This window comes from Paenibacillus sp. FSL H7-0918, assembly GCF_038007025.1.
In the GTDB taxonomy this organism is placed as follows: domain Bacteria; phylum Bacillota; class Bacilli; order Paenibacillales; family Paenibacillaceae; genus Paenibacillus_AQ; species Paenibacillus_AQ odorifer.
Window position 1 is genome coordinate 110938 of sequence record NZ_JBBOWJ010000001.1, and the last position, 115343, is coordinate 226280.

Annotated in this window: 85 protein-coding genes and 1 other annotated feature; of the genes, 21 read left to right on the forward strand and 64 right to left on the reverse strand. The window is 43.7% G+C overall.

What is annotated here, in order from left to right; genetic code table 11:
* Positions 1–2305 precede the first annotated feature (2305 nt).
* A complete protein-coding gene (locus MHI15_RS00670; protein WP_076128272.1) occupies positions 2306–3193 on the forward strand; it encodes a fructose bisphosphate aldolase in 888 nt (295 codons plus the stop codon).
* A 380-nt stretch (positions 3194–3573) separates the two neighbouring features.
* Here the strand turns inward: MHI15_RS00670 and MHI15_RS00675 are convergent, their stop codons facing one another.
* The 3 genes from MHI15_RS00675 to MHI15_RS00685 form a co-directional block, all read right to left on the reverse strand.
* Positions 3574–3936, reverse strand: a complete 363-nt coding sequence (locus MHI15_RS00675) for a DUF1304 domain-containing protein (RefSeq protein WP_076128270.1) — start codon at positions 3934–3936, stop codon at positions 3574–3576.
* Positions 3937–4099: 163 nt separating this feature from the next.
* Positions 4100–4933, reverse strand: a complete 834-nt coding sequence (locus tag MHI15_RS00680; protein WP_139330181.1) for a hypothetical protein — start codon at positions 4931–4933, stop codon at positions 4100–4102.
* 92 nt (positions 4934–5025) lie between these two features.
* Positions 5026–6609, reverse strand: a complete 1584-nt coding sequence (locus MHI15_RS00685; RefSeq protein ID WP_341164015.1) for a glycoside hydrolase family 43 protein — start codon at positions 6607–6609, stop codon at positions 5026–5028.
* Between the two features lie 121 nt (positions 6610–6730).
* Here MHI15_RS00685 and MHI15_RS00690 point away from each other — a divergent pair, with 121 nt between their 5' ends.
* Positions 6731–7588 carry an AraC family transcriptional regulator gene (locus MHI15_RS00690; protein WP_076128265.1) on the forward strand — a complete coding sequence of 286 codons (858 nt, stop codon included), beginning with the start codon at positions 6731–6733 and terminating at the stop codon, positions 7586–7588.
* A gap of 7 nt (positions 7589–7595) precedes the next feature.
* Here MHI15_RS00690 and MHI15_RS00695 read toward each other — a convergent pair whose 3' ends face one another.
* The gene (locus MHI15_RS00695) at positions 7596–9050 is read right to left on the reverse strand and encodes a glycosyl hydrolase family 28 protein (protein WP_339187362.1); all 1455 of its coding nucleotides are present in this window, start codon (positions 9048–9050) and stop codon (positions 7596–7598) included.
* Between the two features lie 212 nt (positions 9051–9262).
* Here MHI15_RS00695 and MHI15_RS00700 point away from each other — a divergent pair, with 212 nt between their 5' ends.
* Positions 9263–10369, forward strand: a complete 1107-nt coding sequence (locus MHI15_RS00700; RefSeq protein WP_248548767.1) for a glycoside hydrolase family 88 protein — start codon at positions 9263–9265, stop codon at positions 10367–10369.
* A 64-nt stretch (positions 10370–10433) separates the two neighbouring features.
* Here the strand turns inward: MHI15_RS00700 and MHI15_RS00705 are convergent, their stop codons facing one another.
* From MHI15_RS00705 to MHI15_RS00735, 7 genes are all read right to left on the reverse strand, one after another.
* Positions 10434–11495 carry a glycoside hydrolase family 76 protein gene (locus MHI15_RS00705; RefSeq protein ID WP_341164016.1) on the reverse strand — a complete coding sequence of 354 codons (1062 nt, stop codon included), beginning with the start codon at positions 11493–11495 and terminating at the stop codon, positions 10434–10436.
* 12 nt (positions 11496–11507) lie between these two features.
* Complete coding sequence (locus tag MHI15_RS00710; RefSeq protein ID WP_341164017.1) at positions 11508–12563, reverse strand: glycoside hydrolase family 76 protein; 1056 nt, start codon at positions 12561–12563, stop codon at positions 11508–11510.
* 33 nt (positions 12564–12596) lie between these two features.
* Positions 12597–13484, reverse strand: coding sequence for a carbohydrate ABC transporter permease (locus MHI15_RS00715; protein ID WP_076142466.1), 888 nt, complete (start codon positions 13482–13484; stop codon positions 12597–12599).
* Between the two features lie 33 nt (positions 13485–13517).
* Positions 13518–14405 carry a carbohydrate ABC transporter permease gene (locus MHI15_RS00720; protein ID WP_036688088.1) on the reverse strand — a complete coding sequence of 296 codons (888 nt, stop codon included), beginning with the start codon at positions 14403–14405 and terminating at the stop codon, positions 13518–13520.
* A 64-nt stretch (positions 14406–14469) separates the two neighbouring features.
* Positions 14470–15774 (reverse strand): ABC transporter substrate-binding protein, encoded by a 1305-nt coding sequence (locus tag MHI15_RS00725; protein WP_076128252.1) that lies wholly within the window; start codon positions 15772–15774, stop codon positions 14470–14472.
* Between the two features lie 44 nt (positions 15775–15818).
* Entirely contained in the window at positions 15819–17084 is a 1266-nt protein-coding gene (locus MHI15_RS00730; protein ID WP_076128250.1) for a glycoside hydrolase family 125 protein, read from the reverse strand.
* A 246-nt stretch (positions 17085–17330) separates the two neighbouring features.
* The gene (locus tag MHI15_RS00735; RefSeq protein WP_340976289.1) at positions 17331–18515 is read right to left on the reverse strand and encodes a GntR family transcriptional regulator; all 1185 of its coding nucleotides are present in this window, start codon (positions 18513–18515) and stop codon (positions 17331–17333) included.
* 383 nt (positions 18516–18898) lie between these two features.
* On the opposite strand from MHI15_RS00735, the gene MHI15_RS00740 reads away from it, so the two are divergent.
* Complete coding sequence (locus MHI15_RS00740; protein WP_076184489.1) at positions 18899–20593, forward strand: M3 family oligoendopeptidase; 1695 nt, start codon at positions 18899–18901, stop codon at positions 20591–20593.
* A gap of 76 nt (positions 20594–20669) precedes the next feature.
* Here the strand turns inward: MHI15_RS00740 and MHI15_RS00745 are convergent, their stop codons facing one another.
* The gene (locus tag MHI15_RS00745) at positions 20670–23423 is read right to left on the reverse strand and encodes a glycoside hydrolase family 2 protein (protein WP_341164018.1); all 2754 of its coding nucleotides are present in this window, start codon (positions 23421–23423) and stop codon (positions 20670–20672) included.
* A 146-nt stretch (positions 23424–23569) separates the two neighbouring features.
* On the opposite strand from MHI15_RS00745, the gene MHI15_RS00750 reads away from it, so the two are divergent.
* On the forward strand, positions 23570–24499 hold the full coding sequence (locus tag MHI15_RS00750; RefSeq protein WP_076128437.1) for an ArsR/SmtB family transcription factor: 930 nt from the start codon (positions 23570–23572) through the stop codon (positions 24497–24499).
* 127 nt (positions 24500–24626) lie between these two features.
* Here MHI15_RS00750 and MHI15_RS00755 read toward each other — a convergent pair whose 3' ends face one another.
* The 6 genes from MHI15_RS00755 to MHI15_RS00780 all read right to left on the reverse strand — a co-directional run bounded on the left by MHI15_RS00755 (position 24627) and on the right by MHI15_RS00780 (position 35562).
* Entirely contained in the window at positions 24627–25001 is a 375-nt protein-coding gene (locus tag MHI15_RS00755) for an iron chaperone (RefSeq protein WP_076304056.1), read from the reverse strand.
* Between the two features lie 19 nt (positions 25002–25020).
* The gene (locus tag MHI15_RS00760) at positions 25021–25395 is read right to left on the reverse strand and encodes a DUF4180 domain-containing protein (RefSeq protein WP_076128242.1); all 375 of its coding nucleotides are present in this window, start codon (positions 25393–25395) and stop codon (positions 25021–25023) included.
* 441 nt (positions 25396–25836) lie between these two features.
* A complete protein-coding gene (locus MHI15_RS00765) occupies positions 25837–30231 on the reverse strand; it encodes an Ig-like domain-containing protein (RefSeq protein WP_341164019.1) in 4395 nt (1464 codons plus the stop codon).
* A 133-nt stretch (positions 30232–30364) separates the two neighbouring features.
* A complete protein-coding gene (locus MHI15_RS00770) occupies positions 30365–31456 on the reverse strand; it encodes a response regulator (protein ID WP_341164020.1) in 1092 nt (363 codons plus the stop codon).
* 3 nt (positions 31457–31459) lie between these two features.
* On the reverse strand, positions 31460–34570 hold the full coding sequence (locus tag MHI15_RS00775; protein WP_139330226.1) for an ATP-binding protein: 3111 nt from the start codon (positions 34568–34570) through the stop codon (positions 31460–31462).
* A 743-nt stretch (positions 34571–35313) separates the two neighbouring features.
* On the reverse strand, positions 35314–35562 hold the full coding sequence (locus tag MHI15_RS00780; RefSeq protein WP_341164021.1) for a hypothetical protein: 249 nt from the start codon (positions 35560–35562) through the stop codon (positions 35314–35316).
* A 197-nt stretch (positions 35563–35759) separates the two neighbouring features.
* On the opposite strand from MHI15_RS00780, the gene MHI15_RS00785 reads away from it, so the two are divergent.
* From MHI15_RS00785 to MHI15_RS00800, 4 genes are all read left to right on the forward strand, one after another.
* A complete protein-coding gene (locus MHI15_RS00785; protein WP_076182320.1) occupies positions 35760–36407 on the forward strand; it encodes a transcriptional regulator in 648 nt (215 codons plus the stop codon).
* 476 nt (positions 36408–36883) lie between these two features.
* On the forward strand, positions 36884–37672 hold the full coding sequence (locus MHI15_RS00790) for a MerR family transcriptional regulator (protein WP_341164022.1): 789 nt from the start codon (positions 36884–36886) through the stop codon (positions 37670–37672).
* Complete coding sequence (locus tag MHI15_RS00795) at positions 37669–38346, forward strand: GNAT family N-acetyltransferase (RefSeq protein ID WP_341164023.1); 678 nt, start codon at positions 37669–37671, stop codon at positions 38344–38346. The genes MHI15_RS00790 and MHI15_RS00795 overlap by 4 nt, the downstream gene beginning before the upstream one ends.
* Positions 38330–39337 carry an alpha/beta hydrolase family protein gene (locus MHI15_RS00800; RefSeq protein ID WP_076303302.1) on the forward strand — a complete coding sequence of 336 codons (1008 nt, stop codon included), beginning with the start codon at positions 38330–38332 and terminating at the stop codon, positions 39335–39337. Before MHI15_RS00795 ends, MHI15_RS00800 begins: the two co-directional genes overlap by 17 nt.
* Before the next feature lie 797 nt (positions 39338–40134).
* Here MHI15_RS00800 and MHI15_RS00805 read toward each other — a convergent pair.
* Entirely contained in the window at positions 40135–40302 is a 168-nt protein-coding gene (locus MHI15_RS00805) for a hypothetical protein (RefSeq protein ID WP_175620023.1), read from the reverse strand.
* A gap of 159 nt (positions 40303–40461) precedes the next feature.
* On the opposite strand from MHI15_RS00805, the gene MHI15_RS00810 reads away from it, so the two are divergent.
* Entirely contained in the window at positions 40462–46359 is a 5898-nt protein-coding gene (locus tag MHI15_RS00810; protein WP_341164024.1) for a bacterial Ig-like domain-containing protein, read from the forward strand.
* 74 nt (positions 46360–46433) lie between these two features.
* Here the strand turns inward: MHI15_RS00810 and MHI15_RS00815 are convergent, their stop codons facing one another.
* On the reverse strand, positions 46434–47213 hold the full coding sequence (locus tag MHI15_RS00815; RefSeq protein ID WP_341164025.1) for a helix-turn-helix transcriptional regulator: 780 nt from the start codon (positions 47211–47213) through the stop codon (positions 46434–46436).
* Positions 47214–47333: 120 nt separating this feature from the next.
* Here MHI15_RS00815 and MHI15_RS00820 point away from each other — a divergent pair, with 120 nt between their 5' ends.
* Positions 47334–49250 (forward strand): right-handed parallel beta-helix repeat-containing protein, encoded by a 1917-nt coding sequence (locus tag MHI15_RS00820; protein WP_341164026.1) that lies wholly within the window; start codon positions 47334–47336, stop codon positions 49248–49250.
* A gap of 247 nt (positions 49251–49497) precedes the next feature.
* Here MHI15_RS00820 and MHI15_RS00825 read toward each other — a convergent pair whose 3' ends face one another.
* Together MHI15_RS00825 and MHI15_RS00830 are read right to left on the reverse strand one after the other, a co-directional pair.
* Complete coding sequence (locus MHI15_RS00825) at positions 49498–50664, reverse strand: hypothetical protein (protein WP_248548783.1); 1167 nt, start codon at positions 50662–50664, stop codon at positions 49498–49500.
* The gene (locus tag MHI15_RS00830) at positions 50661–51212 is read right to left on the reverse strand and encodes an RNA polymerase sigma factor (protein WP_076129717.1); all 552 of its coding nucleotides are present in this window, start codon (positions 51210–51212) and stop codon (positions 50661–50663) included. The genes MHI15_RS00825 and MHI15_RS00830 overlap by 4 nt, the downstream gene beginning before the upstream one ends.
* A gap of 146 nt (positions 51213–51358) precedes the next feature.
* Here MHI15_RS00830 and MHI15_RS00835 point away from each other — a divergent pair, with 146 nt between their 5' ends.
* On the forward strand, positions 51359–52189 hold the full coding sequence (locus MHI15_RS00835) for a MerR family transcriptional regulator (RefSeq protein WP_341164027.1): 831 nt from the start codon (positions 51359–51361) through the stop codon (positions 52187–52189).
* Between the two features lie 13 nt (positions 52190–52202).
* Positions 52203–53228 (forward strand): serine hydrolase domain-containing protein, encoded by a 1026-nt coding sequence (locus MHI15_RS00840; RefSeq protein WP_076129719.1) that lies wholly within the window; start codon positions 52203–52205, stop codon positions 53226–53228.
* A gap of 84 nt (positions 53229–53312) precedes the next feature.
* On the opposite strand, the gene MHI15_RS00845 is transcribed toward MHI15_RS00840, so the two are convergent.
* Together MHI15_RS00845 and MHI15_RS00850 are read right to left on the reverse strand one after the other, a co-directional pair.
* On the reverse strand, positions 53313–53702 hold the full coding sequence (locus MHI15_RS00845; protein ID WP_076129720.1) for a hypothetical protein: 390 nt from the start codon (positions 53700–53702) through the stop codon (positions 53313–53315).
* A 131-nt stretch (positions 53703–53833) separates the two neighbouring features.
* On the reverse strand, positions 53834–55579 hold the full coding sequence (locus tag MHI15_RS00850; protein WP_076129721.1) for a glycoside hydrolase family 35 protein: 1746 nt from the start codon (positions 55577–55579) through the stop codon (positions 53834–53836).
* Positions 55580–55733: 154 nt separating this feature from the next.
* On the opposite strand from MHI15_RS00850, the gene MHI15_RS00855 reads away from it, so the two are divergent.
* Positions 55734–57188 (forward strand): sulfatase family protein, encoded by a 1455-nt coding sequence (locus tag MHI15_RS00855; RefSeq protein WP_076280214.1) that lies wholly within the window; start codon positions 55734–55736, stop codon positions 57186–57188.
* 72 nt (positions 57189–57260) lie between these two features.
* On the opposite strand, the gene MHI15_RS00860 is transcribed toward MHI15_RS00855, so the two are convergent.
* From MHI15_RS00860 to MHI15_RS00880, 5 genes are all read right to left on the reverse strand, one after another.
* Entirely contained in the window at positions 57261–58760 is a 1500-nt protein-coding gene (locus tag MHI15_RS00860; protein WP_076194913.1) for an arylsulfatase, read from the reverse strand.
* Between the two features lie 15 nt (positions 58761–58775).
* Complete coding sequence (locus MHI15_RS00865) at positions 58776–60671, reverse strand: family 20 glycosylhydrolase (RefSeq protein WP_076129724.1); 1896 nt, start codon at positions 60669–60671, stop codon at positions 58776–58778.
* Between the two features lie 121 nt (positions 60672–60792).
* Positions 60793–62424, reverse strand: coding sequence for an extracellular solute-binding protein (locus MHI15_RS00870; protein ID WP_076129725.1), 1632 nt, complete (start codon positions 62422–62424; stop codon positions 60793–60795).
* Between the two features lie 57 nt (positions 62425–62481).
* Positions 62482–63381, reverse strand: a complete 900-nt coding sequence (locus MHI15_RS00875) for a carbohydrate ABC transporter permease (protein ID WP_076129726.1) — start codon at positions 63379–63381, stop codon at positions 62482–62484.
* Positions 63382–63405: 24 nt separating this feature from the next.
* Entirely contained in the window at positions 63406–64374 is a 969-nt protein-coding gene (locus tag MHI15_RS00880) for an ABC transporter permease (protein ID WP_076129727.1), read from the reverse strand.
* 249 nt (positions 64375–64623) lie between these two features.
* Between MHI15_RS00880 and MHI15_RS00885 the strand changes: the two genes are divergently transcribed.
* Positions 64624–66063 carry a response regulator gene (locus tag MHI15_RS00885; protein WP_076182358.1) on the forward strand — a complete coding sequence of 480 codons (1440 nt, stop codon included), beginning with the start codon at positions 64624–64626 and terminating at the stop codon, positions 66061–66063.
* Positions 66050–67828: a cache domain-containing sensor histidine kinase gene (locus MHI15_RS00890; RefSeq protein ID WP_341086889.1), complete on the forward strand. Its 1779-nt coding sequence runs from the start codon at positions 66050–66052 to the stop codon at positions 67826–67828. Before MHI15_RS00885 ends, MHI15_RS00890 begins: the two co-directional genes overlap by 14 nt.
* Before the next feature lie 72 nt (positions 67829–67900).
* Here MHI15_RS00890 and MHI15_RS00895 read toward each other — a convergent pair whose 3' ends face one another.
* From MHI15_RS00895 to MHI15_RS00915, 5 genes are all read right to left on the reverse strand, one after another.
* On the reverse strand, positions 67901–69298 hold the full coding sequence (locus MHI15_RS00895) for a sulfatase (protein ID WP_341164028.1): 1398 nt from the start codon (positions 69296–69298) through the stop codon (positions 67901–67903).
* A 106-nt stretch (positions 69299–69404) separates the two neighbouring features.
* Positions 69405–70238 (reverse strand): helix-turn-helix domain-containing protein, encoded by an 834-nt coding sequence (locus MHI15_RS00900; protein ID WP_076305392.1) that lies wholly within the window; start codon positions 70236–70238, stop codon positions 69405–69407.
* Between the two features lie 39 nt (positions 70239–70277).
* Positions 70278–71255: a formylglycine-generating enzyme family protein gene (locus tag MHI15_RS00905; protein WP_340010434.1), complete on the reverse strand. Its 978-nt coding sequence runs from the start codon at positions 71253–71255 to the stop codon at positions 70278–70280.
* Positions 71256–71290: 35 nt separating this feature from the next.
* Positions 71291–71824 carry a chromate transporter gene (locus tag MHI15_RS00910; protein ID WP_076129733.1) on the reverse strand — a complete coding sequence of 178 codons (534 nt, stop codon included), beginning with the start codon at positions 71822–71824 and terminating at the stop codon, positions 71291–71293.
* An 11-nt stretch (positions 71825–71835) separates the two neighbouring features.
* Positions 71836–72486: a chromate transporter gene (locus MHI15_RS00915; RefSeq protein WP_341164029.1), complete on the reverse strand. Its 651-nt coding sequence runs from the start codon at positions 72484–72486 to the stop codon at positions 71836–71838.
* 198 nt (positions 72487–72684) lie between these two features.
* On the opposite strand from MHI15_RS00915, the gene MHI15_RS00920 reads away from it, so the two are divergent.
* Positions 72685–73884 (forward strand): ROK family protein, encoded by a 1200-nt coding sequence (locus tag MHI15_RS00920; RefSeq protein WP_076281655.1) that lies wholly within the window; start codon positions 72685–72687, stop codon positions 73882–73884.
* A gap of 62 nt (positions 73885–73946) precedes the next feature.
* On the opposite strand, the gene MHI15_RS00925 is transcribed toward MHI15_RS00920, so the two are convergent.
* From MHI15_RS00925 to tyrS, 3 genes are all read right to left on the reverse strand, one after another.
* Positions 73947–75191: an anaerobic sulfatase maturase gene (locus tag MHI15_RS00925; RefSeq protein WP_341164030.1), complete on the reverse strand. Its 1245-nt coding sequence runs from the start codon at positions 75189–75191 to the stop codon at positions 73947–73949.
* A gap of 219 nt (positions 75192–75410) precedes the next feature.
* A complete protein-coding gene (locus tag MHI15_RS00930; protein WP_036688213.1) occupies positions 75411–75698 on the reverse strand; it encodes a hypothetical protein in 288 nt (95 codons plus the stop codon).
* 205 nt (positions 75699–75903) lie between these two features.
* Entirely contained in the window at positions 75904–77163 is a 1260-nt protein-coding gene (tyrS, locus tag MHI15_RS00935; protein WP_076129736.1) for a tyrosine--tRNA ligase, read from the reverse strand.
* Positions 77164–77350: 187 nt separating this feature from the next.
* Positions 77351–77581 (reverse strand) — a binding site (T-box leader).
* A 152-nt stretch (positions 77582–77733) separates the two neighbouring features.
* Between tyrS and MHI15_RS00940 the strand changes: the two genes are divergently transcribed.
* Entirely contained in the window at positions 77734–78180 is a 447-nt protein-coding gene (locus MHI15_RS00940; RefSeq protein ID WP_038571749.1) for an Lrp/AsnC family transcriptional regulator, read from the forward strand.
* Between the two features lie 77 nt (positions 78181–78257).
* Here the strand turns inward: MHI15_RS00940 and MHI15_RS00945 are convergent, their stop codons facing one another.
* The 6 genes from MHI15_RS00945 to MHI15_RS00970 all read right to left on the reverse strand — a co-directional run bounded on the left by MHI15_RS00945 (position 78258) and on the right by MHI15_RS00970 (position 85466).
* Positions 78258–79808: an acetamidase/formamidase family protein gene (locus MHI15_RS00945; protein ID WP_341164031.1), complete on the reverse strand. Its 1551-nt coding sequence runs from the start codon at positions 79806–79808 to the stop codon at positions 78258–78260.
* Between the two features lie 240 nt (positions 79809–80048).
* The gene (locus MHI15_RS00950; RefSeq protein ID WP_076305396.1) at positions 80049–80861 is read right to left on the reverse strand and encodes a DNA alkylation repair protein; all 813 of its coding nucleotides are present in this window, start codon (positions 80859–80861) and stop codon (positions 80049–80051) included.
* Positions 80862–80969: 108 nt separating this feature from the next.
* On the reverse strand, positions 80970–81653 hold the full coding sequence (locus MHI15_RS00955) for a Crp/Fnr family transcriptional regulator (RefSeq protein ID WP_076129738.1): 684 nt from the start codon (positions 81651–81653) through the stop codon (positions 80970–80972).
* 82 nt (positions 81654–81735) lie between these two features.
* A complete protein-coding gene (locus tag MHI15_RS00960) occupies positions 81736–82791 on the reverse strand; it encodes an LLM class flavin-dependent oxidoreductase (protein ID WP_341164032.1) in 1056 nt (351 codons plus the stop codon).
* A gap of 584 nt (positions 82792–83375) precedes the next feature.
* Positions 83376–84494 carry an acyltransferase family protein gene (locus tag MHI15_RS00965; RefSeq protein WP_341164033.1) on the reverse strand — a complete coding sequence of 373 codons (1119 nt, stop codon included), beginning with the start codon at positions 84492–84494 and terminating at the stop codon, positions 83376–83378.
* A 27-nt stretch (positions 84495–84521) separates the two neighbouring features.
* Positions 84522–85466 carry an NAD-dependent epimerase/dehydratase family protein gene (locus MHI15_RS00970; protein WP_341164034.1) on the reverse strand — a complete coding sequence of 315 codons (945 nt, stop codon included), beginning with the start codon at positions 85464–85466 and terminating at the stop codon, positions 84522–84524.
* Between the two features lie 101 nt (positions 85467–85567).
* Here MHI15_RS00970 and MHI15_RS00975 point away from each other — a divergent pair, with 101 nt between their 5' ends.
* The gene (locus MHI15_RS00975) at positions 85568–87214 is read left to right on the forward strand and encodes a glycosyl hydrolase family 28-related protein (protein WP_340919327.1); all 1647 of its coding nucleotides are present in this window, start codon (positions 85568–85570) and stop codon (positions 87212–87214) included.
* A gap of 6 nt (positions 87215–87220) precedes the next feature.
* On the opposite strand, the gene MHI15_RS00980 is transcribed toward MHI15_RS00975, so the two are convergent.
* From MHI15_RS00980 to MHI15_RS01040, 13 genes are all read right to left on the reverse strand, one after another.
* Positions 87221–88387, reverse strand: coding sequence for a DegT/DnrJ/EryC1/StrS family aminotransferase (locus MHI15_RS00980; RefSeq protein ID WP_076280226.1), 1167 nt, complete (start codon positions 88385–88387; stop codon positions 87221–87223).
* The gene (locus MHI15_RS00985) at positions 88384–89517 is read right to left on the reverse strand and encodes a GNAT family N-acetyltransferase (protein ID WP_076309746.1); all 1134 of its coding nucleotides are present in this window, start codon (positions 89515–89517) and stop codon (positions 88384–88386) included. Before MHI15_RS00985 ends, MHI15_RS00980 begins: the two co-directional genes overlap by 4 nt.
* Entirely contained in the window at positions 89510–90307 is a 798-nt protein-coding gene (locus MHI15_RS00990; protein WP_076280228.1) for a GNAT family N-acetyltransferase, read from the reverse strand. Before MHI15_RS00990 ends, MHI15_RS00985 begins: the two co-directional genes overlap by 8 nt.
* On the reverse strand, positions 90304–90930 hold the full coding sequence (locus MHI15_RS00995) for a sugar transferase (protein ID WP_076129746.1): 627 nt from the start codon (positions 90928–90930) through the stop codon (positions 90304–90306). Before MHI15_RS00995 ends, MHI15_RS00990 begins: the two co-directional genes overlap by 4 nt.
* Positions 90931–90954: 24 nt before the next feature.
* Entirely contained in the window at positions 90955–92073 is a 1119-nt protein-coding gene (locus MHI15_RS01000; RefSeq protein WP_254847679.1) for an LCP family protein, read from the reverse strand.
* A 3-nt stretch (positions 92074–92076) separates the two neighbouring features.
* Positions 92077–93987, reverse strand: coding sequence for a polysaccharide biosynthesis protein (locus tag MHI15_RS01005; protein ID WP_076309744.1), 1911 nt, complete (start codon positions 93985–93987; stop codon positions 92077–92079).
* Between the two features lie 66 nt (positions 93988–94053).
* Positions 94054–95364 carry a glycosyltransferase family 4 protein gene (locus MHI15_RS01010; RefSeq protein WP_341164035.1) on the reverse strand — a complete coding sequence of 437 codons (1311 nt, stop codon included), beginning with the start codon at positions 95362–95364 and terminating at the stop codon, positions 94054–94056.
* On the reverse strand, positions 95312–96538 hold the full coding sequence (locus MHI15_RS01015) for an O-antigen ligase family protein (protein WP_076309743.1): 1227 nt from the start codon (positions 96536–96538) through the stop codon (positions 95312–95314). Before MHI15_RS01015 ends, MHI15_RS01010 begins: the two co-directional genes overlap by 53 nt.
* A 100-nt stretch (positions 96539–96638) precedes the next feature.
* Entirely contained in the window at positions 96639–97874 is a 1236-nt protein-coding gene (locus MHI15_RS01020; RefSeq protein ID WP_341164036.1) for an oligosaccharide flippase family protein, read from the reverse strand.
* Positions 97875–97879: 5 nt separating this feature from the next.
* Positions 97880–98587 (reverse strand): CpsD/CapB family tyrosine-protein kinase, encoded by a 708-nt coding sequence (locus MHI15_RS01025; protein WP_076129750.1) that lies wholly within the window; start codon positions 98585–98587, stop codon positions 97880–97882.
* The gene (locus MHI15_RS01030) at positions 98535–99293 is read right to left on the reverse strand and encodes a YveK family protein (protein ID WP_076194867.1); all 759 of its coding nucleotides are present in this window, start codon (positions 99291–99293) and stop codon (positions 98535–98537) included. The genes MHI15_RS01025 and MHI15_RS01030 overlap by 53 nt, the downstream gene beginning before the upstream one ends.
* Positions 99294–99544: 251 nt before the next feature.
* Positions 99545–100507, reverse strand: coding sequence for a permease prefix domain 1-containing protein (locus MHI15_RS01035; protein WP_341164037.1), 963 nt, complete (start codon positions 100505–100507; stop codon positions 99545–99547).
* A 6-nt stretch (positions 100508–100513) separates the two neighbouring features.
* Positions 100514–100840, reverse strand: a complete 327-nt coding sequence (locus MHI15_RS01040; protein WP_076129753.1) for a PadR family transcriptional regulator — start codon at positions 100838–100840, stop codon at positions 100514–100516.
* Positions 100841–101720: 880 nt separating this feature from the next.
* Here MHI15_RS01040 and MHI15_RS01045 point away from each other — a divergent pair.
* Entirely contained in the window at positions 101721–101891 is a 171-nt protein-coding gene (locus MHI15_RS01045) for a hypothetical protein (RefSeq protein ID WP_341164038.1), read from the forward strand.
* Positions 101892–101942: 51 nt separating this feature from the next.
* Here the strand turns inward: MHI15_RS01045 and MHI15_RS01050 are convergent, their stop codons facing one another.
* Positions 101943–102728: an SDR family NAD(P)-dependent oxidoreductase gene (locus MHI15_RS01050; protein WP_341164039.1), complete on the reverse strand. Its 786-nt coding sequence runs from the start codon at positions 102726–102728 to the stop codon at positions 101943–101945.
* 199 nt (positions 102729–102927) lie between these two features.
* Between MHI15_RS01050 and MHI15_RS01055 the strand changes: the two genes are divergently transcribed.
* On the forward strand, positions 102928–103581 hold the full coding sequence (locus MHI15_RS01055) for a TetR/AcrR family transcriptional regulator (protein WP_341164040.1): 654 nt from the start codon (positions 102928–102930) through the stop codon (positions 103579–103581).
* Positions 103582–103719: 138 nt separating this feature from the next.
* On the opposite strand, the gene MHI15_RS01060 is transcribed toward MHI15_RS01055, so the two are convergent.
* The 7 genes from MHI15_RS01060 to MHI15_RS01090 all read right to left on the reverse strand — a co-directional run bounded on the left by MHI15_RS01060 (position 103720) and on the right by MHI15_RS01090 (position 115326).
* Positions 103720–104535 (reverse strand): ABC transporter permease, encoded by an 816-nt coding sequence (locus MHI15_RS01060; protein WP_076191054.1) that lies wholly within the window; start codon positions 104533–104535, stop codon positions 103720–103722.
* 2 nt (positions 104536–104537) lie between these two features.
* A complete protein-coding gene (locus tag MHI15_RS01065; protein ID WP_341164041.1) occupies positions 104538–105569 on the reverse strand; it encodes an ATP-binding cassette domain-containing protein in 1032 nt (343 codons plus the stop codon).
* Positions 105570–105678: 109 nt separating this feature from the next.
* Positions 105679–106011 (reverse strand): ArsR/SmtB family transcription factor, encoded by a 333-nt coding sequence (locus MHI15_RS01070; protein WP_076182444.1) that lies wholly within the window; start codon positions 106009–106011, stop codon positions 105679–105681.
* Between the two features lies 1 nt (position 106012).
* Positions 106013–106435 carry an SRPBCC family protein gene (locus MHI15_RS01075; protein WP_076129854.1) on the reverse strand — a complete coding sequence of 141 codons (423 nt, stop codon included), beginning with the start codon at positions 106433–106435 and terminating at the stop codon, positions 106013–106015.
* 212 nt (positions 106436–106647) lie between these two features.
* Positions 106648–112167 (reverse strand): discoidin domain-containing protein, encoded by a 5520-nt coding sequence (locus MHI15_RS01080; RefSeq protein WP_341164042.1) that lies wholly within the window; start codon positions 112165–112167, stop codon positions 106648–106650.
* A 31-nt stretch (positions 112168–112198) separates the two neighbouring features.
* Positions 112199–113635, reverse strand: a complete 1437-nt coding sequence (locus tag MHI15_RS01085; RefSeq protein WP_076301582.1) for a glycosyl hydrolase family 28 protein — start codon at positions 113633–113635, stop codon at positions 112199–112201.
* A 104-nt stretch (positions 113636–113739) separates the two neighbouring features.
* Complete coding sequence (locus tag MHI15_RS01090; protein ID WP_341164043.1) at positions 113740–115326, reverse strand: extracellular solute-binding protein; 1587 nt, start codon at positions 115324–115326, stop codon at positions 113740–113742.
* Between the last annotated feature and the right edge of the window lie 17 nt (positions 115327–115343).

Below are 115343 nucleotides of genomic sequence, written 5' to 3' on the forward strand. Positions count from 1 at the left end.
TATTACTTGAGAATACTTCGAAGGAATTTTCCCTGAGCACATTGGAGTGATTTGGAGTCTGTGAAGAGAACGATTGGGGATGAGATGACGTTTGCAAAGAGTACCATTGGGGATAGGTTAAGGTTGCTAAGAGTACCCTGTGAATGTCTTGAGTTTGCTAGGTGAACCATTGGGAATGTCCTGAAGTTTGCTAGGTGAACCGTGTGGATGTCTTGAAGTTTGCTAAGTGTGCGCTTTGGGGGATCACTTTAAAGTTCGCATAGAGCGTCTTTAGATCCAGTTTGGAGTAACATTTATGTTTACCCGCATCTCCGGCTGCGGCGAGATCAGACCTTGGAGACCTTAGACGTCGATTCGTTCTCGTCTGCCGTGGCTTTATGTTCACACTAACTATGGGTTCGGACTCAGGAGACACTATTTCACAGATTTTGGTCATTTCGCCATGCTATCGGACTCAGATGCAACTATTCGACCCAATGTACTCCTCTTTGGAGCAAATACTTGGTAATAAGAGCTATGCAGTCCGATACTTCTGAAAAATGCTCCAAAAACACTAAATAGCTGCAATACAGTCCGAACGATGATGTAGTATCTTCAAACTTGGCTAGTCCGGACTCAGGTGACATTCTACTTCGATACTTACTCGTCTGCGGAGGCTACGAGTCCTCGCCATCGACGGTCCGGACTCAGGAGACGCTATTTCACAGATTTTGGTCATTTCGCCATGCTATCGGGCCCAGATGCAGCTATTAAACCAAATTCACTCCTCTTTGGAGCAAAAACTTGGCAATAAGAGCTATGCGGTCCGATACTTCTGAATAATGCTCCAAAAACTCTAAATAGCTGCAATACAGTCCGAACGATGATGTAGTATCGTCAATCTTGGCTAGTCCGGACTCAGGAGACCTTACAAGTAACTTCACAATCGTCTGACAAGACTGGATGTCCACACTAACTATGGGTCCGGACTCAGGAGATGCTATTTCGCAGATTTAGCCCATTTCGCCATGCTATCGGACCCAGATGCAGCTATTAAACCTAATTCGTTCTTCTCTGGAGCAAAAACTTGGCTATAAGAGCTATGCAGTCCGATAATTCTGAAAAATGCTCCAAAAACACTAAATAGCTGCAATACAGTCCGAACGATGATGTAGTATCTTCAAACTTGGCTAGTCCGGACTCAGATGACCTCAGACGTCAATTCGTTCTCGTCAGTTGAGGCTACATGTTTTCACTAACTATGGGTTTGGTCTCAGGTGACGCTATACGTCGATTCTTACTCGTCTGCGGTGGCTACACGTCCTCGCCATCGACGGTCCGGACTCAGGAGACGCTATTTCACAGATTTTGGTCATTTCGCCATGCTATCGGACCCAGATGCAGCTATTAAACCTAATTCGCTCCTCTCTGGAGCAAAAACTTGGCTATAAGAGCTATGCAGTCCGATACTTCTGAAAAATGCTCCTAAAACACCAAATAGCTGCAATACAGTCCGAACGGTAATGTAGTATCTTCAATCTTGCTAGTCCGGACTCAGATGACCTCAGACGTCAATTCGTTCTCGTCAGTTGAGGCTACATGTTTTCACTAACTATGGGTTTGGTCTCAGGTGACGCTATACGTCGATTCTTACTCGTCTGCGGAGGCTACATGTTCTTGCCATCGATGCTCCGGACTCAGGAGATGCTATTTCACAGATTTTGGTCATTTCGCCATGCTATCGGACCCAGATGCAGCTATTGAACCAAATCCACCCCTCTTTGGAGCAAATACTTGGTAATAAGAGCTATGCGGTCCGATACTTCTGAATAATGCTCCAAAAACACCAAATAGCTGCAATACAGTCCGAACGATGCTGTAGTATCATCAATCTTGGCTAGTCCGGACTCAGCTGACCTTAAACGTCGATTCTTACTCGTCTGCGGACGCTGCAAGTCCTCGCCATCGATAGTCCGGACTCAGGAGACGCTATTTCGCAGATTTAGCCCATTTCGCCATGCTATTGGACTCAGATGCAGCTACTCGACCAAAAAGTGACCTCAAACGTCGATTCGTTCTCGTATGCTAAGATTGCAAGTCTTCACCATCTAGGGATCGGACTCAGGAGACCTTACACGTAGATACCTCGTCATCCCCATGGATCAATTAGATCCGGAAGTCCTTATAACGCAGATTCAAACCACCTCACAATAGACTAGTTACCAGCCAAGTTTACAATGCCATTTGTTTAGAGCCGGTACATTAAGTGTTATAGTTAATGAACATAAGATTTTTCATTCAGTTCACGAAAGGAAGGAGTATTTTCATGAATATGGAGCAATGGGAAAGAATTCGGACGGGACAGGGATTTATAGCTGCCTTGGATCAAAGTGGTGGCAGTACACCAAAAGCGCTGCTGCAATATGGTGTTGCAGAGGACAGTTACTCTAATGAAGATCAAATGTATGGGTTGGTTCACGAGATGAGAACGCGCATTATCAAGAGCCCTGCATTTGATTCAATGCATATACTGGGTGCAATCTTATTTGAGAACACAATGGATCGTTCCATAGACGGGCAATATACTGCCGATTTTCTATGGGAGAAAAAAGGGATTGTGCCTTTCCTGAAAATCGATAAAGGTCTTGCCGACCCTGAAGACGGAGTACAACTAATGAAGCCTATTCCCGGCTTGAGTGATCTTCTGAAGCGGGCCAACGAACGTAACATCTTTGGTACAAAAATGCGCTCGGTGATTAAAGAGGCTAATCCTTCCGGTATCAAAAAGGTGGTTGAACAGCAGTTTGAAATCGGTAAGCAGATTTTAGCAGCGGGACTCGTACCTATTATCGAACCGGAAGTTGATATCCACAGTGCTGATAAAACGGCTTCAGAGAAGCTGCTAAAAGAAGAACTATCGGCCCAATTGTCTACGCTGGGCAAAGACGTGAAGGTCATGCTTAAGCTCTCCATCCCAACGGAGAATAATTTCTACCGTGAATTAATGGAGAATCCTCATGTTTTGCGAATTGTCGCTTTGTCCGGCGGTTACACACAAGCGGAGGCCAACGATAAGCTCGCCCATAACCAAGGGCTGATCGCCAGCTTCTCACGTGCGTTATCACAGGGACTAAGCGCTGTGCAGTCAGAAGAAGAGTTTAACGCGCTCCTCTCCAAATCTGTAGAAGCGATTTATGCAGCCTCTATTAAATAAGATCCTGATTTAAACCAGACACATAAAAAGAGCTGTTTCCCTGACAGGTGTTCCCTGCTGGGTAGCAGCTCTTTTTTTATGATGAGAATTTACTTTAAAAGTCTAGAACTTTCAGATTAAACGCCATTTCATCTACTCATTCAGCCCACACAAGCATGCAATGGGTTTGTTAAAGTCCCTTACATCTTATCTAAGGACCACACCTGTACCTAAAACACATTAATCAACCAATTCTCTGTTGTTTCTTGGTACACCATCCATAATTCCTGTTTTTAATCCAGCGCATTTCATTACCCAATAATTTCTTGATCTTACGCAAAAAAGGCTTCCACCACGCAAGTACGCGAGGTAGAAACCTAATCGATTACTTCTATGTTATCTTAAATCGAAACCACGAGGATTAATGCAATTAAAGCTGGCAGTCCTTGCATAAATAAAATAGACTTTTTCACCGTCAGTCCGCCATATAACGCTGCCACTATAACAGTTGATAAGAAGAAGATTTCAATTTGATGACCGAAATTTACATTCGGATGAACCAATCCCCAAATTAAACCTGCCGCCAAAAATCCATTGTATAACCCTTGGTTCGCTGCCAGTGTTTTAGAAGCATCCGCAACTTCCTGTGTCATTCCAAAGACTCGAAGCCCTTTTGGCTTTGACCAAGCGAACATTTCTAAATAAACAATATAGATATGTATTAACGCAACAACACCGACCATAATATTAGCTACCCATACCATCAAAATAACCACCTTATTTTAATTTGTGTACAATTTAATTGTATCACATTAAAACTCAAAAGTGTATACAAAATCCCATAAACAATTCGACACTAAAAAAAGAATAGCCATAATCTTCAAAAAAAAGACTATCGCTATTACATACGTAATGTTTTATGAAATTCTAAAATACTTTTGCAGCAATATAAACGGTTACGCTATTGTAAAAACCATAAAGAGAACCATTGCTCCAGACGAAATTGCTAGGATCTGAAATTCCCGTATTTTGAGACGCTTGATGTCCATGTTTCTCTGACCATAGACCTGAGCTATTTTGAAGCATGAAGTGGTAATCTACGTTATCCTCAGGAATATCGACTTTACCATTACCATTTGAGTCGATCCATCCCACTCTTAGTGCAATTCGATGTTCATCGGAATTAATCGCTGCAGTTCGGCCCGGAAGTATCCGCCAACCCGGTTTAAAGTATAAAGGATTCGTATTGCCATCTTGAACCACAAGACCAGCAGTATAATACACGTTAGTAAAATAGGCAGGATCTCTGACATTTGAGACCCCGTCTCCATCACCAGGGTTGATTGCCCCTGGAAATCTTAAGGCATAACCATAACAGTTAATCCCATAACTATTTTCGGCTGTATACGGCCACGCATGACCATAAGCGGAAGCTAGAGTTGCTTGCGGAGAATCAGGTTCAAAAGTAGGTGTTATTAGCTCCGGTGCTAACAATTCATTATTAATAAGATTGTCATCTGCCGGGGGTACAAAGCTTGATGACTCTTTGAGTTCTCCAACTGTAGTAACATTTCCTTGTGTGTCCACAATAATCGTATCGTCGCCCTTCCATTCTCCAACCCAAACCTTTTCCGGTCCAGAAGTTTGGACTTCTTTCAAATTACTGACGTCGACGTCGATAGGTGCGGCCATTGCAGCAGAGGACAGGGCCAGATTCAGTAAGAGCGTGCAGGTTATTGCGGCTTTATAAGTCTTTTTCAAAATCATAAACATCCCTTTCTATGTAAGATAAGTAAAAATTAACATTTTATCCTAAAATAGACTATGAAGAATGTTATGGTTTTTCCGAACCCCTATAAAGCTTTATATTCAAAATAGTCAAAATAAGCCGGCTTCGCTTGCTGATCCAAATCCTGAGCACATACCCCGACATAGGAACCGGTAAAGCCAAGCTTGCCGCCATATTCATCCGAAAGCGTACCAAAATCTAAGGGAGTACAGACAGCTGTCCAATTCACCCCGTCTGATGAAGCATAAAACAACAGATCACGTCCATGAATTTCCGCCTTTAGATAATAACGATCCCAATCTTTCACAGATAGCTGCATAGAGGAAATCTCATCGTATTTGCCACCTCTACACAGCACAACGCCCAAACTAGTTCCACGAATCTCATCTGCGGTAACACGCAAATAATAGTAATCACTGTCATCATAATAGAGGACTAACCCAGCCATTTGCAGGAAGCTATCCGGCTCGAATTCCAGACAGGTTGTAGCTGAGCATTCAAAATGTTGAATCGGCCGGGCAATTAAGCTCTGATCATGCAGTGAAGCTAATGACTCTCTGCCGCGCAGACGAAGAAAACCCGGACGTTCCTTCAAGCTAACCCAAGATTCATCAAAAGGCACACGCAAGCTTTGGTATGGAAATCCAAGAACCTCTCCATCAAATTCATCTCTGTTTGGCAGCTCCTCAAAAGTGAATATCGGCAGTTCAGGAGCCACGGTCTCCAATGCAGGCAGCTTCCCTCCGTGGGCCAATCGCAACCAGCCATCCTCTGTCCATTCACAACGTTGAATCGCAGTTTCCCGGCCTAACGGATTCATCGTTGACGTTCCCGGAATCGGGCGTGTGCATAAATGCGCCATGTACCAGTCCCCATTCTGAGTCTCTACGAGCGATCCGTGCCCTGCTTGCTGAAACGGGTAGGTCAGATCATGTGCCGTGGTCATAATCGGGAAATCCGGATCAGTCTCATAAGGACCTGTGAGGCTTCGGCTTCTAGCTAAGGTGACCATATGGTTGATGCCGGTGCCCCCTTCTGCTGTCAGTAAATAATAGTACCCATCCTTCTGGTACAATTGCGGACCTTCGGTCACTCCGATAGGTGTCCCTTTATAAATTTCATGGATAGGTCCCGCTAATTTGCCAGTCTCCGGGTCATATTGCTGCATAACGATGCCAGAGAAGTTATTGTGATTTTTACGGAAATCCCAACGCATATTAAGCAGCCATTTGGTCCCTTCCAGATCATGGAACAAAAATGGATCAAATCCGCTGCCATTAAGTCTAACCGGCTCACTCCACGGGCCCATGATATCCGTCGCTGTAATTAAATAATTATGCAGATCTTTATATACACTTTTGCGAGATTTCACATCTGTAAATAGCAGATAAAATACGCCTTGATCATAAGAAAGCGCTGGTGCCCAAATGGAACCAGAGCTTACGTTACCACGCAGATCTACTTGTGAGGCTTCTGTCAGCACACGTGAAATGGAATGCCAATGAACTAGATCCTTGGAATGATGGATTTCTACACCGGGAAACCATTCAAAAGTAGAGGTTGCGATATAATAATCATCCCCTACTCTAATAAAAGACGGATCTGGATGAAAACCTGCCAACACCGGATTAACAATTTTTTGCGTCATAATGTTACCCTCCACTACCGGATTTTTCATAGTTTAACGTATTTATTGTATCGCTTTCATAACGATTAAAGTTATAATGAGATATAAGAAAATGTTTGTATTTTGTCATCTTGGAGGGCCTATGAAGCAGCTGTTCGAACCTGTTGTTTTTGAAGAACATAAGACCTTGATTTGGGATTATAAAATATATACCGACGACTATTACAAAGGTTATTATCACTGGCATCAATGCTGTGAAGTCATGTTCGTGTATGGCGGACAGGGAAACGTTGTTGTGAATCAGCAGATGTACGATATCCGCAGGGGAATGTTATTCTTTTTCCAGCCCTATCAGCTGCACCGGATCTATTCTGAGGTTTCTCCCGAGTGTCCTTTTGAACGAACCATCTTCTACATTGATCCACATGTTGCTGAACACCTGCTGGAAGGTTTTGCGAAAAGAAAGGCTTTATTCACAGCGCTTTGGCAAGGGAAAAATACACATTGTGCCTTTGATCTTAAGGATCACGTTGAGTCTGTGGAGTGGATTCTGGAGCAATATAATCACAATAAAAAAGTCAGTCTGACTGAGGATACCGAAGACATTTCACTGTTAATTCTTCAATTATTGAGCAATATAGGAACTGAAGATCAGCATGTATTCCAATCCGGAGAACGGCGAACCTTGCGCTATTCTGAGAAAATCATGAGTTTTATCGAAGAGCATTATCATGAGGAGGTTAATCTGGATCAGTTAGCTGAGGAGATTCACTTGTCCAAATCCTATATCTCCAGAATCTTTCATCAGGAAACCGGAGGAAGGCTTGTTGATTATCTGACTGCCCGCCGGATCAAACAGGCCTGCCGCTTGTTAGGAACGACAGACCTGCCTGTGGAGCAAATCGGAATCACTGTTGGTTTTCCAAATGCCTCTTATTTCAATCAACTGTTCAAAAGAGTCCTAGGGACGACGCCATTAAAATATAGAAAAAGTAATTAGATCCAATCTACACAACCGTATTTTTTTCAGTAACGAAGAGTATATTTTTAGCAAAATGATTAATATCTATCAGCTCTGGGCGGGGGGCGTCCACCAGTTCACCATTGATCCTTAAATTGACAAAGGTCACATTTTCAACAGCTCTCTCTTCGTCATATCCATAAATTCGTGAAGGGTTGGCCGTCCCGCTATAGCTGATGTCGCGAAATGTAATGTTCCGGATGCTTGTCCCCGGCTCTGGATTGTAGTCCTTGTTATAGACCACCCGCACATCAATTAGCTGCCCCTGCTCAATACGCTCCACACGTATATTTTCATATAGAACATTACATACCTTATTTCGATCCCCGGCATTAATCGCCAGTGCCCCCCAATAGTTCTCTTGCGGTTCGTGATGATTCAAGATATCAAGATTTGCAAAAACAATAGACTCGATGGTGTCTCCGTTCCGTTCATGATCCCCATGTGTACCAATCATCAATGGATGAGCGACATCCGCCCACAGAATGGAATCACGAACGCTAATATTACGGGTATCCCCATAAAAATCCCATCTCGAGCCGTAAATAGCAATACAATCATCCGAATTACGCATAAAAACATCCTGGATCCTAACCTCGGAACTAGACATAATATCAATGCCATCAGACCACCCCCGAGTGCTAAACGATTTGAAATTATCAATCACAATCTGCTCAGACTGCCCGATGAAAATGCTGTAATGTGGCGGATCAATCACGGTAATACCTTCCACATTTATAGATCGTGAAAAAACAATTCGTATCCCTCGAAAGGCCGAGAATCGATGAAAATCCGCAAGATAAATTATACCGCGACCACGAATGGATACATCATGAACTCCCTCGCATACCAAGGAACCTACAAGCACTGAACCTCCGGCAAGATACACCGTGGTTTCCGAAGGGACCGGCAATACTGTTTCTTCTATATAATGTGTGCCTGGAGCGAAATAAAGCACCTTCCTTTTTTCACGAGGATCAGCAGCGGCATTATCCAGCAGCCGTAAAAGATCAGGTTTCCGGTGTATACCCGGTTGGACTACTAGAACATTAGCATCCTCTGGTTGAGGGGCATCCTTCTCCTTAGGGTTAGCAAATAAATGCAGATTTCGAAAAATATCACCGTTGATCTCAATCGATAACTTTTGCGGACCTGTTAGCTTAAACAAAATGGTATTTCCATGATATTCGTAAGAGATCCCTCGCGAAGCCGGAGCAATGTTCACACAATCAATCTCCGTATAAAGACAGGTGACTTCAACTTCTACTGTACCTTCCAGATCAAAATAAGCCATGGATGCAAGACGCACCTCATGCATATCTACCTTAACCTCGTAAATAAACAAGCTATGCCATTCTCCTTCAGGCTGCCGTACTCTAACCTTATAATCCTCACGTCCCGGGATATCTTTAGGTGCTTTATATACTTGTAAATCATCCACTTTACCATCCTCCTGTTCATTTCGATTGTATCGCTTCCAACACCGATAAAGTTTTAATGTGTTATGCAGAAATGTTTGTATTTTGTCAGTTTTAAATTATAAGCCAACTTCAACATGACAATAATCAAACATTTCCTTATATCAAAACACAACTTTCCTGAGCTTTAGAAAGCTATACTCATAACATCCTAATTACACTGGAGGCAATAATAATGACACACCCTTATTGGCAGGAAATCATGGGTAGACTTGATACAAAAGTGGAACGTATGGTAGAGCAGATCGGTGACAAGTGCCCGCATTTCGCCGGGAAAGATGGCAAATTTGATGATATCGGTTCAGACTGGTGGACTACAGGGTTCTGGCCTGGACTCCTCTGGATCATGCATGATATGACCGGAAAAGATCTTTACAAGGAGGCTGCTTGGCATTGGGACGGTACCTTGGAGGAATGGTTTGTTAAACCAACGGTTGAGATGCATCACGATGTGGGATTCCAATTCCTTCCGACCGCTGTAATCAAACATACAATTACAGGTGACGAAGATGCCCTGCGCAGAGGAATTGAAGCTGCGAATTTCCTCGCTGCCCGCTATAATCCTGTAGGCAAATTCATCCGCGCATGGAATGAAGATAAATACGGCTGGGTAATTATCGACTGTATGTTAAATATCTCCCTGCTGTTTTGGGCCAGCAAAGTGACAGGTGATCCCCGCTATAAGCATATTGCAATTAGCCACGCCGAAACGACAATGCAATATGGCATACGTGAGGATGGATCCACCAAACATATTATTTCTTTTGACGCAGAGACAGGTGCTTATCTTGAGAATTTTGGCGGTCAAGGCTACTCGGCTGAATCCTCTTGGAGCCGAGGAACAGCTTGGGGATTGTACGGCTTTATCAATACTTATCGCCACACTGGTGATGAACGTTTCCTGAACACTGCTAAGCGGATCGCACATTATTTCATCTCTGCTTTGCCTGAGGATCAAGTCCCTTATTGGGATTTCCGCCTAGAGGATGATACCCGGATGTTCCGAGATAGCTCCGCAGCCTCTATAGCCGCTTCAGGATTATTAGAGCTAGCAGATATCTTACCCTTAGGCGAAAAAAGTCTATATGCAAATGCAGCGGAGCGAATTCTGCGCTCACTGACGGAAAATTACGCAACCTGGGAGCTGCCGGAGCATGAAGCGATTTTATTGCACGGAACTGGCAGTGGCAATTCCTTCATTGATGTATCCCTGATCTATGGAGACTACTATTATATTGAGGCTATCGCTAAATTAAATGGCTGGAAACATCGGATTTTCTAATTGCAGATAGTTAATTTAAACAACAAAAAGACACCTCTCTTGAGGTGTCTTTATATATTTCAGGCTATTCGTTCACCAGTGCCGCAGCACCCTCCAGAAGCATCAAGCCGCTGAGTTGAATACTCAGCTGAACCGGAAGCTCCGGTTTCACTTCCCACGATGAACTGCACAGACCCAGTTGTTTATCCAGACCTTTTTCCCACAACTGCATTGCATTGGCCAATATAACCTCACGAATACGGATATTTACAGGAGATATTTTACAGAGCTGAACCAAATAACGAATCAGAATGCCCTTGAACAATCCAGTATCATCAATGCCTTCATCAGGCAACATCAGATTAATTGGATCGCATAACCGATCAATACATGTATTAGCCGTTCGATTCGCATCTTCTAAGTAATGAACATCACCCGTATTCTTGTAAAGCTCTAGGCCAGCGCCTAGAAACACCCCCTGACAGTAAGTAAACTCCCAATCGTAATCGATCTGGCCATCCCCGAGTCTATTCATCCCATCCCACACAAAACCAGTCGTAGAATCCATCAAATATATCTTGTTCCATTCATAGATACGGAGCGCCCACTCCAGATCCTCTTGCTTATGAAAAAGTTCATATAACCGGGCTGCAAGAATTACGGCAGGTGCATTGGCAGGTGTGTTTTTATAATCTAGCTGATCCTTCTTCCACGCCAGACCTCCACCCAACTGTTCATTCCAAGCCGTCTTAATATCCTCCCATAGATCAAGCACAGCATTTAAATAGGCTTCATGTCCTGTTACCCGATAAGCACGCAGCAACGCCAATGCTGTCCATTCCATATCATCATAGTAATTATGCTTGAAAGTCCCCCCGTTATAAGCTTGCAGACTCTGACTTAGCTCCTTAATTCTCAAGGAATACACAGGATCTCCACTACGCTCATAACCATCTACTAAAATATCAATGACATGAGCCTGCCACCAATAATAAAAGTTTTCCCCCGCAACGTTGTACGCTCTGGGATACCATTGGTTCATGATCCCCGTCTCAGCATTATAATAATTACGTAGTAGACATTGTTGGAACCACTCGGACTTTTCCTGCCAACTGACTGCTTCTATGGCTTCCTTTGCTTGTGTCATTAAGAACTCACCTCAACCCTGTTCTTTAGTTAATTCAGCCATCTTCTCCAGCAGCTTGATCGCACTAAGCTGGGAGCTGAGCTGAATCACACCAGCGGAAGTCGAAGTCCAATCTGTGCCAAACAACACTTTATCCTCTGACTTTCCTTGTTCCCAGAGACATTCTACATTCGCTCGCAGGAAATCTACAACTTTAACTGCTGCGGAATCAGCTTTGACCCATTCAGCTGTATAGCGAATCAGGATTCCTTTAAACAGTCCCGCATCACCATTTCCTTCATCTGGCAGCACACCTCCCTGAGAGTCAGCAAGTTCATGGGCTGCGGCGGCAAAGGTTAGACGAGCATCCTCTAAATATTCCTGCTCTTTAGTGATACGGTACAGTTCAACTGCTGCGCCAATGAAAACACCTTGGTTGTAGGAGTATTTCCAATCTTTATCGATCTTTCCATCGCCAGTGCGATTCATGCCATCCCATACAAAACCCGTTGCTGGATCTACTAGATGCTCTTTTTGCCATCTGTATATTTTTAACGCCCATTCAAGATTGCTAGCTTCACCAAAAGATTGATACAAGCGTGCCGCAAGTATAGCTGCCGGTGCGTTGGCTGGTGTATTTTTATAATCCAACTGTGATTTCTGCCAAGCAATTCCACCGCCCATATGCTCATTCCAACCTGTCTGAATGTCGTTCCATAAAAGAAGGGCTGTGTCTTTATAACCTTCCACTCCTGTTGCTTGATAAGCACGAAGCCACGCGAGAGCCATCCATTCCATATCATCATACAACTCATTTGGCCACACACCACCATTTCGTTGTAGCAGACCTTCATGAAGTGCGGAAAGCCTTTTGGCATACCAGTTCTCTCCAGTCCGCTGTAGTCCATCTACCAATACATCCACAGCATGGGCCATCCACCAATAATGAAAAATCGTGTTGCATTCTCCATTTGGACAAGGTGTTTCTATATTGTACATTTTGATCGCTTCATTCCAGAAGAATGAATCCAATGCAGCTTGTGCTTGATTCGCCCGTTCCTCCCAAATCCCTATCTCCAATTGGTTCATATAGACTCTCTCCCTGGTTCGATTTTTATTGCATTAGCCCTTAATACCACTGAAGGCTATCCCCTGTACAAAATAACGCTGAAGAGCTAAAAACAACACCAATATCGGCAAGATTGCTACTAGCGCTCCAGCCATCATTGGACCGTAGTCTGTTTGAAAATTATAAGAAAAAGCTTGAAGTCCCATCTGAATCGTTGCTTTGTCGGGATCATTCAGCACAATCATTGGCCATAAGAAACTGTTCCAGCCCGCTTGGAAGGTAAAGATACTTAAAGTAGCCAGCGCTGGTTTAGTCAACGGCAAATATATCCGCCAAAATATTTTAAACTCTCCACAGCCTTCGATCCGGGCCATTTCCATCATGTCACTAGGCAAGGTGAGAAAGAATTGCCGCATGAAGAACACAGCAAAGGTTCCAGAAGCGCCTGGAAGAATAATCCCCCAGAATGAGTTCATCAGCCCGTTACCCCCGCTACCAAAAATATCATTTCCTCCAAAAAGAGGAATATGGCGCATGACATAAACCGTGGGGATCATCGTCACAATGCCTGGTATCATCATCGCCGCAAGCAGCACGCGGAATATCGGCTTATTGAGCTTAAAATTCAATTTTGCGAACGCATAACCACTGATAGAACCAAAGAACAGATTCGCCAATACACCCGCTACTGCAAGTACAAGCGAATTCCAGAAATAGAGCGCAAACGGAACCGTAGTAAATGCCTTACGATAGTGTTCTAAGGTCAAATGTGAAGGAAACCACCGGATGGGCATGGCGAAGATCTCTTCGTCAGGCTTCAAGGATGTAAGAACACTCCAATAAAAAGGTAGAAACATTACGATAGCAATAACTATGCACACTATATAATAGATAGATTTGCTTAAGCTTCTTTTTAATAACGAACTTCCGCTAGTATCCATACCTCTATCCCCCTTCTGCATGGCAAGCCCGGCTTATACAATGGACTCCTCCGCCTTTGTGATCCGCATGTTTATTAGTGAGAAAATGAGAATCGCCACAGCAAGCACAAATGCTTGTGCAGACGCATACCCCATTTGCAATTGATTAAAGCCCTGCTGATAGATCAGATAAACTGGAGTCTTTGTCATATTCGCCGGACCACCCTGCGTCAGCACAAAAGCTTGGTCGAACAACTGCAACGCACCAATGATTGACATCGTACTGACAAGAAAGGTTGTTGGTCGCAGCTGCGGCCAAGTAATAAACCGGAAACAAGCCAGCTTATTAGCACCGTCCAGCCGTGCAGATTCATACAAATAGTCGGGCACGCCCTGCAGACCTGCCAAGTAGATAATCATATTAGAACCTACCGATTGCCAGAGGGTAAGCATAATAATGGATAACATCGCCGTTCGGGTCTCGGATAACCAAGCTGGACCCGTAATCCCAACATAAGACAACAATCCGTTAACCAAACCAAATTCAGGATGCAAAAGCCAGATCCAAACGGTAGCAGCAGCAACGGCGGATGTAAGGGTAGGCAGATAATTCAATGTGCGGAACAACTTTACCCCACGCCAGGATCGACTAAGCAGAATCCCGAGGAGAAGCGAAATCAGAATATTAAATGGAACGAAAATGATGGAATACAGAAATACATTTCGGAATGTTTTCCATAACAAACTGTCCTCTATCAAACGGCGATAGTTATCAAAACCGATCCAATCGTTTCTACTAAGTACATCGTAGTTGGTAAAGCTTAAATATAGCGCCATTACCACAGGGATGACTGTGAATACTGTAAACAGCAATACCGTGGGTGTAATAAACAGATAAGCCGTCCGCGCCTGATGTTTCTCTAGCTTTCTGATGGAAGCCATTTCAGCTACCCCCTCCTAAGCAAAAGGGAGGCGAAACCTCCCTTCACTTCAAATGTCTTACTTATTATTTCACTCCTTCATTATCCTTCAGCATTTTGTCGCCCTCTTCTTGCGATTTCTTCAAGGTCTCATCAATGCTCATCTTGTTTTGCTGATTAAGCTGCAAATTAGGGGCCAAAGCATCAGTCTCCATCACGGAATATCCAGGATGGTTCGGACGAACCTTGGCGAACTCCAACGTTTCCAGAAACGGCTGCCACTTTGGATCATCCTTGAAAAATGGATCTTCCATCGATGGCTTATAACCCGGCAGGTTTAGACTCGTCTTTGCCCAGAGCAACGCGTTATCCTTGTTCGCTGTCCACCATTTGATGAACTCCCATGCTTCTTCCTTATGTTTGGAGCCTTCTGGAATCACTAGCCCAAATCCACCCATGACACTACCTTTATCACCATTTGGTCCGGCCGGAGGAGGAACGATTCCATAATCCAGGTCTTTACCATATTTGTTATAGGTGCTGAGCATCCACGGACCGGAATACAGCATAGCCACTTTACCTGTGACAAAAGCATCTTGCCCTTCACCAAGTCCAAGTTCGAACCCTACTTTATACACTTTGTCCTTGTTCATTAGGCGATCCCAGAACTCAAGCACCTGCTTGCCCTGCTCATTATTAAAATTGGTCTTTCCATCCTCTGTAAGCATGGTGCCGCCAGCCTGTTGGAGATACATATTAAAAAGTCCCAAATCTCCCATAGAAAAACCTGCAGTCTCCAATTTATTTCCATTCCATTTCGTTAGCTTCGTAGCCGCTGCCTCTAACTCATCCCAAGTTGTTGGAGGCTGAAGTCCTGCTTCTGCGAGCAGCTTCTTATTATAGAAAAGAGCACGGGCATCTACTGTAAGCGGCAGCCCATATAATTTGTCATCGTATGAAAGCTCCCGTAGGGATTCACTGTAGAAATCATCTTCGGAAATACCGTCACGCGTTAAGTATTCATCCACCGGATGCAGTACATTTTTCGGGGCATACAGCGAAGTTCTCCAACGGTCCCAAAACAGTACATCAGGAGTGCCGCCATTGGTCGCAGAAGTTAGGAATTTCGTGATCATATCCTGTTGCAGCACATATTTTACGTGAATTTTATCCTGCGATTTATTAAAAGCATCCACCATGGTCTCGAATTGCTTCTGCCCCTCACCGCCCCAATCTCCCCAGAAGGTAAGCTCTGTCTTTTTCCCGGTACTGCTCCCAGCTTTGCTTGTGTTTCCGGTCTCTTTGTCCGCAGATCCGTTATTGCCACCGCAGCCCGCAGCAAGTGCAGTAGTCATTACCAAAACAATTGAGGTAACCAGCCATTTTTTCATGTTCTCTATCCCCTTTAGAGTCGATTATTCAAACCTTGTTGGTCTCAACCGCGCTTAATCTGCTTACCACAGCGCATGAGTACAAGCTCACAGAACATCATGTTTGCCCAAGAGAACCATGGACGTGTAAATTCATCAGGATTATCCACATGAAACCCTTCATGCATAAATCCAGTTCCTGCATCCGTCTTCTCCAGCAGATGAAGTAAGGCTTCCTGTTCCTCAAAGCGAGTAGATGTCATTCCCTGCATCGCTAAAGCTATGGGCCAGATATACCGATTTGGCGTATGCGGACTTCCAATGCCAGCAGCCGCTTTTCCTGCGAAAAAATAAGGATTAGTGCTACTTAAAATAAGTTCACGGGTATTTTTATAAATAGGATCATCAGCAGTCACATAACCCAAATAAGGGATAGAGAGTAGACTAGGTACATTTGCATCATCCATAAAATTCACCTGTCCCAGACCATCTACTTCATAAGCATAGACCGCTCCAAACTCTGGATGTTCTACAATTCCATACTCACTTATTCCCTTATTAAGCTGGTCAGATAGTTTTCTAGCTTTCTTTTCCAGCTCCTGATCACCTAAAATCTCACGGGCAATTTCACACACATATCGTAAAACAACCACCGCGAACATATTGGCCGGAACCAAATACCCATATTCACAGGCATCGTCACTAGGACGAAATCCAGACCAAGTCATTCCGGTATAAGCCGTCAACGTCCCTTTGCCTTCTCGAGCTAACGTATCCGTGGGCGGACAGTTCATCCGTTGAAAAAGATATTTTGAATCGCGCTCATGGTTCTGTTCGGTAGTCCATAATGTTATGATTCTTTCTACGCCTGTTACAAACGACTCATTAAACTGACTAGTACGGCCCGAATTCTTCCAGAGCAGATAACTCAGTTGGATTGGATAACATAACGAATCAATTTCATATTTTCTTTCCCAGACTCCCGGGCTCATCTCCGTCAGATCCTCTTGGTGGCCATGCCCACTTTCTTCTTCATTGAATGCGTTAGCATACGGATCAAGCTGGATGTAAGTAAATTGTCTACGTACAAGTCCCTCAATCATGTCTGCAATTTCTTCATCTTCGGAGGCAAGGATTAGGAAAGGTCTGACCTGTGCGGCGGAATCCCGTAGCCACATCGCTGGAATATCTCCGGTAATAACAAAAGTGCTTCCGTTTGGCATTCGTTTTAAGGTTGTGTTCCAGGTGTTGGCCATACATTTCTCGAACATTTCGGCTAATTTCGGGCGATCACTCAGCTGTGCTTTTACGCTAGATGCCAGTTTATGCATTGACTCGGGTATTTCTCTAGTTGCTTTCAGTTATAATACCCCCTTTTTCTTTTTAAATTTGAAGCGCTTTCATTGATTAGTATATTGTCATGTGATTAGTATGTCAATATGTTTATTTTATTATAATGATATACCAATACATCTATAATGATAAATACATATCTAAAACAAATAAAAAAACCCATCCAAAAAGATAGGTTTTTATAACAACTAATATATGTTTAATTTGGAGAATAAGCCAAAATTCTATTTAGAGATAGATTGTTTAGCGGAGCTTGTGGATTCACCAGAAATTAACTCAGCTTCCAGCATTATCTTATTGGACACACTCTGCCCGTTCATAATTCGCAATACATTTTCTACTGCAAGCCGCCCCATCTCTTCTTCATTTTGCCGTAAATGGGTAAATGCATAACCCGAACCAAGTGGAGTTGGCGGACTATCAAAGCAAATGATCGAAATATCTTCTGGAATTCGTAGCCCAAGTCGTTGGACCGCAGTTCTAGCCAGCAGCGCAATATTATATTCCACAGCAAAAAGCGCCGTTATTGTTGGATTCTTTTGCATATGAGAAATTAGCCGCGAAATGTCATGTTCAATATTCTCATCGTTGAAGGAATCCGGTAGTGTTGAGGTCAAATCGCTGACCCACAATCCCTTGTCTACAGCTATTCCCCGTTCCGCATGCGCTTGAATAAATCCCTCTACCCGCTCTTCAAGAGCTGTGGTATCCGCTGGAGGTGGAGAGAGAAAGGAGATATGAGTATGCCCGAGATCAAATAAATACTCCGTACCTTTGAGTGCAGCCTGCATATTATCAGTACTGATCGATGCTGCTGCCACTCCTTTTAAATGGCGATCTACCAGAACTAGCGGGAACCGCCCTATCACCAATTTTAGAATCTCCGCATTAAAAAATTCGCCTTGAGCCGGAAAAATGATCAGACCATCTACACCTAAGCTGAGCAACTTCTGAATAGATTTCTCTTCGTTCTCCGGCACCCCAAACGTTCTTCTTAAAACCAGAAAACAATCATTATCACGTGAAGCCTGCTCCATGCCATAAATTAAGCCTGTGCCATAGCTGTTGCCAAAGTCGGTAATAACCAGACCGATCGTCTTTTCCTCATGGTTAAAGGAATTGAAAACAGTTCCGTCGGAGACCGTCCCCGGAGATATCGCTGATTCCATGTAATCGACTGCTGGATCTGCCACAAATGAACCTCTCCCCGGTTTTCTCACAATTAATTGTTCCGCGGCGAGCATTTCCAGAGCTTTTTTACTCGTAATCCGACTAACATTATAGGCTTCAGCCAGTTCTTTCTCAGAGGGAACCCGTTCCCCTTGTCCATAGGATTTATTAACGATAAGCTGCTTCACTTCATCAAATATTTTTTCATACATCGGTTTGGATGATGTTGTCTCACTCATGACTTTCGTTATCTCCTGACTCTAATTTTTTCATCTTATACATAATAATATATCATGATATATTAAGTTTGTCGACAGTTGTGCGGCTACAGCAAAAAAAGAGGGAGGAAGGATGTAAAGTGGAAAAATACAAAACTTCGTATATAAACAGAGATAACCCGTATTCAGTGAATGCTGGTTAAATAAAGGCTAAGTAATCGCTATAAATATCATTTCTACTATATTCTTAGATAATATCAAACCGTATTTCATCTAACAAGTTTTTACACTTTTGTCCATTTGTTCTTTTTTTATTCAAAAACAGCTAACACAGGTCTATCGTAAATTGCTGTTCAGAATATATAATAGAGACTATCTGGTATAGAAAGGAAGTTGAATAGTTAATGAAATTTAATGATTATCGCTATGAGCGCCCGGATGTAGAGAAGTTCAAACAGGATTTTAACAACCTGCTTAAAGATCTCAATGACACCGAGCCATTAGAAGTGCAAAAGGCTTCCGTTACCGCTATTAACAAGCTTCGCAATGAGTTTGACACCCTGCAGACATTGGTTAGCGTTCGCCATTCGATCAATACAACAGATGAATTCTACAAGGCTGAACAGGAATTCATGGACGAGATTGGCCCTATCGTTCAGGAATACATAACGGACTACTACAAAGCACTCGTCAATTCCAAATACAGAGCCGAATTCGAACAAGAATGGGGCACGCAGCTGCTTCAGCTTGCAGAAGTAGCTCTGCGTACTTTTAGTCCAGAAATCATCGAAGATTTACAATTGGAGAACAAACTCTCTACAGAATACGCTCAGCTTATCGCGTCCGCCAAGATTCCATTCGAAGGCGAAGAACGGACACTGACTCAGCTTACTCCTTTTGAATTGTCCACGGACCGCGATATGCGCAAACGTGCTTCACAAGCCAGATATGATTTTATGTCTGAACATGAGAGTGACTTTGATCGAATCTATGACGAGCTAGTTAAAGTCCGTGACCGCATTGCTAAAAAGCTTGGTTACAGCAACTTTGTTGAGCTAGGTTATGACCGGATGATGCGTACCGATTATAACGCCGACATGGTAGCCAACTTCCGGAAACAAGTTCTGGAGCATATCGTACCCGTCTCCCAACAGCTTAAGAAACGGCAGACTGAACGCCTAGGTCTGGATGCCTTGAAGTTTTATGACGAGAACTTCAGCTTCAAGACTGGCAATGCCACTCCTAAAGGAGATCCTGACTGGATTGTAGCTAACGGATCCAAGATGTACAAAGAGCTCTCTCCGGAAACTGATGAATTTTTTACTTTTATGTTGGATAACAATCTAGTGGATTTAGTAAGTAAAAAAGGTAAGCAAGGCGGTGGCTATTGTACTTACTTCAGCCAATACCAAGCACCTTTTATCTTCTCAAATTTCAATGGAACCTCAGGGGATATTGATGTCTTGACCCATGAAGTGGGGCATGCCTTCCAGGTGTATGAAAGCCGAAATATTAATGTACCTGAATATGCTTTTCCTACTTATGAAGCCTGTGAGATCCATTCCATGAGCATGGAGTTTTTTGCTTGGCCATGGATGGAATTGTTCTTTGAAGAGGATGCAGACAAATACCGTTTCAATCATTTGGCAGATAGCCTTCAGTTTATTCCTTACGGAGTTACTGTAGATGAATTCCAGCATTTTGTTTACAGCAATCCTGAAGCAACCCCTGCTGAACGTAAGCAAGCATGGCGAGAAATCGAGAAAAAATATTTGCCGCACCGCAATTATGAAGGTAATGCTTATCTGGAACAGGGTGGATTTTGGCATAAGCAAGGCCATATCTTCGCCTCCCCGTTCTATTACATTGACTATACACTAGCACAGCTATGTGCCTTCCAGTTCTGGAAACGTTCAAATGAAGATTTTAAATCCGCTTGGAGTGATTATTTAGAGTTATGTCAAGCTGGAGGAAGCAAATCCTTTATCAAGCTGGTTGAACTTGCGGGCCTGACTTCACCTTTTGAAGATGGCTGCATTAGTTCGGTCATTGGAGAGATTGAAAGCTGGTTAAACAGCATTAATGATAAAGAACTTTAATAATACCTTGCAGTACCGATAAAAAAGCAATCCCTGCTTCTTAGCTGGGATTGCTTTATTTTCATATTAAGGTTATTTAGCGATAACGAATCAACAAGTCCAGTGGATAACGACCTGCATTACGGCCATACAAAGCTAGCCCGCCGTCCTCTGCTTGCAGCTCCAAACGGAAAACACGATTGCGATCCAGCTTCGCTGCTAACTGCCCCGGTACACTTGCCTTGCATAGGTAGCCATAAGATCCAGCCTCATCCAGCTTATTCGCTATTGGCTGATAATGCCAAGACAAAATCCCTCTGCTATCAGCCGGATCATCCGGTAAATAGAAAGAACCAATCCGCTGCCCATCCACCAGAACGTTCACTCGGGAAGGATGACGCTCTTCATCCGTCATATAATACGTATTCGGATTATATTCCACCCTCGCATCTGCCCCATGCATAAGATCAAGGCCCATATCATTAAGCTTCGTACCTTCAACATGCCGCGCCAGCAATCGTTTAGCACTTGCTTCGAAGATGATTTCGATCTCACCAATCATTGATTTATCTGCTGCATCTGGCAGTGTAACCTCGTATACATATTGACCTTGCCCAGCACCATTGATCTTAGATCCTTGGATAGCATCCCATTGATGCTTAAAGGTATGATCGGTATAAGCTCCCACTGGAATTTGAATAAATTCTCCTTCACCTTTAAACAATACAGTGTTATTACCGCCTCTTACATCAAAAGTAATGAAATTCCGCGTGATCGCTTCACCCTTCTCATTAATCAGAGAAACAGCAAGTATTGCAGCCGCCTCCTGACCAGGCATTGTAATGTTCAAAGAAGGAAGTATAGTGTTTCCAAAGTTATCCCATTTCACAGACATATGTCCACTTTGCGCAGTGACCCGAGTCCCCAAATTGTCGTACCACAGTTCCCATTTCAGCTTCAAATTATGACCGTGATAGCTGTCCGCGAAGCTGGAACCTAGCAAAGGTACTTTAACACTCTGCCCTGCTTCTACTGTCTGGCATGGAGGAGCATCTATCACGATAAAATCTGGGGAATGCAGATCCGCAATCGTCATCCCGGGAACAAAATCCCCATATCCAAAATCCTTATCGCTCCCGTCTAGCCGGTAATAACCATTGAACTCATTCGTAACATCACGGAATTCAGTAAATACGAATCCACATAGCTTATCATGCCGCCGGAATTCATTCATCATATAGCGGTAATGCCATGCCAAATCACTGTCCCCTGCACCACCTTCTATCCCCCACACATTACCGCATTCGCTGTTCATTAGAGGGGCATCAGACTGTACGTTGCCGCCAATACAGTTAAACTCCGATCCCGGGAATGTTTTATCTACAACCTCATTTAAGTGGGCTTGCAGCTGCTCGTAACCATTAATGTAAAAGTGCCATGTTTTAATATCCGATTCCACATGATCATAATTACACGGCGAGTTATCCTCAACAATTCTAGTCGGATCAAGCTGCTTCGCCCAGCGATATTTCTCCCGCACCCATTCCTGTGTCTCTTTAAGATAACTACTCTGCTGCTGTACATCACTTGTGAGGCTAGCCTCCTGAGCATCTGTCTTCAAACCCCAGGTCTCGTTGAACATAACCCACGAAAAAATAGATGGATGATTATAATCTCGTTCAATCACCTCAAGGGCTTCTCTCTCATAGGAGGCTCTGGCCTTGTCATCCGGATTACCCCAGAAACAAGGCATATCTTCCATAACAAGAATGCCAAGCTTATCCGCCCAATACAGCTTACGGGGTTCTTCGGGCTTAATATGAATTCGCACCATGTTTAGCCCTAAACGTTTCATTAGATAAATTTCATCCCGCATGTCTTCATCCGTTGGATAGGTGAAAAACCCTGTCTTGTGATAGGACTGATCAAGAGTACCGTTCAAATATATCGGCTTACCATTTAAGGTGATCCACCGATAATCACGATCTTCAAAGCGGGCAGTCTGAATTTCGCGAATTCCGAAATAAGTGCTGACTGTATCTGTACCAAACGATCCACTGAGCTGCAATTCACCTTCATATAAATAAGGATTTTCTGGACTCCACAAATGCGGATTGGGAACATCGATAGACAGCTTACATTCGTTGACCCCTGCTATAAGCTGCAGCTTCTCTGTATGAACAACAGAATGATCAGCGAATTGCAGCGTAAACTCTGCCGAACCCGTTTCATGCGCAATTATTCTTGTAGTTACCTTCACCTGTCCATCTATACGGGTCACAAACTTTGCATCTTTCATATAAGTTTCGGGACGTGCTTCAAGCCATACAGGCTGCCAAATTCCACGGATTTCTCCATATCCTTGTTTGCCCCGCGCTTGATAAGCATGATCGAAATCCTCAGCTCTTACGACAATATTATTCTCACAATTAGCTGCCCAGTAAGGTGTAATATCAAATTCAAATGAACCATATCCACCTTGATGTGAACCTACATGTTCTCCATTTATCCACACATCACATGAATAATCTACTGCCCCAAAACGTAAAAACAATCGTGTTTGTTGGTCAACAGCCTGCCCATTCACGGTGCGGCGATACCAGCCTATTCCTTGTTGATCGCAGCCAATTCCGGATAAGGGACTTACCCAAGAAAAAGGTACAGTGATCATTGAGTCGTAAGCGATTTCAGGATTGGAGTACCATAACGCCTTCATACCTTCATTGTTCGGATCAAACTTAAATGACCATTGCCCATTCAAATTCATCCATTCATGACGTTGCCAATGTGGATGAGGGTGTTCAGAACGAGGAATCGCAAGTGTCTCAGAAGCTAATATAGAAGTTGTCATATGGCGAGCACAGCCTTTCAAAATAAGAAGTTGAGCCCATTTTAGCACCAGTATATGTTTTTCGCAATGTTTATTATGATTTTACAATACTCGATCTTCATTGTACAATAACCTCAACCCATCCTATACGAAAAGGAACAAATATGATGAATGATATTTCACAAGAAACGATACGTTATCCCGCGTCACGCATTTTAGATGTAGCTAAAGCACTGTCTGGTGACGTCCGCGTCCGCATTCTTGAAGCCCTTGGAGAGAAGCCTATGAGTGTCAGTCAATTAGCTGAGACGTTAGGTGTAGCTCAGCCAACGATATCTATCAATGTGCAGACGTTAGAACAGGTTAATCTTATCTCATCTACACAAGGAGCAAATCGCGAAAAAATCTGTGCGGTCACCTGTCGCTCTATTCAACTCGATCTCCCTTCAAAGCTAGGGGATGGGCTGCATCAAACTGAGGAAATACATATGCCCATCGGAATGTTCTCCCACTGCTCCATACAACCGTCCTGCGGGATGGCCGGAAAAGATGGTGGCGTCATTGGCTCCCAAGATGATCCAAGAGCATTCTACATGCCTGAACGAGTCGATGCCTCTCTCTTATGGTTCGCAGAAGCCGGTTATGTCGAATACTATTTTGCCAACCCCCTGCCTCCAGGCGTCGAGTTGGACGAAATCCGCATTTCGGCAGAAGTATGCTCAGAAGCCCCTTCATTTCGAGAGGATTGGGCCAGTGATATCAGCTTATCCATCAATGACCAGTTAGTCGGGACTTGGACCTGTCCCTCCGATTTCGGGAACCGCAAAGGGAAACTGACCCCTGAACGTTGGAGAAGTGGAACTGAATATGGAGCTCTTACTACATGGAGTGTCTCGGAATCGGGCAGCAGCTGTAATGGTTCTCTCTCATCTTCTACTACAATCAGCTCTTTAAAGCTGGCGTTTAATGAACCTATTCGTGTACGTTTTGAAATTCGGGAGGATGCACTCAATAAACGAGGACTAAATCTGTTCGGAAGTGGGTTCGGGGACTATGCCCAGGATATCATACTGGCGTTTGTACGACGTCCGAAATGAGGAAAAAGAGGCAGGAGTGCCTCGGAAGTGGATCCAATGTTCACTAGCATCAAGAAGAACATCAACAATGGATGCACACTTCCAGCCCTGACCAGATGGACCTCTCTATTTCATACCAGTAGAGACCTTATTTTGCTTCAACTTTTTTTAAATTCTCAGCGACTCTGAAGGTTACAATCTTGCTAATTAATTCATAAGGCATAGGCTTATCAATAGGGAATTGAACGGAACCTTTAGCACCTTTATAGCCCGATAATTCATCTTTAAAAGCATTAATTCCACTTGGAGTTGGATAGAATCCAATATGCTTGGGATAAGCAGCGAAATGCACCAAATTTCCGTGTAATGCAAAAGTAGGCATCTGATAGCTTATTTTTTCCTCTGCTTCCGGTGCCGCCTCTTTTATCACCTTTCTTAACGTATTAAGGATTTCCTGAACCTCAAGCGAAAACCCGGAAATATAGGCATCGATCGATTCATATGTGATTTTACTTTCATCCATGATATAACTCCTCTCTGGATCATCTCCACGATTTGCATAAATGTAGGGCCGCTAAAGCCTCAGCTTCAGTACTTTTGAACAACATTTTATCGCCTTGATTGCATTCGTAAATAAAATCATTCAGACTTTTGCTGTTATAGCTTGTAAATTCTCCTACGATAGCAACTCTCATCTGATAGTTTGTATATTTTTGTGCAATCTCACCAGCAACTCCAGACTTTAGCTCGAAAAAATCATCCGTAATCTGTTCCTTCCTCAGAAGCATTTTATCGCATCCTTGGTATTTCACATTCATCATTAAGTCTAAGGCATCCCTTACATTATTGATTATGATCTCCTCACCAGAGATTATAGCTACCGTTGAATCATTCTTATCATCCACTGTGATTTTCATTCAAGACTACTCCTTTTCCGCGAAGAATTTCTGCAACATTATGATTACTCTGCTTAATCGCAACCGACCATGCAGATTCACCACTTTTTATTTTAGCAGAAATGTCGGCGCCATGTTCGATTTACAACTCTATTAGTTCTACATTATCCGTATGAAAAGCAGCAGAATGTAAGGAAGTATAACCATCACTATCGAATATATTATTCTCCATATTCGCAAGGTGCGGATGAGCTTTCAGGATTTCTTTCAGCCGTTCTGCATGGCCTGATTGTGCTGTCTGAAATACATCATTAATGATTAATTATCGTATAAACGAGCTAAGTTATTTTTTCTGGATAATTAGCCATTCTCCAGCTTGGCTAACCATATAAAAGAAAAGAGGATTCGTTCAATGTTCTTTGAACGAATCCTCTAATGATCACAATTCTGGAGCTTAGTAGATTAAATTAAATCCGACTTTTCAAGTAGCCGCTTCACGATCTCTGCAACCTCAGCTCTGGTCATATCATCTTTCGGAGCAAGCCCTTTACTGCTTCTTCCCATGATAATGCCTGCCTGCAAAGTGTCAGTAACTCCACTGATTGCCCAGTTAGAAACCTCACTACTATCTGTAAATGGAGCTAACAAAACGTCAGCCGATTGAACAGAAAGCTTAGTCTGTAGCGCTGTAATTTTCATCGCTTTAGCAATAATTAACATCGCTTGTTCACGGGTAATATGTTCATCAGGGCGGAACATGCCATCTTCAAAACCATTGATTAATTGATAAGTAAATGCCGTGTTGATCGCACTGTTATACCAATCCGTGGTCTTTACATCTGAGAATGGTGTTGCAGCTTGTTCCATCTCAAGTCCCAGACCGCGTACAACAATCGCCGCAAACTCTGCACGGGTAATGGCTTGATCCGGAGTAAATTGACCACTACCTGTTCCCTCAATGACTAATCGGGAGCCCATATCGTTCACTGCCTCTTTTGCCCAGTGATTAGCTACATCACTAAATTCAAGCGGATGCCAGATTACGGAGTAAGTACCTCCGCTTAAGCTGTTGATAGTAGCAAAATATTTGCCATCAATTACAACCACTTTAGTAGGAACATGGTGTACCGAACCTTCGGAATCAACGTACACTCCAGTTGTAATCTTGTTCGGGTCCATCCCTTCAGGAATGGCTATGGTACGTTTAACATACGTATTGAATTGGGAAAGTTCAATACTCTTATCTCCGTAGATACCTCTAGCCGTAAAATTAACTGGCGCGGAAACTAATGAGAAGGATCCTTTTTGCGCAGCTGCTTCTAAAGCTTTAACTTTATCGGCTGTAGGAGCACTAATTTCAATCTGTATCTTAATATCTTGCAAAGCTACCGACTTGCCGATCTGCTCGTTCAAAGCGTCAATATTAATTTGTTGAGCAGGCAGTGTAAATGTCGCATTTCCCGCTTTAATCTCAAGAATCGCTTGATTACCCTGCATATTTTTAACCATTTGTCCATTTAATTCGCCAACTATAACATCAGATTTACTATTTGCACCGATAGAAACTACTGTACCTTTACCTTCAGTGGCGAGCTTGTCCTCTAGCTTCTTCTGATCTAACACAATAGTGGTTAACGTTTGCTCATTCCGTTTACCATTCGTTGCGGTTCCGACTGTTTCAGCTTTACCATTGATTAGAATGGAAGCAGCATTTACCACAGGTGCCGGAGTTGTTGATGGGGTTGGTTGCGACGGAACAACAACATCACCACCAGATGGAGTGCTAGGAACAACTGCATTGGACTCAGCAGAGAATTCGCTGATGCCAGCTTTATTGATTGCCTGTACCGTGAAGGTATAGCTTGTTCCATTCGTCAAACCACTGATTGTCAGAGGACTTCCAGTTCCTGTAACCGTCAAACCTCCCGGATTAGCAGTTACAATATATCCTCTGATTTCGCTGCCTCCATCGTTCACCGGCGGGATAAAGGTGATGATTGCTTGACCATTCTCTGCAGTTGCAGTTACGGATGTTGGAATTCCAGGTGCTGTAACTGGTTTAACAGGTGCCTTCACAGTAACGGTTGTAGAAGCCGTATAACTACCATCTTTCGTCGTTACCGTTATGATGGCTGTTCCTTCACCAATCGGAGTTACTACTCCATAAACAACCTTAGCTACTGTCTCATCGCTAGAGCTCCAGATCACACCTTTATTTGTTGCATTAGCAGGAGCTACTGTCGCTTGTAGAGTTCCCTCGCCTTCACCCACCGTTAAGTTAAGTTCTGTCTGGTCTAAAGTCACCCCAGTTACGATAACGTCAGGTGGCTTAGGAGCGGCTACATTAACTGTGGTTGTAGCTGTAAAACTTCCATCTTTGGTCGTTACCTTGATAACCGCTGTACCCTCTCCAACCGGAGTTACTACTCCGTTCACTACGGTCGCTACAGTTTCATCGCTCGAGCTCCAGATCACGTCTTTATCTGTTGCATTCGCAGGCTCTATTGTTGCTTTTAGAATTCCATCAGCTTCACCAGCTGTTAAATTCAGTGTTTCCTGATCTAGCTTCACTCCAGTTACATCCACAACCGGCGGGATTGGAGCACTCACATTTACTACAGACGAAGCTGTAAAACTTCCATCTTTGGTCGTTACCGTAATAACTGCTGTCCCCTCTCCAACCGGAGTTACTACTCCGTTCACAACGGTCGCGACTGTTTCATCGCTCGAGCTCCAGATCACGTCTTTATCCGTTGCATTGGCAGGCTCTATTGTTGCTTTGAGGAGTCCATCAGCTTCACCAGCTGTTAAATTCAGTGTCTCCTGATCTAGCTTCACTCCAGTTACATCCACAACCGGCGGGATTGGAGCACTCACATTTACTACAGACGAAGCTGTAAAACTTCCATCTTTGGTCGTTACCGTAATAACTGCTGTCCCCTCTCCAACCGGAGTTACTACTCCGTTCACAACGGTCGCGACTGTTTCATCGCTCGAGCTCCAGATCACGTCTTTATCCGTTGCATTGGCAGGCTCTATTGTTGCTTTGAGGAGTCCATCAGCTTCACCAGCTGTTAAATTCAGTGTCTCCTGATCTAGCTTCACTCCAGTTACGTCCACAACGGGCGGGATTGGGGCACTCACATTTACTACAGACGAAGCAGTAAAACTTCCATCAGTAGTCGTTACCGTGATGATCGCTGTTCCAACGCCAACTGGAGTTACCACCCCGTTTACAACGGTTGCAATAGTCTCATCACTAGAGCTCCAATTTACTGTTTTGTTCGTGGCATTAGCAGGTGCTATTACGGCACTAAGCGTGTCTCCTGCTTCTCCTTCCGTTAAACTGAGTGTTGGTTTATCCAGGGTCACTCCGGTTACGATTACATCCCCCGTATTGTTTACCGTCACATTAAAAGTGTAGGTGTTGCTTAATGCTCCATCACTTACCTTAACAGAAATCACACTGGTGCCAAAAGCATTCGCCGCGGGTGTTATTTCTAAAGTTCGTAACTCACCACTTCCACTTATTTTCAGTCCATTATTCGGAATTAAGAGCGTATTCGAGGAAGTAGCTGATACTTGTAGGTCATCTCCATCCACATCGAGAACCTTAAAGGATCGTGAGACCGACTTGTTTTTATCGGTTGTAGTATTCCCCATAAAACCTGTGTCCTGCTTCCAGGTTGCCCCAGTAATTGTGCCGTTCTTAAGGGGAAGACCAGAGGTATTAATAGCGACATTCCCATCATTGCTATTCGCTAATTTATAGTTTAAAGCCAGATTAGGCTCCGAGCCTGTCAAGTCGACATTCATTTCTCGAACAATATCACTTTGGGTCTTGGCTTTACTCCAGAACCTCACGTCTCTCATTCCACCGTTATAATCTCCGTCCTGTCTCCACGTGCTTTTTCCAAGCCAGTTATTCGGACGTGCAACGTTTCCTACTGTACTTAAATCCATGGCCCCTTCTGCCTTAAGTACACCATCCCAATAAATCCGTCCCTTTTTCTGACTGTGATCATAAACAATCGCGACATGAACCCATTTAGAAATCGGGAAATCCTCAGTGACATTAATATCTCCCTTATTAGTGTAGGCAGTGAAATTCATCCGTTTACCGTTAAAACCTACAAAAATATTGTGGTTCTGCTCTGCGATCGAAGATTCAAAAAATCTCATCCATGTCTGAAAAGCATCTACCTTCAAAAATCCTTCAACTGTAAAAGAATTCCCATAAATCCGTTGATCCGGGAAGGTCACATAATCCCCGTTACCGTCAAAACTAAGATAGTCCCCACCATTTAGTTCTGTCAGATAAGGTGCATCGTTCACTGGATTTACAGTAATTACGGCTATACCCGGATCTGAGCTGAACGCGGCAGATACTGTGGTATTCGCATTTTTTTGATAATTTTGATAACCGGATGCTGTTGTATCCCATAGCTTAAAGCTAATGGATGCCGTTCCGTTCCAGTCTTTCGCCGGGACAAAACGGATTTTCTCCGATTTCAGCAGCAGAAAAGCATTACTGTTTGACACCGGCTCGATATTATACCAAATTCGTCCCACCGTGTTGTAATACTGCCAGGCCCCTTTGGTATTATCTAAAGCTACTACAGCAATCCCTGTTGACGCTGGATCCGATACTTTTCCTGTCAAAAAGCTGGCTACCTCAACTCCTGCGTTGGAATAGTCATCTTCATTGATGGACGTTATTATAGCTGGGCTATTCTCGATCCAACCGAAACTAGCTTTTGCACTTATGATTGGAGTTTGCATAGGACCTACCCCCTGCACCACAAGTCCAGTACATAACGAAATACTAATGCCTATTTTCATAAATGATGGCTTCAAACTCTATTTCCCCCTCTAGCATAAATCATGTCCTTAATTCGACAATAATCGTGAGTATTATACAAAATTAAGATAAACAAAAAATAAACAAAAAAAGAACCCTCGATAGCCATCCTTTCGAAGGTTCCTTCCATTACAATAACTTCTGTTTCATTAACGCTTTGAGTTTAGGATCGGGTGTTGTTCCGAGCTCTTGCTGCAGCATCTCTTCCAATTGACCAAATTTCCGCTGTGCTTCATTCATTCGCCCTAATTCAATTAATAAGTTGATGATTTCATGATAGATGTCCTCTCGCAAGGAATCTAATTTTATTATTTCTCCAAAATAATGCAGTGCTTGCTGCTGCTGATTCTGCTCCAAATGAAATCTTGCAGCCAGCTCTAGCAATCCTATATATTCATGCTCGAGTCTGCGCGTCCTGCCACTGGCCCATTCATAGGCTTTTCCTTTGAGTAATGCTCCTGTGTATAAACCTTCTGCTTGAATCATCCATTCAACATGTCTTTCAGAGGTTTGCCTGATTTGCTTTAACAATCGCTCAAATTCATACAGATCACAATAAATGCTGCTTTCTACTACATGAATTTCATTCCTGCTAGCTTTTATATAATTGGCGCCGATTGCTTTTCGAATATAATACAGCGTCGAGTTCAGATTCTTCCATGCTTTTTCAGGCTCCAATCCGCTCCACAACGTGTCGATAATTTCCTCCCGGCTAACCGTCCCTTTACTAACCAGAAAAGCAAATAATTCTTCTGTTTTTGGACTTCTCAGCTTGATTAGCTCTCTGTTCTGCGTTCTGCGGTACACTTTTAAACCATTAAATAAAAAAACTTCTAACGTAGGCTCAGCCGTTGTATTTCGATTTATTTTTTTGAGTTTCTCTAACGTCTTAGACAACCGCTCCGCAGTTACAGGCTTCAAAAGATAATCCACTGCACTTAGGTCAAAAGCCTGCAGCGCATACTCATCAAATCCGGTTACAAAAACCACATCTATCGATTCATCCAATTCATGCAAAAGGCTAGAAAGCTTCATCCCATTCGTCTCAGGCATAGAAATATCCAAAAAAGCTACATCTATCGGATTGGCCTTCGCAAAAGCATAGGCTTCCGCAGGATTCAAAAACGTCTCATAGACATCAATCTCTCCGCTCTGCGATAAGATCCGCTTCAGGCGTTTTACCGATAACTCCTCATCATCTACAATAATCGCTCGCAGCATGCCTCAACCTCCCATCCGCTTAAGCTGCTGTATTGGAATTTCAAAAGATACCGTTGTGCCTAATCCTTCAGCACTTTGAATATGAATATTTTTTCCATATAATAGCTTGATGCGCTGACTGATATTCCACAGCCCCACCCCTCTTTTATCTACATCTGACTGCATTACTTCTTTCAATTTATGCTCACTCATTCCAGATCCATTATCCTCCACAATAAAGCTAATCACAGAATTCTCTAATTCTTTTACAGATATAATTACCGTTCCACCCCGCAAATTGGACATTAGGCCATGCCTTATTGCATTTTCGACCAAAGGCTGTAGAATCAGCGGAGGAATCCGGTAATCCGTATTCACTCTCACATCATATTCCACATTTAATCTGGCACCGAAGCGTGCTTTTTCAATATTGATATAAGCCTCTACCAGCTCAAGCTCATTCTCCAGACTCGTTAGTGAATCCAGTTGTTTGAAATCAAAGCTGCTTCGCAAATACTGGGACAGCTGCAGTGTCAACTCTTCGGCCTTCTCAGGTTCTTCCACACATAGTTCAGCAATTGAATTCAGAGCATTGTATAAGAAATGAGGTTTGATCTGGGATCGTAAAAAAGCAATTTCGGCGTCTTTGGCAGTCTTCACGGAAGCTCTCAATCGGGTCAGACTTTTAACACGTGCCATTAGCTCTTCAGCTTCAAAAGGTTTTCCCACATAGTCATTTGCACCGTTATCCATGGACATCTTCATATCGCTCACCCTGTTCTTGGCCGTCAACATTAACACAGGCAGTTCAAAAGGAGTAAATCTCTCTCTAATCTTTTGCAGAACCTCGTAACCCGAAATGTCCGGCATGGTAATATCCAGTACCACCAGAAAAAAGTCTGTGTTTTTCGCTAGCTCCTCAAGTGCCATCTGCCCGCGATTGACAACCACAATAGAATATTTCTCTAGCTTAAACAGATTGATCATAGATTGCAGATTGGCAAAATCATCGTCCACTACTAAAATGGGCTCATCGATCTCGCCTTTGATATAAAGGGGATAACTACCATGGGAGAAACTTAATTCTTTATAAGAATGTGCCGCCTTAAGGGTTGGCCTCGAGATTGGCTTAACCGCTTTATCCCACCGTGGAAGTGTAAAAATAAACACCGAACCTTTTTCCACTGTAGATTCCACAGCTATGTTCCCACCATGCAGTTCTACTAGCTTCTTAGTAATACTTAATCCGAGCCCTGTTCCACCATGACTATGAATCTCCGCCTCATCCACCTGCTCAAAAGCTTTGAAAATACGCTCCTGCATATCCGGTGAGATACCCAAACCTGTGTCTGCCACACGTACTTCCACCCACTCCTGAATAACTCTGGCACTAATCTCTATTTCACCCTGTTCCGTAAATTTAATCGCATTATCAACCAAGTTGTGGAAAATTTGAATCAGACGATTGCCATCTGCATTCACCATAGGGAAATTCGAAGCGACTCTGTTAACGAGCAGGATCGACTTTTCTCCGAGCAAAAAAGAATGAATACCCATGACGGAATCAACAACGGCTTTCAAATCCAGGTTGCTTTTGTATAATGTGATGTCTCCATACTTCATTTTGGAATAATCAAGTAGTTCATTTACCATATGTGTTAATCTTCTGCCGCTCCCTATTACGATCGCTAGATTCTGCGCTTGTTTTTCATTAACTGGACCCTCAACCCCATCCAGCAGCGTAGCTGTAATGTTCACTATGGCATTTAGAGGTGTTTTTAGTTCATGTGAGGTGTTGGAAAGGAATTCATCTTTAATTTTATCCAGCCCGATCAGCTGGTTTTTCATCTCGTCTATGGTATGGTAGGCTTCAAAAAAACGTAGAACAATCAGCACGATCATGATGATATTAAAAGCCACAATGTAAAACTGCCCGAGCCAAAGGTTCTCTTTTATAGAAAGAGCAAACAAAATAATGTCTATGGAATATAGATTAATAGCTAGAATCGCCATAAACATCAGCAGCAATTTGATTCTATTTACTTCTGCGCTTCTGATATACAGGGTGGCCACTCTACATAACATCCAAATTAACATCAGCTCATATAAAATAATCACATACGGATAAATGACCGTGTAAGAACGAATCGGCAGGATGGCGACCAGAATTATAAAGCTGCCTAAAACAATCGTTATGGCTTGAGTAAATTTTAAAGATATTATGCTTTTGTGCATTTGGTAAAAAAATATTGCGAGCACAATAAAGCAGGAGATGGAGCTTATATCCTTTACTTTGTAGAGCACTATGAACGAAAGTTTAGGGAAAAAGAGTAAGAGTGAACGCTCGCCGATCAACCCATGATATATCGCAAACAGCAAACAAATAGTCGCAAACACAAGTAAAGAGTAATCCTGCTTACGGTATAAGGACGCTGCCCCAAAGCAGATAAAAAAGATAAGGGCAAGTGTGCCTAAAATAGCAACGGTGCTAAATTCACGGGCCGTACTCTTCTGCTGAACCTCCATCATTGCTGCTTCCTCACCAAAGGATAAAGAAACCGGAATGCCCCCATTTACATAATCGAAGTTGGAGACTTGAATTATGATTTCTACATCTCCCTTATCAGACGAAAAAAGCCCAATCAGCGGGATATTCCCTGACCGATAATCAGCTTCATTAGCAGCAGGATTTCCATCCTCAATAACTGACTGTCCATTAACAAAAATCCTGCTTGAAAAGCGGATATTTGTTTTTTTCAAGGCGAATACCCCGCTTACAGGCAGGTTTTTTAGAACCATCCGATAGGTGGCGGAACCGAAGGCGGGTAAAGGGCTTCCATTAACGATGTTGCCGTTCCACCGGGAGGGCACCTCCATCCAAGCTGTAGAATCAGGTATATCTGCGCTACCCGCCCTAAAATGCTCAGAAGTTAATAGCTGGTTCCAATAAAACTCCCATTCACCGTCTAACTTGATAATCTTATCCTGTTCATAATCCCAAGCCGCGAGATCCATGACTCCATGCTGCACTTGCAGGTGACTTCCTTGTTTATCGTGACCCATAAGAATGGATAGAGGAATCGCAGATAATAAAATTAAACCAATCAGATAGATAAGTAATGTCCTTTTGAGCATCGTATCGGCCCCTTTTATGGAAGAGTAAAGCTGCAGCAATCACCAGGGCCATCCTGCAACACGTGATGTAGAGTAAAAAGTTTAGATGAACATAGATAATTCTATAAAATTTTCTAATTTCCTTCACAATTCGACAAAGTAATAGGCCTTTATTAGGATTTTTTTCGGAAAAAGCGGGACTTGTATGAAAAGAGGGTCTGATATGACCATGATGAGTAGGATGACGGTATGAGCACGATGAGTAGGACGACGAAATGAGCATGATGAGTTTAATGATGAAATGAATGGACCAGTTGGGCGACTTGTGCTACTTTGGCGACTCGAATGTATCTGCCCGGCACTTGCGGACTCAGGAGACCTTATTTGCTGAAAAACGAAGGTTTTGACACGCTATCGGACTCAGTTGCAACTATTCGCTCATAACTACCCCATTTTGAGTCGATTTGCAGCTAATAAGAGCTATGCAGTCCGTAACTTTTGGAATACGAGCGAAAATGTACGAATAGCTGCAATACGGTCCGTTCATCCCGGAGTTACATGACTTTGGTGACATGGACAACATGTATAATCTGACGACTTGGACTAGATAGACAATTCTGACGTCATTGGGAACTCTGAATACTTACACCGCGCGTTTGCGGACTCAAAAGACCTTATTTGTTGAAAAACGAGGTTTTTGCCACGCTATCGGACTCAGTTGCAACTATATGCTCATAACCACCCTTTTTTGAGTCGATTTGCAGCTAATAAGAGCTATGCAGTCCGTAACTTTTGGAATACGAGCGAAAATGTACGAATAGCTGCAATACGGTCCGCAACGTTCGAAAATGAATAATGATATTGCGCAGAGCACGTAATCCATTTTTGCGGATCAGTAACCACATGATGTTCGTCCTAGAAAAGCCATGCGGCCGCGCGGGGGAAGGATCCGCTTTTAGAGTAACTATTAACTTCAGCAAATTCAGCTCGTTCACCATGCTAGCTTCCTTCATCTAAAACCTATTAGAATTCGTCATCATTATAAACAGTAACTCATTGAATAAATCCTCAGCACTCGTTATAATAGCAACTATAGGACGTGAAGAACACGCCGCTTTTATACAATCTCTATCCTGGGTTAAGCTCAGGAGGAATTGTATGGGAGCGGCTTTTTCTTTTTTCAAAAAATTACTTAAGGAGGATATACAAAATGTCCAGATTCGAACAGCAACTAGAGGAATGGTTACAGATCAACTTGGATAAGGAGAACAATCCCCGCAGACAGGAGCTTCTTGCAAAAGGGTTGGGCTATGGAACAGTCGAATTTCTGCGTGCCGTATGGTTTCCTGCTGTAGGAAACTTCAACTACTTGTTCCCCGAATGGGAAGTGCGCGATTTCAACAATGGTTATCGTTATCTTGATCTGGCCTATATGCCAGGTGGAGCAAAGGGTGGAATTGAGATTCAAGGCTACGGTCCGCATGCTAGAGATCTTGATGTACGACGATTCAAAGATTTATGTAGACGCCATTCCTTATTATCGCTAGACGGTTGGACCTTCCTATCCATCGCCTATCCCTCAATCACGGACGAGCCTCAGCTATGTCAACAACTAGTACTCGCATTCATCGGCAAATTCATGGCTTCAGACGCGCCCTCTTCATTAACTTGGTTAGAAGCTGAAACACTTCGTTTCGCAAGACGTCTTCTGCGTCCGTTCACACCTGTAGAGCTCACCCACCATCTTAGAGTCACTAATCGCCATGCCCGACGTGTTTTACATGAGTTAGTTGAACAGCAGCTACTAGAGATCGTCGGTGGAAAAGTACGCAATCGAACCTATCAGCTTAGAATGTGATGATTTGATTATTTTGTTTTGATTATTTTGGTTTGATTAACAAAGTTACGTTCGGACCGTATAGCTCTTATTTCCCAATTCCCCTCGTTTTCGCCACGCTATAGGACTCAGTTGCAGCTATTTACTCAAAAACACTGCTCTGACCCAATTCTTCAGCTCATTAAGAGCTATGCAGTCCGAAACTCAGGGAAAATGAGCGAATTAGCTGAAATAGCTGCATTATGGTCCGTAACGGCAACTCTAGGGTCATACCAGCAAGGCTCATACAAAAAAATGATCCTGAATCTAATCCGTTGCACCCCCGCATTGTCCTTCCAAAATCTAAGTCTTTTTCATTACCATCTATTACTATTACTAATCATTATTCAGAAAAAAAGTGCTCTGCTTAGTCCGTATTTTAATCAACGCTTGACCTTAGGTCTGACCTAAGGTTTATAGTTATTTTATCAAATAACTTACAGTTAGGAGCACCGCCCTTGAATCCGTACCTTACAATTGGCGAACTATCAAAACTTATGAATGTATCTATCCACCAGATTCGATATTTTGAAGAAAAAGAAATCCTGTTTCCATCCTATATAGACAATAATCAGTACCGGATGTACGGCATCGATGAGATCTATCAATTGGCACATATCCTGTTGCTCCGCAAATTAAACATCCCTGTCAGCACCATTAGCCAAAGTATGAATAAATCCGCAACGAATGACTACCAACTGCTGTTAGAGAAATCGTTAAACAAAATCAACTCAGAAATAAACCAATTAATAATGCTGCAACAATTTATACAAAAGGTACTAAAAGAGCATGCAGATTATGGCAACATGAAGGGGGATTATCAAATTAAACATGTGGACAATCGTTATCTGAAAAAGTGGTTGGTGCTAGAGGATAACGAAACACTAACTGCACGAAGTTTATATGAAAAAAGACCGCAGTACCATCATTTATTTGAAACAGATTTGCATTATGTATACGATTCTGAACAAGTAACCTTATGCTTTGAAACCATTGAAACCACTCCCGCGCCTGACATTGTTTTAGAAAAAGGGTGTTATCTCTATAAAGCATTTTTTGTAACAGACGATCAGGATGTAGATCATGAGATTGCCAAGCTGGAACACTTTTTATATGGGCATCACTACATGGTATTGGGACCAATCATCATTTTGGAGAAATCGTACCTATCCATGTTTAACAACGACAAGCTTCATTATGAGCTTCAAATTCAAATCGAGCATGCCTTAGATGATACCACTAAATGAGTACAAACGAGGTTATCATCGCCCATTACCAGGAACAAGATCGTGAGGCTGTAAGCAGGCTTTTGGTAGATGCATTTCACGGGAAATTTCACTCTCTCCTCTCTCTCGAGGACAATGAAATTGCTGATCTACTTATAAGACTTTGGGAACAAGATTCTTCTTCCTTATCATCTAAACAAATAATCGCTTATGAAAACGGAGAAGTGGTTGGCACTATCTACTTAAAATGGCAGTATACGCTCTCCCTTAAAAAAGGATCAATTAAACCACTGAATCGGGCTCCCTTTTTGCAGCTATTCAAGAAATTTGGATACTTAAATGTTTGTAAGTTAATCCTTGGGTTATATTTTTTGGATTATCAACCTAGAGCAAAAGAGTGTTATGTGGCTCATTTGGCTGTTCGGTCCAGTCACCGTAATAAGGGAATTGGCAAAGAGTTGCTGGTTTGGGCGGCGGATTTTGTCAACAGTCATTCTGAGGTTGAAAAGCTAACGCTACATGTTGCTAACAATAATAAACGAGCCATTAATATGTACCAGCAGTTGAACTTTGAGATCCATAAATCTGACTATAGCGCGGTAAGACATTTACTTTTCAAAGAGCCTGTTTGGCATTACATGATAAGAAAAACATCGCTACAATCTGGGGGATCAATGAATGAAAAAGAAAATTAAGCTAACTGTCTGGATGATTACCATTTCGTTGTTGATTGCAGCGGTCCTGTTCGTACTACAGCAACATTCTTTTTCAATGACTGAGCAAAAAATTGAAATAGATACACCTCAAGGTCAACTAACAGGAACCTTAGTTCTGCCTGAAAGTTACTCTGGAACCGTCGGACTGGTAGTTTTTGTTCATGGGGATGGCCCAGTTAATGATACTTACGATGATGGATATAAACCTTTGTGGGAAAAGCTCGCCTCTGCCGGATATGCTTCCTTATCTCTTAACAAACCGGGTATTGGGGGTTCCTCAGGGAACTGGCTAGAACAAAGCATGGAGGATAGGGCGCAAGAAACTATATATGCGATTAACTGGGCTAAAGCCTTACCTATGATTGATGCTCAAGCTATTGGTTTGTGGGGAGCAAGTCAGGCGGGCTGGGTGATTCCTAAGATTGTTAAAAAAGTGCCTGATCTCGCCTTCAGTATTCTTGTATCCCCCGCCATTCAATGGATTTCTCAAGGACAATACAATACCAGACAAGAGATGATTTTAGAAGGTTTTTCAGAACAGGAGATAAAAAAGAGAGAAGATTATAACGCGCAAATCCTACTGCTACTTAAAGAACAGGCGTCGTATGAAAAGTACTTGCGAATTGCACAATCGGACGATTTAATTTCCAAAGAAAAATGGGGTTTTTTCGCTAAAAATTATCAGTCAGATGCGAGCGGGGATTTAAAAAACTTCACTACACCTGTCCACTTAGTTCTTGGCGGGCAAGATATAAATGTAGATGTTGAGGAAACCGAACGTGTTTACCGTGAAAAAATTCCTGAAAACCTACTCTCCGTCTTCTATATTCCTGATGCTGATCACTCTATGCTCTCAAAAAAGAATGCCTTATCACCATTAAGAACATATTTGACCGCTGTCTTTTTTCCACGACATATTGTTGTTGAGCCATATTTAGATGATTTGGTTCACTTTGTAAGCCAGTTTTAATCTGTTTGCCATTCATTATGCACTCTCGCCAGCTGAACTCCCTACGTTCGGACCGTACAGCCCTTATTTGCTGAATTTCCTCGTTTTCGCCACGCTATCGGACTCAGACGCAGCTATTTACTCAAAAGCACCCCTCTGATCCACTTTTTCAGCTCATTAAGAGCTATGCAGTCCGAAACTCAGGGAAAATGAGCGAATTAGCTGAAATAGCTGCGTTACGGTCCGTAACGACAACCGCGGAAGTAATGACTGCCCAAGCCCGTGTATTGGCTATGATTTCCCCAGAAACTACGCATTTTATAGAATACCTACGACTATCACCAATGATCTCCCTACGTTCGGACTGTATAGTCCTTATTTGCTGAATTTCCTCGTTTTCGCCACGCTATCGGACTCAGTTGTAGCTATTTACTCAAAAACACTGCTCTGATCCAATTTTTCAGCTCATTAAGAGCTATGCAGTCCGAAACTCAGGGAAAATGAGCGAATTAGCTGAAATAGCTGCGTTACGGTCCGTAACAACAACCGCGGAAGTAATGACTGCCCAAGCCCGTGTATTGGCTATGATTTCCCCAGAATCTACGTATCTTATAAAATACCTACGACTATCACCAATGCACTCCCTACGTTCGGACCGTACAGCCCTTATTTGCTGAATTTCCTCGTTTTCGCCATGCTATCGGACTCAGTTGTAGCTATTTACTCAAAAACACTGCTCAGTTCCACTTTTTCAGCTCATTAAGAGCTATGCAGTCCGAAACTCAGGGAAAATGAGCGAATTAGCTGAAATAGCTGCACTACGGTCCGTAACTCCAATCGCGGGCGTAATTTTTGCTCAAACGGTCGCGGACTTCCACTGCAAGCATACTTATCGGCAGCTTCGGCACCCGTAACCACCACGCCAGTGTACTAACCACCAGCAACAGACTCCGAAAACTCCACGTAAATAGCAGAAGCAAAGGCATAAACCGGGTGTCATTAACTCAGATTCTCCCTCTCCTGCTGCATAAACAGCGTTATATGGCGTATTGATTATAGCTGTACGCTTTAGTGATAACGTATAATTTCGGATGATCAAGCTTAGCTTTGGTCAAAATCGATCATATAAGGAGAGGTTTTAATCATTGAGAAAACAACAACGTTTGTTAGCCATGCTCGTAACCTTCCTGCTTTTGTGTTCCTCTTTTCCGTTATCGATGTTTGCAGAGGAAGCACCTGATCCTTATGAAGGAATGATTAACATTCAAAGTGAATGGCAAGGCAGCGTATTTGGTGATGTTGGGGGGCAAGACAAGATTACTGCGGCCAACTTTGGCATTACGGAGAACACGGATGGATCAGCAACACTGCGAAGCTCGAACGATAGAGGTAAAGTATCGGGCAGCACGGAAGGTATCGCTTATTACTTTAAAGAAGTTGATCCAAGTGTTAATTTTGAGTTAAAGGCAACGGCTCACGTGGATGCTTGGACAGCCAATAACCAAGTTTCCTTCGGAATAATGCTGCGCGGCAATGTGTGGGATAACCAATTCGGAGCCTACTCTGGAGATTATGTCGCCGTGGGTGCTTTGGATCAAGAAATGAAAGCGTTTCATAAATTGCAAAATACAAGCCTACAGAAACTTGGGTACGTGTTTGATAACGCTAATCGCCCTGCCCAAGGAGAGAATTACGAATTAAGCATCAAAAAGACCGGAAATCTGTATATTGTCCGCATCGGCAATGAAACCAAAACGATCGAAAGCTTTGACGGCTCCATTCAATATGTGGGCCTTTATACTGCTAGAAATACTACGGTTACGTTCCGAAACATTCAATTCAGTCAAGAAGGCCAAATCGAGCTAGGACCTTGGGGCTTCAGCGCCTTCGGAGGCAATACTAGTCCAGCTAAGAACCCCGAACCTATAATTGAAAGTCCAACCTCTGTAACGATGACGACTTACGGCGGCAAAATCTCTAGCAGCGATGAGGGATTATCTTTTTATTCGAAAGAGATTCCTGTGGATGCGAACTTTGAACTGAAAGCGACCGCTTCAGTGATTGCTTTTAATAACAATAGTACTGTCAGCACACCTAACCAGAAATCCTTCGGTCTTATGCTCCGCGACAGTATTGGGACGAACGGAGATACAAACACAACTACTTCTAACTACGCGGCGGTCGGTGCTTTGGATCAGGTAATGAAAGGTTTTTATAAAAAAGATACCCAAGTGAAGTTAAATCCTTTTAGCGATATCCAGGCCCCGTCCGCAGGAGCTGTATATTCGCTAAGTATTAAAAAATCAGGAGATACTTATCGATTAAGTGTGGGTGATCAGACCGAAATCATAACTCTGGACGATACGTTCACTGATACTCTTTTTGCCGGAATCTATGTAGCTAGAGATGCAACTGTTACTTTCAGTGACATAGACATCCAGCTCGAATCCAAAATCGTAACCAGCTTAACCGCTGATACGAGCGCAATGACGAAAACCACTTATCTGGTTGGTGAGCCCCTTGATTTGACTGGATTAGTCGTTAAGGCTATTTTTTCTGATGAGAGTGAAGCAGTTTTGTCTTCTACGGATTATATTGTTACAGGCTTTGATAGCAGCAAGGTTGGAGAAAATATCATAACCATCAACTACAACGGTGCTTTCGTGAGCATTCCTTTGCAAATCGTTCCATTATCTATGACCTCATTATCAGTGAAGTATTATCCAGCTAAAACCGTATATTACCCAGGGGATACCTTCGATCCAGAAGGTCTTGTTCTTGTTGCCAATTATAACGACGGCTTCCTGACCAAAGAGCTGACCAGTGATCTTTATTCCCTCTCCATTAACGGACAACCGGTCAGCGATTTGTTACCGTATCTATTTACGCAATCAGGCTCCACAGCGGTATCCGTTACTACAACAGAGGCGCCAGCAATCACAACGACCTTTAATGTGGAAGTAAAAGCAGCGACGTTATCCGCTTTAGAAATTCGAAATGAACCTAAACAAACACTCTACTATATCGGTGACTCCCTCAAACTAGAAGGACTTGTGGTTTATGCTCATTACAGTGATGGTACACAGATTCGGCTGTTGAACAATGAATACAAGGTCTCTCCTCTCGACACCACGACACCTGGGGATAAAAAAATCACAATTACGCATAAAGGCTTAACAACCTCTTTTCAAGTTAAGGTCAACGTTAAAAAACTAGTAGGCATCGAAGTCACCAGCTATCCTAAAACTACCTTTTTTATTAACGAAAACTTTGACAGCAAAGATCTCTTCGTATCCAAAGTGTATGATAATTCAGATAGAGAGAAGCTAAACAGCTATACGCTCGACACTTCCAAGTTCGACAATCAGGCAGCTGGAGTGTATGAAATTGGCATACTCCCTACCGATTCTTCTATTATGCCCATTACGTATTCCGTTACAGTAAAAGAAAAGATGGATCCCGTTTGGAAAAGCATTCAATTCGGTCAGTCCACTTCAGCTACTAACAATCAGACGATTGTCAACGAGGATGGATCCGCCCAACTGATCGCTTTGGAAGGCGGCGGTAAAGTCACCGAAGATCATGACGGCATTACCTTCTATTACACCGAGCTAGATGCTGCGGAAGATAATTTCGTGCTGTCTGCGGATATCCAAGTGTTGGCTTTTGCAAAAAATCCATATGACGGGCAAGAATCTTTTGGCATTATGGCACGTGACGTCATCGGCACACAAGGAAATTCTAGCGTCTTTGCATCCAATATAGCTGCCATCGGTGGTTATAGCGGCGGGACGAAAAGCGATCTGGGCACACAGCTTTTTGTCCGTACGGGAGTTGAAAAAACGGATGGGACTGGCAGTAAAGGGATTCAAACCATCATGCTTCAAAAAGAACGTCCTGCACCTGCCAATACTGTTCCAGCAGCACCTTACCATTTAACCTTAGCAAAGACGAATAGTGGTTTTACAGGACAGCTCAATAATGGCCAGCAAGCTATTCATTTCACACCAGACATTCTTAGCGTACAGGATTCAAAAATCTATGTCGGATTCTATGCCGCACGTTTAGCCACAATTAATGTAAGCAATATTCAATTAACAGTCACTTCAGCAGCTACAGATTCTCCTAAAATAGAACCACCTGCGACTCCCGTCACACCTAGCTTAAATATACTTTCACTAAGTAAAACCTCAGATCCAGCTTACCAAATGATTGTGCGCTCTAATGTCAACGGAACGGTGACGTTGAAGCAAGGTTCTACGATCATCGCTCAGGATATCGAGGCAATATCTGGTAAACGTCTTTCTATTCCCACGAGACTTCTTGATCAAGGAGATACGAACTTCAGCATTACTTTTTTACCAGATGATACTCAGTATTTGACCTCTTATGAGAAGATCATCAGCAACTTTACCGTCACCCTAAAAAGTTATAACGAAGATGATGAGATCTACGTATCCCCCACCGGATCAAGCTCCGGAGATGGAACAATCAATCTCCCACTTGATATCGATACTGCGATTGATTTCGTTAAACCAGGTCAGCATATTATTGTGCTTGAGGGTCGTTATGTGCGGAAATCACCACTTGAGATTAAAAAGTACAATGATGGCAAAGCCTCCGCCAAAAAGTATATAGAAGCAGCACCAGGAGCAAGACCTATCTTTGATTTTGACAAAAAAACAGAAGGCGTTCTCTTGAGCGGAAACTATTGGCATGTGAAGGGACTTGATTTCACTCGCTCAGCTGGGAATACCAAGGGCTTTACGGTGGGAGGCAATTATAACATCGTTGAAAATAGCCGTTTCTATGCGAATGGTGACACTGGTCTACAAATCAGCCGAACAGATGGTACCGCGATAGAACTCAGTGAATGGCCTTCCTACAACTTAATTCTCAACAGTACCTCCTTCGACAACCGTGATCCATCCGACAATAATGCCGATGGCTTTGCGGCAAAATTGACTGCGGGTGTTGGTAATATTTTTAGAGGTTGTCTGGCGCATAACAATATCGACGATGGCTGGGACTTATATACGAAAGCAGGCTCAGGTGCAATAGGTTCAGTGCTGATTGAGCACAGCGCCGCCTTCAACAATGGGTTCTTAACAGACGGAACCGTAGGTGCCGGTGATAAAAATGGCTTCAAGCTTGGTGGCGAAGGCATTCATGTCACACATACCATCCGCGATTCCATCGCCTTTGGTAATGGCGCTTATGGTTTTACAAGCAATAGTAATCCAGGTGTGATCGCCATCAACAACATCGGATTTAACAATACGCGTGGTAATATAAGCTTCACCACTTATGATCACATTACTGCAGACTTTACGATTGACGGTTTCTTATCTTACCGAACTGCCAACATTGCAAAAGACCAATATCCAGCTTCTTTAGCTGCGGACAATAATTTCATGTTTGACGGTACGCGATCGGCGAATAAATCAGGTTTAGAACTGAGTGATTCTAACTTTGTCAGCTTAAATCCTGTAGTCAATTACTCTCGGGATACTGACGGGAATATAATCTGGGGCGATTTCTTGAAGTTCATTCCTTTGGATGGGCCGGAACCAAGTCCGACGGCTTCTCCGAGTCCAACGGCTTCTCCAAGTCCGACGGCTTCTCCGAGTCCGACGGCTTCTCCGAGCCCAACGGCTTCTCCAAGTCCGACGGCTTCTCCGAGTCCGACTGTTTCTCCGAGCCCAACGGCTTCTCCAAGTCCGACGGCCTCACCGAGTCCGACTGTTTCTCCGAGTCCGACCGCTTCTCCAAGTCCGACCGCTTCTCCAAGTCCGACGGCTGCCGCGAGCTCAGGCAGTTCCGGATCATCGGTTGGAGATTCGGCCACTACTATACTCCATTTGGACGGTAGCGTAAGTATTGAGATACCTACTACTATGAATGGAGAAAAAGCTAGCGCAATATTGACTGAATCTTCCTTACAAAAGATTATGGCTTTAGCCAAACCTAATTCCGCAGGCCACAAAATCCTAAGAATTCAGCTCGCAGAGGAACAATCGTCAAATGTTGGCTCATTTGAAGTCACTCTCCCTGCCGCAGCATTTCTTGTTGGAGCATCCACATTGCAGCTGGAGATCAATACATCACTAGCTACCTTTGTACTTCCGGATAATCTATTCCCGGCGAAGACACTGGACAATGTGAAGACGGTTACCTTGCTCCTCAAGCCTGTCGATACAACAGGAAGTTTAAAGAAGCAATTGGGTGAAAGTTTGCTTATTGATTACGAGTTACTTTTGGATGGTACAACAGTTCAATTAGAGAGTTTAAATTCGGCCATACAAATTGGGCTTCCTTATCCAGCAGCTGTACCTCCATTGAACAACGCCTTTATTGTAGTTTGGAACGTCAATGAGCACGGAGTCATCCAACCGGTAGTAGGCGGGAATTATGATTCAGATAAGAAGCAAGCTATTTTCTCAACAACAAATTCATCTGGACAATACGCCGTCGTTTACAATCACAAAACGTTCAGGGACATAACTGATTCTCATTGGGCGAAGTTTATTGTAGAAGTACTAACATCAAAAGGTGTCATTAATGGTGTAACAGAAACAGAGTTTAGGCCCGACCAGACTGTTACACGTGCAGATTTCGCACTTTTATTGGTTAGAGCTTTAGGTCTATCCGCAGCAGAAGGAAATAGCTTTGCTGATGTGTCACCTAACGATTATTTTTATGAGGGACTTATGACAGCTCAGAAATTAAGGGTCGTTACGGGCCAACCCGACGGCCTTTACCACCCTCATGACTCCATCTCCAGACAAGAAATGTTTGTTATGGCAGCTAGGGCATTGAAGGCTGCTGAGGTATGGGAATCGAATACGACCTCTTCCTCCCCCTCTGCATTAGACAGCTACACCGACCATAATCAAATTTCTAATTATGCGGCAAATGATATTGCAACGCTGGTATCAGCAGGTCTTATTAAAGGAGACTCTCAGCAGCAGCTTACACCAACTGCCCATTCCACACGTGCCGAAGCCGCCATGCTGATTTACAGAATTATGATGCAAAAATAAAAAAAGAACTCCAAGACCACTATACTCGTGGTTTTGGAGTTCTTTTTATCCTCTTCCCTCCCCCCTTAAGTCTTCTAGTTCATTTCCTTATCAGGCGGATTGGAAACCCGATACCCTTTCGGTGATTGATGGGTGATTTTCTGGAAATTCCGATGAAATGACCGTAAGTTACTATAGCCGCAAAGGTTGGCAACTTCACCAATAGTCAGATTCGAGTTTTTTAATATATAACATGCTTGTGAGATCCGATAGTGATTCAAGTAATCTGTGAAGGGCATTTTCATCAGCTGGACAAATAGCTTTGATAAATACGGGTAATCATATTGCAGATGTTTTGCTACAGCTTTTAATGTGCAATCGGCAGAATAATTTTGTTCTACAAAAAGCAGGATTTTATAGAGCACCTTTGTTTGCGGGGACTGTTTGACCGGAGCAAATGATGTCTGACAGATCAACTGCGCACATACACCATACAGGAAACTTTTCTGGCTATAAATCGAATCCAGCTTTGTACAATCAGGTTCATTCACAGCATGGAGAACATTGTCAGTTGGTATAAAGCTTTTATAATTCATGTGAAAATCACCTATCAATTCTGTGGAGAAAAGGATTACCATAATCTCCGAAAAATCAATCGTCTCAAATTCATGCATCTGATTAGGAAAAATAAAAACCAGATCATTTTTCTGTACCTGATAGCTTTTCCCATCAATGGTGATAGATAACTGCCCGTCTTTGACATAAATAATCTCAAATGCCCGATGAAAATGAAGTGGAAAATGATAGTTTTTCAATGGAATGAGTTTAAAGTAATCTTTTTCGCTGACACCATGTTTTTCAAAAAAGGGCCACAAGTAGATTCTCCTTCACGAAAACACTAATTTTGTCTTAAAGTGTACTATATAAAGTATAGAACTAACAACGTTATTTCCTATAATATTGGATAAAGTCAACCAAGCGGAGGTTATAGGACAATGGAATATCACATATCAAAAACCGGTTCAGATCAAGGTCAAGGCACTCAGGTGGATCCCTTTTTAACCATCAATAAAGCGGCTTCAGTAGCTGTGGCTGGGGATAAGGTTATCGTTCATGAAGGGATATATCGCGAGTGGGTAAAACCGAGATACAAAGGATTAAGCGAACAAAGAAGAATTATTTATCAAGCCGCTGAAGACGAGCAGGTTGTCATAAAAGGCTCTGAGCATATACAAGATTGGCAGCAGGTTGAGAACCAAATATGGAAAGTGATCTTGCCGAACACGTTTTTTGGCAGCTTTAATCCGTATGTTGAGGAAGTGTCTGGCGATTGGCTCGTCACTATAGAGGAGACAAGACACTTAGGGGATGTATATCTAAATGGCATGTCTTTTTATGAGGTCAGTCAGTATGATCAACTGGCCGCTCCTGTCGAAAAGCTGGAGTTCAAGGATCTCTGGACACAAGAGATGGTTCCGGTCCAAAATCCAAAACAGACGACCTACGTTTGGTTTGCCGAAGTAAGCCCTGACCACACCACGATTTACGCTAATTTCCAAGGTGCCAACCCGAACAAAGAACTGGTAGAAATCAATGTACGCAGATCTTGTTTCTACCCTGAAGAAACCGGAATTGATTATATTACTGTAAAAGGTTTTGAAATGGCGCATGCGGCAACACCTTGGGCACCTCCAACGGCAGACCAGCCCGGACTGCTAGGCACTAACTGGAGCAAAGGCTGGATTATTGAAAATAATATCATTCACGATGCCAAATGCAGCGCTATCAGTATCGGCAAAGAAGCTTCCACAGGCCATAATTACCGCACCCTTCGAAAAGACAAACCCGGATATCAATATCAGCTTGAATCCGTCTTTACTGCTGAGCGTCAGGGCTGGAGCAAAGAATCGATCGGTTCACATCTTATCCGCCATAATACCATTTATGATTGCGGCCAAAATGCCATCGTCGGCCACTTAGGTTGTATTTTCAGCGAAATTCATCATAACCATATTTACAACATTGCGACAAAACGGGAATTCTGGGGCCACGAAATTGCCGGGATCAAGCTTCACGCACCGATCGATACTCACATCCACCATAACCGGATTCACGATTGTACTTTAGGTTTATGGCTGGATTGGCAGACCCAAGGGACAAGAATCAGCAAAAATCTGTTCTATCAAAATCATCGGGATTTGTTTATAGAAGTAAGCCATGGCCCTTACATTGTTGACCATAATATCTTGACAGCTAAACATGCTTTAGAGAATGTAGCCCAAGGTGGAGCCTATATCAACAATCTAATCGGCGGCAGGATGGTTCATCGAAAGGTACTAAACCGGTCCACGCAATATCATCTTCCGCATAGTACAAAAATTGCCGGTTTCTCACTTATTTATGGTGGGGACGATCGGTTCTATAACAATATCATTGTTGGAAAAGACGGATGGACAGGCGTGGGCACTTCACATTTCAATAACTACACCACCTCTTTGGCGGAGTATATCGAGAATGTCCATAAGTTACACGGTGATCTTGAGGAGTTTGAACTCGTTGAACAGCCTATGTTCATTAATAACAACGCTTACTTAAACAATGCAGAGCCTTTTGAAAGAGAGAATGTAAAGCTAGTTGAAGAAAGCTTTGATCCAGACTTCTTTATTGTAGATCAAGGAGATGAGGGATTCCTTTCCATTGATCTGCCTGAAAGCTTCGTTAACTTCTTAGGTGAAGTACATTCAACTGAAACTTTGCCGCGGGTGCGCATCGTGGATGCCGAGTTTGAGAATCCGGATGGCAGCAATATAATCCTGGATACAGATTTTCTGGATAACAAGAAAGAGAATAAAAGCACTTTAGGACCTCTTACACTTTTGAATAAGGGCAAAAATTATATTAAAGTGTGGTGATCGGTAAAGCAGGTGGCTAGTCCACCTGCTTTTTTCATTGCAATCATTGAGTCTGCTACTTATTGGCCTTAATCTTTTGAATAGATACTTCGTTTTGTGCTATTAGAATCTGATATTCAACAATCTCTCCTGCTTTAAATTCTTCGTTAAATTCTTTACTGACCGATCAAAGAATTGATCTGAAGGTCATGGACGATAAATAAAACGAATATAGATAAGTGTTGTGAAAAGTTATCTGAATGATACTCTAATTCAAAATAATAATCCTGCCCGTGATTACACCCTTTTCATCTCTGGAAAATTGAAGTGCCCTAGTTTCTTTATCGTCCGCACTGAAACTTACGGAATCCGAGTAACCGATTTGCCCTTCCTCAAACATATTTTGGACAAAAAGCTTAACACTCCAGTTATCGTATTCATAATTGAAAGCCCCTTGTTCATCAACACGCACTTCCTTTACAGATTCAGAGATAATCGTGCCGGTGGAGATTTTTTTCTTCATGTCCTCTATTTTTTTAATTAGTTCCTTCTCATCATCATCAATAGAGGCAGCTGCATCTGTTGAAACCGCTGAATCAACTTTGCTGTCGGCAGAGGGTTCTTTCAACAGCTCCTGTAAATAGCTCTCAGCTTTGACAGGGTCAGCTTTGGTTGGGTCCAGCGGAAGTTCAAATAGAATAGCGGTTCCCTTGTAATCGTTATTAGCGCTAATTTCCCCTGTACTTTCATTATAAGCAAACGCATCTTTGCTGAAAAAAGAACTACCATTACTGACAGCTAGATATACCCCTCGGTCAGCGAACATCTCCACTCCATCACATTCAATAAGCCGGTACATAATTCCATCTATAACAGCCTCGCTATAGCCACCATTCATTGTTGTGATATTAACCTGCCATGGTTTTAGTCCCTTTATAAGCGGTGACACAAAGAATGGATCCTGGCCATACTCCGGTTCACTTGTAGCAGGCATGGGGCCACCGTCTATTCTGGCGATGGATACAACGGCATAGGATCTGTTTGGGTTAATATTCTGATCAGACTTACTCAGTTCTGAAAGACCTTCCCCCGAGACTATTCCATTCAACGTCACGTTATAATCACCAGATATAACCGATTGGTTGATTTCAACAGCATCCCTGCTTTCGAATGCTTTTGCCAGCAGTTGCTGGCCCAGATGCTCAGCAACCTGCTTGGGGCTAAATAGCTGTGTAGCTGCATAAGCCGTTAAAGACATTACAAGCGTGAATATAGCAACCATTAGTCCAATCGAAACTCTTTTTTTATAGGCTGGTTTCATTGGTTTAGTCTCCTTAAACTGTTGGATGATTCTTTCGTTTAATTCCTCTGTCGGCTCTGCTGTAGAAGCTAGCGCTTGCTTTAGCAGTTGATCCAACTTTTCGGAGTCATTCATTGGGATTCAACCTCCAAAATCTTTTTCATCGCCTTGCGGGCTTGGAAAAGTCTGCTTTTAACTGTGCCCGGTGGAATCCTTAGCGCTGAAGCAATCTCATCAACGGTCATTTCTGCGGTATAGTACAGATAGAGCGTTATTTTCAGTTTCTCATTCAGCCGGTCTGCGGCAGCATGAATCATGTGCCGAAGCTCCTGGGACAGCAATGCATCCTCTGGCATAACCTCTCCATCGGAAGTACACGCCAGATCGACCGCTTCATTATAATCTGCTGTAGGTGCAATTCTTTGCCGCCATGCCCATTTTCTGCGTTTGTTTTTGCGTAATGAGATAGCAATCGAGATAAGGAACGCTTTCGGATTTTGGTTCAGGTCCATTTTATGCCGCATTTCCATAGCTTTTAAAAAAGTCTCCTGATAGAGATCGTCCGTATCCACCCTATTCCCCGCAAGCGTAAAACAAAATGCGTAAATTGCTTTGCCATGTAATTTTATTAGGTCACTCAACTCTTCAATTTCCAAGTAGGCTACTCCTTTCTGAATGGCCATTCACCTATATATTGTCGTATCCTTGGAATCGGTTCACTATTTTGCTGTTGACTTTGACCTTAGGGTAAGGTGTTAAGTAGAGCTAGAACCAAACATCGATGTTTTGGCTTGGAAGCTTAATTAAAACGAAAAAAGGAGATGACTTTTTGCTGTCGATTGGACAATTCTCGAAGATATGCGAAGTTTCTACGAAGACGCTTCGATATTATGATGAGATCGGATTAATTCATCCCGATGAGATTAACCCTGAGAACGGTTATAGGTATTACTCCATTAAACAACTTAAAAAAATGCTTTTTATCAATCGTCTGAAAGGTTATTGTTTCTCGCTGGAAGAAATCAAAGACATTTTACAATGGGAACAGAATCATTCAGAAGAGAAGCTCTACTCAGCCCTTAATCTCAAGAAAAAAGAAATACAGAAGAAAATAAGCGCTTATGAATACACCTTACAACAAATCAATAGTGATGTTTTAAATTTGGAGAAAGGTATTCCCATGATGTCTTACCTGAATGAGATAAAAGTAGAGCTTGTTGAAACTCAGCCTATGAATATTCTTTTTACGCGTCAGATGTTGAGCAGTGATGACTATGCGTTAGGTTATGGACATTATTTTAGCAGGCTATATGAAAAAATCGCCACGGAAAAACTCACTTTGCTCGGTACGCCAATAACGATATATCACAGCCATGAATATAATCCAGCCGGAAATGATACAGAGTTTGCCCTCCCTATAAAAGAGAGTGTAAAAGGTACAAGAGATTTGCCTGATGCTCTTTGTGCGAGATCTGTTCTTAAAGGCGCCTATTCAGAATTGACCTCGGTCTATGCTCAGCTGAGAGAATGGATAGAAAATGAAGGTTATGAATGGGTGAACTCACCTTATGAAATCTACTTAACGGACCCGACACAGGTTGCTGTGCCTGAGGATCTGGTTACCGAGGTCTATTTTCCAGTAAAGAAAAAAAATTCATAAAGGAGTACCTTTCATGCTCAAAAACAATTATCCAACTTCAGATTGGCAAATCTCAGCCCCCGCAAACTTAGGAATGGATGCTAATATGTTTTCAGAGCTAGAATCAAGGATCAAATCCGAGTATAGCAATATCAACGGGATTGTTGTGGTAAGAAATGGAACTATTGCTTATGAAAAATATTATAATGGCGCTAGCCCGAATGACACACATCATGTGGCCTCTGTAACAAAAAGTATCATATCCGCGCTCATAGGCATTGCCATAGAGGCTGGCTTTATTAACAATGCAGATCAAAAGGTACTGGAGTTTTTCCCGGACTATGTTCCAAACGCTGCTCAAGATCCGCAAAAACAAGAAATCACCTTACGCCATCTCCTGACGATGACCGCACCTTATGCTTTTGCAGATTGGCACGAACCGCTGGAGCAAATGTGTATGCAGCCTGACTGGGTAAAATATACGCTGGATATGCTAGGCCAACAAGGAACAATTGGGGATTTCAAATATTCTACCGCTGGAGCACATCTGCTTTCTGCCATCATCACGCGCAGCACTAGACAAAGTGCCCGTGAGTTCGCCAACGAACGTTTATTTAAACCTATCGGAATGAATGAAATCCCGGATTATGAGATGAGCTCATTTGGGTTCGATGATTTGTTTGGGGTTAAGGTGAAGGGGTGGGTGGAAGACCCCAATCGTATCACCACAGGAGGATGGGGACTTATGTTGTCTCCACGCGATATGGCGCGTTTTGGTTTATTATATTTGAACCGTGGACAATGGGGGCATAATCAGATCATTTCGGAGACATGGATTGAGGAATCAACAGCGATGAACCCTAATCATTACGGTTACTTGTGGTGGCTACGCGAAGAAGACGGGGTTTACACCTACTCAGCGTTAGGTGATGGTGGTAATGTCATTTGCTGCATTCCAGAAAAAAAACTTGTCGTAGCCATCGCTTCAGAATTCACACTTCAGCCTCGTGACCGGTGGCCTCTGATTAAGGATTGTATTATTCCGTCTGTTGTAGAGTAAAGAAGATAGAAAACATGCTGGTTGCCACTACTTCATTAACAACTAGGAGAGCAACCAGCTGTCTACACTCTAAATCATTTTGCTTCAAGGAAAAATAATATCGCCTTCGTTGCTGCTTACATCAAAAAATCCTACTTTGTGTTTTATAGCCAACTCCCGCATCGCCATATAAGCTTCCTCAGCTACAGAATAAGCGAAAGCTGCATAGATGACGGATGAGCCAAGTGAGTAGTCAGTCAACCGGTTATCCGTTCCGGCTTCCTCCATCGCCTCAAAAATCTCGTCCTCTACATTCATATTAGGAAATTGCTCAGACAACTCACTATAAAAGCGTTGCAACGCCTCCGATAAAACTGATGGATCATTATAGGCATGATCTTCCGACCACTGCACTTGCTGCTCATACCACTCCATAAACGCTGCTCTCTCTTGCGGCGCTTTAAACGTCTCGAATGCCATCAAATCATAGCTCATTTAAAATCCTCCTCTAACCCACCCTAATCGTGCATTTTCAGTTCCTATAAATTGTTGGGCTGTTTTGATTATATATTAAAAATCATCAGACCTATACTATAGAATCATGATACTTCCTCACCCGTTAAATATCATGTGAGCTCCGGTGTATCCACAAAAGTAACCACTGGCTCCATTACGCCATGTAGTTCGAATAAGATTAGCTCGTTATCACCTTGACGCAGAAGCGGCGCTGGTAAGTACAGTGTTTTAGTGGGACCTTGCTCCCAGTAGCGCCCTAAATTAAAGCCGTTTATAAAAACCTGACCTTTACTCCATCCATCCAGCTGCAAAAAAGTATCCTCAGGCTTACTGACTTGAAAGCTCCCCCGGTAAAAAGTGGGCTGCTGACGTTGCTCGCAATCTATCGGTGTGAATGATAATCCCTTAAGATGGGTTAAAGGCAAAGAACGAATCGTCCAATCATGCAGGAATTGATAGCCGAGTCTAACGCCACAGGTTATGCCTTTTGGATCACGAAGCAGCGGGCCATAATTTACACGCCCCATATTCTCCACAAGGATGTCGATCTGCAGTCCCTCCGTTGGAACCTCTAATGGAATTCCTCGCGGATCCCAGCGTTCAACTGTACCGACAAAGGCCCCATTCACGAATACAAGCGCACGATCACGTACTTCTTGAAGGACGAGCTCCGTACTGCTGCGGGGTCCACTGATCTTCGTCGAATACAAAATGAACCCATAATTCTGATTCAGTTTCTCCATTGGCTCGGGACATGCTCTATGTACTGGGTGAGACAAAACGTCTAACTGAGTGAACAGTGGTGCTGCTTCTGTCATCAACACTTTACCATAAGCTTGTGACTTTATTAACGGCGGTAATTCCAGGGGCGGCAACGTTACGTATTTCTCAATTATTGTCCGAGCTGCATAGAATTTTGCAGTTGGCTTGCCGGATTCGTCCAGCAGCGTATCATAATCGTAGCTGGTTACGATGGGCTCATATTTGTCAAAAAGATTTGCCCCATTCATAAATCCAAAATTCGTCCCCCCATGGAACATATAGAAGTTAACAGAGGCTCCTAAAGCCAGCATTTCATCCAAAGTCTCCGCTACTTCAGATTCGGGGCGTGTATTATGCGGTTTCATCCAGTGGTCAAACCATCCATTCCAGAATTCCATACACATCAACGGTCCCGTAGGCTGATATTCACGTAGTTTAGCAAAGGCTTCCTTTGCCCGTGAACCGAAATTCACCGTGGCGAACACTCCGTCAATCATGCCCCCTTGGAGCATATGATCTTCAGCTCCATCTGAAGTAAACAGCAGAACGTCCATGCCGCGGGCGATCATTCCTGCTTTTAGATCATTCAGGTAAGTCTTATCACTACCAAAGCTTCCATATTCGTTCTCTACCTGAAGAGCAAGCACAGGCCCACCGTTAGTGCTTAACAAAGGCCGCAGACGTGGAAGCAACTCATCGAAATAGGCATCCAACTTAGATAAATAGACGTTATCATTACAACGCAGCTGTATGTTATTGTCCGCAAGTAACCAAGCTGGCAATCCACCGAATTCCCATTCCGCACAAATATAAGGACTTGGCCGCAAAATCACGTGCAAACCAAGCTCTCCAGCAAGTCTAACGAAAGCCTCGATGTCAGCAAATCCAGCAAAATTGAAGCTCCCCTCTTCTGGTTCGTGTAAATTCCAAGGAATATAGGTTTCAACAGTATTCAATCCACAAGCCTTCAGCTTCAGCAAACGATCCTGCCAATATTCCGGAACGATCCGGAAATAATGAAGCGCACCAGAAAGCAACCGGATGGGTTGTTCGTCTAATGTAAAATGATCCCCTGATATGGATAACTTCCGCATATAATTTCTCCTCCAACATTGAGATAGACTATTTAATTATAGGTAATAAAAATATCAACCCATATGGACGATTCTAATGAAATATATGGAGAATTCATTGGTTGCTAGAGGCTTTTGTGATGCTATACACTATATTCATAGGGGGTTGTTACGGATGTCAAAAAGAACTCATATTTGGTTAATTACCACAGATCAAATGCGTGCGGACGCACTAGGTATCGAAAACGCTTCCGTACTGACACCTGAGCTTGACAAGCTTGCTTCGGAAGGCACACTCTTCACTGGTGCTTACTGCGCTAGTCCTGTTTGCACGCCTTCACGTTCTTCCATTTTTACAGGCAGGTATCCGCATGTTCACGGTGCCTGGAACATCGGTACCACACTCAGAGAAGACGAACTTACCTTATGCGATCATTTAAAGAAAGCGGATTATAAAACCATCGGTATAGGAAAGATGCATTTCCGCCCTCAGATGAAGGGGGACTTTTCACAAGAATATGAAGAGCCTGCTTATCGTGACCGCGGAAGAGCTTCCGATGGAACGTACTACGGATTTGATGAACATCATATTACGGAAGACAATTGTATCGGGGAATATATGGAGTGGCTTAGAGAGCGCAACCCTGAAGCGGCAGAACGTTTCAGCAAGGACCGTTACAGAGCTTCAAATGCTCAAAACGATGTGTGGGAGAGCGAAATCCCTCCAGAGCTACACCAGTCATACTGGATTGCTGAACGGAGCATCGATGTGATCCTCTCTCACAAAACCGAACAACCGCTATTTTTATGGACCAGTTTCGTCGATCCACATCACCCTTTTGACCCTCCAAAAGCTTACGCGGATATGTACGCTGACACTGACATTCCATCTCCAGCCAGCGAAGCAGACGACGTGCATCTTCGTCCTCCACATCTGCTGCGTCAGATTCAGAGAGGATATTGGCCTGGTGGCGGTGAGGAGCATTCTCTTAATGAAGCGCATATGAAACGGCTCACCCGAAATTATTATGCGATGATTACCTTCATTGATGAGCAGATCGGACGTATTATAAAAGCTTGGCGTCAAAAAGAAATGTACGATGATGTAGTCATCCTCTTCACCAGCGACCACGGAGAACTGCTCGGTGACCATGGGCTGATTTACAAAGGGCCGTGGTTTTATGAAGGGTTAACACGAATCCCGATGATCGTACGCGGTCCTGGGATTGCTTCCGGGCAACGGGTCCCTGCTTTAATGGAACATGTTGATATTGTCCCCACACTGCTTGCAGCCGCAGGTCTCAAAACTCCCTACGGAATTCAAGGTGTGTCACAGATGGAGGTGCTGGCTGGAAGAGAGTCCCATGTGCGTAATTCTGCCCTAACCGCTTATATTGCTCATGATCGCGGCATTAACGCTAAGTGTTTGCGTACAACACGCTATAAGCTGGTAATCTTCGCAGGTGAGACCTACGGTGAATTGTATGATTTGAAAGAGGATCCTCATGAGAACTCCAATCGTTTTGAAGATCCCGATTATAGAGATATTCGCCATTCGATGGTTGAATTGCTCGTCCATCGAATGATTCAAGATCAGGACCCTTTGCCTGAACGCCGGAGTAGCTGGTAAATTCACTAACCTTTCTTTCTATCCTTAACAGACTTAGGGCAACCTGAAAGTTCAGGTTGCCCTAAGTTATGATTATTCCCCCAATTGGGATGCCTTTAGAATATGAGAAATTGGGCGTCCGGCAATCCATTCGCCGTTGTTTACAAACCCTTCCTCTCGTCCCTCCAGCTCGTGAATAAGACGCTCTCTCCATTCTTTTATGCGCTCGAATTTATCAATACAGCCTATCGCATTAATCTTCTCTGAGGGGTCTGCCGCTAAATCAAAATACTGCTCTTCCCCTGTCTGAGAATACCAAATAAATTTCTCTCTTCCATCCGTTAAGAAGTGGTGGGACTTTTCTCCATAGGCTTGTTCCCCATGAATATAAGATCGCCACAATGTCTGATCTCCCCTGCACAGCGGCAACACACTTTGCCCTTCTACTGTAAATGGTATTTGGACGCCAGCAGCTTCAAGAAATGTGGGCATAATATCGCGAAGCTCTACAATGGAATCAAGCCGGGAGCCGGCAAGAAGTCCAAGCGTTTCTCCCGGATCAAACACTATGAAAGGAATCTTAGCACTTCCTTCATAAGGAAGAGATTTCCGGAAGTAATGGTGATCCCCCATCATTTCACCATGATCAGAAGTAAATAGAATCAAAGTTTCATTTAAAACACCATACTCCTGCAGCCCATTGATCAACCTCCCAATTTGGTCGTCAAGATGCGTAATTAGCGCGTAATACGCGGCACGGGCACGATCCAATCTGCGCTTTGGCAAATTAGTGAACGAAGAAGTTGGATCCTTAGCTGCGTTTAAGGCAGCACTCTCGTCCACCCAATCTCCGATTGGAGGATCAGGAAATTCCAAGTCCTTGTACATATCTAGATAACATTGTGGCGGATCCAAGGGGGAATGGGGGCGAACGAAGGAAGACCATAGGAAAAATGGTTTCCCAGGATCTCTTCTTCGCAAAAAGTCTAGCGACTCGGTTACGCACCAATTCGTTGGATGCATCGCTTCCGGCAAGTGCCAGGGGCGGGCAACCGTTGAGGCGTTGCAATCGAGGCCTAAGTCAGTGATATCCGAATTGGTATCAGTTTGTCTTCGCAGCCACTGCAAATAATCGTCCACTTGATCATAGTGTTCATCATGGAACGTTTGGTTCTTATCCCGATTGTAGTGAAGATATCCATCATGAAGCACCACATTATGGAATCCACATAGATTACGTGCAGGATACACATGCATCTTGCCAACACACTGCGTATGATAACCAGCTTGAGCAAGCTCGCCGGCAATCGTATGGGCGTAATTCCATTCAACCTTATCCTGATAACCAACCCGGCCATGTGATCTTTGCCCCATTCCTGTCATGATAGCAGCCCTGGCGGGAATACAACTGGGGGTAGCCGAATACGCGTGCTCAAATAAGATCCCCCTTGATGCCAGAGCGTCCAGGTTGGGTGTCTCAACGACGGGATGTCCCATAATGCTCAGGCAATCAAAACGCATCTGATCTACGGTGATAAGCAGAAGGTTAGGCTGCTTTGTACCCTTTTGATTGTCCAGATTAGTATCAATCATAACCTCACCCCCTTCTTAAACCCCAGCGATCACGGATGGTGTTGCAATCGTGTGCCATAAATTCGCACTTATCGCCCTGGGGTTGCCCTCGTCAACAAGGCCGTCGAACGTCAGAAGCTCCTCTTCTAATTCGGCAATCTTTTCCACGTTCCCTTCGACATAACGATTGATTCGATGAATCGCCGTTCTGATTCTCTGAAGCAATCCTCCCATACGAAGATCAAAGACATCAAGACCAAACACCTTATTTTCCTGCTCCCATTGCACTCGATAGTCGTCCATAAATTGTCTGGCCAAATCAGATAATTGTGGCAAAGTCACCTTGGCAAAGTGAGCCAATTCCTCTAAATCTCCACGATGATAAGCTTCGCGTATAGAAATCCCGATTTCGCTCTTTATTTCGAGCAAGCGACACAAGCTGGCTTGTACAGAGAATAAGGATTGCCAAGGCGAATTGCGAGTGATCGCCTGTTCGAGTTTTTCTGCACTTTGCTGATAATGCTTCGAATACGCGCTAGGAATAACATGTCGATCGAACAAACCACATAAAATATCTTGATAAAGCAAGTATTTAGCCGGATTGATAGAACATCCCCCCGGTGCCGAGTTACCCGGAACCAAGTTGGCCGCATCGAGTGCCATAAAGTCATCATAATTGCCTTGCACGCAGCTACTGAATCTTTCTTTGACATGGTTCTCCACGAAACATCTCGTGTAGCAGAGCTCCGCCCAAAGTTGAAGGGTAGGAAGAACCGAGAAAACGGAAGCTTCAGCGCCATTATCTCCCCATGCGGTAATCAACACTTCTTGAATTCCATACTTAACACAGCTATCATGAGCCAGCAGACTGACATGGCGACTGAATTCATTGTTTGGAGCGAAGCCCATCCATTTCCAAGCACCACCTGCAAATCCAATATGATCATTCAGCTGCTTATGTTTGCTTAACATCCCGTCGTATTTCTCCTGCGTTTCCGAATAATAATCCCAGTAGATCAAGGTAACATCTTCAGGAATCAGCTTTACAATATCAGGGCTAATTGGACTTTCAGCATCGTAATATTCTCCGGAACTGGCCAGACGAAAAAACATGTCGCTCCACATCATCGTCTGGAAACCATAATTTCTGGCGATCTCCATAACAGTGCTAAAGTGTTTTAACATTAACGAGGAGCGATCCTGATACCCATGCTTATCCAGGTATTTACCAAGTCCCATCATATGAGCTTCGTCCATCCCGATATTTATGCGGCGACTGCTTACATGAGCCGACATAAAAGCAAACATTCGATCAATTAACTCATAAGTTCTGGGATCATCAATAAGGAGAATATCCTGGAAATCCACAAGCGGTGCATGTGCCTGCCATTTCAACGCTTGGCCGAGATGGGCCAGGGTCTGAATACAAGGAACCAGTTCTATGCCAAATAACGCGGCATACTGATCCAGCTCCCGAATTTGATCTCCTGTATATCGGCCTCGCAAATAGCCGAAATAAGGGTATCCCTCCAGTTCGTAGGTGTCTTCTGTATACAACTGAACCGTTGAATATCCCATAAGCGCTAAACGCCGGATCAATTCCTTATATCCTTCATAGTTAAGAACCGCATTTCGCGAACAGTCTACCATGAAGCCTAACTGTTCATAAACCGGCCGTTCATTAATTTCAACTCGTTCTCCACGGCGTACGTTCTCAAGAAATCGGCTGAGTGCCCGGAACAATTGATGTTCCTGTTCATACGCAATGGTGACCTGAGCCTCATCGTAAGATATTTGAATGCCCTTCCCTTGCTTCTTACAAATCACTGGTATCCCTGAGCGTTCCATTCGAATACTCAATATTCCTGCTACTTCTGAAACAGCTGCTAACTGTTTCTCGGTTAACCCTGTCAAGTGAATGCTAAGGTTCATAGACTTTACCCTCCCAATCTTATAAGTATGCGGTCAGTAGCGCCGCACAGTCTAAGCCATACTTCAAATAATTAAACGGAAGATCCGGGCTACTTCCGCCCGGATCTTCTCTATTCATCCATTATTCAATACCTTGTTCCTTGGCCTTCTCATTTACTTCCTCTATCATTTTATCAAGACCTTTAGCCTTATAATCGTTCACAATGCTATTCCAGTAACTCTCAACGGGTTCTTTGGAAAGCATGATCTTAAGCAAATCATCATGGTCAAGCACAGTAAATTTATCCTTTGTTGGGGTGGACATATAAGTTAACCGAATGTCGTATTCTGGCACCTTTGTATTGTTCTGAATCCAGTCGATGTAATCGACAGCTTCTTTGCGGATTCCTTCATTAGCAATCGTCGGGTTATCCATGTTATAGCTATCTGAAGTTTCATAAGCCACCAAATTCTTCAGAAATCTGCTAGCTGGATACTTCTCATTTAATGAACCCTTTTCAATGACAACCTTCTGCCCATTTTCGAGCTTATAATCTACACCTTCGATGCCATAAGTCAACAGATCCTTGCCTTCAGGAGACAACACATAATCATAGAGTGCCATGATGCGATCCATCTTTTTATCGTCAATCTTATTGCTGAAATAGCTTTCTGACCAGTATGTTTTAAAGATGGCGTGTGAGCGTTCACCATCAGGACCGATAAGCGGCTTGAGCGCCTTCACGCTCTCCGTCATATCCTTATCCGGATAAGCTGTTTTCCAGCGTTTTTCATACATATCGCTATTTAAATTTATGAAACCTCCACCGCTTAGAAGAGCAGCTGCTTTGCCTGCTACGAAATTGTCATAGGACTCTGCTGGTTTGACGAGCGCGATGTCTGGATCGATCAATCCTTTTTCGTACATATTCTTCATGTTTTGCAGCGCTGGCAGCGCATTTTTAGAGAATACAGCAGGGATAAACTTTCCATCCTCTTTGATCCATTTAAAATCACTGCCGCTTCCATCACTAGTAGCAACCGGGTTGCCATACAACCAGAAGAATCCGCCCAGCATCTTGGTAGTTGTCGTCGTAAGACCAGTAACATGCTTGCCTTCCGGATCCGACTTTACGATTGCATCAAGCATGGCTTCAAACTCTTCCCATGTCTCTGGCTCTTTGGTGATCCCTGCCTTTTGAGCAAGATCCCAACGATAGAAGACCATACGATCCAGTGCGCTCCAATCAACACTCGGGAACATCCGGCGAGGCACAGTATAATACTTTCCATCTACTCCTAATCCTTTAATATCTGGGGATTCGAAGTATTTTGCAAGGTTTGGATACTTTGAAAGATCCGGGAGCGCTTTGACAACGCCTTGATTCACCCATTTGCGCTGATATTGCGTGCCGACGGCGTCGATCGCGAAAATGTCTGGCAATTGGCCGGAAGCGGCCCACATTTGAATCTTCTGGGTATAGTCATCCCAAGACAAATTGACAGGTTTTAGTGTGATGTTGAATTTCTCCAATACTTGTTTAGCGATCGGGTCCTTTTCGATGTTAGCAATCTCGGCATCCGCATCCCAAAACCCAAGAGAAATGGTCATTGGATCCTTGTAAGGATTATCCGTGGAGTTAGAAGAATTCGGAGATGTTTCACCGTTTGAACCAGCCTGCCCTTTGCCGTTATTGCCTCCACCGCAAGCCGTGAGTACTGAAGCCAACAAAGTTATACATAATGCCAATGTCATTATTTTCTTTCTATGCATGCTTGAAACCTCCCTTTATACTATTTTAGGATAGAATCAATCTATTTAAAATCTTTCTTATCCTTTTATTGAACCCACCATAATCCCTTTATTAAAATGCTTCTGCAGGAACGGATAAACAACAATAATCGGAATACTCGAAACTACAATCGCTGCCATTTGAAGTGCAGGTGTGTAGACCTTCCCCGTCTGCTCCTGCTCGGCCATCGTTTGTGCCATTTGGCTTAGCAAGGAATTCGAAGTAATGAGTGTCTCCCGCAGATAAATCTGAAGTGGTGCTTTAGCAGCGTCACTGATAAAAATCAGCGCATACCACCATTCATTCCATCTTTCCACAGCATAGAACAAAGCAAAAGTCGCCATGAATGGAGCAGAGATCGGAATAATGATTTTGAAAAGAATGTACAGATCATTCGCCCCGTCCAGCTTAGCCGATTCTTCCAAGCTTTCTGGAATGGTATTGAAATAGTTTTTCATAATGATTAGATAAAACGTATTGAGACCCGCGGGGATGATCATGACGAGTATATTGTTTACGAATCCTAGATCCTTGACGACTAAGTAAAAAGGAATTAAACCGCCATTGAAAAACATAGTGAACAAGATCAAGCTGAGCATTATGTTTCTGCCGGGCATACCCCGCTTGGATAATGCGTAAGCTCCCGCCACAGAGATTGTCATACTGAACAACACGCCAACCACAGTTACGATGACAGAATTAAAGATGGAAGTCCAAAACTTCATATCCTGAAGCAAAAGCTTGTAAGCGGACAGGTCAAACGAAAGCGGAAAAATATAAAAGTCACTTTTACTAATCGCTTCGAACTTTGCCACAGAGATAATAAGAACATTATAGAAAGGAAAAAATGTTACTATTGCTAGGAGCCCCAGAACCACGAATGCGACGATATCGAAGACACTCCACTTTTTTCTCTTTTTAACCGTTGTGTCGGTCACTTGCTTCTCCCCTTTTCCTGCAGATTAATACAGCCCTTCCTCGCCCATCTTCTTAGCGAACGTATTGGCCGCCCATAAAAGGATTAGGCTGATAATGGACTTGACGACACCCACGGCGGTCATATATCCAAAGTCTCCTCCAATCGTGAAGGAAGTCCGATAAATGTAAGTATCGATCGTGTCGGCAACCGAATATACCGGCGAACTATACAGGTTGAAAATTTGCTCAAAGCTCGAACCTTGGGTTAGTAGTTGTCCAACTTGAAGGATTAACAGAACTGCGACTGTACTCTTCAAACCCGGCCATGCGATGTTTAGCAAACGGCGAAACCGGTTCGCTCCGTCCACTTCAGCCGCTTCAAACAGCTCAGGATTGATCCCTGCCAGAGCCGCCAGGTAAATGATTGAATCCCAACCGATCTCTCGCCACACATGCGTGATATACAGAACGGGTCTGAATGCACTTTCATCGACAAGAGGAGAATTCGGATCTCCACCAAACAGCATGATGATCTGGTTATAAATCCCGTCCTTGCTTAAAATATTGATAATAATCCCCGACAGTACAACCCACGATATAAAATGCGGGAACGTCAGGATCGTCTGAAAAAACCGCTTCATTTTTGTCCTGGAAAACTCATATAAAACAATCGCCAGGATAATGGGCATCGGGAAATGAGTGACCAGCTTCATCAAGCTGATAATGACCGTATTCCAAAACGCCTTGCGAAAATCGGGGTCGGTCAGCAGCGTTTGAAAATTCTCCAACCCAACCCAAGGACTTCCCAGAATCCCCTCACTGTAATTAAATGTTTTGAACGCTAGCGTTACACCGTACATGGGAGCATAGCTGAAGAGGGCATACCAGATTAACACCGGTAGAACCATGAGGTAAAAATACTTGTACTGTAAAATCGTTTTTCCTAAACTTTGCTTTGGAGCACGAGTTTTTAAGCTTCGTTTAGGCGTACGAGCGGTTACAGAATCAGCCAATCTTCTCCCCACCTTTCTGTATGAGTTTGTTATGCTTGTAAGCGATTTATATGGTAAATTATATCGGGAGTGTAAATTCTCTTGTATAGAGAATACAACTCCGATCATGTGGATTTTTCACACCTTTGCGGGAGACCTTCCTGTGGCACGTAATATCGGACATAGTGAGCGTAAGATCGTCCATACCCCCCTTGGTCCACAATCGCTAGGATAAATCTAAGAGCTCTATAAAGAGAGGGGGATTCACTTATGCGTTCAGTAATTATTGCAGATGATGAGAAGTGGATTGTAGAAGGAATTAAAGCAGGAGTGAATTGGAAGAAATACGGCTTTGAAGTGATCGACGATGCCGAAAATGGGCAAGAAGCCCTTCAATTAATTCAATCGCTTCGCCCCACCCTTGTTCTAACAGATATCAAGATGCCTGTTATGAATGGACTAGAGCTCATTCAACGTGGCAAGGCCATCGCGCCGGATACGATCTTTATCGTACTCAGCGGACATGCCGAGTTCGCTTATGCACAAAAAGCAATGAATTATGGTACTTTCGGATATTGTCTCAAACCCTTTGAAATCGAAGAAATTGAAGGAATGCTCAACCGAATAGCCCAGCAACACGATTCCAAGACAGTTAAAGAACAACCTATCCACGACTTCGAACTTTATGAAGCGGTTTGTTCCGGAGATCTTGAACGAATTAACTTATGGTTGGATGAGAAGAAAATACCCTTGTCGAAAGATACCCCTCATATCCCCATTGTTATCCAAGGGTTAAGTTCACCTGTAGATGTCAGGCAGTTCTCTTCCCTGGTCTTCCCAATGAGCCGCCGTCGGTATGGTTACTTATTGGAAGAGTGCCAATACGAAGTCTTCCTCCAGGGGTTTAAACAAACAGAAGTTGTACAAGAGTGCGGAGTCGGGATCGGTCCTCCTATTTCGGATATACACCAATTGGATGCGTCTTTAGAGTCCGCCTCTCATGCTGCTTTCAGTATGTTCACAACGGGGATGCCCGGATGTTACCGGGTGAATCCACAACAGGAAATACCGATCGACGAGAAGCTCAAAGAGATTTCCCGGATTCTTCATAATAAAGACCGGCTCGGTTTCATAGCAGCCATGGAATCGATAAAGAAATTATTCAAAGAGGGAACGTTCACCATTAAAGAAGCCTATTTGCTCTATACATCGATCCTCTACTTATTTCCTCGGGAAGGGACTCGGGTTAGCGGCCGTTTTTTTGAAGGATATGAACAGCTCTATTATCGGTACGGCACGGCTGAAGCTATGATTGATGATCTGATTCTTATGACACTTGATATTTTTATGAACAGAAACGAATCTGATATTTCACGAATCTCAAACCACAAAGTCAAAGAAATCATGTTATACATCCGCAACCATTTCAATCAAGAAATTTCGATCCAGCAATTAGCCAATCAGTTTTTTTTAAGCCCAAATTACTTATGCCAATTATTCAAAAAAGAGGTCGGCGAGACCATCATCGAACATATCAGTCGTTTACGAATTGAATACGCCTGTAAAATGCTAATCGAAACCAACCTTTCCATTTACCAAATCGGTGAGAAATGCGGTTTTCAGGATTATTTCTATTTCACACGAATTTTTAAGCGGCATCTCAAAATGACACCTACACAATATAGGGAACAAAACAATGAAGACATTTAAGAGACTATCCATCCGTACTCAGGTTTTGCTATTCGGGTTATTTATTGTTGCCATTATCCCAATCATCGTTTCACGAGTCTACCAACTATCAAGCGAGACTATCATTAATCAAAATACGCAATACAATACGGAGCTAGTCTCCCTCCTCAAACAACGGATTTCTGACAACTATGCCAACGTCTCTTCCATGATGATGAATGTGGGTTACGATTCGACCGTCCAAAAGTTCCTAGTCGAGAATGATAAGCTTCGAGTCTACGATCTATCCCAAAAAGTTGAAGGATTGTTGAGCATCGCCCGAAATATGAACACGGATATCTTAGATATTATTGTTATCGGTAGCTCAAACACACGTATTTCCTTAGCAGGAAGAACAAAATATGCTATCGATCTTATGAAAACAGCTGAGGAGGATGGAATCGTTCATTATCGCGGATACAGTCCTCCAGACAAAGTCATCGACAAGAGAAAACTGCTTTTCGGGATGAACATCTTCGCTTCAGGTGACACGTCCCTATATGGTGAAAAAATTGGCTATCTCGCAGTTATTGTAGATATGAAAGCCATTCAAACTGAAATTTCTGAGTATCCCCGATTGGTCGGAACCAGCTTTTTTATGATGGATGATAAAGGCATGATCTACTCTAATAGCAATGAGCCGGAGGATATGCTCCAGCAGTTTCAAACTCGGGCAACTGGAAGGGATGGAGAGTCCATCGTCGAGACGGTTCATGGAAAGAAATATGCAATTCAGTCCTTTAGCTTACCGGAGATCTCTGGAAAAATCATAACTGCTGTTCCTGTCCATAATTTAATGAAAGAACTGGAGAAATTGAAGAAGGTCAGCTATGCTCTTCTAGCCTTAATCTTGCTGGTCGTCTCTATTCCCTATTCTGTACTTATGATGAATCTCTTAAGACCGTTGTCTAGGCTTATGCGCTATATGAATCAATTAAAGGGTGGAAGTCTGGGGATATTGAACAACAAGGTCGATTTAAAGGGCTATGCTGAGATTGAAATCATCTCTCGACAGTTCAACGATATGACCACACGAATCCACGATTTGACGGACCAATTAATCGATGCTTCAACTCAACTTTATCTGACCGATCTGGAAAAGCAGCGGGCGGAATATTCGTATTTACAAAGTCAAATTAATCCGCATTTCTTAAGCAATACTTTAGATACAATCAAGGGCGTTGCGATCGTAAAAGGAAATCGGGATATCTTCGAGATGACTACCGCCTTAAGCACAATGCTCAAGTACAGCATCAAAGGCAAAGAGGAGGTAACTCTTGGGGAAGAGCTGAAAATCGCGGAATCTTGTGTGAGGATTTACCAAGGCCGTTTCCCGGACAAATTTACTTACAAGCTGTTCTGTCCACAGGAATGGCTACACATTCCCGTGCCTAAAATGATCCTTCAACCTATTGTTGAAAATGCGCTTGGTCATGGGCTTGAGGCACAAGGACAAGGAATTCTGCTGATCTCCGTAGAGAAAAACGAAGCGGGGCTGCTTGAAATCGTGGTTGAAGATAATGGTGTAGGTATCGATACGACAAGACTGGAACAACTTACGGAGTTGCTGGCTGGTAAGAATATAGAATCAGGAGATCATATCGGTCTCCTAAATGTCAATAATCGTCTAAATCTTAAGTATGGCGATCCTTGCGGCGTTCTGCTGTACAGTAAGGAGGGTAGCGGGACGAAGACCGTTTTGAGGCTTCCCGGATCTTTAATAGATCCACAAAAAGCGAGAACATAAATAGGGAGGTTGCCCATTCAGGGCAACCTCCCTTTCATATGTCTTTCATTCGCCGCATTTATTAGGATATTATTAAGCATCCTTTAAGGATGCGCTCAGATACTCTTTGGCATGGTAGGGTCCACCTTCCATAAGTACCGTCCATAATGGATCGATATCACAATCCATGGAGCCCATCATATGATCATGCCATTCATTCAACAGATAGACAGCCTCCATACAAACGTCTTTACGTACTTCGGCAAGATTATGTTGTTCATAAGGATCATGCTTCAAATCAAACAGCATTTCTTGCGGGAATCCATGGTGTCCGTCATGATAGGTACGTATATATAACCAATCCGCAAACCGGACGCTGCGTTGACACACATGCGCGCATTGTGAGATTACGAGATACTCACGCCCTCCCAAATTCCCCTCCAAAATAGCACCTGCATAACTTTCACCATCCCAAGAAGCAGCCGCTTTCAAATTCAAAAGGCTCGCTAATGTAGGTCCTAGATCAAGGTGATAATGTAGCCCCTCCTCCACGATTCCCTTCTTGCCCCCTGGCCAGCGAACAATCATCGGAATACGGCAAGTCGCCTCGTCTGCTGTGCCATGTTCGGAGTAAATTCCTAGTTCACCCAGACTCTCTCCATGATCCGCAGAGATCAAGATAGCCGTATCTTCCATCACGCCAAGTTCTCTCAGCTTAGAAAAAACTTTCCCGAGATGCTCGTCCAGATACTTAACTCCAGCATCATAGTTGTCAAAGATAACACGCAGGTCATCACGGTTCTCTATCTCCTGCTGATGCCTGAAATGCTGCTGATAATGCGATTTCGCGAGCGCATTCATATCTTCAATACTATGCTGCCCCTTCTTATTTCGGTGAAGCTCAAACACTTCTTCCGTGATCCAATCGGGTAAAGGCTCCTTCTCGAACGGATTACCGTAGCTCTCGGGTGTACGATAAGGTGTATGCGGATCCCAGAAATTCAGGTGCAGAAACCAATTTTCGGACTCCCCGTTATCCTCAATCCATTTAAGTGCCACTGGAAGCACCTGCTCTGCCGTCTCATGCCCTCTGCCACCAACATTAAACACTTCTTGGAACCCGGCGTTAAAGGTCCACGCCGAGTGTCGTTCGGAGAAGGTGCTGATCGATGCGGTTTTCATCGCCGCTTGCCTTAATATAGCCGGAAGGCTCTCCATCCCCAGACGGTCATTGAATTCACGTTTGGCTCCTTCTCTACGCATATCAGCAGCGGTTCCGCCATGCCCTACAATCCCATTATGAATGCCAAATCGCCCCGACATTAAGGCGGAACGAGACGGCAGGCAAGGAGCATCTGAACAATAGTAGTTGGTAAAGGTGACACCTTCTTTAGCGATTGAATCGATATTCGGGGAGGTATTCCGATGATAGCCATAACATCCCAGATGGTCCGGGCGAAGCGAATCCAAATCCAAATACAAGATTCTCATGAGTTATTCCCTGCCTTTCCTTTTCATCGAAATGGTTACGCTCGATTCGGGCAGCTTAGAATGATCTGCTCATGCTTATAAGAGTAAATGAATATGGAAAACTCCGCTATGGAGCAGCGATGTTTGTTTTTGTAAATTCGATACTTTTCCGGTACTCTGCCGGCCCCTTGCCGTATTCGCCACGAAATACCTTGCTGAAGTGTGAAGCATCATAATAACCACATCTCTGGGAGATATGCTCGATTGTATAATCCGTATATTCCAGCATTTGTTTAGCTTGCTGCAGCCGCAATTTTCGCAGCATTTGCATGGGTGTCAGTTTATATATTTTCTGAAATGCCCGGCTAAAATAAACAGGATTCATATGATAGAGCTTGGAAAGCTCCTCTCTACTAATCTCCTGATCAAGCCTCTCCTCCATATATTGCAACGCTTCGTTAAAGCGGTCCGTGATAAAGGGATCTCGTGAAGAGCGGCGCCCGCCAAGCTTGGTACTCTCCATAATTTCATAAAGAAGAAAAAATGCCAATGAACCGACCTGAACATTCCTGAAATCATCTTCCTCCTGCAACCACAGGCTCCGCAATTCGTCAAATCTTCGCTCATATTCGCTTCGATCCCGGACCCGAATCACCTTGCCTAGAGGGAATAACTTAAAGAAGTCATCTCCGTCTTTAACTTTAGCGTTAATATTAAACAGATAATGTATGCCATCCGTTTTGGAGATCACATTAAAAGGCTCGTTAGGACGGTGGATCATCACATCTCCGGCAGAAGCAACATATTCTCCTTCGGAGGATGTCGTCAATACCTCACCTTTTTGGATATAAGAGACGGTATAACAAGACTGGACGTAATCGAACAGGATCCGCTTCTGATATTGAATCTTTAGGACGTCCAGCACGCTGATGTCAAACTGACTATGGATGATAGAGGACAAGGAAGTTCCTCCTTCTTATGTAGTAGTCGTAAAAGTGCTCTAACCTGTATAATCAGCCGCACATCGAAAGCCAATATTTCCGGCAGAGCTGTCTGGAGTATTTTTGCTTCTAGCCGCCACCCGATAACGGTTGCAGTAAGATTTATGGCACAAATACGATCCTCCGCGCATTGATCTTGCGACACCACTTATTGGACCTTTCGGATTCACGGCTTCGGAAGATAAATGATAATCCTTAGTAAACCAATCCGCGCACCATTCCCACACGTTTCCTGACATATTATAAAGACCATAGCCGTTAGGCAGATAGGAATTTACAGGTGCGGTACCTGCAAATCCATCGCTGGCATGATTTTTATCGGGAAACTTTCCCTGCCATACATTACAGCGATGCTCTCCGCCTGGTTTTAATTCGTCCCCCCAAGGATACCGTTTCTGAACCAGTCCTCCTCGTGCGGCATACTCCCACTCCGCTTCCGTAGGCAGACGTTTACCAGCCCAGCGACAATATGCATCCGCATCATGCCATGATAGGTGAATAGCCGGATGATCAAGTCGTTCATCTACATGGGAATCCGGACCTTCAGGATGACACCAATCCGCTCCCTCCACCACCCACCACCAGGGGGTTTGAGTGGCTACTTGGGTCACCTTTTTCCCAGTCTCCATGGAAACAAAAGAATGAAACACGTAAGACCATCCAAATCGTTCCGCATCTGTAACATAGTTTGTTTCCTTGATAAAAGCAGCAAACTGCTTGTTCGTAACCGCCGTTGCATCCATCAAAAAGGAAGATAAGGTAACCTTCCTAGTCGGCCCTTCTCCATCTGCGGGGAACCCTTCCTTATCATCCGTCCCCATAAGAAAAGTGCCTCCAGGGATAAGGATCATGTCCGAGAAATCTTTCACCCCTGTTATTCCTTGAACCGTTGTGTTCTCCTTACAAACATCAATAGATTCTTGTTTCGCGACTTGATTTCGACTAGCTGAACAACAAGCCCGTATATTCTCTGACATGATTTACCTCCAATCTGGGATCGTCCCGGCTCTGTCTAAAAAAAAGCTACCCCAAGAATGCCAGAAGCAACGATAATGGTGAGCGGATGCAGCTTATATTTCATTAAACCATAAAGTGCAGCGAATACAATGATCAACATGCCAAGGGTCTGCCAAGTAATAAAAGCATGTTCCACGCTATTTAAGCCAAAACGAATCGCAGCATAGGCAATCAAGCCTGTAATCACTGGCCGCAAACCATAAAATAACGTTTTAATCCATTGACTGTCCCTCACCCGATAAAAGAAGACGGAAATAACGATGATGATTAAAAATGAGGGCAGAACCATGCCTAATGTTGACACAATCGCTCCTTCGATTCCGGCTATACGATATCCGATCAAGGTTGCACTGTTCGTTGCAACAGGCCCGGGTGACATCCCTGCGATGGAAACTACCTCTTGGAATTCCCCTTCGGATAACCAACCCCCAGCCATGGCTTCATGCTGAATCATCGGAATGATGGCGTACCCTCCTCCAAACGAGAGAAGGCCAATTTTTATAAAAGTGAAAAATAAACTCCAAATCACATCGCTTCCCCCTAGATGTAATACTCCGGATAATTCGATTCTTCATCAGAAGCTTTCAAGGACTCCTTCTCCGTTCGAACTTGGAGCCCAAAGAGCTGTTTAATTTGCAGATATACAAACCCAATACATAAACCAATTGCAATCACGTAAATGGGATTAATTCCGAAAACCAGTAAAACAACCGGTATAACTAACGCCGTAACAGCGGTAGTCTTGTCAATTATAGCGTTCTTGGCCATTCGATATGCAGCTACTAGGATCAAGGCAATAACAGCACCATTTATCCCTTTCATAGCGGCAATGACTTTTGGCTGGTCTGCCAGCTGGGAGTATACGGCGCTAAGCAAACAAACAATGATAAAGGTCGGAATCGTTATCCCTGAGATTGCAGCAATCGCACCCTTCACACCAGCAAGACGATAACCAATGAATGCCGCTGCATTTACACCTACACCCCCAGGTGCAGCACCAGCTAAAGATAGAATTTCATCCATCTCCTCTTCAGCCAGCCATTTTCGTTTAGCAGAAATTTCCCGTTCGATCATAGGGATCATCGCATAACCTCCCCCGAAGGTTACAGGACCAATTCGAACAAATACCCAAAACAACTGAAACAGTAGACTTATCCTCAGATCTGCATTCGGTATCATATTTGTTTTCATAGTTGTTCTCATGGAATCCACCCTTTTATAATCTGTTGTAATTTCATTATATCACTTTTTCCCAAAATGGAATTAAGTTTTTTGAACGGTAAAATACAACCAAGGGTTTATGAGTTATACTATATTCATGTTAATAAATACAAACTATATAAAAAACGATCTTACAAGTTCATCCTATATATAGCTTGGAGGTATATCGTGGAAAAGCGCTCGACACATATTCCGTCACCAAAAAAACTCCTATACGACCGAATCGCCGAACAAGGCACTGTTTCCAAGTTGGATCTTTTACAGACATTTTCGCTTACCAAAAGCACAATGACCCGGATATTAGATGAGATGACGGAAGAAGGCTTGCTGATAGAAAGCGGATTTGGAGAATCTAGCGGAGGCAGAAGACCTATTTTATACCAGATCAATCCTTCCTACGGTTATATAATCGGTTTAGAGATTTCCAGGGTGTATTCTTCCCTTGGTTTATTTGATATGCAAATGAACCCAAAATCAATTGTTCACTGGCGAATGGATCAGGCATTCACACCTGAAAGATTTATAGATCATATCAGTAATCAAATACGTGCTTTCCTTAGGGACCATCAGTTAGTGGACAGTCAAATCATAGGGATAGGAATAGGGGCAGTGGGGCCGCTTGATCGGGAACATGGCTTGATCCTAAAACCGCTGCACTTCCCTTCTTCAGGCTGGAACAATCTGCCGATTTGCAAACTGGTGGAGGAACGGACGGGGTTCAAGGCATGGTTGGACAACGGTGCCAATTCTGCACTGCTTGGGGAACGATGGTCTATCCGTCACGCAAACATTCAGCATATGCTTTATGTACATGCTGGAGCAGGACTCCGCTATGCGATGATGTCGCATGGAAGTATTGTTCATGGCACAATGGATATGGAAGATGCCATTGGTCAAATGATCATCCAGACAGATGGACCCCGATTAAATCATGACGGGAACTACGGGGCTCTGGAAGCATTTGTATCTGTGCAGGCGCTAGAACAAAGTGCACGCTCAGAGGCGAAAATGGACAACGAACTGATCCTCCAAAGATATAAAGTGGCGCCTGAGAAGCTGACTTATGATGTATTGGTACAAGCCTTTAGAGACGGTAATCCACACGCGCGTGAATTATTTACCCAAGCTGCCAGCCACTTCGGGATCGGGCTCGCCAACGTTATCAACCTGTTTCATCCAGAGACCATCATTCTAGGTGGTGCACTCATTCACTCTCATGAGTTGTTTTTCCAAACAGCGGTGGAGGTGGCACAGAGAAACACTTACCGTTATCCTGAATACCAACCTCACTTCTCCCTAGGTATATTAAAAGAAGAAGCTGTGGTGACGGGTGCGGCAATAATGGTGAGAAATCATATGGTTCTATAGCATAACAAAAAGGTTGCTCCCAATCCTTTGCATGACGTTGGGACAACCTTGTCTAGTCTAATCTATAATGCCTGACAGCAATTTTTGAATTTCTTCCCGCTTCCGCAGAAACATGGATCATTTCGACCTGGAAGTGGTTTTGCACTTTTCCTGTACTCCAGCATCCGCTCCGATCTAAGTCGGTTCGCCAGTAATAGCATGCGTTCATAGGCGTATGAGTAGAACATTTTGTAGCTATGGCAGAAATAATCAACCTCAGTCCGATCATTAACATCAAGCCAATTCCGGTTGCGCGGACATCCCCCATTGCAAAAGCTAAGGTACTCACACTTATAGCATGATTCATTCATATTGGGCTTCATTAACAAAAAATCATCATATACTGGGCTGCTTAGCAGTGCTTCCAAGTCAGTTTGGCCGATATTTCCTAGCCTATGCTCTTCATCAATAAAGAAATCGCAAGGGTAGGCATCCCCGTTCGTTTCAAGCACCATCATCTTCGGGCAACATGAGTTGTGAACGCATAACTCTGCCTCACGATGCATGAATACAAGAAGCATATTCTCAAAAATACGAATAGGAAGCTCTGGGTACCCCTCATTGTACCAAAGGTCAAATGTACGGCATAAAAAGACTCCGTATTGTTCAGGTGTAATTCGGAAACGTCCCGCTACATCACTTTTCTGAGAAACAAAATCCATGCAGGGGATAAACTGAATATTCGGAAAGGTATGTTCTAGATAAAATGCCATTAACTCATCTGGTTTCGTCACGTTATCTTCATGAATCACCGTCAGAATACTATACTCCACACCCTCATTCTGTAAATGACGAATCCCACGCATAACTTGATCATAACTGCCTTTTCCCGAACCCGTTACACGATGAGCATCATGAATAGGCTCTGGGCCATCCAGACTAATCCCGACCAAAAAGTTATACCGTTTAAAAAATTTCGCCCATTTCTCATGGATAAGCGTTCCATTGGTCTGCAGTGCATTACTGATCATCGTATGAGGCGGAGCGTACTTAGCTTGGAATGAAATCACTTGTTCAAAATACGAAAGTCCGGCCAATAATGGCTCCCCACCCTGCCAAGAGAAAGTCGCTATCCCTGATGATCTTTTCATGTACTGAGCGATAAACCGCTCCAGATGCTCCGTATCCATCACTCGGATCGGTTGCTGAGGATGTCCCCCGGCTGTACTGTAATAGCAATAATCACAGGCTAGATTACAATCCTCTGAGACGGTTTTCCACATGACATGAAGGGTCTTCTGCTTAGAGGTTTGTATACATGCAGTCATACGATTCTGCCCCTCCTATGTAATACTATCTTTGTAAAACCTAATTCCTATTTGTTCAATTAAATCATAGATCTGCAAGTCAACGATGAGTAAAACATCATAGCTGGTCAAATAACTGGGCACAAAAAAACTGCACTCCCCATTGTCCGTTGGGACAAAGCAATAAGGGTGTGCAGTTTCTTTGTGGATGAGTCTAACGGTAGTTAGAGACTAGTCTTATTAATTACGGACGTATTCTCTATTCGCTGTTTCCAACATGGATTTCCAATCCGCAAACTTCGTCTCCCTAACAACATGACGATCAAACAGTTCATCAGGTATGTCAGCAACATCTTCTTCTGTCTTTACTTGAAAGTTCCCTTTGGTTACAAACTCATCGAAACTTTTGTAATTGGAATACTTACTCATAAACGCTTCATTAAACAATTTCTCGAAAGAGATGTGATTGGGATCTTCTTGATACGTTTTCTGTCCTTGTAACTCATTCATTAATTCTTCCATGGTCATTGGTTTTTGTCTTCTCAAATTACCACTCCTAATTTTCTGTTATAGTTGTAGAATATCATGTTAATCCATAAATCACACGAATCCTAAGCTTACCATAATTTTGACGATTTCACCTTTCAAATTTCACTTAATATGCAAATAGTCGGCCTCTATACTTAAAATACAACAAAAAACCTTCCTTATTCATAAGGAAGGCTTCTTATTATTAGGACAATTTCACCAGGCTGTAGTTTTTCTTACCCTTACGGATAATGATAAAACGTCCGCCGATGGCTTCGCTGGCTGTAACTTCAAATGCTACATCGCTAACTTTTTCACCGTTCATGGAAATTGCGCCTTTGGTGATGTCTTCACGCGCTTGACGTTTGGATGGCTCAATTCCTAGATCTACCAGCCACTCCACAATATTTTTGGACTCCAATGTCGTTTCGTAGGTCGGCATTTCCTTGAAGCCTTGCTCGATCTCGTCAGCGGTTAGAGATTTAATATCTCCACTGAACAGAGCGGCAGTAATACGTTTAGCCTGCTCCAGCAATTCCTCACCATGCACGAATCTGGTCATTTCTTCAGCCAGTGTTATTTGCGCTTCACGTTTATGCGGTTCGGTCTGCACCTTTTCTGCAAGTGCATCAATTTGTTCTTTAGAGAGGAATGTAAAGTACTTCAGGTATTTCACAACATCACGGTCATCTGTATTCGCCCAGAACTGGTAGAATTCAAAAGCTGTCGTTTTGTTCGGATCCAGCCAAATGGCTCCGCCAGCTGTTTTACCGAATTTTGTACCATCGGCTTTCAGCATAAGCGGGATGGTAAGTCCGAATGCTACCGCCTCAGAACCTTCTTTTTTACGAATCAGATCTAAGCCACTTGTGATGTTCCCCCATTGGTCAGAACCACCGATTTGCAGCTGCACATCTTCATGCTGGAACAGGTGCAGGTAGTCCAGGGATTGCAGGATTTGGTAGGAGAATTCCGTAAAGGAAATTCCGCTGTCCAATCTGCTCGCTACAACATCCTTGGCAAGCATCGAATTGATGCTGAAGTTTTTACCATAGTCACGCAAAAATTCGATAACATTGATTTTATGCGTCCAATCGTAGTTGTTCACCATGCGGATTTGATTGTCGCCATCAGTCACGAACAGTTTTTTCATCTGTGCTGTAAGTGCGTCAACGTTGGCTTGGATTTGCTCCAGCGTTTGCAAAGAGCGTTCGGATTGACGTCCACTTGGATCACCAATCGTTCCCGTAGCCCCACCAATAAGAATCACCGGACGATGTCCTGCCAGTTGAAATCTTTTGAGCACCATGAATGGAATCAAGTGGCCAATATGCATACTGTCACCTGTTGGATCTACACCGCAGTACAGGGATACCGATTTTTGATTGGTCAGTTCTCTAAGCCCTTCGGCATCTGTTTGTTGATTGATGGCATCGCGCCATTCTAGTTCGTCGATAATATTCATTGCCTTACACCCCTCAAAATTAGTAGTTATCCTATAAATGAAACATCAGTCCGCCAAGCGGAAACGGTTCGCCCTCCTGATTAGGACGGGACCGTTTCAGCGAGAAATATAAGGAGCATTGATGAAGTGAACCCTATAAATCCTTATATTTAAAAACAAAAAAAATCGTCCCCTTGTCTATTGTAGACATAGGGACGATTGAATAACCGTGTTACCACCCAGATTGCACCCATGAAACGCTTATGCTCAAGCATACCATTGATACCACTCTTGACGAGATATCGTTCGCCATTCCGCTCGGTATTACCCGAGATACTCCAAAGTGTAATTCGCAAGCTTAGTGTGTACCGGGTTTCATCAACCCCCGGCTTTCTGAAACAGGGACTAAGTTACTACTGGGCTCCTTCAACGTATATCGTATATAAGATTACAGCCAGTATAGTGAAATAATTCTTTTATGTCAACTATCTTCAGGAGAGAATGCCGTCACACACTTCTACTGTAAAGCGCTACTAGGCATTTCCACTTTTTTTCTGATACAATTACGAAAAAAGAGGTGAACGAATCCGCATGTTAGATCCTATCGATAACCATATTTTGATGCGGCTGGCCCAAAACAGCAGAATTTCCTATACTGATCTAGCTAAAGAAGTCAGTTTATCAAGTGTCGCGGTGAAAGATCGTATTGATCGGCTAGTCAATCAAGGGATTATTGAACAGTTCTCGATTGTCATCAGTGCTGAAAAGCTAGGAAAGAAAATCTCCGCCTACCTGGAACTTGAAGTAGAACCTGCTCATTTAAATCATATCGTCGATGTATTAAAGGAAAACGAACGCGTAGCTGTATTATACGAAATGACGGGACCATGTATTCTGCATATTCACATCTTGGTAGAGAATCTTGAAGAGATGGAACGGTTTATGCATGAATCAATCTACTGTCTGGATGGACTGGTACGTGTAGAAAACCAAATCTTATTAAAACGCCACAAAAATCAGGACGGATTGAATATATAAGAAAAAGAACCGCCTATAAAAACGGTTCTTTTCTCATATGGATTTTTTTAGGATTATCGAATAATTGCTATTTCGTCCTACTCTGTCTTAGCCAGCTTAGCTTTATAAAAGTTCACGAAATATTCGCTGACCACGATCTTCCCGTTCACAACACTTATTGGGGCTGCAAGCTTCACTGTCTCTCCGTTGTAAATCCCCGTTGTCGCTCCAACCTTCATCTCCAGAACATTGCCATTGTAGCTTAGCGTAACTGTCTTAGTGGCTGGCTGCCAGCCAACCTTTGCTCCAAAGTTCTCAAAGCTGCTCCGTAAAACCACCGGCTTGCGCTCGAAATCGCCGAATTGACCTTTATCAATTAAGGCGTGTACGCCCCAGTTTCCATCCACCACTTGTGTAATTCCAAAATCAGCTGACACAGACATCAGAGAGTACGCTTCATCTTCGCTCAATTCCATTCCAGCCATTAAAAAATCTTTTGTTTTACGAGCGGCATCCTTCATCGCTTTGTCGATGGACGAGTTTTTGAAGATATCCGTCTGAGCACTAGCCCCCAGCTCCTCCAAATAATTGGCGTAGCTGAATCCATGCACAACCCACTCGTTCTCATTTTCAAGTAATGGGAAGTTTAAACCTTTCAGCTTGTTGTTAAGCGATGCTTTTTTATGAAGAATGACTTGTATATCCCCAGTGACCGATGTCTCGATCGCAGTTCCGTTAATCTCCGAATCACCTTGACCGGCATGCGGGTCACCGATCGACAGAAGTGCACCAGCTACGGATACTGGATAATACATCGTTGCACCTTCGGTAATCCGCCAATCATCTACGTTACCGCCGTTGTAAGAAGGTGGAACGGAGTCAACAACATCCGCTTCTTTCGGCGCCACACCCATTGTACCAAAGTGGAGACGAACCGGAATTTTCACACCTTTTAGCACATCGAAGTTCTTATCAATCGTATTATGGTCAACGATAACACCCGGGTAGTCAATTGTCGGGTGCGCTTGACCATCTGGATCGGTTTGCACAGACCATTTGTAGTTATATACAGCTGTTGCATAATCTGTTCCACCCTCCGTATCCATCTCGTAGATGGTTACTACCTCACGCTTTTTCGGCTCCTCCACCATATCTCCATATAGATAACCCCAGTTCGCTGCGGCATTCACGCCATATGTTTTGCCAGCGTATTGGTCATTCCCATTTGGTCTCAGCTTCATGTCCAGAATCTTAACTTCCAGCACATCTCCTGGTTCAGCACCTTCAACAGCGATGGGACCCGTCATAATATGTACGCCTGGCCCGCGGAGCGCTTCGTTCTTCTCCCCCTCAATCCAGTGGAAAATATCCTCTACTCCCGCATCTCCTTTAATCATCCGCTCGTAATCATCACCAGAGTGATGTGTAATGGCCTCAACCGTTACGATGTCTCCCGAATGCACAGTTAGAGCTGGATCTCCCTTACCTATATTCCCCCATCGAACAGTCTCCGAATTCGCCTTCAGAACATGGGTTTTTGGTTTATACGCATCGTTTGTTGTGTTAGCATACATAACACAAGATAACGAATTCACCCCTAAAAATAGGGATAACGTGACACCTACATTACGAATTATTTGTTTTTTCATACGAAAATCCTCCATCCCTTTAATAAGTGTTAGTTTTTATAACATTTGGTGTTTCTGAGTATAACAGATGACTTGAGGATTAACAATATAAATATTTTCACGAATTTCGGTTTAAATAATAAACACGAAGGAGTCTTTCTCTTGAATTATCCAAGTTAACTCCACAATAAAAAAACGCCAACACTTATTAGCTCATAGTGTTTGGCGTTGGATTATCCAGTCTAAAGTGATGCACTTATTTTATTTTTGATCAGTAATACTTCTTGTTGCCCGGGTTACAATCCGCTTTGTTTCCTTGGTACCTGATAGGTTCAACCATTCATCACAAATTTGCTGTACCCATGCCGGATGGCTTTTGCTAGCATCATTTAACCAATTGCTTACAGAATCCTGAACGTATTTTGCCGGATCAGAGTTAAGAGGTTCTAATAGCGGAAGGGCAATCGCTGGATTTTCTTTGAGTGCTGTAATATGCTTTGCCCATACCCCATGTGGGCGCGTCAATTCGATCGCAAATCTCCTAATATTCGCGTCCTGATCATGAACCCAATCCTTTAATAATTCAATGGAAGCATCCAGCTCGGCAATGACTGATTCCCTCAAAGCCATCCATGAAATCTCACGCACCCCAAAATGCTCATCCGCTGCAAAAGGACGGATTGCTGTTAGTTTTTGAACTAGACTCCATTGATGATTCTGGCCCACGATATAAGCAGCCCAGCAGCGAACACTATCGGATTTATGATGAGCTAACACAGCAAATAGCCGGGAACGTTCCAGCTCTGATTTACAGTCAAATAGAAGCTGCCACTCACGTGAAATCACCGGGATGAGCTTCATGATTTTCTTTTCCGATAACGCATTCAGCCTTTGTAAAATTGGTTTAGCTTCCTGTTCAAAACCTAGCTCATTCAGTACATTTTCCAACAAGACAAGATGATCCACAGCAAGCCATTCCGTTAAATTCACGCTCTGTAAATATCCTTTATTCAGCAGTTCTACAATCTCAACGGGGATTTCAGTAACCCTCCGAGCGCCCTTCCTGTGTTCCATGGAAATCGTCCCTTCACTATGATTTGAAAGCTTAAATCACCTTCATGTCATAGCTAGGATACCGTTGTTTCTAAAAATGAAGCTGTAATCTCGTTTACAACTCGATATCTATGTTATATTTCTTTCCAAAATCTTGTCTCGCTGGATATAGATAGTTCTGAACCCTGTCTGAATAACCTCCGCTTTCACCAATTCTTGCAATGCCACTGTTACAGCTTCTCTGCTGGCTCCAATTAAATTAGCGATTTCTTGATGCGATAGAGGAACATTAATTTTGTAACAATTATCCTTATGCTCAACCCCATGCTGATCCGCTAGCTTTAAAAGAACACACAATATTTTATCATGCAGATTTCCGATGGCTAGATTTTGAGTTAACTGACTCATACTTTTTATGCGGTCGCTCAATACTTGCAATAATGACATCATAAACCTAGGCCGGTGAGAGATGAATTCTTCAAACCTTGCAGGATCAATTGTGCAGATATGGCTTTCCTCAATCGTTTCAATATAATGTTCCTTCGTTCCAAAAGAAATCATACCCATTTCACCAAAAACATTACCCTCACTGAGGATATCCGATGTAAATTGCTTACCGTTTGCGTTTAATTGGTATAAGCGAACCTTTCCTTTTTTCACAAAAAACAGTCCTTCAGAAAAGGTTGACGGTGTTTGGATATATGTATTTTTGGGGACTACTGTTATTCGCGTTAATTCTTCCATTTCAATTAGATCTTCCAGTCCTAACGATTGAAGCAAATTGAATTGAGATAAATAATGATTTTTTTCCATTGCCCCTCCTGTATAAAACGCTATTCATTTCTTCAGTATACCTTACAAAAAAAGCCACGTCCTAAGGACGCAGCTTACTAAATTACCGATTACTTGCTTCCCAGCGCGCTACTTCTTCCCGCACACGTGGGGCCACTTCGGTGCCCAGCAGTCTAATCGCCTGCATAACATCCTCATGAGGCATCGTGCCGTGCGGCACATGTAAAAAGAATCGCGTAATTCCCACATGCTTGCGCAGATGAATGATTTTATTAGCGACAGTTTCTGGATCACCTACGTAAAGGGCGCCCTCTAAGCTGCACGCTGCATCATAATCTGCACGATGGTACGGAGGTGTTCCTTTTTCCTTCGCCCGCACATTGGTCCGGGCATGCGTTGAAGGAAAAAATTTCTCCAGCGCTAACTGATTAGTCTCCGCTATAAACCCGTGTGAATGCGAAGCGATTGGAAATTTTGAAATATCATGCCCGGCTTCAGCTGCTGCTTTTTTGTAAAGCTGTACATGTGACGCATAATCCAGTGGTAGAACATTCCCTATAATCGCTAAAACAAAAGGCAAACCTAGTGATCCTGTGCGGATCGCAGACTCTGGACTTCCTGCACTCCCGATCCAAATCGGTAAAGGATCTTGAACCGGACGCGGGTAAATCCCCAAATTTTCTATAGCTGCTCGGTGTTTGCCTTTCCAGGTCACTTTTTCTGACTTTTGGATGGCTAATAACAATTCCAGCTTCTCATTAAACAGTTCTTCATAATCCTTCAGATCATATCCGAATAGAGGAAAAGACTCTGTAAACGAACCCCGGCCGATCATAATCTCCGCACGTCCGTTTGAAATTCCGTCCAGCGTTGCAAAGTCCTGAAACACACGCACCGGATCGGCTGAAGACAGGATCATTACAGCACTGCTCAACCGGATCTTAGTAGTCAACGAAGCAGCCGCAGCCAGTACAACCGCAGGTGAAGACGCCGCATAATCATGCCGATGATGCTCACCTACTCCGTATACATCTAATCCCACCTCTTCGGCAAGTACAATTTCCTCCACTACTTCACGTAGTCGTTCTGCATGACTTATTGTCTGACCCGTTTGGACATCAGGTGTGGTCTCGACAAATGTGCTTACTCCAAGTTCCACTATTCATTTCCTCCTAATATTCTGCACGATGCATTATTCTCTGGATGTAAAAAACCATAAAGGGACTACCTAATTATACTAACTAATTTAGGTCCCTTCGACTATAATCGAAGTTCATCTAATTAGATCCCCCTCACTATAGATCGGACTGAGGAGCCGTTATTTTAATAATTTCATTCATTTTGCTAAATTATCGGACTTAGATGCAGCTATTCGTGCAAAGTAGCTTCCATAATGTTAGTTTAATTGCATTTTGTGCAACTATATACGCTTTGAAGGTAGCCTTTGTGGATTTAGTTGCACTCTGTACACTTAAATACGAGCACTTGCCTCAATATGGCGGGATTCTAGAATAATAGTTGTAAAATATGCAATTAAACTGCCCTAAAGCTGCGAGCATAAGAGCTTAAATGTACTTTTTACAACTATTTTGCTTTTTTAATGAGAATTGAGAGGATGCTGCTAGTGAGATATAATCGCGATGTAATAGCAATGTAATTAGCGAAGGAATCGCAATTAATACAAAAACAAAAAAGACCACTAATCACCTAAACACAGACGATTAGCGGCCGGTCAAATCCAAGCTAGTTTGCATTCCCAATACTCGGAGTTATCGGCTTATCCAGCGATTTCGGTGGTTTGCTTGGGTTTATCCCAACGCCGATCCGACCGAATACATACGCTCCGCCAGGAATTCGATTCGCTAAATTCATTATAAGTGCCGAGCCTACCACACAACCGACAAATTGCAGCAGAACACTAAATAGTCCAAGGTTTTGCAACCCAAATGAAGCTGGAAGCTTAACGAATATAGCCAATAGCAAAGGATGAAGCAAGTATATGCCAAAAGAATATCTGCTGCTCCATTCCAGCACACGTGGCACTTTCTTCATTTTCGATGCCACGGAGAAGAGCAGCAAAATCATGCTTAAGGCGAATAGAAGCATATCAATTCTTTTGGAGCTATGCGCCGTTATCCAGCCTTGACTATTCACGAACAGCACTAGCGCACCTGTCAGAAGCGGGAGCGTGTATACGGCTATGCGGAACTTTTTTAATTTTTCCCGGAACCACAGCTCATTTCGTCCCAGGTAATAGGCTACTGTAAAGTAAAAAATCCAACCAGGTGCGAAAATCCAGTACATTTTATCCCAGAAATAATGGGCGGCAGCCGTATCTGCGGGCGTAGTAAAGTTGAAGAAACCCAAATAGATAACGTTAATAAGGAACGATACGATTAGAATATTGCGGGGGTTAAGCCGCTTCGCATACGTCTGAAACCAGAGGAATAAAGCATAAAACTGAAAGATAATCAGTATAAAATAACCATGGGAATCTCCAATCAGCAAATGACGCCAGAGGTAATACCAAAAAGCCTGCAGCAAAGGAATGCCGTCACTACTCGACAGCTCCAATCCTTTTAGTCCTGCATACAAGGTCCCGAAAAAAAAGTAAGGCAATAAAATATACTTGATTCTTTTCTCCCAAAATCTCGCTGGAATTTCATTGGGATAGGCAAATGACAACACGAATTGGGAGATAAATACGAATACAGGTGTGCCAAACGTTAGCAGTAAACCCACCGACTCTACCCAAGATGTATTTCCATCGTCATAAACCCGATAAAGAGCATGCAGCAGGGCTATACTTAAGCAGGCTACACTACGAAGAACGAACATTTCCGAGTTCATTTTGCGTTCCATGCGGAGTGCCCCTTTCAATGGGTGCTTTTAATGATCTACTGCGCTTCCTACACTTAAGCGGTCAGTAATTGTTTTTTCCAGCCCGGTATGAAAGTTATGGTTAGGGAACCAAGACAATAATTCCTGGGCTTTTTGATTGTTTAAATAGCTATGGAGAATATCCCCCGGACGAGGATCCGCATAGGTTGTCAGGAAATCCCGACCCGTGATGTCGCTTATCATCCGAACCATCGTATTTATCGAGGTTGGTATTCCGCAGCTAATATTCATCGTCTCATTATTCACCCTGCCTACGGTCTGAAGCGCGTCAACAAACGCTTGCGCCACATCCTCCACATAGACGAAATCTCTAGTCTGCTCACCGTCCCCATAGATAACAAGATTCTTCCCTTGCTTTATGCGATCCAGAAAAACGGAAACAACGCCAGCTTCCCCATGTGAACTTTGCCTAGGCCCATATACATTAGCGAGACGCAGTATCGTATATTTTAGCCCATGTAAGCTGGCAAACATCCGAATATATGACTCTGGTACACTTTTGGATACACCATAGCAGGACTCGGGATTTAAGGGATGCTGCTCATCAATGCTCAAATATTCCGGGTTCCCATAAACCGCTGCCGACGAGGCATAGACTAGCTTTTGAACCTGATGGATCTCGCACATGCGCAGTACATTCAGCGTGCCAACAATATTCACATTCGCATCAAATAACGGGTTCCGCTGTGATTCTCTGACGTCGATCTGTGCAGCCAGATGAATGACTGCATTTGGCTTTTCAAGGTTAAACACCTCATGCAAAGTCTCATCCCGAATATCGTACTTATACAGAACCGCAGCAGGATTCATATAAGTCAGACCGGAGGCTCCGGATACATTATCTACAATCACAGTTTCTATGCCCTTTTTTATTAGCCGATCAACCACATGGGATCCAATAAAGCCTAACCCCCCAGTTACCAATACCTTCAAAATAAAAAACTCCTTTCGCCCGCTAAGAGTGATCTTTGTACCGTGCATTCCCCGAAAAATTCACATAAAATACAAAATCAAAGGATAAAGGAGTGAAGTATATGGCTACTGCCCCTATTCCAGACAGCTCGGTGACTACGTCCATCCTTTCTGATGGTGCGGTCACATCTATTAAAATAGACCCTGAGACTAACGGTTATGTGAACGTCCGATCGTACGGCGCTGTAGGAAACGGTATCAAGGACGATACAGTAGCGATTCAAAATGCTATCAATGCGGGAAACGCCAAAAACAAAGTAGTAATCTTTCCTCCTGGTGTATATAAGGTATCTTCGGGACGCATGCGTAACCCCTCCATCCTCGACTGGTGGTGTCTTCGAATTCCGTCCAAAACGAATTTAAGCTTTGAAGCCGGCTCCAAACTTGTGCTTGCCCCGAACCCACCCTCAGACACTAGGGTTCTAGTAATCTTAAATGCCTCAAATATCACAATCGCGGGCACCCTTGAAATTGATGGAAGTGCATCGACTGTTAAAACAGCCGTCAACGATCAGCTTCACGGCTTGTTCATTTCTTCTTCGCAAAATATAACGATAGAATCAGTGTACTCTCACGATTGCTATGGGGATAATATCTTCATTGGGGGGACAGAAGAAATCCCCTCCGTTAATGTGCACATCGGATATGCACGCTGTGAGACTGCTGGACGAAAGAACTTTGTGGTCCATTTTGTAGACCAGCTTCATGTCAACAGAGCGGTTCTGAATAATAGCCGCGGTGGCGCGCCTGGTTTTACTGGTGCTAACTCTCTCGATCTTGAACCCGATGTCTTTAAAGGAACGCGCAGCTTTTATCAGCGATTCGACTCCTTGACAACCATAGGTTTCGGTAACGACCTATCAGCAGGGCTTACAGATGCTATCGCTAGACTCTGGACACTCGACATCGGTTCACTAGATATGCGTGTAAGCGGATCGGTAAGTCCAGCCTTACTGTCCTATGGACTGACGCTGAAAATCAATCATTTGGCTATCCGTTCCACCGATCATAAAGCTAACTTCGGTCTACAGACGATCTATTCACAATTTATTGATATCGCTAGCGCCAAGTTCGATGGCATCGGGGGCCCTGCGATCTATGCAGCGTTTAATGCTGCCGGAGGTAAACCAAGGTTGCACATCGGTTCTTTAGGAATGTACGGTTCGGGTTCCACCTTAGCAAGTGGTGTCCGAATCGACGGAGGAGATCTTTATGTGGGGACGATAGATGCACAGGATTTAACGGGCAATACCTTGCATTTATTCACAACGGAGTCTGACGCGATGGCTACTGTCGACAATATGATCGTCCGCAATAGCGGAACCAATCAGGTAGTGCTAGTCTCTTCTTACGGTGCAGCTAAACCGTCTCTGCGCCTCAATAATGTAGCGGTGTTTGATACCCGAGCAGTGAAGGTAAAGCGAATTCTAGAATTCGAAACACTAATCGGCATGCAAGGCACATCACTAGGAACCTTGTATAATCCATATTCGCTCCCTGAATGGTTCTCGACCTACGGTAACTTCAAACGGGCCATTCGCCTCACTGGCGGGGCAGTGTTGCCCGCGGTGTTCATAGTAGAGGGTTCGCCCGAGGGAGTCGTAACCGCCCCAGTTGGCAGTCTGGCCATGCGAACGGATGGCACGGCACAAGCCACTTTGTATGTGAAGGAAAGCGGATCAGCTGCCAGCGGATGGAAGGCTAAATAAGATGAATCAACGGTATTGGTTACATGTCTCTATCGCATAAACGACACGTTCCAAATCCTCATCCGATAAAGAGCTTCCAGAAGGCAGGCAGACACCTGTTGAAAATAATTTATCCGATACACTGTATTCCTCACTGTAAGGATAGTAGTAATTGCTCTCGAACAAGGGTTGTAAATGCAGCGGTTTCCATACAGGTCTAGCTTCGATATTGTGCTGTTCCAGACATGACAGGAGTTGTTGTGAAGAGAACCCCGCCACTTCTTCATCGATGGTCAGCGCACTCAACCAGTGCGTGCTGCGACAATTGCGCGCTTCCGGCATAAAATGAAGACCCGGTATGGAACCTAAACGTTCCCTATATCGCCGGCCAATAGATCTGCGACGCTCTACTCGCTCTTCAAGCAATTCTAATTGACCGCGTCCTATGGCTGCCAACAGGTTGCTTAACCGATAGTTGTATCCCATTTCGGAATGTTGATAATGAGGGGCAGTGTCTCGGGCTTGCGTAGACCAGAAGCGCGCTTGATCTAAGGCTTCGGTATCGTCGGATACGAGCATGCCCCCACCTGACGTCGTAATAATCTTATTTCCGTTGAAAGAATAGATTCCGAATTGGCCCCAGGTTCCGCTGGCCTTGCCTTGGTAGAAAGCGCCCAGTGATTCGGCAGCATCCTCAATTAAGGTAATTCCATATCGGTTAGCTATTTCTACAATGGGCGCCATGTCTGCACTTTGTCCGTATAAATTGACGACAACAGCCGCTTTTGGCAGCAGCCCTTTGTCATTCAAAGCTTGGCAGGCCCGCTGAAAAGCTAGCGGACACATGTTCCAGGTCTCAGGCTCTGAATCGACAAATACGGGGGTGGCCCCCAAATATAAAATAGGATTGGCGCTAGCAACGAACGTGAGCGTAGAACAGATCACGTAATCTCCTTGTGTGACACCGGCTAGACGAAGTGCGAGATGAATCGCCGCCGTGCCAGAGCTTAACGCTAGTGCACCCTTTGATCCTGTGTAGGCGGCCATCTCCCGCTCGAACGCATCAACTTGCGGACCAATAGGAGCAATCCAACCAGAGTGTATCGCCTCCTCCATGTAGACCTGCTCACGTCCACTAATATGCGGCGGGGATAACAAGATTCGTGGCAGAATGCTTGTTTGACGAATGCTCATGCGAAGCTCCTTTCTCCATTTGGCCCGATTTCTTCAGATGGAATACATATCATATCGAGATCTGGATGCCGATAGAGCGGAAAGTAATTTCCTGATATTCTGGTGTCACAAAAGGATATGATCCGCTCATACAACTCTGGGAAAAAAATTCGTTTACCTAAGTAATAGTCAAGGGGTTCCAGTTGTGTCGCGAATCTATGCTTGAATTGAAATAAGTCGTCATTCCCCTTATATCCCCCGCCAAGATGAAAGCGTTCAAAGCCATTTTCCATCCCCCACTTGGCTGCTGCGTGTATTAGCAATTTGGTAGGTGACCACTGCAGATAGGCGCGATCCCAACCACATAGGTGATAATGCATCCACGGTCGTTCATGTAACACGATGCTGGTCGCCACCGTTTTTTCCCCATCCATAGCTTCGAATAGCTCTACTCTCCCCTCAAGTAGATGACTAGTATCTTCTATAAATTTTTTGGGAAAATAATAAAAAGAATCCGCCTGTAAATCGTTTAGTGTTCCGTAATACAATTCACTGAAGGACTCAATACGATCCTTCAGATTCGAATTTCGAATCGTAAAGGGTGCGGACTTTAATTTATGAATATTCCGTTTATGATTGCTGCCATAATGCCGGATGAGCTCTGACTCCGAACCCACAGTCAAATCAATATAAATTGTATTCCTATTCCATTCGGTGGTCAGACCGCTTTGATATTCCGTAGCGTTGCCAATTAAGGGATGAAATCTTACAAACTCGGTCATGATCTTTTTCTCTCTACAGTAATCCGTGAACGTTTCACTGAATTGCTGGTACAGCTCACTTCGTTCGGCTCCCGGAGGGAGATTCGATATCGGTCCCCCGTATCCATAGGGTGTACTAATGTCGTACCAATCGCCTTCAAGCCCCAGTTGGATTACGACAGGAAGATGGCTTATGGAGCGAAGTAAGTAAGGATAAACTATGAGCTGATCTCCCTGCTTAAAAACAAACAGCTCAGCCTGCTGATGCTCTCCATCCTCAAACAGCCGAAAAAACGCTGAGGAGAAATAGATATCCTTCGTCTCTAACTGGTTCAAATAGGCATCCCATTCCGCTGAACTAGAGCTGCCTAACACGATAAAGTTACTCATACAACACCTCTTGATTCTCCAATAGTTTGATCATACGTATACTTTCAGTGCTTAAGATTAGCCCGGGGTCTCGCTCACGCAAATAAGCATCTGAAGAAAGCAACAATAGCCTTTTCTCCCGGTCTAAATCCATTAATACGTCTGTCAAAAGATTGCAGCCACTCCACCCTCCACTTTGCAGTTGGATACGATAATACTGTTCACCTAACCGGCCCACTACTGAAGTCTCTTCCTTCGTTCTAATCTTAAGAGAAGAGAATCCATACTTTTGATGATGTGCCTCTGCCATCGGATAATCATCTATGATGTAAGCCAATGCTTCTCTATCCCTATCAATCGATGGAGCCAAATCTCTTACATACCAGTAAGTCCGGCCTTCCTCTGCAAAACCAAGCCGCAAATACCAAGCATGAGCTTGCTCATTCCACGAAAATACATCAAGTGCCAGCTTCGAAATGCCATCCTTTTGGGCCAACGTCTCCCCGTACGCCATAAGCTTGCCGCCGATGCCGTCTTTTCGATAAGCTGCGTCCACATTCAAGTTATTCAGAACCAGCATCTGCTCCATTCTTCGCCATTCAGCGAATCCAATAAGATGGTCTTCAGAATAGGCTCCAATCAGCAGTGTTGCTGAATGGCTTCCGCATTTACATGCTGCTTTCAAATATTCGGGATAACCGCCACAGGCAAATATGGTTTGATTGTAGACCGACTCTGGCAAGTTGCTCTGTAAGAGCCGGCATGCAAGGTGAATATCATCTTCCTGAAGCGGACTAAACCGCAAATTCATGCCGACCCCTCCTTTTGGTTCATTCTGTACTCATCGAGCGGCAGACTATGCTCACCCGGATTGGCCACAACGTCATCTTGGCGGATCACCTTCAGCACAGTTTTGCATAAGATCAACGCATCTAATCTAAAGCTTAGCTTCTCAACATAGGTAACGTCATAGGAGAGCCGCTGTTTCCACTCCGAAGTATTACGTCCAGATACCTGCGCCAATCCCGTTATTCCGGGTCTTACAGTAAATCGCAGCCGCTCCCGTTCAGAGTAATGCGGGCTGTAACGGATGAGCAAAGGTCTTGGTCCGATCAGACTCATTTCTCCCTTCACAACATTTACTAATTGCGGGAGCTCATCCAGACTCAGCTTTCGAATCAATCCGCCGAATTTGATATAACGCCGAGCATCCGATAACGGCTGGCCCTGCGCATCATACATTTCAGCCATGGTTCGGAACTTGTAGATGTAGAAGGGTCTTTCTCCCATTCCCGGCCGCTGCTGCTTGAACAAAATAGGACTTCCCAGCTTTATCCGAAGCAGCAACGCCACCACAGCCATGACCGGACTAAACACACCTAACATAACGATCGCTCCCACCAAATCGAAGCCCCGCTTCATATGGCGATACATGGTAGTCTTTCCCCCGCCTTTCTCTTATTCCGTAAAAAGACGTTCTGTAAGTGACTTTACCTCTTCCGGATTTGCACTCCAATAATACACTTTGGTTCGGACGAGCGGATCTAGAGCAGAGCTGTTATGGCCAGGAATCTGTTCGTAAGCAAAATCTGCGGAATCCATTCCTTTGAATAGCCAAGCTAAGCTCATCAAATCACTGTCACTAAAACTCGTATCAATAATGTCTTTCTTTTCACGCAGTAGCAGTCCCGCTAGATCAGGAATATGCTCCGGACTTAATAGCTTTTTGGCTACAGCCCGAACGATATTGAATTGCTCCCGTTGGCGGCTAAAGTCACCCTCCGGAGTCGAGTAGCGCTCCCTTGCTAAATAAAGCGTGTGGGCACCATCCAGATGCTGCTCACCTTTCTTGATGGTGATCTCCGGAGTGATGGTCACATCCTGATCAATCAGCATATCGATCCCGCCGATCGAATCGATGAAATCACGAACACCGGAGAAGTTCGTCTTGATGTAGTAATGAATAGGAATATTCATAAAATCACTAACGGCTTGAATCAGTGTCAGCGTACCCTGCTGATTCCCACCCTTTGTTTCACCAACGATATGTGCATGATTGATCTTGGTATAACCGACGTTCTGCACATAAACCCGCGTGTCCCGCGGCACAGATACGATATTCACCTTCCGTTGATCCGGCATCACATGGGCAACCATGATCGTATCTGCCCGCGAGCTTTCTCCGCCCCAAGTGTCTGTTCCAATTAGCACTACATTAAAGGATGAGCTTTTCTTGTCTGTTGGAGATGTCACCGCAGTTGGAGTCTGTGTAGACGTTGTAAGGGTAAGCTCATCCGTTTGCGCTTGTGGGGCTGGTGTGCTGAGCGATTGCACCATCGTTTCATTGTCCGTAACCACATTAGAGCTAGGGATCGTCAAGGGATTAAGAATCGCCTTATTAAAACGATGCTCTGGATTCAATATCCCTCCAATCCAGATCCCCCCAACTACAACCACAACAAGAATAACAATCAGGCTGTATCGTCCCACCCGCCGCATGCGTGAACGTTTACCAGTAATTGCCTTGTCGCGCTTGCCCCATAATCTTGTCATCCATGAATGCTTAGTCGACTTCATAGGTCAGATTCCCGCATGAACTTCGGATTTAATACGTTCAAGATCATGTGTGCCCACCTGCGGTTCTTCCTGAAAGCCCGAATAGCTTGGAATTAGCTGCTTTAGCAGTTTTTTGATCTGATGACTGCTTGGCATCAGTTCATACCGTTTGCACAGGTTCTCCAGAACCCCCAACACCAAATTCAGTTCAGATCTGGAGACACTTTGCGGGCGGCTAATCATAATACGGTAGTTGTTAGTGACCAATAACCCTTCTTCTTCAGTCAAAAGCTCCTCAAACAATTTTTCTCCAGGACGAATGCCAGTGACCACAATGGGAATATCTTTGTCAGGCTCGAGACCCGACAAGCGGATTAAATCCCTCGCTAGATCGTATATACGAACTGGCTTACCCATATCCAGCACAAACACTTCTCCCCCTTGTGCCAGCACACTTGCTTGAATAACCAACTGTACCGCTTCGGGTATCGTCATGAAGTAACGCACCATATCCATATGTGTAACCGTCACCGGGCCGCCGTTTTCGATTTGTCTTTTGAATAACGGAATGACACTGCCCCGACTGCCCAGCACATTACCAAAACGTACAGCGGCAAAAACCGTCTTACTTAAGGAATTCTGATCATTAATGATCATTTCCGCAGCTCGTTTCGTGGCCCCCATAACACTGGTAGGATTAACCGCCTTATCCGATGAGATGAGGATGAACCGTTTAGCGCCATATTTAGCACTCGCTTCCGCTACATTCCTTGTGCCGATCACATTATTTTTAACTGCCTCTACTGGATTCATCTCCATAAGAGGAACATGCTTGTGAGCAGCGGCATGATACACAATGGAGGGGCGGAACTTTTGAAAAACGTTATCGATCCGCGATACATCCTGAATGTCCGCTATAATGGGATGAATGATCTGATCGGGATATAACTGCCGCAACTCTTGTTCAATAAGATAAATGCTATTTTCTCCATGCCCCAAAAGCAGCATTTCCTTCGGACGATACGCAGCCAATTGCCGGCATAATTCCGAACCAATTGAACCGCCTGCACCCGTGATGAGAATACACTCGCTTCCCAGATTCTCACGAATCTCTTCCGTATTAATTTCTACGGGACTTCTCCCCAGCAAATCATTTACGGATACTTCACGGATCATGTTAATGGCCATTTTCCCATCCAAAATATCGGTCATACTAGGCATTAACTTGATCTGAGCTTTGGTAGATTTGCAGATTTCGATGATCTCCAGTAATTCCTTTTGAGGAGCCGTAGGCAAAGCGATGATAATGAACGAAATGTCAAGCTCCTCGACTGCCTGGGGAATGAAGTTACGGTTACCGACTATCGGCAACCCCATAAGCTCCAGCTTGCGCTTTGAGATATCATCATCTATGAAGGCAACTGGGTTCATGAATTTAAATCTTGAATGCTTGATATCTTTGGTAACGAGGATGCCTGCTTTTCCCGCCCCAACAATTAGCAGATTGCCTTCGGATGAACCCTTTGTTCCCAGTGTTTCGAATCTATCGTTGATGAGGCGGTTAACTAAACGTAAGCCGGCAATGCCGAGAAATACGTAACCCGCTGCAAAATAAATCGAAATCGGCAATCGATAGGAAGGGACGAATACATGCGCAGATACATTGACAGCGACCACTCCGCAGAGTGTTAAAGCACTCACTTTTAGCAGCTGCAATAACTCACCTATACCGGTGTATCGCCAAATATTGTTATACACCTTGAATCCAAATGAGAACGCTGCGTACACCATAATGTGAAAGAGTATCGCCCACGGAAGCATCCACATGTACTGCTCAGGGATTTGAAAATCAAACCGAAGTAAAAACACAAGCCACACTGAAGCCGCTATAATTCCCGCATCCAACATGACTAAACGTACGATCCGCATTTTCATCACTTCTTTCTCCCTAATTAACTAATTATTCGTTTATTCGTTTGTTGTCGTATATGCGAGAATGAATTATCTATCTGCTGTCAGACCCGGTTGTAATTCAGACGGAAATGGCTTTATCCCTGGTTCTTTCAGCGCTTCTATATAAATCGAGTCCATTTCACGAAGCACCGCTGGCAATCCATAGCGAATAATCCTGTCCTTGTTCGCCTTACCCATTGCTGCGGTCAAAGCTGCGTCCGCTCGCAGTTGAACCAGTGCTTTTGCCGTAGCGGCAATATCATCTACTGGAACCAACATGCCCGTTGACTCATGCTCAATCAAATCGCGAATGCCCCGAATATGTGTGCCGATCACGGGTTTGCCTGCTGCCATCGCCTCCATAATCGCCCGGGGTAACCCCTCACGATAGGACACAAGTGCCGCAACATCACACGCTTGTAGTAAATCCGGTATATCTCTTCGGAACCCCAGAAAATGCACCTGATCCCTAACCTCTAACCGAGTAGCAAGTTCTATAAGGGTTTGCTCGAAAGGACCTGTACCTGCGAATGCTAGATGAATATCGCTTGCTTGATCACCCAAATGATGTAGTGCTTCGATCAACTGTTTTTGGTTTTTGTTAGCATTTAACTCAGCGACGCAGAGAACAACGAATGAAGGATTATCATTGTCACTCTTAGGTAAATCAAATAGCTGGTGACGACTTACCCCCTTCATTTTTGCAATTTCATCATCCCCCTCACCGCTACCGTATACCTGAAGATCAAGCCCGACTCCGCTCACATAAGTTACTTTTTTTCGGACAGGGAATTTCAGAGCACGCTCATAATCTTCACTATTAATGGTGATCAGTACATCCGTCCAACGTGCCATCAAATACTCCAACGGATAATAAAGCATCCAATTCAGAAAAGGAGCACCTTTAAAAAAATGAAAACCATGAGCTGTATACAATACGCTAGGGACACCTGCTCTATGGGCTGCAATCCGTCCGAGAATCGAAGCCACTGGTGTATGTACATGGACGAACTGAAATTTTTCCGCTTGGAAGCTTTTCGTTAAGATCCGCAGAGCCGTCCAATTCTTCAACTGTAAAGGACTTCGTTGTATAGGTACGTCGTGACATACAATTCCCCGCTGTTCCAAGCGCTGTCTGGCTTCGCCCGGCTGAGCGTAAGCATGGACTTCACACCCTTTTTGCAGCAATAACACCATGTAAGGTAAATGAAAACTCTCGAAATGCCCATAAATGGAGGCTACAAAAGCAACCTTTGCTTGTAAGCTACCCTCAGCTGGAATACTCCCGATGTCCTTACTTGAGCTTTTATTGAGGTTGCTCTGCTCGTTGTCGAAGCTTGCGCCCAGTTGACCGTTCAACGTGTTGGGTTCGATAGGGCATCTCTCCTTTCAGGTTTTTGTCTGTTAGCCGGATGCAAGCTCCGTTCATCGCCATCATGAACCACCAATACCGCTGGAATAACGCCTCAATACCCATCGATAACCCAATCATCGCCGCATGGGACAACAGCAATGCCATAATAATTGGCCTATGAATGGGATCTGCTGCACGATAAGAACGGATCCCCACAATGAAGAACCAAATCATAAATCCTCCATATACAATCAAGCCCGATAAGCCGAATTCAGTCAAAAACCATATTGGCGTGTTGTGGATAATAATGCGCAGTTCGTAATTATAGGAACCAAGCCCAATGCCTAATAATGGACTTTGTGCGATCCAATCCACCGCTTTGTCAATGATGTCAAGACGCGACTGGATCTGGGAAGGTCTGCTGGACATAGACTCCAGCACATTTAGATAAGCGGTGCCTTTATACAGCAGCAGAGCTATAAAAGCCACACCAAACCCCATACCGATCTTGAGCAATCTGGAAGGTTTGGTAATCAAAAGTGTAAGTAATACAAGGAAGAGACCAATCCATGACGAGCGCGAGAAAGTCATCATAATGCCCCCGGCTAAGCTTATCGTCGCTAGTATGCTGACCCATCCCCGCAGCAGCTTTATCTTCTCCCCACTCGTCATGATATGAATGGCAAAAGCCGTCACCAGCAATCCTCCGTATGCATTGGGATCAATTAACATGCCGGACAACCGCCCGTCTTGCACCATAAACGGAACCTTTACTCCGCTGAAAAAAGCGAATAGGGCAACACCATTTAAGAGCAGCACACTGATCAGGAAAAATCGGAGCATCTTATATAACCGTTCCCAGCTATCTACGGCTTGCACAAGCATGATGTAGGTCAACAATAGGAGTATGAATCCAATATCTTTTTGCAGTAAGGCGTATTGGGTTATGAAGCCGTTGCGCCAAATGGATACAAAGGAAGCTAGAACAAAAATGAACAACATGCCCCAATGCCATGAACTGAATATCCTCCGGTCCAATTTGAGATGGAATCCAGCGGCAAACAAACCTAACATTAAGAAGAGATCCGACGGGGCGATACGGAAGGCTCCACCAAAATCAAACTGTGCCGGAAGGCATATGATATACCCCATGACCGCAAACAGAAATAAATTGTGCATGGTGTAGGGCTTCCCTACAACAGATACAGATGTCATACAAGTTCCTACTTTCCTACTTTCCTACTTTCCTACTTTCCTACTTTCCTATAAAACAAAGAACTTATGCTGCCGCTTCCGACTGTTCCCGATTTCTTACCTTTCCGATGACACGATACAGCACAACTACACTGCCAATCATCTGTACAAATAACGACGAACTAGCTCCCATCGCAGCACCTACTACCCCGTAATGAGGTACGAAGATCAGACAACATAAGCCATTAGTGAATGCTGTGCACAGAAACAATGGAATCTGGGCTTTGTACCTTCCGGTAGCCGTTATGGCGTACCACAGGTAGGATGAAATAAATACCAGCATGGTGGACGCCAGCAGCCAATGAAACAACCCTAACTCTCCTGCCACGTCTGAACTGAATAATAAGGTTAACAGCTTGTGTCCAAACAACCACCCTATCAAACAAGCGACCGCACTAAAACCCAAACCCATCGCTATCATTCGGCTGAGTAAAGTGACAAACTCCTTGTGTCTCCCGCCTGAGTGCCACCTGGCAAGACGTGGTGTTATGGCTTCACCAAGTGCGGTGACGACAACATTGCAGGCAACAATCATATATGAGAGTGAAGCATAAATACCTAAGTCATGCTCCCCTTTAAAATAGGAAATCGCGTATAATGGGATATTCGTATTTAACGACATCAACGCCAACACCACGCCTAGCGGTGAACTGACGATCAGTAAACTCCATAGGCTTCTTTTGTTGAAGAGTGGCCTGAGAGAAGTGTATATTCTCGCTTTACGAGCATCATATCCAATCGTTATCGCTAACCATCCGATAATCATGACTAATAAGGCAAGAATAAGGCTCTGTGTAGGGATAAATACGAGGATGAAGATTAGAATGGAGAATAACCCTTTTGCCATTCTGGAGATTGAGATTTGATCTAATCTCTCCTCCTTTTGAACGATGCCTAATAAAATATCACTGATTGATTCAACGATTCTATACAGACCGATGAAGAAAATAACCAATGCTGTATTCCAATCCAAACCACTCATTATGCAAAAACCTGCGGTAATCGTAAACGCAAGGGCGGTTGTTATCAGCCGTAAGCCCAGAAAGTCTCCAAAACTGTATTTCCCCGATGAATCAACGATTAATACGGAACGAAGATGTAGATGCGACAGCATAAAGATCGGAGCAGTAACTGCAAGCCCTAGCGAATATTGCCCCACGATTGCCGATGACCCGAATTTATTCAGCAGGATCACAATCACAAACTGAGCACCAGCGTAAGTGATATTCCCGAGCAAATAACGAAGAGAAGCAAATGACATAGACGTCAGACCATTCCTGAAGAAGAGGCCCACTCGGCAAAATCTTCACCACGAATCTTGGAACGCCTGCTCTTTTTCCGATAATTCAATACGGCTCCCAGTAAATGTGCTCCCTGCTGCTCTAACAAGTGCTTGGCAGAACTCGTGTGCTTTAAGAGCACTTTTCCGGATTTCACAACTAGCAATACCCCCTCAGTCATCGTTGCCAAAATAAGGGCATCCGAAAATGGCATTAATACAGAAGATGAGTCGATGACAATCGTATCAAAACGCACGCTCAGCTCTGTAAATAATCGCTTCATTCCTTCAGAGCCTAGTAATTCAGCGGGATTTGGTGAAATCGGACCAGAGGTCAATACAGACAAACCTTCTGCTTCCTCAATAGAAATAATGCAATCCTCTAAGCGGGTATGATCCACTAAGATACTGCTAAGCCCGATCCAATTAGGCAGATCAAATGCCTTATGCACCGTTGGCGTACGTAGATCCCCATCAATGAGTAGAACTGTCTTACCAGCTTCTGCCATGGCAATCGCCAGGTTTATCGCTACCGTTGATTTCCCTTCATCCGGAAGCGAGCTTGTGACTAATAAAGAGCGGATCTCTCCACCAACGCGGGTATAACGAATATTGGAGCGTATGCTTCGGAATTGATCTCCGTTAGATGACTTCGGTTGTTCCAGGCAATATAATTTTGGCGTTTTCTTCTTCATAACTTGTGGCTCCTTCTGCTGATTTGGTTTTCGCTTTATTCCGCCGTTTACGTGGCTTCAATTTGCCCACGGTTCCCAGAAGGGGAAGCTGCAAATCAAGCTGAATATCTTTGGCACTTCTCACGGGTTTCTCCATCATTTCCCGGAGGATAGAGATTGCGATCCCGGTAATCAGCGCCAATCCGAAGGCAACAGCCATATTGAAGACCGGCTTAGGTGAGACAGGATCAGAAGGAACCTTGGCACGGTCGAGAAATACAACATTCTCCACTCCCATAATCGATTGAATATTCGCATTAAAGGCTTCTCCGAAGCCATTCGCGATATCTGTTGCCCGTTGAGCTTTTGAATTGGTCACAATTACCGTTGTTACGAGTGATTCACTATTGGTTCTTGTCTTCACATTTTTGAGTAACTCTTCCGCTGTCATTTTTAGCTGCAGCTTTCTGACAACCTCTTCCGCTATCCTGCTGCTTCGAATGATCTCCCCGTAAGTGGTTACCAGTTTTTGTCCGGCCATAATGTCATTAATTGCTTTCTGCTGCCTGTCTCCTTGAATAAGTATAGAAGCTGTCGCCTCGTATTTCGGCTGTAAAACATAATAGCTAACACTACCAGCGAGCCCGACTGCAGCGATACATAATACAATAATGAACAGCAGCCTACGTTTTACTAGTTTCAAAATGCTGCCCAGTTCGAATTCCATCGATCATTTCTCCTAACTAGTTAATGTATTGTCGCCTCTTTAACAAGATTATTGTTGTATATTCATATTCTCTTTCTCTCAACATATGTCCAAGTCCGTACTTAAAATTTAAATGTCAAAATATTAAAGGGCTCATTTAGCTCACCTGTTAAAATCCAACAAAAAAAGGCATTCTTCCAGCAAAATCAACTGGTAGAATACCTTACATATAATCTATCTAGTTCAGGAATGTACAAGTGCAGTTAACACCATCAGGAGATATCTTTACGTTTCAGAACATGATGAACATTGCTTAACATGCCGGATAGAACTCCAGCAATTGGGAATACTGCCCAATTGACGTCCCAGCGCCCATAGACAAAACCCGTGAACAGAAAAATCGCCGTCGCCAAAGGCCATAATACAGCCCCAACAACTCCAACAAATCGGTTCTCTTCCTGCTTCTCTGCAGTGATATTCGGCTCCTCCAGCAACTTCGTATAAGTACCCTGGATATTCCCGTAATAGATGAACAAAAACACCGCCACAGCTGCAATAAACAGAAAAGCAGCGACTCCATAGGGAGCATAGTCATCGTTGACATAGCTAGTGGTAAAGATAAAAGCCGGCGACAGCACGCATAGGCAGACTCCTGTAATCAGAGAAAGACGGTAAGTCGGAGCATAAAGACTTTGGCTGCGTTGAAGCGCCATTTTTAGAGCATAAGGCAGCTGAAAGCCTTGCTCCAGACTCTTAAAGCGATCCAGCTTCATTCCGCTGTGTATAAACATCCCGACCGCGATAGCGACCAGCACGAACATTCCGACCAGCCCCAGCATCGAACCTTTATCACTCATAACAGCCTTATTTTCAAATATTGTATCCAGGGTGATCAAAAACGCCACTCCGCATGCGCAGAGAAAAACGCCGATCCCCGTCCATAATCCAGCGCTTCGTCTGGCCGCCGCATAAGCGTAAACCTCTTCTTCCGTCAGCACCTTAATAGCCTGTTCTGGCGCAACTGGATCGATGCCAAGCTCCGCTGTCAGCTCTTCAATATTGCCGAATTCCGATATGACGATACCAATCGCCTCATTCTCCGACTTGCCAGCAAGCTTCAGCTCCAGGTACTTCTCCTCCATCCCTGATAGCAGCTCTTGCTTCAGATGTTCCAGTTCCGGAGTCTTTGGCAGACCCGCAAACATATTATCCAGATATACTATGATCGTCTCCATGCTCTATCACCACTCCTTGATAAATTGGTTTACAACTTGCTGTGTAACCTTCCATTCCTCACATTTTTCTCGGTAATAGGCGAGACCCAAAGGGGTAATCCGGTAATACGTACGCCGCTTGCCAAGACTCTCATCCAGATAAAAGGATTCTATGTACCCGTTTTTCTCCAGTCGGGTGAAGGCAGAATATAATGTTGTCTCTTTCATAACATATTTCTCCTGTGTTAACTGCCTGATATTTTTGGAAATCTCGTACCCGTAAGATTCCCCGTCCAGCAGCATGTAGAGGATCATCGTATCATTGTAGCCGCGTATAACATCACTGCTGATCAAAAATATCCCCCCATGATTACTTCATCTGTCGTAGTAGTTGCAGTATAACATAATTACTACGACAGATGAAGTAGTTAATGGAAAAATAGGCTAACATAATTTGAGGACCGAACCTTCCTTGATTAAATCACAATTGCTGTCTGCGCATGAGGTAGCTTCCAATACGGGGTTAGGTATACGAAGGTGCAGGCCAGTAGTGTTTGCGGGGACGATGGTGTTTACTAGTAGGCTGTTTGCGAGGGCGGGGTGTTTACTAGTAGGCTGTTTGCATAGACGGTGACGTTTACCTACTCTTAGTTTGGCGGATGAGGTACTATCGGACTCAGTTGGCGTTATTCGAGGCATTTTACTACTTTTCAGGTTCTATCGGACCCCAATGCACCTATTGGCGCACAAAACATCATATTTAGGGCCCTTTCTAGGGAATAGCTGCACTGGAGTCCGAAACTACGCTAGAACTGCGAAAAACATACTAATAACGTCATTGGGGTCCGTTAGACTTGCTTGCCCCATTATCTATTGAAGCAACAAACCAACGCTGGTTTGTTTTCCTTTTTATTGAACCTTAATACATTAGTTAGTTAATTACCCTGGACGAGATACTATCGGACTCAGTTGACCTTATTCGCAGAAATTCCCCACTTTTCTGATCCTATCGGACCCCAATGCACCTATTGGCGCACAAATCACCATATTCGAGCCCACTTCTAGGGAATAGCTGCACTGGAGTCCGAAACTACGCTAGAACTGCGAAAAACATGCTAATAACATCATCTGGGTCCGTACCACAATGTATGATTATGAGTCGGCGGTGTGATTGAGATTTAGATGTCGAATGTTGATGTTGATGATGTTGGTGATGTTGACGATGTTGATGTTGATGTTGATAGTGATGTTGGATGATGTTGATGTTGATGTTGATGTTGATGTTGATGTTGATGATGATGATGTAAATTCAAGCGAACGGAGTCAAAGTCAGCAAGTCAAAACACAAAACAGCGGTTCTCCCATATTGGGGAGAACCGCTGTTTTGTTGTTTTTTTATAATTAATAAATAGTTAATCATTGCTAAGGAATACACCAACTTGAATACGTTGACCTATTAATGTCGTGTACGGAGCATGCGTCCAACAAAATAAAGCATTTGTTTACGTGTGAAAAAACGTGACATTTGAGCAGAAATATAGTTTGTAAATCCTGGGACAACAAATACTTTTTTAGCCTGAAGCGACCGAAGAGCCACTTGAACGACATTTTCTGGTGTGTCTCGTTTCCCTACCGAAGCCTCATCGGCTCCCACGACATTAAAAAATTCTGTTTCCGTAGACCCCGGACATAACGCAAGAAATTGTACGCCCCGTTTCCGATTTTCCTCCCATAGCGCTTGAGTAAATGATAATACAAAAGCTTTTGTCGCTCCATATACAGCCATATTAGGGAGAGGTTGAAATGCAGCTGTTGATGCAATGTTTATAATCACTCCACTTTTTCTATTTAACATCTCTGGCAAAAACAAATGGGTCAGATCTACAACCGCCAAAACATTTAGCATCACTTCTTCATGTTGTCTCGAACCAGATAGTTGTTCAAAAAGCCCATGCGTAGCAAAACCTGCATTATTAATAAGAATATCAACGTTCAAGCCACGTTCTACACATTGTTGATAGAGCCTGTCAGGGGAACCTTCTTGAGATAAATCAGCAACTAGAACCTCCGCTTGAATTTGAAATTCTCGTTTTAATTTTTCCGCTAAAGCAATCAGTTTATCTTCAGAACGGGCGACTAAAATTAAGTGACTTCCTTTGACTGCAAGTTCTCGAGCAAACGCTTCACCTATACCCGAAGAAGCTCCGGTAATCAACGTCCATTTATTTTGAATTGTAATCATTGCTATCCTCTCTCCCTTTAACGACCATTTAGAAACAGTGTTTCAATAAGAATCATTGTATCCAAGTGAGGTTGTGTTGTCAAATAAAGTTCTACACATTTAATTATTGGCTATTTCTCTTCTACATCAGTAAAATAAGGGTTAGAAATAACGGCTATCTAAAAAAAGCTAAAGTAAAGTTCTAAGGAAGTGAAACTACATGCAAAAATCGTCCAAAATATCTTCTATAGATGCTGAATCCGTTACAACCTACCCAAAAGCAAAGCAACGGCATGCGGAAATATTAAGACTGAACATTATCGAAGCCGCTGCGGCCATTATGCATGAATCCGGACCCGAAGGTGTAACCATCCGTAAGGTTGCTGAAAAAATGGAATGTCCCACAAAAATCATTTATAACTTGTTTGGAAACAAGGAAGGTTTAGCGAAGGAGCTTTTTCTGCAAGGGTGTAAATTGTTGGCTGCTGCCTTTCAAGCGGTTCCAAAACAAGACAATCTAAATTTATATCTTCGCGAGCTTGGACAAGCTTATTGGGATTTCTCACGGAATCATACTAGCTATTATATGGTTATGTTCGGAGGAGCCTTTAGCGAATTCAAACCGGAGGAGGAAAGCTTACATGCTATCTTTACGGCACTACAACAAGTGATAGCCCTTATTACAGAAGCCATCGAACAAGGATTTATTAACGAAAAAGACCCTCTGCTTGTTGTGAACCTGGTGTGGGCGTCATTGCATGGCGTCATTCATCTGCATTTAGGGGGACATATTCAAAACGAGGAAACGGCTAAAATATTGTATGATAGATCGCTTTCCAATTTAATTCATACTTTCTTTAAAAAAGATTATTAATTCTAAAAAGGCCTCTTTGCAAGTCCCTACTCAACAAATTCAAGCCGTAATCTTGGGATATCCTTAGATCACGGCTTTTTTAACATGCTAAAAAAACACAAAAAAAACGGCATTTCTGCCGCTTCTTCATCTCTCTAATTATGTCCGGCGCATGTATGCACGCACAGTGATAGGTGCAAAAACCGCAACAATCACAGCGGCTCCGATAAGTGAAATAGCGAAATCCCAACCTACGGTTCCAGAGTTAGCAAGCTCACGGACAGCTGACACAAGATGCGAGATTGGATTGACTTTGACAAACCATTGCAGCCAGTTAGGCATCGTATCTACAGGCACGAAGGCGTTGGATAGAAACGTGAGTGGGAACAACACAATCATTGATATCCCTTGTACGCTGGAAGCGGTTCGCGCAATCACACCAAAGAAAGCGAAAATCCAGCTAATCGACCAGGAGCAGACAATAACCAAAAGCGCAGCAATTGCGACATGCTCCAGACCGCCATCAGGTCGGTAACCCATAATATAACCCATGACAAAAGTAAGCACAGTAGCGATCGTATATCGAATCGTATCTGCCAACAAAGCTCCGGCTAATGGGGCTATTCGGGCAATCGGCAATGACTTAAAGCGGTCAAACACCCCTTTATCCATGTCTTCCCGCAGTTGGACACCAGTGACGATGGAGGTCGTGATTACAGTCTGCACTAGAATACCAGGAATAATAACGGGCAAATAGCTCACTACATCTCCTGATATGGCTCCACCAAAAATATAAGTAAACATTAGTGTGAAAATAATTGGCTGCAGCGTTACGTCGAACAATTGCTCGGGTGTGCGACGGATTTTCAATATCCCGCGATAAGCCATCGTTAACGAGTTACGAACAGATTGTTTGAAGCTCGTATGGTTTTTCAATTGTCGGGTCGCACCTGGACTAATAATAGAAGTTCTCATACTCATGCTCTTGCTGCCTCCTTATTCATTGATTCTTGTGATGCTTGGGATGCCTCATCCGTAACTCCATGGCCAGTGATCGTCAAAAACACTTCATCAAGCGTCGGTTTCTGCACACTCATCTCTGCGAGTGGAATCCCCGCTTCGTGGAGTGCAATAAGCAAATCAGTGACTAAATCAGCGTTCGCCATCGGTGCAGTAATTTTTCCAGCCTCATTCGGCACAATAGACTGGATATGCAGCACATGTTCCACAATCCGGCGCGCTTGAGCGATATCTTTAAGATTTTGGACTTTTAAGTGCAGCGAGGTGGTGCCCACTGAAGCTTTTAGCTCATCCACGGTGCCTTCTGCAACGACATGGCCATGATCAATAACTGCAATGCGATCTGCCAGCTGATCGGCTTCCTCAAGATACTGTGTAGTTAACAGCACTGTTGATCCTGTGTTCACCAACCGACGAATGGTATCCCACATTTGCGAACGTGTCCGTGGGTCCAGACCTGTTGTTGGTTCATCCAAAAAGATAAGCGGGGGCTGGGCAATCAGACTCGCTGCAAGATCCAGACGTCGGCGCATACCGCCAGAGAAATTTCGAAGCGGCCGTTTCGCCGCCTCCGTCAGACCAAACTCTTCTAACAACTCCGCTGCCTTTTGCCGCGCCTCTGCCCGCCCTAACCCTAAAAGACGTGAAAAGATAATCAGATTCTCTGTAGCACTAAGTGACTCATCCACAGAAGCATATTGTCCCGTAACCCCTATCAATTGCCGGACAATCTGCGACTCCTTTACCACATCATGCCCGAAGATTCGCGCCGCCCCCGCATCCGGACGAAGTAACGTAGCCAGCATCCGAATTACCGTCGTCTTTCCTGCCCCATTGGGACCAAGAACGCCGTAAATCGTGCCTGCCTTAACGTTCAGATTTACTCCATCAACTGCGCGATTGTCACCAAACGTTTTGACGAGCCCACGCGCTTCGACGGCCCAATCTCCAGGGTTGGGCTCAATTATTTTTTTGCGTTCATTTACCATTACAATTCCTCCAACGTTTTAGTTTGTATTGTGATGGTAACTCCCTTTTATAAACTGAATTTAAACAACACAAAAAACCGGGGAGCGCGATCTCACGCCACCCGGTTTATCACTTCTCGTCTGAGTCAGACTCAACATATTCTTTAAGCGCAAACAATTTATTAGCCCAGTAACCTTCAAAAAAGGCAAGCCAATCTTGCAGCTCCAGCAAAGGTTCTGGCTGAAGCTTATACCGGGTCTCCCGTCCGACTTTCTGACTGCTAACAAGCTGCGCATCGGACAATACCTGTAAATGCTTATTAACAGCGGTTCGGCTGATCGGGTAGCAATCCGTAATAGATGCTATAGACATTTCCTTATTAGCGAGCAGCTTTAGCAGACTGCGGCGGGTAGGATCTGCTATCGCTTGAAATACATCATGTCCTGCTTCAGCAACCGGCATATTAAGCCTCGATATAAGCAGGAAGTTTTTCTTGGACGATTTTTTCCCAGCCGCTATTCATAAAGCCGCGTACGATTGGATGTGGTTGGCCAAATTCAGTAACTTTTTCAGGGTCCCATCCAGAATGAATCAAGGTAAATTCAGTTTTCCCTTCGATTTCTTTCAGTTCAAAAGCAAGATGCCAATCCTTCCCCCAATTAAAACCAACACGATTCGGAGGATCAACTTCGGTTACTTTACAAGGAGAATCTCCGAATTGTCCAGCATGCAGGATGAATTCATGCCCAACAACAGGCTCAAATGTACTAGGCATCCACCAGGCTGCCATTCCTTCTGCCGTGGCAACAGCTTTCCAAACCTTTTCTATTGGCGCATTTAGTAAAATCGTTTGACGAATTTCTTGTAAGGGTTCTTGAGTTTGCATAATAAATAGCCTCCAGCATTCATTTAATATAACACCTTTTGGGTTCGCTTTTCATTATAACACCTATAGGTGTTATGTCAATTTACAGATTTCCCTAATTCTCCGTTCGTTATTCAACGTCTCAATCCCTAAATAGTATCCTTTAACTGCTATAAAAAAACCCTCCCTCGTTCATCCCGAAGAAGGGGCCTTCTATTACATCAGCTCTATGGTCAGTTTCTTGGCTTGACAGTTACTGTGATTTTCTCGCTAGATGTCTCGCCTGATGCATTGACTAATACCGCGTAGTATTCATATACACCTGGTGTCTTATCTTTAAGTTTCGTAACTGTCATCTGAGCCGCAGGGGTAGCCGTGCTTAGTGTCTGTGTGTCGACTACTTCTCCATTCTCATACAAACGGTACTCAGTACCATTGGTTCCCCACCACATATTCATCACAACGTCGTAAGTTCCATCCCCACTCCAGTTGTCGTGGGATACTATAGGCTTGCCCGGCGCTGCATCTGTAACAGTAAGGATTAGCGGATCGCAGGCAGTCGAACCGAAGCTGTTGACTAGCTCGCACGTGTACGTGTAGGTTCCATTTGATTTGCCCACAATATCCGTACTCATGGCTTGTGCATTCGGTGAGCTGTCCGTCAGCATCTGGGTACTGATCAGTACATCGTTTTCATAGAGCTTAAACTCGGTACCGTTGTTCCCCCACCAAAGATTCATCGTGACGGCATAGCTGCCATCTCGAAGCCCGGTGTCGTGCCCATTATTGTCAGATAACACTGGCTTTCCAGGGGCTCCACCAGCAAGCGGAGTTGTATTCTGGAGCCATTGTGACCAACGGACTAGAACCTCTGCCTGCTCAGAGGTGAACACCTGCTTGCTCTGGAGATTCACTTCACTATTAAAAGCTTCCAGCAAGCTGTGAACTTCTGCGCCAGCATGCTGCTGAGCTTTTTCTTTGGCGATCGCCAGCTGCTGCTTAAGTGAATTGGTTACGTTTTCTAAATCTGGAGCACCCGTCTCAGCTGCAAAATTTTCGGTTAATGCCGACAAGCTGTCAAATGTCGCATATACACTATACGAATGCTCTGCCAGCCCGACATTGCCCGCCGCATCCTCGGCTTTCGCAGTTACACTATGAGTTCCCGCTTCCAGCGTATACACTTTAACATCTGCGAGCGTTGAATCACATGGCGAATAAGTGATGCCTGATACAGTATCAGCTGCACTACAGGTGATGTTTAATGTCTGCTCTATGGTATAGGAACTCTCTCCTTTAATTACCAACTGTGGTGCGGTCCGATCAATCTTCACCACAGCAGTCTTCTGCGGCTGTTCCACATTACCCTCTCTATCAACGCTCCAATAAACTAACTTATGTGTTCCTTCATTGGACAAAATAACTGAATTCCCGGTTTGCTGCTCGCCATCGTTTACTGTGAAATAGGTTGCCGCAACACCAGAGCCCGCATCTGTAGCTGTGAAGGTTACCAACGTATCCTTGTTGGTCCAACCTTGTGGCGCATCATCCGTTGTCACCGGAGCTGTTGAGTCCGCCCCTTTCACTACGCCATAAAAGCGTAATTCCGCCATGTTTCCAAACCAATTACTACTATTATAGATCCGGATATAACGATAGGCTTCTGCGTTACTAATACTTAAGGTCTGCCAATCCATCGTTTTTCCTGCAGGAGAGGAGATTGTCGTCCAGCTTGTATGATCATTCGAACCCTGAACCACAGTCCCATTGATTCGTGTAAAATAATTATCTTGCCTGGAAAGCACCTCTGCCTTGGACAGCTGGACCCTATTCCCTTCTTTAAAATCAAACGTTATAAATCCTCCATATCCACTACCATTTACCCGAAAATCCGTAATTGTGCCTGCATTTCCATCGAATAATGATCCCGCAACATTCCTGAGATCGGTTGGTGTTCTCCCACTGGAATCACTTAAATTAGTAATCGCAAGCACATTACTAATCAACTCGGTCTCATCGGGAATGTACAGAGAGGAACCATCTGTAGTTGATGTTTTTTCCGGCCCCTCGATTCCCTCCTTTGACTTGTATTTAATACTAAAGTTCACAGGTCCAGGTTGTGCGTTATTGCCCATGACCGCTTCAGCCGTCCAATTGATCTTATCGACAGTAGCAACGGTTGCGGCTTGATCCTGAATATTGACATTCACTTGGTTAATTGCATCGCTTGCTTTAAAAGACAATTTCACCGTGTCCCCAGGCACAATTCGTTTCTGGATACTTTGGTCGGAGCTAATGGACACCGCATCAAGCTTTGAATTGATTGTAACATCACCATACAAACGTAGTTCAGCCATGTTTCCATACCAGTTGTTTCCATTGGTGATGCGGATATAACGATAGGGTTCTGTGCTGTTAATCGTCAACTTCTGCCATTCCGGCGTATTTCCTGCTACATTAGAGATCGTGATCCACGTCACATTGTCATTGGAGCCTTGCACCACTGTTCCATTAATTCTGCCCGCATAATTATCTTGCCTTCCGATTACTTCTACCCTAGACAGCAATGCCTGGCCGCCTTCTTTAAAGTCAAAGGTTAGATATGCACCATAACCACTGCCATTTAAACGAAAATCAGTGATGGAACCTAAATGATTATCAAATAAAACTTTTGCTGTTGCCAAAAGATCAGCCGTATTTCTTCCACTGGAATCGATTAGGTTTGCTATCTCAAGCACATTAGCGACAAGTCCCGTCTGATCTGCAATGAATAAAGTAGAACCATCTGTTGTAAAAATAGTCTCTACTGCATCCTCTCCAGCTGCCGTTTTATAATTGATCTTAAATTTCACAATACCTGATGGAACATTTTCATTCACCACAAGCTTAGCTGTCCAGTTGATATTGTCCACAGAACTGACTGCAACAGGTTGACCCTGTATATGGGCCGTGGCATTATGGATCATTTCTGTAGACTTAAAGGATAATTGAATCGTATCCCCTGGTATAATTCGATTTCTTAAGCTTTGATCCGAGTGAATGGACACGGACTCTAATTGATTTACTGTCTCATACCGCTGGCCAAAGATTCTAAATTCAGCAATTTCCAGCATAGTACTCGAAGGCTTTATCATTTCCATTTTCAAAAATCGGAATTTTTCATGCTCCAGACCTGCTTGAACCTCAAGTCTCTGCATCTCTTCAGTAACTGTTGTCAAGCCGGGGGTTAAGCGGGTCCAATTTTCTTTGTCATTCGATCCGAACATTGCAACGCCGCCAATTCTCTCCGGAAAACTAGCTCTTACCTGAAGCTCAAAGCTTTCTGCTGATATTTGAAAATCCGGTCCTAAATCCATGTAATGCGCCCGATCCTGCGCTGTATAATACCCCACAAAACTATCATTTGTGTTGTCCAGCAGGTTCGGGATAGCGTTACCAAAGGTTGAGCTAACAAACATATTCGTAAAATTAACACTTCCATCTTTCATTAATGGCGTCAATTCTTTAAGACTTTGCACTGCGAGATTCAGGTCAAATAACTTCTGATAGAAGACCTCGTCAGTGGCAGTAGTAATTACATCCATTACCTCAGCGTGCACTTGCTTATAGTAAGCTAACGTTGCCGAAATGTAAGGCACATCAACATGATAAGGAGAAATGACGGCGTTGACGGCAGATTGCCGATCATTCGCTACTACAACACTAACATCCTTGGCTGTAACCGAAGTTCCATCTGCGGCACTCACTACAAAGGAGTAGGTTCCCGCATGTGCTCCAGACCAAGAGAAAACACCTGAAGTCTCATTGAACACTGCACCCTCAGGTAACTGATCCGCTTGATAGGTAACAACATCCGTTGCACCTGCGTCTGTCGCAGAGAAATCAAATTGAATTGCAGCTGTAGATCCCTCATAGGTAAATAAAGATACTGGTTCCTTTCCTGATGTAAATACTGGAGGGGTAAGCTGTGCCCCAGCTTTTAAATTAATATGGTCAATATCGACTGTTGTTCCATTTCCTTTTACATTAAAATAGACAAGATCGCTGAAGCCTTGGAACTCATTGAACTCATACTGAATATACCTCCATTGCCCCTTTGTATCAGGCAGCGTAACGGTATCGCCAAACACCTCCATGGTTGCTATGCCATTAGTCCGAATCTTAAAAGCAATGATTCGTTCGCCACTGCTTGCACCCACAAAAGCAATTTTACTGCCCTCATCTGTTGCGGTAATTTCAACGTAAGTAGTGTCTCCTTCTTGTTTTGTGGTGGAGTGACCATCAAGCTTCGTGTACCGGTCTTCCAGTTCTCTCAAATCTGGATTCGTTATCACCTTCGGCAAATTGAGCGTACCCTCGCCCTCTGCTTCTTTAGGAATGTACAGCCAATAATCCCCGCCTCCATCCGGAGACTCCCAATAGAAAGGCAATCGCTTAGCAAACATCTCGCTAAAATAAGGAGCTTCAACCTCCATATTTATTCCAGCTGTATATTTATAATAATAATAAAGGTCATAGACATTACCGCCAATTCTCCCCCTGTAACCGCCAGCCAAGTGTTTATAGATAATCGTTGGATTTCCATTTACATCTGTATGTGCCGCCACTGGAATCCATGGTGTATCATGGCCAATCATATACTGAGCAAAGTAGTCGGCAGCTTTTAAAATCCGTTGATCTAGAAATTCATACGGACCCACCGCATTTAGCGCACTAGAAACAGTCCCCTCTACCGGATCTACCTTTGTTTCCTGAGCCAATAATAAACGTGATAAAATCTCTACATTCGTTATATCCCCAGCGCCATGCGCCTGATCTCTGCCCATTTCAACATGCTGAACTACGGGTGGATTAACTTTTTCCCCTGTTACAATATTTGTATCAACCCATCTGAATAAAGCTTTTATCGCGCCATTTTGCCCCTGATCGACAGCGGTTTTATTGACGGTAAACCATTCAACTCCCTCATTGTACCTCTCTGTATTTCCTGTAAAAATATAACCTGACATAGCTCCAAGCAGCGGATAAAGATGCTGGTTCATAAAACGATCATTTGTGTGTTGGAACGTTTCAATAACCGGATTAATAAGATTATTCGTAAAATCAGCGACATCTTTTTCCGTCCATTTCAGCTCTTCAGTTTGAGCACTTGTGTACCTTAAGATTTCCGCCGCAGTAACCATTCGATTAAGTGGAATTCCTGTATGAATATGTGCATCATTAAAATACACGTATTTCTCAGGGTCCATCTGTGACCAAATCCGGATAATATGCATGGCATTGGCTCTGTAAACCTCATCACCCGATATTACATACAATAGAGCTTGTGTATAAGCCTTCAAACCATCCGCTATAAATCTTGAATTAAAGCCCTGGCTATTAAAAGCATCGCTCGCTAGTTTCAACGGATCCGCACCACTTTGATTGTTGGAAGTGACCGTCCTTGAAGCTGCCGGAGAGAGAAGCATCTGATTATAGTAAGTGATCCAGGGTTCTTTTTGCGCCCGTACCTGTGTCCTAATATTCTCAAGAATTTCCTTAGTCAGGCCAACACCCGGATGTTTGAATCCGCTTTCATCTATAACCTCATTAATGGTAGGTTGGTAATCCGTAATTATCGACAGCTCTGTCGATTCTACTGCGGCTCCTTCTGCCGATAAAGGCACTAGCGTTACCAACAAACTTAAGGAAACTGTGATCCTAACAATACGTTTAAGCGATTTTCCAAAGAGTAGCTCTTTAAATGAATTCATTGTTCTCCTCCATTCATTTACATCCTCTGATTTAATGCAAATAAATACCGCTGGCAAATTCATTCACTACAAAATGTTTGTTATTCAGGTCGACAATAACCTCTCCATTAATCTGAAGATTATAAAAATAAATATCCTTCACACCTCTTTCCTCGTCATAGCCGAATATACGGGAAGGATTGATATTCTTCCCATTGTAGGTGATATCGCTAAACTCTATATTTTCGATACATCGTCCTGGCACCGGATTATAGGTTTTATTCCAGACCACGCGGACATCAAACAGCTGCCCCAGTTCAAAATCCTCCACCCGGATATTTTTGAAAGTAACCTTACGAACGGTATTGTTGTCCCCTGCACAGATTGCCATAACCCCCCAATAATTTTCCTGTGGCTCGTGATGCTCAAGCACATCGATATTTTCAAACCAAATATTTTCTATAAAATCGCCATTATGTTGGTGATCACCATGAATACCGACATGCATGGCATGAGCAACGTCCGCCCAGAGTATGGAATCTTTAACCGTGATATGGCGTGAGTCTCCATAATACTCTCCACGGCTGCCGTAAATGGCAATGCAATCATCAGAAGTTCTCAAGAACACATCTTTAATATCCACATTTGAGCTAGCCATCATATCAATTCCATCACACCAGCCGCGTGTACTGAAAGCTTTGAAGTTATGAATGCGGATATGCTTAGACGCTCCGATATATATACTGTAATGCGGAGGATCAAGCGTGATGATCCCTTCGATCTCAACCTGTTCAGAATGCTGGATTTGAACGCCTCTTAAATAAGTGGTTTTCTCCATATCCGCCAAATACAGAACACCTCTGCCGCGAACAACAACATTCTCAGCATGGTCAATCATTATGGATCCGCAAAGGAGCGCGCCTCCGGCAATATAAACTGTGGTCCCAGAAGGGATATGCAGCATTGGATTCTCGAATTGATGAAGCCCGGGCATAAAATATATCGTTTGACGCTCCCCATTAGCCCTTTCTGACAAATGATGAACTTGTTCTGCGATAGCCGCAAATTGATGTATTCCTGGTTGGACAAGCACTACATTATCATCGTCAAGTTTAGGTGGGGCTGTCTCCAAGGGGTTGGCAAAAAGATGCAAGTTACTAAAACGTTCTCCATTGATTTCAATGGAAAGCTTACACGGGTGCTCCAATGTGAACAAAAGGGTATTCTCTTCGATTTGAAAGGGAATATGGGTTGCCAAAGGGCGAATAACCGCTTGTTCAATCTGCCGGTTATTACAATGAACAGAGACCTCCACCGTGCCTTCCATATCAAAATAAACCATCGATGTCGATCGAACCTGATGCATATCCACCTTTGCTTCAAAAACAAACAGTGCTTGCCATCCCCCACCAGGCTCTCGTACACTCACTGTAAAATCGTCTTTCCCCAGGGCTTCATTCGGCTGCTCATAAATAATTAATCCGCTCATTTCTACCTCCGTTATCTTAAAATCAACTCTCTTAAGGGTTTAATAAATAGGCTGGAGCAAGCTTTTGCTCCAGCCTATCATCCAGTACTAATCAGCGAACGCTGCTATTTACGATCTGCCAGCACTTTATTTACCTCATCCGTTACTTCCTGACCTCCGGCCTTTAGCCAGCTATCCTTGAAATTATCAAAATCTTTACCCGTGTTCGCTTCTCCTGTAATTGCTTTGATAACAAACGTATCTTGCAACGTCTTCAGATTGCCCCAATACTTGGGTTTGCTTGTTAATACGGCTGGTCCCAGTACATCTAGCAATGGTGTAACACCTGGAGTGATCTTGTCTCTCAAATCTAGCAATTCTTGTTTTACCGTATGTTTTTCCATTGAAGTGTCTGTGGAGCTAAGTGGATTATAGAAATTGCCCGCTCCCATCTTCGGAGCACTAACCTCTTCATCCGCTTTTGGAATGGCAAGGTCCCCTTCCATATCATAGCTCACACCCAATTGACCGAAACCTGTCAGCAGAAAACCTTCGGAATCCGTAGACACATATTCGAGAATTTCCATAATCTTATGACGTTTCTTCTCATCCTTTTCGAGTTGAACACCGAACAATACCGGTGCTTGTCTTGCACCATACGCGAAAGAATAAGCAACGCCATCTGGGGCTGTAAACGGCTTGCCAGGCACGAATATTTGACCTTTCTCTAGACCAGGTTTTGCGACAAACCCAGATTCTTTATAAAAATTGCCCCACTTCCCGTTATCAACCATACCCACTTTTTGATCAGCAAATTTAATATTGATTTCGTTATTATCACTAGTTATGAATTCAGGATCAATCAGACCTGCTTTGTACCATTTGCTCAATAACGCCAATGCTGATCGCGTCTCTTCTGTAATGCCTCCATAAACTACGTTCCCGGAAGCATCCTTCTTGAACTGATAAGGGGAAACAGCAAATGCTGAGAATACACTTGTGAACAATTGCTCTGGAAGCTTGCCGCGGCCGATTAAGCCGTAAGTATCCTTCTTCCCATTTTTGTCCGGATCTTCATTAACAAATTTGGTGAGTACATCCTCAAGCTCTTCCAGGGTCTTTGGAGGTTCTGAGTAGCCAATATTTTTCAGCCAGGCTTCATTATAGCCCGGAATAAATCCATCAAGACCACCTGGCCAAATTTTCGGGATGCCCCAGTTTTTTTCGTTGTATAAGCCTACGCCCCATGCCCCGGAATCAACCGAATCCAATGCTGCTGCATATTTCGGCATCAGGGATTCAATTTCAGCCTTATCAATCGTCGCAATAATCCCTTGATCTGCCCATTGCACCATATCCGTTTCGTTTGCATCGACCGGGAAGATATCAGGAATATCTCCAGAAGCTAGAAGCACTGAAAATTGTTCTTTCCAAGTTCCACGTTCCAATTTAATATTTTTGATTTTTACATTAAATTTCTTCTCGAGCTCGGTTTGCACATAGTTACCGTCTTCTTCTGGCGTATTAAAGTTGTTCGCCCAAATAATTTCAATCGGAGCTTCAGCTGCTGATGCCCCCCCTTGACCTTGATTCGTCGCCTTCGCTTCGTTAGTGTTATTATTCGCCGCATTCCCGCCGCAACCACTCATGACAAGTGAAGCCGATAGGGCTATCGCAGCAATTTCCAACCATTTCTTGGATGTATGCCTCATATTCTTTTATTTCCTCC

Coding starts and splice junctions, on each gene's coding strand:
- MHI15_RS00845 (WP_076129720.1), bottom strand. CDS start 53,702: ATGAGCTATGATTTGATGGCATTCGAGACGTTTAAAGCGCCGCAAGAG.
- MHI15_RS00785 (WP_076182320.1), top strand. CDS start 35,760: ATGTCCAGATTCGAACAGCAACTAGAGGAATGGTTACAGATCAACTTG.
- MHI15_RS00980 (WP_076280226.1), bottom strand. CDS start 88,387: ATGAGCATTCGTCAAACAAGCATTCTGCCACGAATCTTGTTATCCCCG.
- MHI15_RS00720 (WP_036688088.1), bottom strand. CDS start 14,405: ATGGCTTCCATCAGAAAGCTAGAGAAACATCAGGCGCGGACGGCTTAT.
- MHI15_RS00755 (WP_076304056.1), bottom strand. CDS start 25,001: ATGGATGAAAGTAAAATCACATATGAATCGATCGATGCCTATATTTCC.
- MHI15_RS00690 (WP_076128265.1), top strand. CDS start 6,731: ATGAAGCAGCTGTTCGAACCTGTTGTTTTTGAAGAACATAAGACCTTG.
- MHI15_RS00700 (WP_248548767.1), top strand. CDS start 9,263: ATGACACACCCTTATTGGCAGGAAATCATGGGTAGACTTGATACAAAA.
- MHI15_RS01015 (WP_076309743.1), bottom strand. CDS start 96,538: ATGCACAATTTATTTCTGTTTGCGGTCATGGGGTATATCATATGCCTT.
- MHI15_RS00870 (WP_076129725.1), bottom strand. CDS start 62,424: ATGCATAGAAAGAAAATAATGACATTGGCATTATGTATAACTTTGTTG.
- MHI15_RS00725 (WP_076128252.1), bottom strand. CDS start 15,774: ATGAAAAAATGGCTGGTTACCTCAATTGTTTTGGTAATGACTACTGCA.
- MHI15_RS01085 (WP_076301582.1), bottom strand. CDS start 113,635: ATGAGCGGATTAATTATTTATGAGCAGCCGAATGAAGCCCTGGGGAAA.
- MHI15_RS00940 (WP_038571749.1), top strand. CDS start 77,734: ATGTTAGATCCTATCGATAACCATATTTTGATGCGGCTGGCCCAAAAC.
- MHI15_RS01090 (WP_341164043.1), bottom strand. CDS start 115,326: ATGAGGCATACATCCAAGAAATGGTTGGAAATTGCTGCGATAGCCCTA.
- MHI15_RS00945 (WP_341164031.1), bottom strand. CDS start 79,808: ATGAAAAAACAAATAATTCGTAATGTAGGTGTCACGTTATCCCTATTT.
- MHI15_RS00710 (WP_341164017.1), bottom strand. CDS start 12,563: ATGAACCAATTGGAGATAGGGATTTGGGAGGAACGGGCGAATCAAGCA.
- MHI15_RS00780 (WP_341164021.1), bottom strand. CDS start 35,562: ATGAAGGAAGCTAGCATGGTGAACGAGCTGAATTTGCTGAAGTTAATA.
- tyrS (WP_076129736.1), bottom strand. CDS start 77,163: ATGAATATTATCGACGAACTAGAATGGCGCGATGCCATCAATCAACAA.
- MHI15_RS00855 (WP_076280214.1), top strand. CDS start 55,734: ATGTCAAAAAGAACTCATATTTGGTTAATTACCACAGATCAAATGCGT.
- MHI15_RS00925 (WP_341164030.1), bottom strand. CDS start 75,191: ATGACTGCATGTATACAAACCTCTAAGCAGAAGACCCTTCATGTCATG.
- MHI15_RS00840 (WP_076129719.1), top strand. CDS start 52,203: ATGCTCAAAAACAATTATCCAACTTCAGATTGGCAAATCTCAGCCCCC.
- MHI15_RS01000 (WP_254847679.1), bottom strand. CDS start 92,073: ATGAAGTCGACTAAGCATTCATGGATGACAAGATTATGGGGCAAGCGC.
- MHI15_RS00905 (WP_340010434.1), bottom strand. CDS start 71,255: ATGTCAGAGAATATACGGGCTTGTTGTTCAGCTAGTCGAAATCAAGTC.
- MHI15_RS00860 (WP_076194913.1), bottom strand. CDS start 58,760: ATGATTGATACTAATCTGGACAATCAAAAGGGTACAAAGCAGCCTAAC.
- MHI15_RS00770 (WP_341164020.1), bottom strand. CDS start 31,456: ATGCTGCGAGCGATTATTGTAGATGATGAGGAGTTATCGGTAAAACGC.
- MHI15_RS00685 (WP_341164015.1), bottom strand. CDS start 6,609: ATGACGCAAAAAATTGTTAATCCGGTGTTGGCAGGTTTTCATCCAGAT.
- MHI15_RS01070 (WP_076182444.1), bottom strand. CDS start 106,011: ATGCCGGTTGCTGAAGCAGGACATGATGTATTTCAAGCGATAGCAGAT.
- MHI15_RS00715 (WP_076142466.1), bottom strand. CDS start 13,484: ATGGATACTAGCGGAAGTTCGTTATTAAAAAGAAGCTTAAGCAAATCT.
- MHI15_RS00950 (WP_076305396.1), bottom strand. CDS start 80,861: ATGGAACACAGGAAGGGCGCTCGGAGGGTTACTGAAATCCCCGTTGAG.
- MHI15_RS01060 (WP_076191054.1), bottom strand. CDS start 104,535: ATGAGAACTTCTATTATTAGTCCAGGTGCGACCCGACAATTGAAAAAC.
- MHI15_RS00895 (WP_341164028.1), bottom strand. CDS start 69,298: ATGAGAATCTTGTATTTGGATTTGGATTCGCTTCGCCCGGACCATCTG.
- MHI15_RS00865 (WP_076129724.1), bottom strand. CDS start 60,671: ATGAACCTTAGCATTCACTTGACAGGGTTAACCGAGAAACAGTTAGCA.
- MHI15_RS00800 (WP_076303302.1), top strand. CDS start 38,330: ATGAAAAAGAAAATTAAGCTAACTGTCTGGATGATTACCATTTCGTTG.
- MHI15_RS01035 (WP_341164037.1), bottom strand. CDS start 100,507: ATGGAGACGATCATAGTATATCTGGATAATATGTTTGCGGGTCTGCCA.
- MHI15_RS00705 (WP_341164016.1), bottom strand. CDS start 11,495: ATGACACAAGCAAAGGAAGCCATAGAAGCAGTCAGTTGGCAGGAAAAG.
- MHI15_RS00820 (WP_341164026.1), top strand. CDS start 47,334: ATGGAATATCACATATCAAAAACCGGTTCAGATCAAGGTCAAGGCACT.
- MHI15_RS00995 (WP_076129746.1), bottom strand. CDS start 90,930: ATGTATCGCCATATGAAGCGGGGCTTCGATTTGGTGGGAGCGATCGTT.
- MHI15_RS00675 (WP_076128270.1), bottom strand. CDS start 3,936: ATGGTATGGGTAGCTAATATTATGGTCGGTGTTGTTGCGTTAATACAT.
- MHI15_RS00955 (WP_076129738.1), bottom strand. CDS start 81,653: ATGGAAAAAAATCATTATTTATCTCAATTCAATTTGCTTCAATCGTTA.
- MHI15_RS00965 (WP_341164033.1), bottom strand. CDS start 84,494: ATGGAACGCAAAATGAACTCGGAAATGTTCGTTCTTCGTAGTGTAGCC.
- MHI15_RS00795 (WP_341164023.1), top strand. CDS start 37,669: ATGAGTACAAACGAGGTTATCATCGCCCATTACCAGGAACAAGATCGT.
- MHI15_RS00930 (WP_036688213.1), bottom strand. CDS start 75,698: ATGACCATGGAAGAATTAATGAATGAGTTACAAGGACAGAAAACGTAT.
- MHI15_RS01080 (WP_341164042.1), bottom strand. CDS start 112,167: ATGAATTCATTTAAAGAGCTACTCTTTGGAAAATCGCTTAAACGTATT.
- MHI15_RS00830 (WP_076129717.1), bottom strand. CDS start 51,212: ATGGCCATTCAGAAAGGAGTAGCCTACTTGGAAATTGAAGAGTTGAGT.
- MHI15_RS00915 (WP_341164029.1), bottom strand. CDS start 72,486: ATGAAAACAAATATGATACCGAATGCAGATCTGAGGATAAGTCTACTG.
- MHI15_RS01025 (WP_076129750.1), bottom strand. CDS start 98,587: ATGAAGAAGAAAACGCCAAAATTATATTGCCTGGAACAACCGAAGTCA.
- MHI15_RS01050 (WP_341164039.1), bottom strand. CDS start 102,728: ATGATTACAATTCAAAATAAATGGACGTTGATTACCGGAGCTTCTTCG.
- MHI15_RS01055 (WP_341164040.1), top strand. CDS start 102,928: ATGCAAAAATCGTCCAAAATATCTTCTATAGATGCTGAATCCGTTACA.
- MHI15_RS01065 (WP_341164041.1), bottom strand. CDS start 105,569: ATGGTAAATGAACGCAAAAAAATAATTGAGCCCAACCCTGGAGATTGG.
- MHI15_RS00890 (WP_341086889.1), top strand. CDS start 66,050: ATGAAGACATTTAAGAGACTATCCATCCGTACTCAGGTTTTGCTATTC.
- MHI15_RS00735 (WP_340976289.1), bottom strand. CDS start 18,515: ATGAGTGAGACAACATCATCCAAACCGATGTATGAAAAAATATTTGAT.
- MHI15_RS00775 (WP_139330226.1), bottom strand. CDS start 34,570: ATGCTCAAAAGGACATTACTTATCTATCTGATTGGTTTAATTTTATTA.
- MHI15_RS00750 (WP_076128437.1), top strand. CDS start 23,570: ATGAATGATATTTCACAAGAAACGATACGTTATCCCGCGTCACGCATT.
- MHI15_RS00760 (WP_076128242.1), bottom strand. CDS start 25,395: ATGAAAATCACAGTGGATGATAAGAATGATTCAACGGTAGCTATAATC.
- MHI15_RS01045 (WP_341164038.1), top strand. CDS start 101,721: ATGTTGATAGTGATGTTGGATGATGTTGATGTTGATGTTGATGTTGAT.
- MHI15_RS00990 (WP_076280228.1), bottom strand. CDS start 90,307: ATGAATTTGCGGTTTAGTCCGCTTCAGGAAGATGATATTCACCTTGCA.
- MHI15_RS01030 (WP_076194867.1), bottom strand. CDS start 99,293: ATGGAATTCGAACTGGGCAGCATTTTGAAACTAGTAAAACGTAGGCTG.
- MHI15_RS00850 (WP_076129721.1), bottom strand. CDS start 55,579: ATGCGGAAGTTATCCATATCAGGGGATCATTTTACATTAGACGAACAA.
- MHI15_RS01075 (WP_076129854.1), bottom strand. CDS start 106,435: ATGCAAACTCAAGAACCCTTACAAGAAATTCGTCAAACGATTTTACTA.
- MHI15_RS00745 (WP_341164018.1), bottom strand. CDS start 23,423: ATGACAACTTCTATATTAGCTTCTGAGACACTTGCGATTCCTCGTTCT.
- MHI15_RS01005 (WP_076309744.1), bottom strand. CDS start 93,987: ATGAAAATGCGGATCGTACGTTTAGTCATGTTGGATGCGGGAATTATA.
- MHI15_RS00670 (WP_076128272.1), top strand. CDS start 2,306: ATGAATATGGAGCAATGGGAAAGAATTCGGACGGGACAGGGATTTATA.
- MHI15_RS00885 (WP_076182358.1), top strand. CDS start 64,624: ATGCGTTCAGTAATTATTGCAGATGATGAGAAGTGGATTGTAGAAGGA.
- MHI15_RS00730 (WP_076128250.1), bottom strand. CDS start 17,084: ATGCATAAACTGGCATCTAGCGTAAAAGCACAGCTGAGTGATCGCCCG.
- MHI15_RS00985 (WP_076309746.1), bottom strand. CDS start 89,517: ATGAGTAACTTTATCGTGTTAGGCAGCTCTAGTTCAGCGGAATGGGAT.
- MHI15_RS00975 (WP_340919327.1), top strand. CDS start 85,568: ATGGCTACTGCCCCTATTCCAGACAGCTCGGTGACTACGTCCATCCTT.
- MHI15_RS00825 (WP_248548783.1), bottom strand. CDS start 50,664: ATGAATGACTCCGAAAAGTTGGATCAACTGCTAAAGCAAGCGCTAGCT.
- MHI15_RS01020 (WP_341164036.1), bottom strand. CDS start 97,874: ATGTCATTTGCTTCTCTTCGTTATTTGCTCGGGAATATCACTTACGCT.
- MHI15_RS00805 (WP_175620023.1), bottom strand. CDS start 40,302: ATGCCTTTGCTTCTGCTATTTACGTGGAGTTTTCGGAGTCTGTTGCTG.
- MHI15_RS00740 (WP_076184489.1), top strand. CDS start 18,899: ATGAAATTTAATGATTATCGCTATGAGCGCCCGGATGTAGAGAAGTTC.